Here is a 111959-nt window from a genome sequence, read left to right on the forward strand (position 1 = left end):
GGACAGGTGTGCCGTTGATCCGGTACAGGCGCGTGTCAGTCCCGAAGTTCGGTGTTGGAGTCATCCCATACTGTCCGATTTGTCTGCGCCACGTTTTCGACTGCGTGAGACATCATCGTTCCAAGACCAAAAGGCGATCCCGGCCCAGGTCACGAGATAGAGTACACCAACCAACATAACGATTTCGCCAGGAAGCGGGCCAATATCAGCCCTGCGCGCCACCTCTTCGAAACTGGTTGCGCCAGTGGGGTGAACCGTGAGCTTGCCTGCAAAGGCCAGCGATTGGATGATCAAAATCCACAGGTAATTGCGACGAATACGCCGACCAACGGCTGTCATGGTCGAAACATGGTAGGTCGGCTTCATATAGTCATCCGCCAAGACCTTTTGCCAATTCTCCTCAAGGTGCAGATCGCCGTCATGCAACATGGGGGCGTAGAAGTGCGTCTCAAGCCAACGGGCGCGCGCACGCCACACGTTGAAATAGCGATAACGACGGGATTCGAGCATGAGAAACAGGATGATCAACACCCCAACCAGAACCAAAGGCAGGGGCGAGGCATCAGGGGAGGCAAAGCTAATGGATAGCGCCACCCCAAGCGTGACAACGGCCCAGTTGGTTGTGGTATCAAGACGGGTGCGCCAAATCGTGCTCCGATAAACCTCGCCGCGGTAGAGATGCGCAACGGCACCAATTTCGGCAGGCGTCAGCACATTGCGGTCTTGATCGTCCATATATCTCTCCTCCTCACGAAGGCCTATCGTGCCCTAGGGGGCGCATGGCGTCAAAGGCTGGATTGCCGATGCAAATGTCGCTTTTGAATGTGGGGCGCCGCTAACTTGTGCCGTGCGGCGCTGGGCTTGGGGTAGAAACAAGCCCAAGCGAAATTCAGGACGGACACGAACCCATGGCAGAACCAGCGCGCAGACGGACCCGTGGCGGTGGCGGAGCAGCCCGCCGAGCAGAACGCACCGCAGTGAGCATCGAGACCGCCAAATACATTGAGCGCAATATCCCAAACTTTGAGGTATTGAGTGAAGAGGCGCTGGATATCATTGAGCACAACGCTGAAACGGTGCTTGAAGAGATCGGTGTCAACTTCGTCGATAACCCAGAAGCACTGCAACGTTGGCGGGATGCCGGGGCTGATGTCCAAGGCGAACGCGTTCGCCTGCCGCGTGGATTGGCTCGTAAACTCTGTGCAACCGCCCCAAGCCAGTTTACCCAACATGCGCGTGATCCAAGTAAATCCGTGGTTATCGGCGACAAGAGCCTTGTGCTTGCCCCGGTTTATGGCCCTCCCTTTGTACGGGATGCCGAAGGCGGGCGGCGTTATGCCAAGATGGAAGACTTCAACAAGTTTGTGAAACTTGGCTATATGTCGAAATGGCTCCACCACTCCGGTGGGACCGTCTGTGAGCCCACCGACGTGCCGGTGAACAAGCGCCATTTGGACATGCTGTTTTCGCATATGACACTGTCCGACAAACCCTTCATGGGATCCGTCACTGCGCCTGAGCGGGCACAAGACAGTGTCGAGATGTGCGAAATCCTGTTCGGCAAAGAGTTCGTTCAGGAAAACACCGTGATGACCTCGCTCATCAACATCAATTCACCGATGCAATTTGATGATGTGATGATGGGCGCGCTTGAGGTGTATGCCAGGAACAACCAAGCCTGTATCATTTCGCCCTTTATCGTTGGCGGGGCAATGGCCCCGGTGTCGGTGGCAGGAACTTTGACGCAGGTCTTGGCCGAAGTTCTGGCGGGGATCGCCTATAGCCAGCTGATCCGTCCCGGTGCGCCGGTGATCTTTGGGGCGTTTGTATCGTCCATTGATATGGGATCAGGTGCTCCGACCTTTGGCACGCCCGAAGCCGCACATGTTACCTATGGCGCTGGGCAACTGGCGCGGCGGATGGGATTGCCCTATCGCTCGGCCGGTTCATTCTGTGGATCGAAGCTACCGGACGCACAGGCCGCCTATGAGACCGCGAATTCGCTCAATATGGGGCTGATGTCGGGGGTGAACTTTATGCTGCATTCCTGTGGTTGGCTGGAAGGCGGTTTGGTGGCGTCGTTTGAGAAGTTTGTCATGGACGCGGATCAACTTGGGACACTGCACGGGTTGGCCAAAGGGGTGTCTGTGGATGAAAATGCCCAGGCTATGGATGCTATCCGCGAAGTCGGGCCGGGGGGGCACTATCTTGGTTGCGCCCATACGCAGGCCAATTTCAAGGATGCGTTCTGGAAAACCGACCTACTGGACTATAAGCCCTATGAGACCTGGTCCGAAGAAGGTGGCCGCGATACGGTCGCTTTGGCCAGCGCTCGGGTGAAATACCTGTTGGACAATTACAAACAACCAGCATTGGACCCCGAGATTCTTGCGGCGCTCACAAAGTATGTGGCGGACAAAAAAGCGTCGATGCCCGATAGCTTTACGTGACAGCTTTACGTGACCGCATTTTGTGACCGTATTTTGTGACCGCGTTAGGCGATTGCGGCACCTGACTGCCAGCGCGTCATTCTCTTGAACATCCGGCGGGCGGCCCTGTGTATTGGGCGCGCCCGTCTGGCCCTGTCACCCTCTCGTTTATGAGTATGGGGTGGTCTTGTGTGGTTAGGACGATTGGGTTTCACGCAGAACGCGGGCTTCACCCATCATCGCCACCAGAATTTCGACATGTCGACTCACTGAATATCCCGAATCGTTTCCACGGCGTCGATCATTAAGATCGGCCTCAATTTCCATAAGCTTCATTAAAGCTGCGCCCGGGCGTGGAAGGTTACCATATCCTAAAAGTCGGTGAAGATGTGGGTTCCGGCGGTAATCCTGTGCGCCAATACGTGCGGCACGAATAAGAAGGCGTGGGCGGCGCAAGTCGTTGAGAATGCTTAGAATATCTTTCATGTCTGCTCTCCGAGGTTTCGTGATTCTTGGGAAACACTCTCACAAGTTGAGCTCTGTTGCGTTGCACACGCGCGGTGCGTTCGCTGGGGTTAGAAACGTTTAGAATTTGGGCGCAATGATGGCATTTGTGCGACTTTGTTAACCTAGCAGTAATGTACACACGTCTAGGTTGCGACTTGTCCCCATGGGGATAAATCTGTGGAAAACGGCCAAAAATAACGGGAATACGCAAGATGGGCGACGTGAATATGCACAGTGCAGTGATGGGGCTCCCCAAGTGGGTGCCAGACGCCGCGCGGGTCTATCTTGCGCATACTGAAAAGGGATGCACGATCCGCGAATTGGCGCGTCAGGCCGGATGCCACGCCTCTACGGTTCTGCGTCAGGTCCGTCGGATCGAAACACGGCGTGACGATCCGCTTGTGGATGCCGCCCTGCGCAATTTGGGCCAACCCATTGAGACCAAGTCACTTGATACAAAGATTGCGGCGATACATGTCGGAAAGGACACGGATATGATGACCGCGGCCAAACTTCCCCAAACACCACCAGATGAAACAACTCTGACACGTGAAGCGCGTCGGGTTTTGCGACGTCTCTGTGAAAGCGGCGCGGTCTTGGCTGTTGCTGCGGAAATGGACAAGGCTGTTGTGGTGCGTGACACAGGTGATGGTGGTAGCACCAGAACCGCCGTTGTCGACGCCCCGATCGCCGAGGCCATGGCGCTTCAGGATTGGATTGCCTGCGATTCACCGGGCCGCATTTCACGCTACCGGATTACATCAACGGGGCGCGCTGCGTTGAACCGGATGGTGGCCGAGCAAGAAAACAAAGTGCGTGGGTTTGCCGAGGCACAGGCCGGATTTGACACGGGCCGTGCGGCCGAAGCCGCTTTGGAAGAGGTTGAGCGCGACCCGCGCGTGCGTAAAGGGCGCTATTTGCTGGCCGAAAGCCCTTTGACGGCCTTGGCGCGGCGCAAGGACAAAGAAGGCACAGCCTTTTTGTCAGACGAATTGGTTGCGGCGGGTGAACGGCTCCGCGAGGATTTTGAACTGGCGCAAATGGGGCCTCGGCTTACCCAGAATTGGGACGAGTTTCTCACTTCGGACGAGAGCAGCTCAAACGGCGAAGGCGCAGGCACCGACGCCGCACAGACGCGCTTGCAAGCGGCTCTCCGGGATCTGGGGCCAGGTTTGGGCGATGTGGCCCTGCGCTGCTGTTGCTATCTCGAAGGCCTTGAGACCACAGAAAAGCGTCTGGGCTGGTCGGCCCGGTCTGGCAAGGTTGTTTTGCGTATCGCGCTGCAGCGCCTTCGTCGCCACTATGAAGAGCTGGCTGCGCATGGCGGCGATTTGGTCGGATAACTCAGCAAGCTGCCGAAAAGAAAAGGCCCGCCGAATTGGCGGGCCTCTTTGTTTTGAATACCAAGCGGATTAGGCTGCTGAGGCAGCTTTTTCTTCCAGATGCTTCATCACGTTTTCAGGGCTGGAAACGCCATAGGGATCTTCGCCATGGTTGTCGGAAAGGCCGGGCTCTTCGAACCAGGCTTCGATTTGACCATCGTTAATGATGGCGGCATAGCGCCAGCTGCGCATGCCAAAGCCCAGGTTATCCTTGGCCACCAGCATGCCCATTTTGCGGCTGAATTCACCGGAGCCATCGGGAATCACTTTGACGTTTTCCAGATCTTGGCTCTGAGCCCATTTGTTCATCACAAAGCTGTCGTTCACGGACAGGCAGTAAATGTCGTCGATACCGTGTTTTGCAAAATCCGCCGCGCCTTTTTCAAAGCCGGGCAGTTGGTAAGTCGAGCATGTTGGCGTGAAGGCACCGGGCAGCGAAAACAGGATAACGCGCTTGCCTTTGAAGTAATCGGCGGTGGTCATGTCCTGCCAGCGGAACGGGTTGTCGCCGCCAATGCTTTCGTCGCGAACGCGGGTGTGGAAGGTCACTTCGGGGAGGGTAAAACCAGCTTTCATCGGGCACCTTTGAGAGTTTGGAATGTTTCTAAACGCGAGGTACCCAAGCCACGCGCGAGTCGCAAGAGGATTTGGGGCATTTGCGACATCGCTTTGAAAACGCATGGCGGCAATTCGCAGCACACAAGGCTAAAATCCTATATTTGGCTGAGGCGCAGGGGGAACTCGCTACATTTGGGGATGCGCCGCTGAATTCTCAGCTAAGCTTCACTGGAAAAACCCCCTGCAACTCCGTATTAGTTACGGAACGTAAATCCTTCGCGGGGAAAAATCTGTGCGTGATCTCAAAATTCCATCCGAGCGACATCCTGAAAAGGCGCATCGCCCGGACAATGCTCAGCCCAAGAAACCATCGTGGATTCGGGTCAAGGCTCCGGGCGGCGAAGGCTATAACACCACGCGCCGCATCATGCGTGAACACAAGCTGTCAACGGTTTGCGAAGAGGCGAGCTGTCCAAATGCCGGCGAATGTTGGAGCCAAGGCCACGCCACCATGATGATCATGGGCGAGATTTGTACCCGCGGCTGTACCTTTTGTAACGTTGCAACCGGCAAGCCAGATACGCTTGACGCCTTTGAACCGGGTCGGGTTGCGGATGCGGTCAATAAGCTGGGGCTCAACCATGTTGTGATCACTTCGGTTGACCGCGACGACCTGAAAGATGGCGGTGCAGAGCATTTTGCCCAGACCATTCGTGCGATTCGGCACCGATCCCCCGACACCACCATCGAAATCCTGACGCCTGATTTCCTGAAATGTTCCGACGATGTGTTGAATATCGTCGTCGAGGCGCGCCCGGATGTGTTCAACCACAACCTTGAAACCGTGCCGGGCCTGTATCCGACCGTGCGCCCCGGTGCCCGCTACTTCCACAGTCTTCGTTTGCTTCAGCGCGTCAAGGAACAGGACCCGTCGATTTTCACAAAATCGGGCATTATGGTCGGGCTTGGGGAAGATCGCCAGGGCGTTAACCAGGTCATGGATGACATGCGCGCCGCTGACATCGATTTTCTGACCATCGGTCAATATCTCCAACCGACCCCGAAACACCACGTGGTGGATCGTTTTGTGACCCCGGAAGAATTCAAAGCCTATGAAACAACGGCCTTTGGCAAAGGGTTTCTTATGGTTTCGGCAACACCTCTGACGCGGTCAAGCTATCATGCTGGTGATGATTTCGCCCGTTTGCGCAAGGCGCGGGAAGACAAACTCGGCCAAGCGTAACGCGTCTGGCCCAGTTCAGGCTGATAAGTTGCGGAGAAAGCGGCGGCTTGGCTGCCATTTGTAACGAAAATGTGGGGATAGGGTGTAGCCCTGTCCCCACAGTGTTTTTAGTAGCCGTCCGACTCCGTGCCCGGTGCGGGCAGGGCCTTGATATAGGCGGCAACGGCATTGCGATCTTCGGCGCTCAGATGGGCAAAGTTTTCAACAACTTCGGCCATATGTCCGCCGACACTATCGTAATCAGGCGTAAAACCGGATTCGAGATAGTAAGCCACATCTTCCGCCGACCAAGTGAGCTTGTCTGGTGTCAACGCTGGGATTGTCCCTTTGCCCGATGGGTCGGGGGCTCCGGCCATCCAACGTGAGGTATCCAACCCGCCAAGCACATTGCGCGGTGTATGGCACTCAGCACAATGGGCCTGAGCTTCGGCCAGATACCGGCCACGTTCCAAATCGGCGGGAACATCCATCACGTATTCATCGTTAAAGAACAAAAGCTTCCAGCCCCCCAATGACCGGCGGATGTTAAACGGAAATCCGACATCATGGGGTTTGGATGGGGTGGCATCCGCAGGCAGGCTTTGCAAATAGGCAAACAAATCAGCGACGTCCTGATCGGACATTTTGTTATAGGCATTATAGGGGAAGGCCGGATAATAATGCTGGCCTTTTGGGGATACCCCGCGTGTCACCGCATTGGCCAAATCTTCGAGCGTCCAACCGCCGATTCCATGTTCAGGATCAGGCGAGATATTGGGCGCATAAAATGTCCCAAAATCGGAAGGAAAGGCCATGCCGCCCGCCAAGACCAGCTTGTCTTCGGCACCCGGAACATGGTGGCACGATGCGCAACCCGATGCGGTAAAAGCTTTTTCCCCGGCGGCAATATCACCGGTCAAAGATGCAAAACGCTCTGGCGCGACCCGATCCGGGGCGGTGAGCCAAAGGCCTATCGCAACGCCGACAATGGCCGCTGCGATAAGCAATTTCAAAACGGCGCGCATTTACTTGGGCGCGCGATAGGTGTCGTGGCACCCTTTGCAGGAACCGCCGAGCTTGCCCATGTTTGGCCCGATCTTGTCTTTTCCCATACCGGCAGCGGCTTGCATGGCTTTGGCAGCTTCACCAAAGGCCGCCCAGTTGCCCATCGCGTCTTCAACATTGTCCCACATGGCGGGCAGGGCGCGGGTGCCTTCGATTGACATATTGTCAGTTCCAGCCGGCCACATCGGCGCTTGGTTGATCATCGAAACCGCAACCAACGCGTCGGCAGCAGCCTGAGCGGCTTCGGCGTCATACTCGACCTGACCCTTGGCCATTCCGCCCAGAATACCCAAGTTTAGTGCCATGATGTTGAATTGACCCTGACGTGCTTTGACGGCTTGTGGGACGTCGGCCATGGCTGTTGCGGTGAAAGCAGTCGTGGCGAGCGAGGCCAGAACGGCGACGGTGGCGAAAGACTTTTTCATTGGTATCTCCCTGTTTTCAGTAGGCCCCATCATAATATGCATTGGCAAAGTGACAATCCTATACTGAATCCCCTCACTTGACCTGCGTGCCAATCTGTGGGTGCTTTGGAGCTGACAGTGAATTTGATTATTGGATTGGAGGGGCCATGCGCCTTTTGACTTTGGTATTGGCGGCGTTTCCGTGTTTTGGGTGGGCTGACATGTCAGCTGATTTATCCGCGGCGCGCGATCAGTATTTATCGGGCAATTACAGCGAAATATGGCCCGTTGTTCAAGCTGAAGCAGAGGCCGGAGACCCGGTGGCTCAAAACATGCTTGGCGCGGCTTTGACGACCCGCGACAGTTCCAAGGGATTGCCCTATGATCCCAAGGCGGGTTTGGCGTGGTATGAACGCGCCGCAGCGCAGGGTTTTGAAAAATCTGTCTACAATCTCGCCTTGTTTTGGCAAACCGATCACGAAGGGTTTACCGCCGATTATGAGCTGTCACGGGCATTGGCTGAAAAAGTGACGGACATGGGCTACAGTCACGGCCCTAATTTGATCGCCGATATGTTTTATCAGGGTAAGGGCACTGACAAGGATCTGCACAAGGCGTTTATTCACTACAAACATGCGGCCGATTTGGGGTCTTATGTCGGCCTGCGTGCGGTCGGATACGCGTATTTTCACGGCGAAGGTGTCGAGCGTGACATCACGTTGGTGCGTGAGTATCTGGATCGCGCGGTGGCCGCAGGTGATACGCGATCCATCCCGGATCTGGCCTACTTGTATGAAGGCGACGAAGGCATTCAGGCCGACCCGCTCCGAGCCTATCTTTTGTATCGTTACGGCGTAGAGATGGGGAATGGCAAGGCGGCGCTTTGGCTCGCAAATTTTGCGACGGATGAGCGGTTTGACGGTGTCTGGCGGGATGTGGTCAAGGGCTATGGCTATTGCCTTAAGGCACTGGAATTGGAGTATGATTTGGACAACACCAAGGATGCTTGTGCAGAAATGGCCGCCACTCTTTCACCCTCAGATCAAGATGCGGCACGTCACTTTGCAGAGGGTCTTTGATCCGGGCACCAAGTAGGAACAGCTTGAAACTCGCCTGCTCAAAAGGCCGGGTCAAAAGGTGACGTCAAAAGGCGGGGCGAACCATGGCCTATAGGAACAAATGGTTCCCCCGGTCTTAGGGGCGCAGAAAAGACAAACCGAGAAACCCAAATCCCGCTATGGGCGCACCGCCGTTGGCAGGCTGAATAGCGCATGTCGACATCGGTGAACGCCGGAACGCCCGGTGTATTGAGGCGCGGGGTGTTTATTGACCACCCATGGCAGACTTAGCCGCTCTGATCCTCAAAGCGCACTTTGCCAATAAAAGGTAAGTTGCGGTTTCGCTGTGCGTAATCAATCCCGTATCCGACGACAAATTCATCAGGGATTTCAAAACCGATCCAATCCGCGCGGATGTCCACTTCGCGCCGCGTGGGTTTGTCTAGCAATGCAATGGTACGCAACCGCGCCGGAGCCCGGCTTTCCAGCAGGTGAATCACGTGGTTCAGCGTGTGGCCCGTATCGACAATGTCTTCGACCAATAAAACATCGCGCCCTTCAATCGGACCGCGCAAGTCTTTGAGAATACGGACTTCTCGGCTAGATTCCATTGCGTTTCCGTAGGAGGAGGCTTCTAAGAAATCCACCTCAACCGGCAGGTCCAATTCGCGCACAAGATCGGCGATAAACACAAATGACCCGCGCAAAAGGCCAACCACATAGAGCTTATCCGTTTTTGCAAAATCACGTTGAATTTCGCGGCTAAGCTCTTCGATCCGGGCGGCAATCGCTTTGGCCGAGATCATTTCATCTACGACATATGGACGCTTTGTCATGGCTCGACCCTTGTATTTTCTGCCTTGGCATACGACATGTGCCGCGCACACTACGGCCCCAACCGCCGTACCCCAATCACCCGACCGAGGGCAAGATGCCATCCCATTCCGAGACAAAACGCCTCCCCTATACTGCCGCTCAAATGTATGCGCTGGTGGGCGATGTTGCCAATTACCCAAAGTTCCTGCCATGGACCGCCGCCGCGCGCATTCGTTCTGTGGTTGAACATGACGATCACACAGAAATGCTTGCCGATTTGGTGATCAGTTTTAAGGTGTTTCGCGAACGGTTTGGGTCTCGGGTGCGGTTGTTCGAAGGTGAACAGCGGATTGAAACCGAATATTTGGATGGTCCGTTCAAATTCCTGATCTCGAATTGGCGCTTTGTTGATGTTGAGAAGGGGGGCTGTGATGTGTCCTTTGATGTCGATTTTGAGTTCAAAAACGTGATCTTGCAAAAGGCCGCGGGGTTGTTCTTTTATGAGGCGATGCAACGTGTGGTGCGGGCCTTTGAAACCCGCGCAAAGGAGCTTTATGGCTGAGACTTGGCTGACTGCGGCTTTGGCCGATCCGAGTGACGACGCGCTTGATATCATGCGTTTGTCTCTGGTTGATTGGCTTGCTTGCGGGGTGGCTGGTGTCTCAGAACCGGTTGCAAAACTAACGCGATCCTTGGCTTTGGATGACGGCGGCACGGCCCAAGCCAGCCTGTTTGGCGGTGGCAAAGTCCCGTGTCGGGCGGCGGCTTTGGTCAATGGGGCCACCAGCCACGCGCTCGATTACGATGACACCCATTTTGCCCACATCGGCCATCCCTCTGTGGCCGTTATCCCGGCGGCATTGGCCATGGCTGAGGCGCAAGGCGCAGACTTCGACACCTTTTTGCGCGCCTGTTTGGCAGGATGCGAGGCGTCTATCCGCATGGGGCTGCGTTTGGGGCGCGATCATTATCAAGTTGGATTTCATCAAACGGCCACTGCTGGGGCCTTTGGCGCGACGGTGGCGGCGGGTGTGATTCTCAAGCTTGATCCGTTGCACATGGCGCATGCACTTGGGCTTGTCAGTACCCGTGCCTCGGGGCTGAAATCGCAATTTGGCACCATGGGCAAACCCTATAACGCCGGAATTGCGGCCTCGAACGGTGTCGAAGCCGCGATTTTGGCCGCGCGCGGATTTGTTTCAAATCCAGATGCGATTGCAGGGCAAAACGGGTTTTTACCGACCCATCACGCCAACGGTTCGGATGATCAGCCAAACGGCTGGATGATGGAACAGATCAGCCACAAGTTTCATGCCTGTTGCCATGGGCTTCATGCGACGCTTGAGGCGCTTGAGACGCTCAAACCCATCCCTGTCGACGCTATTCAAGGCATCGCTATCACCACGCATCCGCGTTGGATGACCGTTTGCAATCAACCCGATCCGCAAACAGGGCTGGAGGCAAAATTCAGTTATCGCGCGGTGGTCGCCTTATCTATGCTTGGCCATAGCACCGGCGCTTTGGCGAGCTATCGTGATGATCTGGTGCTGCGTTCGGATGTCGTTGCCATGTTGAACAAGGTGACGGTTCATGCTGACCCTGACATGCCCGAAACCGCGGCTCATGTAGTGGTGCAAGCTGATCAGGAAACCCAAGCGTTTTATGATCTGAACGCGCCGATGAATATCGGCCTGCGATCTGAGAAAATCCGGGCCAAAGCCCAGGTTCTGGTCGGGAGTGATCAGGTTTGGCACAGCGTCACAAGCGGTGATCTGAGCGCTGTTCTTGGCGTGATGGCCGGGGCCGAGGCGCAATCGGCCAGTTGATTTTGCGCCTTTGAGGCGGCTGGTAACTTCGGACGGTTGGGGGCGGTGTGGGTGACGCGCTGAAAGGTTTTCACTTGTCCGATATTTTCCTAGTGCGGGTGCGTCCATAGGACGTTCCCGTTCTTGAATTTGGGACAGGGGGCATCTCTTGGCGGGATCAGCCCGTGTCGCGTGTTGCGCGCCCATGCTGGATGATTGTTTCCAAATCGAGAACATGAGACTGATTGTATCCAAAACGGCGACAAAGCTGTGTTTGACCGGCCCCGCTTGTTTGCGCGCTGCGTGCATGCGGTTATGGCTCCGCGCGCATCCGGTTACACAACCTGCAATGCGTGAAACGCGGCAGGGGCACGCCATGTCTCGCAAATTTCCGCTCTAAACTTTCGTCCAGTTCGGCCCGCCTTGACTGTAGTCCAATGGAAAATCACCCCCAGTCATGGGAGCGTTTTGCATCCACTGGTCTAGGAGACAAACTTATGATGCGCCGTACAAAATTCCTCTCAGCTTTGTTTATTACCACCTGCCTTGTCAGCCCGGCTTTCGCCCAAAGCGCGGCAGATAGCATAGTTCAGCAACTCCAGGAACAAGGCTATACTGATATCGAAGTTCGCAACACGTTACTGGGGCGCACCAAGATCGAAGGGAAAAAGGCCGGAACCGAGCGGGAAATCGTGGTCACCCGAAATGGCCGGGTCATCAAAGATGAAACGGAAGAGCAAGAAGACGACGAGGTCGACAGCGAGTATGATCGTCAATCAGGCCGCTATGACGACGATAAAGAGGATGATGATGATGATGATGATGATGATGATCGCGACGAAGACGATGAGGAAGATGAAGAAGATGAGGAAGATGATGACGACGACGATGATGACGACGACGATGATGATGACGACGACGACGATGATGATGACGATGATGACGACCGTTGAGCACAGCTAACCCGCGTCGCGGTGTCCAACCAATGCCCTATGTTCTCAAGAGGTGACCCTCATGCCTTTGCGCAAACCAAATGTTGCTTTACTTGCCTCCTCTCCCAAGGGTGCAATTGTAGCGGCTTTGGTTGTGCAAGCGGTTGCCTTGTCGCTGTTTTTGATTGAGTTCGTTGGAACCGTCTTTGACTTTCAGATTCTGGATATCAGTTGGGAACTCCATGAGATTATCGAACTGATATCCATTTTGGGATTGGTCATCGGCTCTGCTGTGACCTTGATGGTCTTGCGCAATTCACAACGCCGCGTGGCGCATGTGGAAGAGCAGCTGCAATATGCAACTGAGGCGTTTCACAGTTTGGTGCTACAGAAGTTTTCCGATTGGGGGCTTTCGGACGCAGAACAAGAAACGGCTTTGTTGATGATCAAAGGGTTTTCCATCGCCGAAATTGCGGAAGTGAAAAGCCGCAGCACAGGAACGATAAAGGCCCAGAACTCGTCTATTTATCAAAAATCGGGTTTGGCAGGCCGCGCGCAGTTCATGAGTTATTTCATGGAAGAACTGGCCGCTGGCCTCTGAGGGCCAAACGAAAAGGGGCCCCATCACGAGGCCCCTTTGAGTAGTCCCACCGGTCTTGCCGGTTGGGCTTAGCTGTTGTGATCGTAGGCGCGTTCACCATGCACCATCAGGTCAAGCCCGTTGGTTTCGGTCTCTGCATCAATCCGCAACGGCGTGATCGCCTTGACGATGAAGATCAGAGCGATGGTCACCACGGTTGTAAAGATCCCGACAATCGCCAAGCCGCCAAGCTGAGCCGCCCAGGAGCCTGCGCCAAAGACGGCGATCATAATGGTCCCAAAGATGCCGCCGACGCCGTGAACTGCAAATACATCCAGCGTGTCGTCGATCTGGAGTTTGTTGCGCACCAGAACCACCGCTTCTTGGCACAGCACACCCGCGATGGCCCCAATGGCCAAAGCTTCGATCGGGCCAACAAAACCCGAAGCGGGGGTGATAGATGCCAGACCGGCAATCGTTCCGGTCACGATGCCAACCAACGATGCTTTGCCGAATTTGATCTTTTCCCACAGCGCCCAAGACAAGGAGGCTGTCGCGGCCGAAATATGCGTGACGGTCAATGCCATAGCCGCGCCACCATCTGCTGCAAGCTGTGAGCCGCCGTTAAAGCCAAACCAGCCAACCCAGAGCATCGCCGCGCCAATCATCACATAACCGGGGTTATGTGGGGGCGTGTTTTGGTTTTTACGTGGGCCAAGGAAGATCGCGAGGATGATCGCTGCCAGGCCTGCGGTTTCATGCACAACAATGCCACCCGCAAAGTCTTTGACCCCGGTTTCGCCAAAAATACCGCCATCGGCCATCATGCCGCCGCCCCAGATCCAATGAACCACCGGCGCATAGCACAGCAGCATCCAAAGGCCGGAAAATAGAAGAACAAAGCCAAAGCCGACACGTTCCACATAAGCGCCGACGATCAGCGCGGGGGTGATGATGGCAAATGTCATCTGAAAGGCAAAGAACAACACTTCGGGCAGGGTGCCCGAGAGGCTATCAGCCGTGACGCCGTTCAAGAACGCCTTGTCGAGGCCGCCCCAAAACCCAGTGCCGCCGCCGCCAAAGGCGATGGAATAGCCAACCGCCAGCCAAAGCACGCTCATCAGGCAGGCAATCGCATAGCAATGCATGAAAACGCTGAGCACGTTGCGCGCCCGTACGAGCCCGCCGTAAAACAGCGCCAACCCCGGTAGTGTCATAAACAGCACCAGCGCTGTGGCGACGATGATCCAGGCGGTATCCGCTCCGTTCATTGGTCTTTCCCTTCATTTGTCCCGTTTCAAGGGCTTCAATCGGGATTCGGACGCGGAAAAAAGATGCAAGCGGGTCTGAGGGCGCGCAAATGCAGGGCGGTTTGCGAAAAGATTAAAAAATGTGCGAATAAATCCCAAATCGACCGATAAAGTGGCGGTTTGTGGTTTATTAAGGTGCGTAGCAATTGGGCGGGAAATTTGCGCCACTGCCTAGTTCGAAAGCGCCTCTAGGATCAGAGAGAGCGCGTGTTTGGTCGCGGCGTTTCGGACATGTCCCCGCCCCAAAGCCCCATATTCAACGGTCTGCGTTTGCACGCCAAGCGGTGTCGCCAGCCCGAAACACACCCTGCCTTCGGGTTTAAACTCGGAGCCGCCGGGCCCGGCAATGCCGCTGATGGACACCGCAACGTCTGCCGTTGCCGCGCGTCGCGCCCCCATGGCCATCTCAGCGGCAACCTCTTCGGAGACGGCCCCGTGCTGGTCCAGTGTTGCTTTGGAAACTCCAAGCATGTCAGCCTTGGCAGCATTTGAATACGTCACAAATCCGCGCTCAAATATGGACGAGCTCCCCGGAAGATCCGTAAGCGCAACCGCGACCTTGCCACCTGTACAGCTTTCGGCGCAGGTGATCGTCTTGCCCGTCGCGCGTGCAATATCCAAAATCTGAGCGGCCAGATCGGCGGTCACATTAACACCCCATGATAGAGCGAGGCCAAAGCAATCACGCCAATTGCGGCAAAGACCCCGGCAATCACATCATCCAGCATCACCCCAAGTGCAGTGCCCATCCGGTCCGCTTTGCCCACCAGCCAGGGTTTGGTGATGTCAAACAGGCGAAACAAAACAAATGCGGCGATCCAACCGGGCCAGAGCCGGGTGATGTCGATACCCATCATGCCAGCGCCATAGCTCACCGGAAACAGGGCGATCCATTGGCCGACCAGCTCATCAATCACCACCCAACTTGGATCATGATCTTTGTCTGTCACAGCATTGGCCGTGACACGTTGCGTCGCCCACCAGCCCAATCCAAAGGCGATTGTGGTCAAGGCGACCAGCAACATAAACCCGCCGATCTGATGCACCACATAAGCAAGGGGCAGGGCGGCGAATGACCCCCAAGTCCCCGGTGCGGGTTTCAGGAAGCCGACATAACACAGCGATGCGATAGCCTTCATGATTTCACCAATGTCGCGGTGGCAAGCGCCGCTATCCCTTCTTCGCGGCCGGTAAAGCCGAGTCGTTCCGAGGTGGTTGCCTTGATCGAGACCCGATCCGGCGCCAACCCCATAATCCGGCCCATTTCGGCCATCATGGCGCTGGCATGAGGCCCAACTTTGGGGCGCTCACATATAAGAGTGCAGTCGATATTGCCGATCTCATACCCTTTGGAGCGGGCCAACTCGCAAGCGTGTCGTAGGAAAATCTCGCTTGCTGCGCCCTTCCATTGCGGATCGCTTGGCGGGAAGTGTCGGCCAATGTCCCCCTCGGCCAAGGCACCGTAAATCGCGTCGGTGACAGCATGCATGCCGACATCGGCGTCACTGTGGCCTTTAAGAGCGCGATTATGCGGAACCGACACGCCGCATAGGATCACGTGATTGCCGTCTTCAAAGGCATGCACGTCAAAGCCATTGCCCAATCTGATATCCATGCTGCTCTCCTTTGGGGCCAGAAGCTTTCTAGCCGTCAGTATCTTGGCCGCGCGTTCAAAATCATCGGGGCCGGTGATTTTCAGGTTTCGCTCATCGCCCGGAACGATGGCAACGTCCAGCCCTGCAGCGCGGGCCACTTCAACATCATCCGCAGCTTCGCCTTGAAATGCGCGATGGGCGGCAAGGATGTCGCTATAATGAAAGCCTTGCGGGGTCTGCGCGCGAAATAGCCCGGTGCGGTCCTGGGTTCCTGTGACATGGTTGTTGTGGCCGGTCCACAGCGCATCGGTGATCGCAAGCGCCGGAGCTGCGCCTTGGGTGTTGGCCAGGGTGCTCAGCACCGCCTGATTGACAGAGCGTGGAACACAGGGCCGCGCCACGTCGTGGATCAGGACAACGTCAGGCGCGGCTTTTGCCAAAGCTTCTAGCCCATTGCGAACCGAGCCTGACCGTTGCGGCGCACCATCGACCAGCAAAACATCAAGACCATCCACCACCTGTTCAGCGCGATCGCGGTCATCGGGATGAATGACCATCACCAATGTGTCGACATCGGCAAAAGCCTCAAGCGTCCAGCGTGCTACGGGCTTTCCAGCCACGTCCCGCCACTGTTTGGGCAGCGGCCCCCCGGCGCGTGTGCCGCGCCCTGCGGCGACGATTATTGCGGCTGTTGTCATGTGTGGTCCTCTTTGCCCCGTTGGGTTTAGGCCTTGTCGGCGGATTGCGCAATCTGGCCGAAGGGGCTGCTTAAAAAATAAGCAACTGGTTTTGCTGCGCCTGCTAAATGCGCTTGAAACATTGTACAATAGACGCACAAGAGTTACCTGATGGGTACTGCACAAGGATTAGGCGTTTGGGCTTTTCACTCGGAAAACAACGGATATCGGCACCAGTCATGCTCGCCCCGCTTGCGGGAATCACCGATTTGCCGTTCCGCAATTTGGTGTCCAGCTTTGGAGCCGGGCTTGTCGTTTCTGAGATGATTGCATCCGGAGAATTTTTGACAGCACGCCCCGGCACCCGTGAAAAGGCCGAACTTGGGGCGCAAATCGTCAATACCTCGGTACAGATCGCAGGAAGAGAGCCAGAGCCCATGGCAGAAGCCGCAAGAATGGTCGCCGATATGGGCGCGCGTATCATTGACATCAACATGGGCTGTCCGGCGAAAAAGGTGACAGGCGGTTGGTCGGGATCAGCGCTTATGCAGGTCCCTGATCATGCGTTGAAACTGATTGATGCAGTGGTTGGAGCGGTCGATCTGCCCGTGACGTTAAAGACCCGATTGGGGTGGGATGATGCGTCGGTCAATGCACCTCAACTGGCCTCTCGCGCAGTGGATGCGGGGGTGCAGATGGTTGTGATTCATGGCCGCACCCGGTGCCAGTTCTACAAAGGGCGTGCCAATTGGCAGGCCATCCGGGCCGTGCGAGATGCGATAGATGTTCCGCTGATTGCCAATGGCGACATTGTAGGAGCGGGGTCGGCACAGGCGGCTTTGCGCGGCTCTGGCGCTGACGGGGTTATGGTTGGACGTGGCACGCAAGGCGCGCCCTGGAAATTGGCAGAAATTTCTGCGGCACTTTACGGGACTGAGATGCCCGAAATTCCGCATGGAGTAGAGTTTTACAACATGGTTTCAGAACATTATGAGGCGATGCTTACCTTTTACGGGGCGGTTTTGGGCGCGCGCGTGGCCCGTAAACATCTAGGGTGGTACATGGATCGCGCCGCCACCCCGCGCGCTTTGCGCCAACGTGTTTTGACTGAAAAAGACCCCAAGCAAGTGTTGTCTTTGTTGGCGGATGCTCTTGTGACGGATCAGAAGGTGGCGGCATGACCTTTCAAGCCGATCCCATTTGGTCAAGCCTGCCTGTCCCGGCCCTGTTGATCAACGCTGATGACTGTATTAGCGGGGTTAATCCCGCCGCAGAAGGGTTCATGAACAGCTCGGCTAAGTCCTTGCTCGGTCAGCCAGTTTGGGACCGTGTTCATGTCGATGCCCCTCTAGAGGAAAGCTTTGTTCGCGCGCGTGATCACGGGACAGCCCTGTTTGTGAACGATGTGGATGTCGGGACGGGAAACCGGGCCCCTTTGGTGTGCAACTTGCAAATTGCCCCGATGCAAGGACAGCCGGGTTGGATGATTATGCTCATCTCGCCGCGTGAACTGGCAGGGCGAATGACCCAGAACCATTCGGTTAAATCGGCTGCAAAATCTGCGATTGGCATGGCGGAAATGCTGGCCCATGAAATCAAAAATCCATTGGCAGGGATCACCGGGGCTGCGCAGCTCATAAGCATGAACTTACCACCAGAAGACCTTGAATTAACGGACCTTATTGTCGAAGAGACGCGGCGGATCGTTAAGCTTCTGGAACAGGTTGAGCAATTTGGAAACCTCTCTGTTCCTGAACGCCGTGAGGTGAACATTCATGATGTTCTGGATCGGGCGCGCCGGTCTGCTTTGCTTGGGTTTGGTGGGCATATGTCCATTGTTGAGGATTACGACCCGTCTTTGCCGATGGCGCTTGGCGATCCTGATCAATTGCTGCAGGTGATCTTGAATCTCTTGAGGAACGCCTCAGAAGCCGCTGATTCAAAAGGCGGAAAGATTAAACTTCACACCTATTATGACCATAGTTTCCGCACCCGCAGACCCGATGGATCAGCCCAAGTTTTACCGTTGCAAATTGAAGTGATCGACGATGGCAAAGGCTTGCCGCCGGAAATCGCCAGCGATGTCTTTGATCCCTTTGTGTCCGGCAAGGAAAACGGAACAGGGCTTGGGCTCGCGCTTGTTAGCAAAATCATTTCTGATCATGACGGCTGGATCTCGGTGGACAGCGTCCCCGGCCGGACCGTTTTTCGCATATCTCTGCCTCGCGCGGTCAAAAAGCCGACGGGCAAATCACAGGAGACTAAGTGATGGATGGAACCGTCCTTGTCGCGGATGATGACCGCACAATCCGTACCGTTTTGACACAGGCGCTGACACGCGCCGGGTGCAAGGTGCACGCAACGTCTAGTCTGACCACGCTGATGCGTTGGGTGGGCGAGGGGAAAGGCGACGTTGTGATTTCCGACGTTGTCATGCCCGATGGAAATGGTTTGGAAATGCTGCCCAAGATTGCCGAAGATCGTCCCGGTTTGCCGGTCATTGTCATCTCGGCGCAAAACACGATCATGACCGCCATTCAGGCCGCCGAGGCCGAGGCCTATGATTATTTGCCCAAACCTTTTGATTTACCGGACCTGATGAAGCGGACGTCTAAAGCGTTGGACAGCCGCAACCGTGCGCCGCGCCGCGAAGACCCGGTCGTTCAGGCCGATGCGCCCGAAGAGCTGCCTTTGGTTGGGAAAACGCCGGTGATGCAGGCGCTGTACCGGCTGGTTGCGCGGGTGATGAACACCGATTTGCCTGTGTTGGTTACTGGTGAAAGCGGAACCGGTAAATCTTTGATTGCCAAAGCGTTACACGACTTCTCCGACCGTCGTAGCCTGCCATTTGTCACCGTGACTGGGGCCGATCTGACAGATCTGGATGGCCCGGCGCGGGTGCTGGCGCGGGTTCGGGGCGGTACGCTTTTGATTGATGAAATCGCCGATATTGATGATGAGGTTCAGGGTCGCATTGTGCGCATGATGGATGTGCCGGGCGATCATGTTCCGCGGTTTATTGCCTCGTCTCAATATGACCCGACATCCTTGATTGATGGCGGCAAGGTGCGCAAAGACTTGTTCTATCGCCTCGATGGTGCGGCAATCGAAGTGCCCGGACTGCGCGAACGGGTTGAAGATATCCCTCTGCTGGCGCAGCATTTTTTGACCCGAGGTGAGCGCGAAGGGGCCCCGCACCGGGTTTTGTCGGAGGGGGCGGTTGAGCTGTTTCGCATCTATTCATGGCCGGGCAATGTGCGGCAGTTGGAAAATGCGGTGCGCAGGCTCAGCCTGACCAGTCGAAATGAGGAAATCAGCCGATCTGAAGTTGAGGCAGTTCTTGGAAACCAGCCGGAAACCGGTCCGGTTTTACGTGGTGGCGATGGTGACAAGCTGGGTGAAAGCGTTGCCCGACATCTGCGCCGTTACTTTGATTTGCATGGCGCAATGTTACCGCCACCGGGCTTATATGGGCGAATTCTTCGCGAAGTAGAGGCTCCATTGATTGAAATCGCACTCGAAGCGACAGGCGGAAATCAGGCTAAATGTGCGGATTTGTTGGGAATCAACCGAAATACGCTCAGAAAGAAAATCACGGAATTAGATATTCGCGTGACACGCCGCCGCAAATTGATGTAAAAGAGCCACATAACTGTGGCGCCAATGCTTAGCTGTGTTGGAAAGACCACAAAATATGGCGGTTGTCGGGTTTGGGAAACCTAATTCGGCACATTAGTAAGAGGTTCGGCTGTGGCCACACGGGCACGCTCTTGGACATGGAGTCGGCTTAGTCGATTGCGTCGCACACGTCGTGTGCAAAATGCGTTCACCCTGACTTTGGTGGCGCTTGGGCCGATTTTGGCGTTTTTCACCTTTTTGGTTCTTGGTCCGCTGGACCACGGCGCGGGCGACATAAGCCTGCGTCTTATCATTTTGGCCGACCTGATTTACGTGATGTTTTTGGCGGCCATGGTTCTGGGGCGCGTGGCACGTATGATTGCGGCCAGACGTGCCAAATCAGCGGGCTCCCGCTTGCATCTGCGTTTGACCGCCTCCTTTGCTTTGATGGCGCTTTTGCCGACCGTCACGGTCGCTGTTTTTGCGGTTTTGACCATCAATATCGGCCTTGAGACCTGGTTTTCAAAGCGGGTGCAGAACGTTGTTGGCGCCTCGCTTTCGGCGGCGGAATCTTATGAAGCTGAACAAAGGCAGGGGCTTGTTCAGGATGTCTGGGCCTTGGGTGGTTTTTTAGACGCCAAACAGCGTGGCCGGTTCGTCGCGGATGCCGGCGAGTTGCGCCAAGATCTGAGCCAGGGTCAGAGCCAAATCCAACGGGGTTTGCGAGAGGCCTTTGTTGTGAACGGGGCGGGGGAAATCCAGGTGCGCGGCGAACGCAGCTACCTGTTTGATTACGAACAGCCGCCGCAATGGGCTTTTGAAAATCTGGGCGAAGACGGCGTCAGTGTGATTGCCGATTGGGAAAACAATGAAATGCGCGCTTTGATTGAATTGCGCACGTTTCCCGATGGGTTTCTATATGTCAGCCGCGAAATTGATGGTCAGTTGCTTCAGCTCCTGGACGAAACCCAAGAAACGGCGCAATTCTATCAACAGCAAGAGAGCGAGCGCGGTCGTCGATTGTTTGATTTCGCGCTGCTCTACTTGGGGTTTGCTGTTCTGCTGATCTTGGCGGCGACTTGGGCGGGCCTTTGGTTTGCCGAACGTCTGAGCCGCCCGGTCGGGCGATTGACCGGTGCTGCTCAGCGCGTCGGGGCGGGTGATCTCGATGTGCAGGTGATCGAAGAAGAGGGCGATGACGAAATCTCGATGCTGGGGCGCTACTTCAACCAGATGACACGTCAATTGAAGGGCCAGCGCGAGGAGCTTTTGGAAAACACCCGTCAGATTGAACGCCGCCAGCGGTTATTTGATTCAGTTTTGTCCTCGGTGACTTCGGGGGTTGTCGGGCTTGATGCTGAGGGCAAAGTGACCTTTGTGAACCGCTCGGCTGAGCGGCTCTTGGGCTGGCACGAAACGCATCGCGCTGATCCGATTTCGGTGGCCGTGCCTGAATTTGGCGCTTTGTTTGATCGGATGCGCCGCGAAGGCCGCGAGATGGTGCAAGAAGAGGTCAAGGTGAGCCGTGAAGGCCAGATGGAGCATCTGTTGGTGCGGGTGTCGCGCCGTCGCCGCAAGGACAACAGCCTTGAAGGGTATGTTGTGGCCTTTGACGACGTCACCGATCTCGTCAGTGCCCAGCGAACCGCCGCGTGGGGCGACGTGGCCCGGCGGATTGCCCATGAGATCAAGAACCCCCTGACCCCCATTCAGCTCTCGGCGGAACGTATTCGCCGCAAATTTGGCCGTCATTTGGATGAAACCAGTGCAGAACAGCTTGAAGATATGACGGATGTGATCATTCGGCAGACCGGCGATTTGCGTCGCATCGTGGATGAGTTTTCAAAGTTCGCACGGATGCCAGAACCTGAGCGTAAGCATGAGGATATTGGGGATTTGTTGCGCGCCGCTGTGTTGTTGCAAGAAAATGGCCAGCCGGATGTGCGCTTTGTGTCAAATATCTCGCGGGAGCCGATGCCCGGTGATCTGGATGCGACCATGATCGGGCAGGCGCTGACCAATCTGATCAAAAACGCTGGTGAGGCAATCGAAAGCTTGCAGCGTGACGGCGCACCTGAGGGGCATCATCCTGAAATCCGGGTCACAGCAAATGTGGTGGATGAAGCACGCGTCGATATTCGCATTATGGACAACGGCATTGGCCTGCCTGAAGACCGGGCCCGTCTGTTTGAACCATATGTCACCACCCGCGATGAAGGCACCGGTCTTGGTTTGCCGATCGTGAAAAAGATTATCGAGGAGCATGGCGGAACGCTGGCCCTCGAAACTGCACCGGCCTTTTCGGAGGGTGCCAATGTAGGGGCTATGGCCGTGATCCAATTGCCGTTGACTGACGCGCAAGACGACGCGGACCGTGCCCGGTTGCTTGAGGGAGTTTGAACATGGGTTTGTTGAGGGACATAACATGAGCGATATTCTGATCGTCGATGACGAACGTGATATTCGGGAGCTGATCGGGGATATCCTCGAAGACGAAGGCTATACCACGCGATTGGCCGGCAACAGCCAGGAGGCCATGGCGCAGATTGCGGACAAGCAACCGGCGCTGTTGATCCTCGATATTTGGCTGAAAGACAGCAAGATGGATGGCATCGACATCCTGAAATGCGTCAAACGCGACTATCCTGACGTGCCGGTGGTGATCATTTCGGGCCATGGCAATATTGAAATTGCGGTGGCCGCGATCAAACAGGGGGCTTATGATTTCATTGAAAAGCCCTTTAATATTGATCAGTTGCTTGTGGTTATTCGCCGAGCCATGGAAACCTCTCTGCTGCGGCGGGAGAACAGCAAGCTGAAACAAGGCGACAGCAAACCGGCCGAGATGATTGGCGATAGCGCGTCGTATCGCGCCTTGCTGAGCCAGCTTGATAAGGTGACCAAATCCAATGGCCGCGTCATGCTTAGCGGTCCTGCCGGGGCAGGTAAGGAAGTGGCGGCGCGCTATGTGCATGCCAATTCAAGCCGCGCCAGCGCGCCTTTCGTGACGGTCAATTGCGCCGGGATGGAGCCAGAAGTGGTCGAGGCAATCCTGTTTGGCCGCGAAGGCGGACAGCGCGGCATCGAGCAGGGCTTGCTTGAACAGGCGCATGGCGGGGTGGTCTATTTTGACGAAGTGGCGGACATGCCTCTTGGCACTCAGTCCAAGATTTTGCGCGTGCTGGTGGACCAGCAATTCACCCGTGTTGGTGGCTCTGACAAAGTCAAAGTCGACTTGCGTGTGATCAGCTCGACCAACCGTGATTTGCAAACTGAAATCGCGAGCGGCCAGTTCCGTGAGGAGCTGTATCACCGCTTGAATGTTGTTCCAATTGAGGTGCCGTCTTTGGCGGAACGGCGCGAAGATATTCCCGTATTGGCGCGGTTCTTTGTGGAGCTGTGCAACAAGTCGCAAGGCCTGCCGCTGCGTGAAATTTCCGATGACGCGGTTGCTTTGATGCAGACGATGACATGGCCGGGCAATGTGCGTCAGCTCAAAAACCTGATCGAACGCGTGCTGATTTTGGGTGATGGCACCGGCCCGGTCGAGGCACGCGAACTGCCCCAAGACAGCGGCCCTGCCGAAAGCGACGATGGGCGGGTTGTGCTGTCTGGCACCTTGGCAACGCTGCCATTGCGCGAGGCGCGTGAAGCTTTTGAACGTGAATACCTGCTGACCCAAATCAACCGGTTTGGCGGCAATATTTCACGCACCGCGTCTTTTGTCGGCATGGAGCGTTCGGCCTTGCACCGCAAGCTGAAATCGCTTGGGGTTGTGACCTCGCAAAAATCGGGTGCGCGGGTTGCGCGGCTTGAGGATGAAGTGCAAGAGGCGTCCTGATTTAGGGAGCCTTTGGCGTTTTAGGAGACGTGATGCGGGGTGTGTATTTGGCCGCAGTGGCGGCGTTTGGCATGGCGACCTTTGGCTTGGCGGGGTGTATGGCTCCGCAAGCGCATCAAACCGTGCCACAAACCATGGCGTTTTCTCAGGTTGATGCCGAAGAAATCAAGATCGAAGATTTATCTGCCCTGATTGCCGGGCTTAACCCAAGTATCAGTGCGCAAGAGGCGGCTGAGATTGCGCGGATCGCTGTCGAAGATCCGCTGGACTGGGCGCGAGAGTGGGATGTGGTGGAATCGCCGTATTTTCACAATGTGTCGGTCAATCAGGGACGCAAACCTCGTGGTTTGTGCAAAGATTGGGCGGATGATCTTGAGGCGCGGATGAAGCGCGAGGGCTTTGAAACGGTGGAGTGGCACCGGGCAATTGCCAATCACGATTCGATATTGATTGAACATTCGACCCTGATTGTTTCGGCCAAAGGGGCCGATATGACAGACGGAATTGTTCTCGATCCATGGCGGATCGGGCAGGGGCAACTGTTCTTTTCTACCGTTAAAAAAGACCCGAAATACCGTTGGGTCGAGCGCTCGGAAGTCTTTGCGTTTAAACGCCAAAGGCGCGAGGCGCGTCGCTCGGGAGGCTAGCAGGGCGTTGCTCATGCACATCGCCAGAAAAACGCTTGAGCAAGCCTGAGAAAACAGATCGCTGTTAGATTATGCGCTTCCGCGCGCTTGGTTTGGGTGCGTGGAGAGGCGACGACCCAATCGGGCCAATGCGCGTTAGCAGCAGTTCATGCGAGGAAAATCATCAAAGCCCATCGCGCAGGCTAAGTGATGGGGCCAGTTGGTATACCGGGTGATTGACGGGGGCGCAGACCCGTGTCATGCCAAGGAACAAAATCGTTTGAGGGATGAGCATGAAGGTCATCATTTGTGGTGCAGGTCAGGTGGGTTGGCAGATCGCCAGACATTTGTCAGGAGAGCGCAACGATGTGACCGTTGTGGACAGCAACCCTGAATTGGTCCGGCGCGCCACCGACACCTTGGATGTCCAGGGCATTGCCGGTTTCGCCTCTTACCCCGATGTGCTCGACAAGGCCGGGGCGCGTGACGCGGATATGGTCATCGCCGCCACCCATTCGGATGAAGTCAACATGGTGACCTGTCAGGTGGCCCATTCGGTTTTCGAAGTGCCGCGCAAAATCGCCCGATTGCGGGCGCAAAGCTATCTGACGGCGATTTATTCCGATTTGTATCGCCGCGATCACCTGCCGATTGATGTTGTGATCAGCCCGGAACGCGAAGTTGCCGAGGCGGCGCTGCAGCGCTTGGCGGCCCCTGCGGCCTTTGACACCGAGACATTCTTGGATGGCGGGGCGCAGCTTTTGGGCCTGTCCATTGACGAAGATTGCCCGGTTGTAAACACGCCTTTGCGCCAGCTGAGTGATCTGTTTTCGACCTTGCGCTCTGTGGTGGTTGGGGTGCGCCGGGACGGCACGTTGTTTGCCCCAGAACCGCGGGACCAGCTTTTTGTCGGTGACAGTTGCTATGTCATGGTGCACGCCGAAGACATTTCCCGCACCCTGGAGATTTTCGGAAAAAGCACGCGAAAACAAGAGCGTGTGGTGATTATCGGCGGCGGCAATGTCGGCTTGTCGGTGGCTCAGCATCTCGAAAAAGGGACCAGCCGGGTCCGCGCCAAAATGATTGAGCGCAACCGAAAATGTGCGGAACATGCCGCCGAAGCGTTGGAACGTACCATTGTTTTGCACGGTGATGGCATGGATGCCGCGCTTTTGCGTGAGGCCGGGGTTGATCGAGCCGATGCGGCGCTCTGTGTGACGGATGATGATAAGGTTAACATGTTGGTCGCAGTGCGCGCCAAGGCGGCAGGCTGTCCGATGGTGATTGCCTTGATCAATGATCCGACATTGGTGCCCTTGATGGAGCCGCTCGGGATTGACGCCTATATCAACCCGCGTGCCACAACCGTAAGCTCTATTTTACGCCATATCCGCCATGGTCGGGTGAAATCAGTCTATTCTATTGGCGATGCTGAAGCCGAAGTGATCGAGGCCGAGGTGTTGTCGACCTCACCCATCGCGGGCAGCAAGGTCCGCGACATTGATTTCCCCGAAGGCGTGTTGATCGGAGCCGTACGCAAAGGCGATGACGTGGTTCGCATCACCGGTGGCCTCACCATCGAAGAGGGGGATCACATTGTGCTGTTTGTGCTAAGCAAAGATGTCGCCGAATTGGAGCGCCTTCTGCAAGTTTCGATCGACTTCTTCTGAGCCGAAAGGCCTCTCGCGCTATGAATACGGTCAAAAACCTTCCTTTCTTTCTGTTGATGCTGATTATTGCATCTGTGTCGACGTTCTTGCCCGCCATCTATGCGCTGATGATCGAAGAATTCCACGACGCGCGTTCCTTCTTTTACGCCGGGTTGATTGGTTTGATTTTGACCAGTTTTCTGGGCATTTCCATGGCGACGCGTCCGCATAACAAAAGCGCGCTGCGTCAGTTGGTGGCTTTGCTTGCGGGCTTTGCTCTCTTGCCGGTGATGTTGGCGGTCCCTTTTCACGAAGCGGTGCGTAACACCTCGTTTTCAAGCGCGTATTTCGAAATGGTCTCGGCCATGACGACCACCGGCGCGACCCTGTTCGAACCTGATCGTTTGTCTGGGCCCGAGCATCTTTGGCGCGCCCAGGTTGGTTGGCTGGGGGGGCTGTTGATGTGGGTTGCGGCCTCGGCGATTATGGCTCCGCTGGCTTTGGGCGGTTTTGCGATTTCAACGGGGGGCACGCCCGGTCATTCGGTGGGCGAAGGATCCGCCCGGAGCGGTGAAAGCGATCCCGCGGCACGTCTTTTGCGCGCCACCCAAGAACTTTTTCCGATCTACACAGGGTTGACGGTTGCCCTGTGTATTATGCTTTTGGTTGCCGGAGATCCGCCCTTGATCGCGGTCAGCCACGCCATGTCGGTCATGTCGACTTCAGGCATTTCGCCCATTGGTGGCGTTGCTGCAAGCCCAAGCGGTATGGCCGGTGAAATGATCGTTTTTTGCTTTTTGTTCTTTGCCTTATCGCGGCTGACCTTTTCGCCGGATACCGGTCAAAACACCGGAACCGGCCTGCTCTATGACCCGGAATTTCGCATGGGATTGGTGATCGTTTTGATCGTGCCCACGGTTCTGTTTTTGCGCCACTGGGTGGCCGCCTATGAAGTTGGCGACGAACAAAACATTGCCGCAGGGTTTCGCGCGTTGTGGGGCGGCTTGTTCACTGGCTTGTCATTTCTGACGACCACCGGGTTTGTCAGCTCCGACTGGACGTCGGCGCAGGGGTGGTCTGGCTTGGCGACACCGGGGATTATCTTGATGGCTCTGGCCATTCTGGGGGGCGGAGTCGCCACGACGGCCGGCGGTGTGAAATTGCTGCGGGTTTTCGCGCTTTATGCCAATGGAGCCCGTGAGATTGAGAAATTGATACACCCGTCATCTGTCGGGACTTCCGGCCCGGTGATGCGGCGCATTCGATGGGAAGGGGCCTTTATTTCATGGGTGTTCTTCATGCTCTTTGCGGTGACTTTGGCGGTGTTGACGATGATTTTGGGCCTGTATGGCTTGGATTTTGAGGCCTCGGTGACGCTCACCGTGGCGAGCCTGGCCAATACCGGCCCCTTGATTTCCGTCGCCCCCGCTATGGCCATTGATTTGATCGCTTTAGACCCGTCGGCCAAATTGATATTATGTGGGGCTATGGTGCTGGGGCGGCTGGAATTACTGGCAATTATCGTCATGATCAGCCCCGAGAGTTGGCGCGGATAAGACACGGTTTAGAAATCCTCCATTTTTGCGCTGGAAACTCTGGGATTTGCAAGACATACTCAGCCCGACGAGGGACGGCCCGCATTCGGGGCAATGGCAAGAATAAAGGCAATTCAATGGCTTCGGATAGACAGAACCTGCAGGACGCATTTCTTAACCATGTTCGCAAAACCAAGGTTCCGGTCACGGTTTTCTTGATTAATGGTGTTAAACTGCAAGGTGTGATTACTTGGTTTGACAATTTCTGCGTGCTTTTGCGCCGCGATGGTCAGTCGCAGCTGGTTTATAAGCATGCGATTTCGACTATTATGCCGAGCCAGCCTATCAACCTCTATGATGGTGAAGACGCCTCTTGAAGGAACATGCCGCGCATGTGACCCGCGCTTGGGTCCTGCATCCAGACATCAAGATCGACAGGGACCGTCGCGATGCAACGATGGCCCTTGCTGAGGCCGTTTCATTGGCCCGCGCGCTTCCCGAGCTTGAAGTTGCGGGTGCTGATGTTGTGCCTTTGTCCAAGCCGCAGCCCGGTATGCTCTTTGGCTCTGGTAAGATCGAAGAACTTGGGGCGCTGCTTGAGGCCAATGACGTGGAATTGGTGCTAATTGATGGCCCTGTTACGCCGGTTCAACAGCGCAATCTGGAAAAGGCTTGGAAGGTCAAACTTCTGGATCGCACCGGATTGATCCTCGAAATCTTTTCCGATCGTGCCGCCACCCGCGAAGGTGTGTTGCAGGTCGAAATGGCGGCGCTGACCTATCAGCGTACCCGGTTGGTCCGCGCCTGGACCCACCTTGAGCGTCAGCGGGGCGGTTTGGGGTTTGTGGGTGGTCCCGGTGAAACACAGATCGAGGCGGACCGTCGAGCCATTGATGAACAGTTGGTGCGCCTGCGTCGGCAGCTTGAAAAAGTCGTCAAGACCCGCGAATTGCACCGCAAGGCTCGGGCCAAGGTCCCGTTTCCGATTGTCGCTTTGGTTGGCTATACAAACGCCGGAAAGTCGACGTTATTCAATCGTTTAACGGGTGCAGAGGTGATGGCCAAGGATATGCTCTTTGCCACGCTGGACCCGACCATGCGTTCGGTTCGATTGCCCACCGGTGCGGATGTGATCTTGTCGGATACGGTTGGATTTATCTCAGATTTGCCAACGGAATTGGTGGCGTCCTTTCGCGCGACTCTGGAAGAGGTTTTGGCCGCTGATGTGATTGTGCATGTGCGTGACATTTCCCATCCTGAAACCACCGAACAAGCCCGTGATGTTGGCACGATCCTTGAGAGCCTGGGCGTCAATAAACGCACGCCTCAGGTCGAGCTGTGGAACAAAATGGATCAGCTAGGCGCCGAAGAGGCCGATGCGATCCGGCAGCGCGCGGAGCGAGAAGACCATATCTTTGCGGTCTCGGCCCTGAGCGGCGAGGGTCTTGATGACTTCCTAGAAGAAGTGACCCGTGCCCTTGGTGAGGAAAAGCGCGAAGAAGAAGTGCTGCTTGGCTATGAAAAGGGGCGAGAGCGGGCTTGGCTCTTTGAAAAGGGGCTGATCGAAGATGAGCGCCAAGAAGAAGATGGCTATCACCTGACGTTGCGCTGGTCGGCCAAAGACAAGGCAAAATTCGACAGTCTTTAACCAACAAGGTGTTGGTTCTGTTGGATCATCGACTGAGCCGCCTTCAGGCGCTTGGCGTGGCGTTTCGATGGCACCGCTGGGGTGTTGGCCCATAGCCCCAGCGAAAAACAAGACATCAGAAAGGCTTTGACCTGCGGGTCTGTTAAGGTGTCTCCATAGGCGCGTTTGAGCGTGTCGAAGGCACCTTGTGATCCGTGCACGTGGAGGTCGATTCCGAGTGAAAACACATCGCGCAGAGGTTCATCTTCGCGGTCGTTTTCAAAATCGATGCCCCACACGGTGCCGGTCTCATCAAGGATCAAATTGCCAAACGTCAAATCCCGATGTGTGACGGCTTTGGTGGCCGGGCGTTTGCGCAAATGCATGGCGCTGTTGCTGATGTGTTGGGCGCAGGCGCAAAAATGTGCGGGGTCTGGAATGTTACGTTGTCCGTCGCGGGTTTGGGCAACCAGCTTATCCAGCCATGCCTTGTGACCAGCGGGGCGAAACGGGGCAGGGCGCAGGGACAGGGCGTGAAATACGCGCAGCCAAACACCGGCTTTTTCAGCCAGATCTGTAACTGTTTCCGGTCTGTCTTGGGCTATCGTCTCGAATGTGTTGCCGGGAATATCAGGCATAAGCAGAGCGGTCCTGTCAGGATCAAACCCTAAAACCGGCACCGCCCGAAAGGCCCCCTGCGCCATCGCTTTGGCGACAGTGTTTTGCCGGGATGCTTGCGCTGCGGCTTTGGCGGCATTGCCCGGACCCCAGACCTTGATCACAGCAGGTTGTTCCCCCCCCGTCACCCGAAAAGGCGTTGCGCGTAGGGGTTTGCTCAGGGATTTCAGCGGGAGCAACTCCCCATGTTCTCCCGGCCAGCCTGGCCAAAACCGGGTCACTGCTGCCATGGCAACCGCATAGGCTTCGGTCCCATCGAGATGGGTTGCTTTGGTCATGGCTTGACGAGCCGGGTGATCCCAACCGAGGCGGCGCGCGCCAGACCCACATCCAGTGACATCGGAATATATTCACCACGTCGCCACAGCTGGCCAAGGTCTTCGTAATGGCGGGACAAGAAATGCCCGGACTGACCGGTCGAGATAATAAAGACAGAACTGTCGGGATCCGCAAAATCATAGACGCCGCGATAGGCCCCGCTATGCACATTGGCAAAAGGCATAGGATCAGAGCCGGATGTACGGCCACGTTGCAGCGTATGATCCCCGCCAGATGTGGATTGTTCGATGTTCATAAACAGTTTGACCAAGGGCACGTCGCCCAGAACGGAATGCTTGTGGACCGCGGTATGGGCATCGCCCCAGCGCAGGCTCTCGAGCGCGGAGCCGTGGTGTTCGGTAATCCAAATGAGCGCATCATCCAGCGCCAAGCGGGAGATGTCAGAACAGCTTTCGACTTTGACGGAGCGAATGATGTCGCACCACTTGGACGCCCCGGAATAGTCACGAAAGGCGCGTTCGATAAACAGGGGTTCCACATGACGAAACTTATCCGCCAAGGGGCCTAGATCATCGCGGATCATGCGGTCTTGAAGGGCGCGCAACCAAGCGCTGTAGATCAGCGGTTCGGGGAGATGTTCGTTCATCTCTCCGTTCCAATTGGCCAGCAGGTCGAGCGCGCGTTGGCGTTGACGTTCGGGGGTGCCTTCGGCGGCGGCCTCACCTGTGTACCACAGATCGCGTCCCATCAAGGGCAACAGGGTCCTGGCGGTGACCGAAACGGTGTCGAGCTGGGCTTCGATAAAGCTATCTCGGGTATGGACCTTGCGGCCCTGCATCAACCCCTGCCAGCGTTGCACCCGCTGGCTGTCGCCCCAGTCATAACTGACATGGTTTGGAAACGCGCGTTCAATGGTTTTGTTATTGGTATTGCCCACAATCCCGCCCTCGGGGGCGAGGAACTCAGGGTTCGACGTATAGGGAAGCATCCCCTGCCAGCGGTTTTCAGCGACCCAGCCGGGGCTGGGCAGGCGACCTTTGCTTTGATGGCCCGGATCACGACGCGGCATCGCACCAACCAGTTTCATCGCCACGGTATCTTGATCAATCAACGTCAGGTTTTGCGCCGGGGCCACATAGGCGCGCGACAAGTCCAAGGCGTCTTCGACGGATTTGGCTGACATCAGGCCGATGGCCGCCGTCATGGAGGTGTCTTGCGGCGACAAGGCGGTCCAACTGAGTGTGGTGACATGACCGGGCGGGGTGATTGCGTCGATATCAAAACTGGAGCGTGGCAGAACCGGGCCGTTGTCCGTCCAGCGCAGCGTGACGGTGACCGGGCTGGCGTCTTTGATATTGATGATGGATTTGCGGGTCACAAAGGGTTTGAACCCCTCCGGGCTCCGGTATTCTTCGGGATTGTCTGGGTTGAGTTCCTCAATAAAGAGGTCTTGGTCATCGAGGTAAGACGAGGTCACGCCCCAGGCCAGCCGTTCGGATCGGCCGACAGAAATGGTCGGCAGGCCAGGAATGGTGCCGCCGATGACTCCCCCCTCTGCCAATTGCAAGCGGGCCAGATACCAGATCGACGGTGCCGAGAGGCCAAGATGCGGATCATTGGCCAGCAGGGTGCCGCGCCCGGCGCTGCGTTCGGGCGCAGCGGCCCAGGCATTTGAAGCGCCGGCCAACCCGCGTTCGGGGCTAGCGGGGAGGAAGGACGGTGTGGCTTGGTTTTGGGCAAACCGTTTCAAAGGGCCGGGGGCAAGATCGGCGTATTTGGGCAGCGCCGCGACACCCGTTCCGGGCATGTCTGGTAAGAGGTCTGACAGGCGTTGATTGTCGTCGAGCAAAAGCGAGGTGCGGGCGCGCAGGATCTCTTCGCGCATATGGCCCGAGAGTTGCAGGGCCATCAGTTTGAGAATGGCAATGGAATCGGCGGGCTGCCACGGGGCGATTGGAGCGTTGAAGACAAACAGTTCGGGCGCCCCCCGCCCAAGACTTGATCGGTTGATTTCAGTGATGCGGGCATTGACCCCGGCGGCATAGGCCTCGAGCGCATCAAGTGTGGCTGCGTCTTGGTGCGGAACCGATTTCACGGCCAAAGGATATAGATCAAGCCGCCGCAAAAGCGTGTCGGTTTCAAGCGTGCGCGCCCCAAAGATTTCGGACAAACGGCCCTGAACCGTGCGTCGCAGAACCGTCATTTGCCACAGGCGATCCTCGGCATGGGCATAACCCAGCCCAAAAAATGCATCACGATCAGACAGCGCCATAATATGGGGCACGGCGGCATTGTCGCGCACGATCTCAATCTCGGCGGTGATCCCGGAGACTGGCAAGGTCTTGTCATAGCTTGGCAAAGACCGCCCGGCGAGATAGCGCACCGACAGGCCACCCAAGACAATCATCACAAGGGCAAAAACCGTCAGCCGAAACAGCCATCGAAACACAAGCACCATTTCCCTTGTCCTCGCCTTGAGTTAGTTGGTGGGGGTATTAAAGGTGAGATTTGACCTATCCCGTGTCTGGCGACTTGCCAAGGGGCGGGGGAGCAGAGGGAGACAGAGAATGGCGAAACTGGCATTTTTGGGCCTAGGCGTGATGGGGTATCCGATGGCTGGCTATCTGGCCAAAGCGGGCCACGAGGTAACCGTTTACAACCGGACCTTTGCCAAAGCAGAAGCCTGGGTGGCGGACTATGGCGGAAAGGCTGAGGCCACGCCACGGGCCGCTGCGGCTGGCGCGGATTTTGTGATGGCCTGCGTTGGCAATGATGATGATTTGCGCAGCGTGTGTTTGGGCGATGATGGGGCCTTTGCTGGCATGGATGATGGCAGCGTGTTTGTGGACCACACCACGGTCTCGGCCAAAGTCACCCGTGAATTGCATGCGGTCGGGGCCAAAAGCGGGATCGCTTTTGTCGATGCACCGGTGTCGGGTGGTCAGGCCGGGGCGGAAAATGGTCAGCTTGTGATCATGTGTGGTGGTGAGGCCGAGGTTTATGCGCGCGCCGAAGACATCATGAACAACTACGCCAAGCTGTGCAAACGTCTGGGCGACACCGGAGCCGGGCAGCTGTGCAAAATGGTCAACCAGATTTGCATCGCTGGATTGGTTCAGGGCTTGTCCGAAGGTCTGCATTTCGCTGAAAAAGCCGGGTTGGACGGCCGTGATGTAATCGACGTCATTGGTGGCGGCGCTGCGGGCAGCTGGCAGATGGTCAATCGCTATGAGACCATGATTGATGACCAGTTTGAGCATGGGTTTGCCGTGGACTGGATGCGCAAGGATTTGGGCATCTGTCTGGAAACAGCCGATGAAACCGGGGCGTCCTTGCCTGTGACGGCTTTGGTCGATCAGTTCTACAAGGACGTTCAAAAGATGGGCGGCGGCCGTTGGGATACGTCGAGCCTTGTGAAGCGTCTGCGCAAGATGGGCTGATGTTCAGCTCGGCGATTTTTGAGACGCGAGTGAGGCGCTGTTAAAAGGGCTCGGGTCCCTCCCGAGGCTCTCTCCAATCGGCCCCCAACCTGTCCTTCCCCCGGATCCGGGGGAAGGGAGCTTGATCAGAGCGACCCTGATCCTCTTTTGGTGCGCTGGTATTTCAGTTTGCCGCTTGGCCAGGTGAATTTCCCGAAGAGTTGACACATATTTGAAGCATCACGAGGCCCCGCATTGCACTAAGGCCTTTGTTTTGAGCATACGTCGCCAGTTTGGCGTGATTTTGCCCATTGTCTTTTCCACAGACCTACCTTTATGTTGCCTGATAGGTGCGTGTGTCGATCACACCGCCAAAGAGTTTCGCTGTTTTGGGACATGTGCAGCACGTCGCTGACCCCAGAGCAGGCCGATTGGGCCGCAAGGCCGATGTACTGTGCCCGGACCGCCAAAAGCGACGGGCCTTGAATGGGCGCCACTTACCGCAGTTGGTATGATGAGCGTCGGAGAAGAAACGCGATGAAGCGCGCGACATATATGAGGCATCAGGACGGGGCGACATCGCACCGCCATGCCCGCGCGCCTATGCTCGCCCTTACAAGCCACGCCTACCGCACTTCTGCACCACCTGGGTCGATCACGGGGATTCCCCCGTCTGTTCGGCCTGGGTTGGACAGGGGTTCGGCCGCGTGCAAACGGATAACATGGCTAAGAAAATGCTCATCGATGCCACCCACGCGGAAGAAACCCGCGTTGTGGTGGTTGACGGAAACAAGGTTGAGGAATTCGACTTTGAATCAGAAAACAAGCGCCAGCTAGCTGGCAATATCTATCTGGCGAAGGTGACACGGGTTGAGCCGTCACTGCAGGCCGCTTTTGTGGATTATGGTGGAAACCGTCACGGTTTCTTGGCCTTTTCGGAAATTCATCCCGACTACTATCAAATCCCGGTCGCGGATCGGAAGGCCTTGATGGAAGAAGAAGCCGCTTTGGCTGCTGCGGCGGCCGAAGAGGATGATGAACGCGAAGCACCCAAGCGCTCACGCTCGCGGTCGCGGCGCAAACCCAGAAACTCGGATGCGAAGGCGGCTGAGGCCACACCTGCTGCGGCGGATGTCGCACCTGAGGCTGCTCAAGGTGACAGTCCGGCGGCCAAAGACAGTGCTGCCAAAGAGGGTGCGGCCAAAGGCGGTGCGGCAGGAGAAAGTGCAGCACAGGCAACGCCAGACAGCGATGCGGCCAAAGCGCAAGACGCCCCGCGTGAGATCAGCGGCATGGAAACCATTGATCTGGACGATGGTGACGACACCGAGGCAGGCGAACCGGGCGAAGGCCTGTCGCCGATGGAAACGGTGCACGAAACCCCCGTCGGCGAGCCGATCGATTCCGTTGAAGGTGTAGAGCCCGACGACGTGTCGGTTGCTGAAACAGCACCTGAGAGCGCCCCAGAGGCCGCTCCGGTCGAAGAGGCTGTTGCGCAGAGCACTGAGGCAGCCGATGAGGCTCAAACGCAGGATCCTGAAGAGACAGCGGAGGTCGCGCAAGACGCAGCGCGGCAAGAACCTGTTGAAGAGACCGTTGCGCAAGCAGATATCGCCGCCGAGTCCGAAGGGCAGGAGCCTGCTGCAGACGAGGCTGACGCGAAAAGTGACGAGGATGACAAACCTCAGCGCCCAATAGCTGCGGACTCCGACGATAAACCAATTGTGGTCAGCGCGGACCCGTCCGAGGTGAAGGCAGAGGCAGAAGACACAACTGTTGAAGCCGAGACTGAAGGTGGTTCCGAAGCCCCTGTTGCTGAAAACACAGCCGTCACCGAGGAGGCTGCCGAAGCCTCTGACACCCCGGCTTCAGAAGAGGCTCCGGCTGCTGAAGCTGCTCCGGTCGTCGAAGCAGATGCGCAGCCAGCCACGGTTGACGCTGCTGAGACAGCTGAAGAGGCCGCTCCGGTCGAGGTTGCTGAAACAGCTGCTGCTGGTGACAGCTCTGAGGATGCGAAAGCCGACAGCGTGAACGCAGATGCAGCCGATGAAGCGGCACCTGCAACAGACACTGACACAGAACAGACGGCACAAGAGCCAGCAGAAGAACCCGTAGAAGAACCGGCAGCACAAGAGGCCACGACAGCCCCGGCCACACCTGAAGAGGCCGCTGCCAAAGACGCTGCCAAGGACGACAACGCAGCCGACACAGCTGCCGCAGCCCCCGCTGCGGACAGCGACGAAGACGATGCGCCCAAGGCAAAGGCCAAAGCCTCAGAGCGCGATGCCTCTATCGAATCCGTGGCTGATGACGACACCGAGGAAGAAATTCGCCCGCGCCGCAAACCGCGTCCACGGCGTTATAAAATCCAAGAGGTCATCAAGGTTCGCCAGATCCTCTTGGTTCAGGTTGTCAAAGAAGAGCGCGGCAATAAAGGCGCGGCTCTGACCACCTATCTGTCGCTGGCCGGACGCTATTGTGTTTTGATGCCCAACACTGCCCGTGGTGGTGGCATCAGCCGCAAAATCACCAATGCGGCGGATCGCTCCAAGCTCAAGACCATCGCCAATGAAATTGACGTGCCCAAGGGCGCGGGTCTGATCATTCGGACCGCCGGTGCCAAGCGGACCAAGACCGAAATCAAGCGTGACTACGAATACCTGCAACGCTTGTGGGAACAAATCCGCGAGCTGACGTTGAAATCTTCGGCCCCGGCCAAGATTTACGAAGAGGGCGACCTGATCAAACGCTCGATCCGCGATCTTTATAACCGCGAGATTGATGAGGTGTTTGTGGAAGGTGAGCGCGGCTATCGCATCGCCAAGGACTTCATGAAAATGATCATGCCGTCCCACGCCAAAAACGTGAAAAACTACACCGAAGCGATGCCGCTTTTCGCGCGCTATCAGGTTGAAAGCTATCTGGGCGGGATGTTTAACCCGACGGTTCAGCTCAAATCCGGTGGATACATTGTGATCGGCGTCACCGAAGCCCTTGTGGCCATTGACGTGAACTCGGGCCGTGCCACCAAAGAGGGCAGCATCGAGGACACCGCGACCAAGACCAACCTTGAGGCGGCCGAAGAAGTGGCGCGCCAGCTGCGTCTGCGCGACCTTGCCGGTCTGATCGTCATCGACTTTATCGATATGGACGAGCGTAAGAACAACGCCGCCGTCGAAAAGCGTATCAAAGACAAGTTGAAAACTGACCGAGCGCGTATTCAGGTTGGCCGGATTTCCGGCTTTGGCCTGATGGAAATGTCGCGCCAGCGTCTGCGCCCCGGCATGATCGAGGCAACGACTCAGCCTTGCCCAGCCTGTCACGGCACCGGTCTGATCCGGTCCGACGACAATATGGCGCTGCAAGTCTTGCGTCAGATCGAAGAAGAGGGTGTGCGCCGTCGCTCACGCGAAGTGTTGGTGAAATGCCCTGTGAGCATCGCCAATTACCTGATGAACCAAAAACGCGAGCATATCGCGCAGATCGAAACGCGCTATGGCATGTCCGTGCGTATCGAAGGCGACCCGCATTTGGTTGCGCCTGATTTCTCGATGGAGAAGTTCAAGACGGCCACCCGCGTTGTCCCTGTGGCGTCCGCACCGGTGGTCTCTGTCGATACGTCGCTGATGGATTTGATCGACGAAGAGGCCGAGGCCAAAGCGGATGAGATCGAAGATGCACAGATCGTAGAGCCCGCCGAGAAGCCGGAAGCGTCGGAAACCGGTGAAGATGGTCAGCCCAAAAAGCGCCGTCGTCGTCGTCGCCGCAAACCATCGCGCACCCGTGAAGATGGGGGCGAGGGGCAGGCCGAGACGGATAAGGCGGATGAGACATCCGTTGACGGAGCTGATGCCGCCAAGCCAGAAGGCGATGATGCCCCGGCTGCCAATCCTGAAGCGAGCCCGGAAGCGAGCCCTGAAACCACGGATGCTGACGGGGAAGAAAAGCCCAAGAAACGTCGCTCGCGCCGTTCGCGTTCGCGCCGGAAATCAACGGATGCGGCTGGTGAAAACACCGCTGACACATCGGATGCTTCGGCTGATAAACCGGATGCGGGAGACGCCAAACCGGTTGAGACCCCAGCCCAGGCAGAGGGTGCTGATACGTCCGAGGCCACACCGGTCGCAGACACGTCGCAAACGCCTGCTGAGGCTGAGCCAGCAAAGGCCGAGGCCGCGAAGCCGGTTGAGCCAGTTGCAGAGGCGCAACCTGCGGCTGCTGAACCTGTGTCAGAACCCGTTGACGCCGAGGCCAAGCCGAAACGTCGTCGGACCCGCCGCAAGGCATCTGACGTGATTGCGTCGGTGGTTGGAACGCCTGAGGTTGCCCAAGAGACATCGCCTGCACCTGCGACTGAAGCGGTAACCGCTGAGGCCGTATCCGAGGCCGCGCCTGAGCCAACACTCCCAGATCCAAGCCAAGAGACGGTCGCAGAGACAGTCCAAGAGCCCAAATCTGAACCAGCCGCAGCACCTGTGGCTGAGCCGGTCGCAGAAACGCCTGGACCAGACAGCCCAGACGATGCCAAGCCGAAACGGCGCGGTTGGTGGTCTTTAGGTCGCTAAAATGAAAAACCCCGGCCATCGCGCCGGGGTTTTTGTTTGCCAGTTGTCTATTTGGTTCGGATATAGGAGGTGAGAGACCGCGAAACCTTCCCCTGCTAACGGTGATCCAATGAGCCAAATTGTCTTTTTGCACGGCGCTTCCAGCAGTGGAAAATCCACATTGGCGCGTGACTTACAGGCAGCTATGCCCAACCCGTATTGGCATCTGTCAATTGATCACCTGCGCGATACCGGCATTTTGCCAATGCAGAGATTTCGCACCAAGGAATTGGACTGGTCGTCTCATCGCGCACAAATATTTGCGGCGTTTCATAGCACCATTGCCGCTGTGGCAACTGCGGGCAACCATGTCATTCTAGAACATATTTTGGAAACACCGGGCTGGCTGGATGAGCTAAAGCAGCTGTTTTCCCCCTTTGACACAGTGTTTGTCGGGGTGATGTGTCCCTTGGAGACTTTGGAACAACGAGAGCTGGCCCGAGGCGATCGTCCGATCGGCAGTGCGAAACAAGATTTTCACAATATCCACAACGGTTTGCGATATGATCTTGAAGTCGATGGAACGGATGAGGTGTCAACGAACGTCCGCCTAATTCAGTCCTACGCGCGCAAGTCAGCGCGTGCCTCTAGCTTCGTTACGCTTTCTTAAGCGTCCAGACCATCAAAGGGCCATCTTCACGCGCATCCACCAATTCATGTCCGGCTTCATTACAATAATGCGGCATGTCGATCACTGCGGCAGGGTCATCGGTGCGCACGATCAAAAGATCGCCGGCGCTGAGCGCCATCATCCGTTTGCGGGCTTTGAGAACGGGAAGGGGGCATAGCAGCCCGATTGCATCAAGTTCATGGGTCATGACCCCCAGATAATCGCAAACACACATAAGGTCCACGAGGATGTGACCGCGTGAACAGGTGACGGCGCTGCGGCGATGCCCTATGTGACTCCTATGTTTGGAATCGACCTCATTGACGCATCGCTTTTGCCCGCCATGTTTGTGGCGCTGCTGGCGGGATTCATCTCTTTCCTAAGCCCCTGTGTGCTGCCGATTGTGCCGCCCTATCTGGCGTATATGTCTGGGATGAGCATGGGGGACATGACCGAAGGGCGCAGCCGGTCCCGCCTGATTGTCGCGGCTCTGTTCTTTGTTCTGGGCCTGTCGACGGTGTTCATTTTCCTCGGCTTTACAGCGTCTTGGCTTGGCTCGTTCTTTTTGTACAACCAAGACATTCTGGCCAAGGTTGCTGGCGGTGTCGTCATCATCTTTGGTTTGCATTTTCTAGGTGTGTTTCGGATTGGTTTCCTGGATCGTGAAGCCCGCATGGACACTGGCGAAACCGGTGGCTCGGCTTTTGGGGCTTATGTCTTGGGGCTGGCTTTTGCCTTTGGATGGACGCCTTGTATTGGCCCGATTTTGGGAACGATTTTGTCGTTGGCCGCCTCTGAGGCTTCGGTTGCACGGGGCACGATCCTTTTGGGCGTTTATGCGCTTGGGCTTGGGGTGCCGTTCTTTCTTGCTGCGGTATTCTTGACCCGTGCGATGGGCCTGATGAACCGCATTAAGCGCCATATGGGAATCATAGAGAAATTTATGGGTCTGTTGCTGATTGCCGTGGGTGTGGCGATGGTGACCGGGGCCTTTACGGCGATGGCCTTCTGGTTGTTGGAAACTTTTCCGGTTCTGGCAACCGTTGGGTGACACAACAGCCGAATTACCGCCGCGGCCTTACCCAAGTTCAATCCCATTGCGGTCTTACTCTTGCCGGATTGGCGCGCTAGGATCAGCGCCAAGACAAGGTGTGTGCGTATGGGCGATAATCAACAACAGAAGGTGAGCAAGAGGCGGGTGTTTTACATTCCCGGCTACGACCCAATCCATCCACGCCGCTACCGAGAGTTGTACCGCAAAGAAGCGGCCGCGCAGGCCCAGACATCGGGTTATGAGATTGCGCTCAGCCCAAAATCTGGCGGCGGGGCCTATGGTTGGCATGTGGAGGCACGGATAGAGGCCTGTGATGTTCAGGCCGATGTCGAGGTGTTGGTATGGTCCGATATTGTGCGCGACAGCATGTCAAATTCGGTCCCAGCCACCTATTGGCAAATGCTGCGCACCTCGTGGGAATATATCGCCACTGGCGCGCTATGGCGGCTGATGAAGCTGCGAAAAGGGCCGGTGATCGCCGCGCTTTACCCGATAGGTGCGTTGCTGTTGCAATTGTTGATCGCCGTTTTGATCGGTTTTGGCATGGCCTATGGGGGCGCGACTGCGGTTGACGCTCTTGTGGCGCTGGTTACTGGGTCCAAAGGGGGCGCATGGCTTGGCCCCTTGGTTTATGTTGTGGTTTTGCCTCTGGTTGCCTGGGCTGTATTGCAATGGTTCAAGGCCCGAGATGCCAAGTTCTACATCTATTACCTGATGCATGATTACGCCTATTCGGCGCGCTATCGCGGGGCCAATCCGCCCGAACTGGAGGGGCGTTTGGCCGAGTTTGAGGAGGTGATTGCCCAAGCACTTCAAAGTGACGTCGACGAGGTTCTGATTGTCGGTCACAGCTCGGGCGCGCATCTGGCGGTGTCCATTCTGGCCGATTTGATCCGCAAGGGCAGGGTGCCGGACGATGGCCCCAAGTTGGCGTTTCTAAGCCTTGGGCAGGTTGTACCAATGGTGTCCTTTTTGCGCGATGCGTGGCGGCTTCGGGCCGATTTGCAGTTTCTCAGCGCTCAGGAGCACCTAAGCTGGGTTGATGTCACGGCTCCTGGCGATGGTTGCGCCTTTGCGCTTTGTGATCCGGTTTCCGTGTCTGGCGTCGCGCCCGAAAACAAGCGTTGGCCTTTGGTTTTCTCTGCGCAATTCACCAAGTCGTTAAGCCCTGAGCGCTGGAAGGCGTTGCGATGGCGGTTCTTCCGCCTGCATTTTCAGTATCTCTGCGCCTTTGACCGCCCCTTGGACTATGACTATTTCCAGATCACCGCTGGGCCGCAGCTTTTGGCAGATCGGTATGCCAATCGCCCGCCATCCAGCAGTCGCATTGATTATGCCGTGTCCAAGTTCACCAGTACAGTTCCCGGACCCCATTCTGGCACTCTCTCTGGTGCGGTCTCTGACACAACTCCGAAAACATCGCCATGACATCGCTATGACATCGCCATGACCATGCAAAAACGCCCCCCAAAACCGCAGGCCCGAAGCGCGCGCGTGTCGCTGCGCCAATACGCCAAACTGTTTCGACAAGACATTCTGTCAGCGCAACCGGCCAAGCTTTACCGCGCTTGGATGGCGGAATTCAAAACACCGTTTTTCCAATCTTACATGGTCAACCAGCCCGAATTGGTCAAAACCGTTCTCAAGGAGCGCCCGATGGATTTCCCGAAATCCAGTCGTATCTCGGAAGGGTTGCGGCCTTTGCTGGGCAATTCGGTGTTTTTGACCAATGGCGAGCAGTGGAAGCGACAACGTCGGATCATTGACCCCGCATTCGAAGGCGGCCGCCTGAAAGATACTTTTCCGGCCATGTGGGCGGCCAGTGTTGCAGCGCAATCGCGGCTGGCAGATCAGGCGGGGCAGGTGGTGGAGATCGAGGAACTGGCCAGTCACGCGGCGGCTGATGTGATCTTTCGTACCTTGTTTTCGATCCCAATCGAGGATGATCTCGCCTCGGAGGTGTTTCACGAGTTTCGCGCCTATCAACGCAGCCAGCCGATCCTCAACCTGGCCGCGTTTCTGCCTTTGCCGCGCTGGATGCCACGGTTTTTCCGGCGCGATACCAAAGCGGCGGCGCAGCGTATTCGCGGTTTGATCCGGCAATTGACCGATCAGCGCATGGCCGCGATCAAGGCAGGCACCGCGCCTGATGATCTGGCGACCAAGATCATGACAACCAAAGACCCGGACACCGGCGAAACCTTTTCCAGCGAAGAGATGGTTGATCAGGTGGCGATTTTCTTTCTGGCCGGTCACGAAACCAGCGCCAGCGCGTTGGGCTGGGGGCTTTACCTGTTGGCAATGTATCCCGACTGGCAGGACCGGCTGGCGCAAGAGGCGCGCGATGCCAATCTGACCGGCGACTTTTCTCAGATATCGAAATTGCGCCTGTGCCGCGATGTGTTCCGCGAAACCCTACGACTCTATCCCCCTGTGCCGATGATGGTGCGCGAAGCGTCCTGTCCGGAACATTTTCGCGACAGGGATGTGCCCAAAGGGGCCCAGATTGTTCTGAGCCCTTGGCACTTGCATCGACATGAGCGGATCTGGTCGGACCCAGACGCCTTTAAACCCGAACGCTGGCAAAGCGATGAGGCCAAGACCTGTGGGCGTGACGCCTATATACCGTTTTCCGCTGGGCCACGCGTTTGCACCGGGGCAGGGTTTGCCATGGTGGAAGGCGTGCTTTTGCTGTCACTGCTGGTGCGTGATTTGCGGATCGAAACCGTCGAGGGCAAAGACCCCATCCCAGAGGCGCATTTGACTGTGCGTTCCCGCGACGGAATATGGTTAAAAATTACGCCGAGAACGGCTTAAGTTTATTTTATCGCTAGAAAAAAATGGCATACCAAACAGTTAGCGCTAAACCTCGTCTGACACTCTACCAAGCGCGGCTTTGCTCGTTTAAGGAAGGCTGAAATACGTTTTCCAGTGAGGAAGAGACATGGCATTTGAGAAGCAATCAGAACAGATGACGTCGGGCAAGGGCTTTATTGCAGCGCTTGATCAGTCGGGTGGTTCAACCCCAAAGGCGCTTGGTCTTTATGGTGTCACCGCAGACATGTATGACGGCGACGAAGCCATGTTTGACGAAATCCATGCTATGCGGTCGCGTATTGTTTTGTCGGATGAATTCACCAGCGACAAAGTCATCGGTGCGATCCTGTTCGAACGCACTATGCGCGGTGAGATCAACGGCAAGCCAACGGCACAATTGCTCTGGGAAGATCGTGGTATCGTGCCCTTCCTGAAAATCGACAAGGGTCTCGAAGACAAGTCCAATGGCGTTCAATTGATGAAACCGATCCCAGGATTGGCGGAAACGCTGGCCGATGCCAAGGGTTTTGGCATCTTTGGCACCAAGGAACGCTCTGTCATCCACGAGGCCAATGCCGAGGGTATCAAAGCCGTTGTTGCACAGCAATTTGAGCTGGGCAAAGAGGTCGTTGCAGCCGGTCTCGTGCCGATCATTGAGCCTGAAATCGACATCAACTCGGCCACTAAAACCGAAGCCGAAGAGATGATGAAGGCCGAGATTGCCGCACAATTGGACGCGCTGGATGAGGGGCAGGATGTGATGCTCAAGCTGACCATTCCTAACACCGATGGTCTGTATGACGCACTGGCAGATCACCCGCGCGTTCTGCGTGTTGTGGCATTGTCGGGGGGCTATTCCACGGATGTGGCCTGTGAGCGTTTGGCCAAGCAGCCCAAAATGATCGCCTCGTTTAGCCGCGCCCTGACAGAAGGCCTGTCCAAGCAGCAATCAGATGCAGAGTTCAACGCCGCGTTGGGCAGCAACATTACAAAGATCTGCAACGCCTCTGCCTAAGCGCGCGTTGCCTGTGAAAGCATGAACCCCATTGGCCCTGGGCCTGTGGGGTTTTTTGTGCTCTTAGGGCCGGGCCTCCTGAGAAGCCCGCCAGTCTGCCAGTGATTTCCCGGGTTCATCCACAAACAGCCCCGGCACGATGGACAGACTGTCAATCCGATCAATTCGCAGCGACAAAAACGCCTCTGTGGTTTCGCTATAGGCGATACAGGTCCACACCCGACCCCAGTAATCAATATGCAAAGGGCGGATGATGTGCACGTCCTGCCTGCTCTCGATCCGAAGCTTTTGCCGTGCGCGAATGGCGTTCTTGACGGCGGGCATATGCACAAACCCATGCGCCGCTTCGGCAAAGGCATCCGTGGCAAAGCCGAACGGCGCCGGGGCGGGCCCTGATTCCTCGGGGAGCACCGCATCAATTTTGCCAGACAAACTGCGCGCCGCCGCGCTCACATCGTCGAGCTCGGCCGCCCCCAATGTCGCCAGAGCCAGATGCAAGGCTTCCAACTCCTCTTCTGTGAGGTTCAAGGGCGGTAGGGTGATCGCAGCGCGCACCGTATAGCCATAGCCACGGGTGCCTTCGACAGGCACGCCTGATTCTGCCAGCGTCTCCATATCGCGATAAATCGTGCGCACTGAGACGCTCAAATCTTGCGCCATCGCCTCAGCCGTGTGCAATTTCCCATCGCGCAACCGCTGCATCAATGCATAAAGCCGGTCCGATCGCTTCATTGTTGCTCCATTTCAGCAGCGCTCCTGACAAAATCCTGACAACTGACAGTCTCATGACAAATCGCAAAGGGCAACGCGTCGCTTTGGCGCTTTTCGTGAGGCCACAGAGGCTTTAGATAGCAAAGATGACATTTACCTGGGGGCCGCACGCCCCTTGTGACAAGGAGAAACCCAATGGGTATTGGAAATATCGGCCTTCCGGGCCTCTTGCTGATCGCGGTTGTTGTGCTGGTTCTGTTTGGCCGTGGTAAAATCTCGGGCCTGATGGGCGAAGTTGGCAAAGGCATCACCGCATTCAAAAAGGGCGTTGATGATGGCAAGCAAGAAATCGAAGAGCAAGCCGCAGATGAGGCCGTTGACGTGACCCCAGCGGACGAAAAAGACAAGGTTTAAACCATGTTTGACTTCTCCATGGGAGAGTTGCTGGTCGTGGGTACGGTCGCGCTGATTGTGGTCGGCCCCAAGGACCTGCCCAAGCTGTTTCGCAATGTCGGCCAGTTCGTTGGCAAGGCGCGCGGAATGGCGCGCGAGTTCAGCAAAGCGATGAATGACGCGGCTGACACCACTGGCGTTGGGGATGTGGCCAAGTCGTTTAAGGCGGCTACCAATCCGCTTGGCACGGCAATGGACGGGGTCAAAGATGCGGCCAAATCCATTACGGATATCGACCCAAACAGCCAGACCGGCAAGCTGTCCAAAGAGCGTGAGGAAGCCAAGAAAAAGATCGAGGCCAATGCCGCGCGGGTTGCTGCTGAGCGCAAGGCCCGCGAGGCCGAAGAGGCCACCAAGAAAGCCAAAGAACTTGAGGCCTCACTGAAGCGTGACGATAGCGCTGCGGATGCCGGGGCTGGTTCTGGTGCTGCTGGCGACGGGGGAGACGCATGAGCGCGACCGAAAATGAGATCGAAGACAGCGCCGCGCCGTTGATCGAACATCTGGCTGAATTGCGAACCCGTTTGATCCGGTCTGTGATCGCTTTGGTCATTGGGATTGTGGTTGTGTTCCCCTTTGCGGAGCCGATACTAAAGTTCTTGGTTATTCCTGTGGAACAAGTGCTCCGTGAAATGGGGGACATAGCGCCGGAACTTCAAACAACCTCGCCTACGGAAGCCCTATTTGCCTATTTTAGGATTTCGATGGTGTTTGGCTTCGCGCTGGCCTTTCCTGTTATTGGCTATCAACTTTGGCGTTTTGTGGCCCCCGGCCTTTTTAAAACCGAGAAAAACGCGTTTTTGCCCTTCTTACTAGCTTCGCCGATTATGTTCCTGCTTGGGGCCAGCTTTGCTCAGTTTGTGATTACCCCCATGGCAATGGGTTTTCTTTTGGGCTTTTCGGATGTCGCCACTTTGGCGTCCGGCGCATTGGCGACGGTCGCGGAGTTTATTCCAAGCTTGGCAGATGCAGTGCCTTCTCCTGAGGACGGGATTTCGATCAAGTTCAACGGCAAAGTTAGCGAAACGCTTGATATTACATTGAAACTGATCATGGCCTTTGGTCTGTGTTTCCAGCTTCCCGTGCTATTGACCCTAATGGGCAAGGCCGGTTTGGTCAGCGCAGAAGGGCTTGGCAGCGTTCGTAAATACGCCATGCTGGGCATCTTGGTTTTGGCCGCTTTGGTCACACCACCGGATGTTGTGACCCAGTTGATCTTGTTCTCAGTGGTCTATGGTCTGTACGAAATTTCGATCTTCCTTGTGCGAATGGTCGAAAAGAAACGTGAAGCCGATCTGCGGGCACAGGGCCTTTGGTTCGAGGAGGAAGACGAAGAGGGTGATGATCCCTTGATGGCTGAGTTCGACGAAGACGACGTTGAGGATACCAAGGATACGACCAAGTGATTGATCACCTATCTGATCCGATGGACCGTATTGCAGCGGCGCTGGAGCGTATGTCTCCTGCGCCGCTGGCGGCCCCAGACTTCACTGCCGAAGCTTTTGTCTGGCACACCGGCCCGGAACGTTTGGAACCGGTTTCCAAGGTTTCGCGTGTGGATTTGTCACTGCTGTTGGGCGTTGATCGCTCGCGCGATACCTTGCTGGCCAATACGCTGCAATTTGCCCGTGGTCTGCCAGCGAACAACGCCCTTTTGTGGGGCGCGCGTGGCATGGGGAAGTCCAGCCTTGTCAAGGCAGTACATGCCAGAGTTCAAGCGGAAGGGCTTGATCTGAAGCTGGTGGAATTGCAGCGCGAAGACCTGCCCACGGTGTCGCGTCTCATGGATATTCTGCGCGATGCTCCGTTCCGTTTTGTGCTGTTTTGCGATGATCTGAGTTTTAGTCACGACGACCAGCATTACAAAAGTCTCAAGGCGGTTCTGGACGGTGGTGTTGCCGGTCGGCCTGACAATGTTGTGCTATATGCGACCTCAAACCGGCGTCATCTGATGCCGCGTGATATGATCGAAAACGAGCGTGGCTCGGCGATTAACCCGTCTGAGGCGGTGGAAGAAAAGGTGTCTTTGTCGGATCGTTTCGGGCTGTGGCTTGGGTTCCACCCCTGTAGCCAAGACGAATACCTGGCGATGATCCGGGGATATTGCACCGCTTATGGTGTTGAAGTTTCAGATGAAACACTGCACGCTGAAGCCATTGAATGGCAGGCAACCCGCGGGGCGCGATCTGGTCGGGTGGCTTGGCAGTATTTTACCGATTTGGCTGGCCGCAAGGGCGTTTCTTTGTCCTAGACTTTGCGGTTTGGCCCATATGCAGGAATTTCAACGTGAATCAGGCCACTGAGACTGTGACCCGTTGCGACGTTTTAATCGTTGGTGGCGGGCCGGCGGGCCTTGCCTGTGCGGCGCAATTGCCTAGGCACCTTAGCTGTCTCGTTGTTCATCAAGACCCCGAAATTGGCAAACCTGTGCGCACGTCCGGCGGGTCGTGGTTGCGTGATCTGCAAGAGCTTGGGGTGCCGGAACAGTTCTATCAAGTCATTGATGCGATCGAGATAAGGTCGGATAACCGGCGGTCTCTCCACCAGATGCAGACCGACAAAATGGCGGTTTTGGATATCACCGGGCTCTACCAGTGGTTGGCGGAGTTGGCGCGCGCCGCAGGCGCAGAGGTTCTGACCGGTGCCAAGTTTCTAAGTTGCCTGCAGGACGAAGACGGCTTTCGGTCGGATATTCGGATCAAAGGGCAGGGCGCGCAAACCATTCGCTCCAAATATATCATTGACGCGTCTGGTACGCCGCGCGCGGTTTTGGAATGTCTGGGGCTGGGTAAGCGCGCGGAACGCGTCGGCGTTGGTATTGAATACGAATATGAGATCATTGACGCCCCAAAAAACCGGGCTGTGCTGTTCGTCGGTCAGCCGGTTTTGCAAGGGTACGGTTGGATTTTTCCCGCCCCGAACAACCATTTACGCATCGGTGTTGGTGTGATCCAACCCGATTGTGATCGATCACCTCGCGATATTATTGACCCGCTGATAACGCCTGAGTTTCTGCAAAGCTATGGGCTGACGCTCGGCAAACGCATTCAGGTCAACGCGGGCATTATTCCATCAGAGCCCTACGATCCAAGGCTGGTGTTTGGCCGGGTGATCCGGGTGGGCGACAGTGCAAATGTCGCGACGCCAACCGTGGGGGAAGGCATCCGATTGGCGATCGAGATGGGGCGGGATTTGGGCCAGAGATTGTCTGAATGCGCCCAGATGGGCACGGATCGGCCTCTGCGACGTTACCAATCCCGCTGGAAAAAGCGGTTTTTAGTACAATATCTGTTTGGTTATTGGGCAAACAGGAAAATTGCCCGCTATGGTGCAGCGGATTGGGATCGCTCGATTGCACGTGTCTCGCTTTTGTCCGAGCGTCAGTTGGCGGCGCTGATCCGGTGCGAGCTGAGCCCGAAACGGATGTTTAATGCTGCTATGGCACAATTCCAAAATAGGCTTAGGCGCGTGTTTTTGGGAAAGTGACATGGGGGTTGTGCGCATACGCACGCAAGGGGCGGTTCGAAACCCTTTCGGCGCATGGCGTTCTGATATAAACCCTAGGGGACCAAGCAGGAGTATTCTATGTCTCGGCCAAATGTCCGGCCCATTGTAGGCATCATCAGCAATTCGTATTTGCTCAATGATCAATATCCGGCCCATGCGGGCGGTACGATGAATTCCGAAGCGATTTCAACGGTGTCGGGCTGTATCCCGTTGTTGATACCCGCAGATCCGCGCTTTGTGTCTGTCGACGAACTTCTTGAAACCTGTGATGGTTTCTTGCTGACCGGCGGACGGCCCAACGTGCATCCCGAAGAATATGGCGAAGAATATAGTGATGCCCATGGTGATATGGACCGGGCGCGTGATGCGATCACATTGCCGCTTGTGCGGGCCTGCGTGGATCGCGGTCAGCCGTTTATGGGCATTTGCCGTGGTTTCCAAGAGGTGAATGTCGCTATGGGCGGGTCGCTTTATCCCGAAATCCGCGATCTGCCGGGGCGCGACAATCACCGCATGCCGCCCGATGGCACGCTGGAAGAAAAATTCGCCCTCCGTCATATCGTGAACCTCAATGAAGGTGGATGTTTTCATAAGCTTTTTGGCTCATCCGAGGTGCTGACCAACACATTGCACGGGCAGGGCATCAAACGCCCCGGCGCGCGCGTTATCGTCGAAGGCCACGCCCCAGACGGCACGCCTGAGGCCATCGTGATCAAAGATGCACCAGGGTTTACCATGTCTGTGCAATGGCACCCGGAATGGGATGCCTCAAACGATCCTGTTTCCCGCCCGCTCTTCACAGCTTTTGGCGATGCGGTTAGAACCTATGCTCAGGGGCGGCAGGCTCCGATCCGCAAGACGGCTTAAATCCGAGTTTTAGGGTTTAGGCTGCTAGGGCCATAGGACGCGCGGCCATTGCCGCCATCCATGCTTTGGCTTCGTGTTTTTTAAGGCACAGGCGGGCTGTTGGCCCAAAGCTTTCCGGGGTGTCCCGCAAGGCCGGGAAATTGGCAAACAGATCATCGCGGGCATGTGGGTGCAGCGCCTTAAGCGCCTCAGTGCCAACAAAGAAACTCTCGGTCGCCATGCCTTCGGCAAAGATCACCTCGTGCTGATCCAACATCAGGTGGATATAGGTGACCAGCTCGCCGGGGACCCGCGCAACGTCGCGCCCGTTTTCCAAGTGGCAAGCGGCTGCAAAGACCTCATCCGTGCCAAACATCAGCTCGGTCTGATAGCCCTCAAGCAGCATGCGGTGCTGTGGTGACACCAAAAGTGGGCGATCCCCGCCAAATAGAGACGGGTCAATGCGGATCGGAGCCGTTTTCCCGCGTGCCAACACAGTGCGCGACCCGGTCCAGCGCAGAGGCTGGGGGCCATGATCACGTGTGATGATCATGTCGCCCAATTGCAGGGTCTCAATCGCGCGGTATCCGGTTGTGGTCAGAATGCGGGTGCCGGGCGTAAAGCAAATCACGTCGTCAATATTTGAGAAGCTGACCAGCGATCCGTCGTACATTTGTACGGTGCCGGACAGTTCGCCATCTACATTTGACGTGATGTTGAGCGTGCCTCGATCTGCCACGCCATTGAGGTCAAGCACATCGCCAGTGCCTTCAAGCGTGGTCAAACCTTCGATAACGATGTTGCCGCTGCCCGCTTCACCAAGGTCGACCAGCGTGATCACATCATCGCCGTCACCGGCATTGATCGTGTCGCCCTGGCTGGCGAAAATCGTGTCATTGCCCGCACCACCCAGGACACTGTCGGCCCCGATGCCACCGTCAAGCACGTCGTTGTCCGCGCCGCCATCCAGCGTGTCGTCGCCTGCCTCGCCATAAATACTGTCGTTGCCGGTGCCACCAAGCAGGGAGTCATCGCCCGTGGCAATCTGCACCGCTTCAAAGTTCAGATCCGTCAACCAGATCGCCTGAGTGCCGTCTTGACCGTTGCCATAAATGACTTCGATCTCAGACACCGGGCCTGCGATTTCGACGAGGGCAGAGCCGTCGGCTTGGTTGGGGTTGTTCAGCGCAGCATCAGCGGTGATCGTATTGCCCGCAACCGTGTCACCGCCAGCCAATGTAATGGTTACGGCGACAGGATTGCCATCGGCGTCATAGGCGTTGATTGTGATAACATCGGTATGGTTGCCGGCAAAACTGTCGATGTCATTGATGCGGAATGAAACGTTTTCGACATCGTCTTGAACCGACGCACCGCTGCTGGCGGCAAAGTTGATGGTGGTTGTGGAGGTGTCACCGTCACCATTGCCATAGAGATACAGCGAAGAGCGCCCGCTAAAACCGCCGTCGTTATATTGAAAATCGTCTGTATCGACTTGGAACAAGGGCGCGTTGTCGCCGTTATTGGTGAACCCTAAGGTGACATCAATGTCACCAGTATCCTGGGTGAACCCGCCTGAGACATCGGTGCCGTTGCCACCCTGATCGGTCCAGTTCAGCGTTTGCGAAATATTGGCGGGGTCATAGCTGCCGTAATCGCCATAAATCAGATCGTCGCCACTGCCGCCGTCGATTGTGTCGTTGCCGGTGCCGCCAATCGCAGTGTCATTACCGTCGCCCGCGCGAATATCGTCGCTTCCATCGCCACCGTCGTCAGGGCTTTCGCCATGGATATCGTCATAGTCGGGGTTGATCAAATCATCGCCCGTGGTGCCGGTTACGATACCATCAGGCGGAGATGTCACAACGCTCGAAGACGTGAGCGTATCCACCGGCCCATAGGCGGGGACAAAATAGGTGTTGCCATCGGTGGCCAGATAGTAAGTGCCGGGTTCAAGCGTGTTGGTATAGGTCGTTCCGGCATATGTGCCGGACCATTCCCATTGGCCATTGCCCAAATTGGAACTGGTGGTGAACGTGATTAAGCTGCCGCTGATCGCGTCACCGGGATCTAAAACCCCATCGCCCAATGTAACGAGATAACCGTTTGGCATCGTCTCGCTCCTGCCTCTGTCGCTGCTCGTGGCCCGGTTTTCGGGTCCGTTTCCAATAGCGATACAGTTGAGCTGTGGCGGAGATGGGGAGCAATTGTGGCAAAATTAAGGTAAATTTTAGGCAGCTCGGCGACGCAGGCCCTGTGTTAAGGGTGAAAAACGGCCCGAACCCAATGGGCCGGACCGTTCTTTATCTCTTTAAATCAAAGGACTATCAGCTAAAGAAGCTGAAGTCTTTGTTCAGGGGCAAACTGCGGGCTCGGGTGCCGTTGAGATCAAAGATCGCATTGGCAAGGGCTGGGGCCGCTGGGGGTGTCCCGACTTCTCCGATGCCGCCAATGTGCTCTTGTGTTTCCAAAATGCGAACATTGACTTTGGGCATTTGTTGGATGCGCAGGGGCTCGTAGTCAGGGAAGTTGAGCTGTTCAACTTCGCCGTCGGCCCAGGTGATCTCTTCGCCAATCGCGGCAGACAAGCCATAGGCCATGCCACCAAAAAGCTGCGCTTCGATGATGCCGGGATCAAGCGCGACACCGGGATCGGCGGCGATCCAAGCCTCGGTCATTTTGATATCACCATCAATGTCGGCCACTTCGATCACAATCGCGGTGGGGGTGCCAAAGCTGTAGACCATCGCCACGCCGCGCCCGATGCCATCGGGGGTTTCACCGGTCCAGCCGGACATCTCCTGAACGGCTTTGAGCACGTTATAGGCTGGTTCCCATTCGTCGCGGGTGAGGCCAAGGCGGAAGTCCAACGGGTCTTTTCCAGCTTCCAAGGCCAGCTCATCGACAAAGCTTTCCGAGAAAAAGCCGTTAAAGCTTGCTCCGACCGATCGCCAGAACCCCATGGGAGGTTGTGTGTCGGCCTCATAGCCGCGCACCCGGTAGTTTTCGATGCCATAGGGTTGGTTGAACAGGCTGTCGGTGATAGCGCGATCTGGGCCTCCCGGCGAAAATCCGAGCCAACGGCCCATGGCCTGTTTGGTCACAGACGGGGCCGAGACGCGCGCATCCAAAAGCACCGCTTTGCCGTCTTTGATACCGCCAGTCATGCGTGCAATCGCACCGGGACGATAGAAATCATGCGTCATGTCTTCTTCGCGTGACCATGTGACCTGCACAGGGGTGCCGGGTATCGCTTTGGCAACGCGGGTGGCGAGAACGGAGAAATCCAGCTCACCGCGACGGCCAAAACCGCCGCCCATCAGCGTGGTTTCGACAATGACATCTTCGGCATCCAGACCGGCCTCATCGGCGCAGGCACCTTGGGTGAAACCGGGGGCTTGGTTGCCTGCCCAGATCCGCAATTTGGTGCCATCAATCCAAGCGGTGGCGTTTTGCGGCTCCATGGTGGCGTGGCTTAGGAAGGGCACGCGGTATTCGGCGCTGACTTCGGTCGCACCCTCAGGAAGCGTATCTGCCGTGCCATCGTCACGCAGGGTCGAGTTGGGCTCGAGGTCAAAACCGGCTTCGATCTTGGCAAAGATTTCCTCGGTGCTGCCGTCATAAGGGGCATCTGCCCATTCGATATCAATCGCTTCCAGCGCTTGCATCGCGAGCCAGGTGTTGTTGGCAATGACGGCGACACCATCCCCCATATCAACGATTTTCTCGACGCCGGGCAGCTCTTTGGCATCGCGGGCGTCAAAGCTCTTCATGCCGCCGCGTTTGGGGGACATGCGCACAGAGGCGAATTTCATGCCGGGCAGGCGAGTATCTATGCCGAAAGTGGCGGTGCCTGTCGATTTTCCGGGAATGTCGACACGTGGCACTGATGTCCCGAGGATTTTCCATTCGGATTGCGGGCGTAGTTTCACCTTAGGCGGATCAATTTGAGCCGCAGCCATGGCCAGATCGCCATAGGGCAGAATGGAGCCGTCGGGGGCAATCACGGTGCCCTTTTCGGTTTTCAGCTCCTTGGCATTTACATTCAATTGCTGCGAGGCGGCTTCCTTGAGCATTTCGCGTGCGGCCGCCCCTGCGACGCGCATCCGGTCATATCCGTCGCGCATGGCGGTTGAACCGCCGGTGACTTGCAGATGCAGAACCTTGCCGATTTTGCCCATGGCCCCCGCAATGGCGTGCTGGAAGGAGCTGTCATCATAGCCCTTTGTGTTCAAACCTTCGCCCATCAACGCCGAGTTGTAATAGGCCTGTGCAGGTTCGCCGTGCAGGACGGTGACTTGATCCAAAGTCACATCCAGCTCTTCGGCCAAAAGCGCGGCCCACGTGGTGTGAGTGCCTTGACCCATTTCGGCACGCGGCGCGATCAAGGTGATGCCATCGGCATTGATCAAGACAAACGGATTTAACGCGGCGTCTTGGGGGCCGGGTTTCAGAGGGTTGGGGGCCGGTTTGTTAACGTACCAGGCACCAACGGCAACGCCGCCGACGATGGCCAAAGAGCCAAACAAGAAAGAACGGCGGGCGATTTTTCCAATAGAAGCCATGTCTTAGCCCTCCAATCCGGCTGCATCTTTGATGGCAGCGCGAATGCGCGGATAGGTGCCGCAGCGGCACAAGTTGCCTGCCATTGCCTCATCTATGTCGTCATCGGACGGGTTGGGGGTGGTTTCCAAAAGCGCCGCTGCCTGCATGATTTGACCGGATTGGCAGTAACCGCATTGTGCGACCTGATGATCGACCCAGGCTTGTTGCAGCTTGTGCATCATGGCAGGGGTGCCGAGACCTTCAATCGTAGTGATCTCACCCTCAACGTCCGACAGCGGCATCTGGCACGAGCGCACGGCCTCGCCATTGATATGAACGGTGCAGGCCCCGCATGCTGCCACGCCGCAGCCAAACTTGGTGCCGGTCATGTTCAGCTCATCGCGCAGAACCCAAAGGAGGGGAACATCGTCTGGCAAATTGACCTCGTGGGTCTGCCCATTGACGGTAATCGACTTGGCCATGGAAAACTCCTCTTTCCGTTCGCTTCTGACAAAATCCGCCAAAAGTGTCAGTTTGTCAATTGCCGGTTTGACAAAAACTGTCGTTTTTGTCAGTTTCGGGGGATGAAGACTGAGACAAAAACCGATGATGCACGTGTACGGGCCATTTTGACAGCGGCTCTAAAGACTTTTGCGCAATACGGCTATCGTAAAACCTCGATGGAAGATTTAGCGCGGGCGGCGGGAATGTCACGTCCGGCGCTTTACCAACATTTTCGCAACAAAGAGGATGTGGCGTGCAATTTGGTGCGCGGATATTTTTCCGAAACCGTCGGGAAAGTCAGGGCGGCCCTGTCAGAACCCGGATCGCCAGAGCAGGTTTTGGAACGGGCGTTTCGGGCCAAGTTGGATGGTATGGACGAGCTTTTGAAATCCCCGCATGGGGAAGAGTTGCTGGCGCTTGGGCATGCTGTGTCTGCTGGAGATGTGGCGGAGGGCATGGCCTGTCTGGAACAAGGCTTTGCCGATTGGTTGCAAGCGCAAGAGCAGATCGGGGCGGTGCGTTTCGAAGGCGCGGCTTTGGATGTTGCGCGCGTGATTGTTGCGACGTTGGACGGGATCAAGAAGCCGCCCTTTGATCGGCTGGAAGAGGATCTCGTGCAATTGGCCAAGCTTATTGGCCGGGGGTTGGCCTGTTAACGCAATGGGTTACGGGCTGTTGTTAAGCGGGGCGGCCCAGATGGGCCGCGCGCGATGTCTCGTCATCCGGCGGTGCCGTCTTCCTCGGGTTGGCGTTCAGACGGACCCGATGAAATAGGGCCCAAATGGAGGGTGGAAGGCGGAGTGGGGCACCTAGATTTCACCACCCGCGATGCGGATATCCTGACCATTAACGCTTGCTGAATTGGGGCCGCAGAGCCACAGCGCGGCGTCAGCGACCTCCTGCGTTGTGATCAACCGCCCATGTGGGTTCATGTCAGTCATAAGGGCGCGGGCTTGGTCTTCGGCCAAACCGGTGCGATCCATTATCGAGGTGACGTTGCGGGTGATGATGTCGGTTTCGACATAGGCGGGGCAGAGCGCGTTGAACGTGTAGGGTTTGGTGGCATAATCGGCCGAAAGCGCGCGGATCAGGCCCAGCAATCCGTGCTTGGAAGCGCTATAACAGGGCGCACCTTTGAGGCCACGCACCCCGGCAATGGAGCTGATGGCAATAACCCGGCCCCAATCGGTTTGTGTCATGGATTTGAGGCTCTCGCGGATGGTGAGAAAAGCCCCGTCAAGATTGGTGGCCATCATGCTGCGCCAGAACTCAAGATCGGTCTTGAGGAGCGACTTGCCCTCGGCAATGCCGGCATTGGGCACGCAAACCTGTATCGGGCCACGCGCCGCGACGGCGCTGGCGATGCCATCGGTGACCGAGCTTTCGTCAGTAACGTCCATGACCAGCGGATGAATTCTGTCGCTTACAGCGTTTTCGAGCACCTCGGCGCGCCGTCCGGTGATGGTGACCTGTGCGCCATTGGCGGCCAAGGTTTGCGCAATGGCGAGGCCGATCCCTGTGCCACCGCCGGTGACGATTGCATGTGTGTTGGTTCGCATATGTGTCCTCCCAGGTTTGGTTCAGCCTAGCGGGGGCGCACGCGATGACAAGGCGGCGTGGAGGGAGTGACGCAACGGCGCTTGGCTTTTGAATTCACGCATGCGAATATGTTTTGATTCAGGAGGAAATCCACATGATCCGCACCGCATCGGGACAGTCAAAATCGGGCCATAAATTGTGGGGTAAGACCACTTTGGCCATAGCGTTATCGGCGACCACCGCATTTGCCAGCGAAGACATTGCCGACAAATACCCGCAATCTGAGTTATATGACAAACCGGTAGAGGTGATCCCCGGAGTGTATTCTGCGATTGGGGCCACGGCACCGCCGACCTATGAAAATGCGGGACATAACAACAACTTGTCCTTCATTGTGACCGGTGATGGCGTTGTTGTCATCAATGGCGGTGCATCTGTGCGTTTGGCTGCGGCTTTGCATGATGAGATCAAGGCTGTGACGGATCAACCGGTGAAATTGGTGATCAACGAGAACGGGCAGGGCCATGCCATGCTTGGCAATGCCTATTGGGCCGATCTGGGGGTTGATATTCTTGCGCATGCAGATGCGACTCATGTGGTCAAAGAGAACGGCGATTTTATTCTGCAAGGAATGCAACGCTATAACCGCGACAGGGCTGAGGGCACGCGTGTGGTGCCTGCGAACCTGTCTTTTGACGATAAATACGTCATTGAGATGGGCGGAGTGAGCATTGAGGCCCTGCATCTGGGGCCAGCGCATGACCCTGGTGATGTGCAAGTCTGGATCCCGAGCTGGGATATTGTGATCGCCGGTGACATCGCGTTTCACGAACGCATGCCGCCGATCTTTGCCGAGACCTGCACCAGTTGTTGGATTGAGACCTTTGAGGGGCCATTTTCCAATCTTGGGGCGACCTATGTGATCCCCGGTCATGGACATCCCAGCAATATGGCGATGGTTACAAAGGGCACAGTGGATTACCTGCACGACCTGCGGGCGAAGATCGGTGCGCATATTGACGCAGGAGGCGATCTGGCCGGAGCCTACTATGTGGATCAGGAACGCTGGAAACACATGGATACATTTGAAGAATTGGCGACTAAGAATGCCGGGCGGGTGTATGAGGAGATGGAATGGGAGTGAGGGTTGGCTTTGCTTGACCTTGCGGCCCATTCCGAGGCGGATATTTTGACCCATAAGACACATGTGGTGAACTGGGGATGGCATGAAGTGGATTGATGTACCGCCGGTCTGGCTTGCTGCGGCGCTTGGGCTGGCGTGGTGGCAAAAGACCCATTTTGCAATGGGATTGAGCTTTGGGCCGGGCTGGGCCGATTTATTGGGCGGTCTGCTGGTTGGGGGCGGAGTGATATTTGCTGCCTTGGCCATTTACGAGATGCGCCGCCACCGCACGACCCTGATGCCGCATCAAAGCGCTGATCGTCTGGTGAGCAGCGGCATTTTCAAACGCTCGCGCAATCCGATTTACCTCGGCGATGTCATGATCCTGATGGGGTTCATCTTGTATTGGGACGCTGTCTTGGCGTTGCCGCTGATTCCAATTTTTGTTTGGATCTTGGAGAAACGTTTTATTGAGCCTGAAGAAGCGGCATTACGACGAAAGTTTGTTGCCGAATTTACGCGCTTTTCGCAACAAACACGCAGATGGCTTTAACTTTATTGCATGTTGTGCTTTACAGCCCGCGCTGCCTGTCGCTGCAGTGCCTTTCGTCAAGGCGAAACGCGAATTAACGCCTCATCAGGGGCGTAGGAGTACCTGAGCATAAAGGGGAATACCGTGAAGATAGGGACGCCGTTAGAGGTCGAAGCTGGTGAGAATCGCGTTGCGATGACACCGGATTCGGCGCGTCAATTGCAGAAGCTTGGCTATGATTGTGTGATCGAAGCCGGAGCCGGTCTGAAAGCCGGTTTTTCGGATGCCGATTACACAGCTGCCGGTGTTGAGGTTGTTGAAGGTGCGGATGCGCTTTGGACGACATCTGACATCATCGCTAAGGTTCGCATTCCACAAGACGTCGAATTGGGCCGCCTGACCGCGGACAAGACGTTGATTACATTCTTTAATCCAGGCGGCAACGAAGCCGGTTTGGAACAAGCCAAAGCCTCGGGCGCAAGCGTGATTGCCATGGAAATGGTGCCGCGTATTTCGCGTGCCCAGAAAATGGATGCTCTGTCATCCATGGCTAATATCGCCGGGTATCGTGCGGTCATTGAGGCTGGCAACAACTTTGGCCGCTTCTTTACCGGTCAGATCACCGCCGCGGGCAAAGTGCCGCCGGCCAAGGTTTTGGTTGTTGGTGCCGGTGTGGCCGGTTTGGCCGCAATCGGGACATCGACCTCGCTTGGGGCGATCACTTACGCCTTCGACGTGCGCCCGGAAGTGGCCGAGCAAGTCGAATCAATGGGCGCTGAGTTTGTCTATCTTGACTTCGAAGAAGAGCAGCAGGATGGCGCAGCCACCGGCGGGTACGCCGCCGTGTCGAGCCCCGAGTTCCGCGAAGCACAGCTTGCCAAATTCCGCGAATTGGCCCCTGAGGTTGATATCGTCATCACCACGGCTCTGATCCCCAACCGCCCAGCTCCAAAGCTGTGGACCGAGGATATGATCGCTGCGATGAAGCCCGGTTCGGTCATTGTTGACCTGGCTGCGGAAAAAGGCGGCAACGCCGAAGGCACAGTGATGGACGAAAAGATCGTCACCGAAAATGGTGTGACGATCATTGGCTACACTGACTTCCCAAGCCGGATGGCAGCCCAAGCTTCGACCCTCTATGCGACCAACATTCGCCATATGATGACCGATTTGACCCCTGAAAAGGACGGTCAGATTAACCATGATATGGAAGATGACGTTATTCGTGGCGCGACTGTTGCCCATGGTGGCGAAATCACCTTCCCACCGCCGCCGCCCAAAGTGGCTGCGATTGCGGCCAAGCCCAAGGAAGTTGTTCCTGAGCTGACCCCAGAAGAAAAGCGTGCCCAAGAAGTTGCTGAATTCAAAGCACAAACCAAACAGCAGGTCACCCTGTTGGCAGTTGGCGCTGCGGTGATCCTTGGTGTCGGCCTCGTCGCCCCAGCAAGCTTTATGCAGCACTTTATCGTGTTTGTTTTGTCGGTCTTTATCGGCTTCCAAGTCATCTGGAACGTGTCGCACAGCTTGCACACACCTTTGATGGCTGTGACCAACGCGATTTCCTCGATCATCATTCTTGGCGCTTTGACCCAAATCGGGTCTGGTGGTGGGTTCCTGGTGGTTCTCTTGGCCGCGATCTCGGTCTTCTTTGCCGGAGTGAACATCTTTGGCGGCTTCCTCGTGACACGGCGCATGCTTGCCATGTTCCAGAAATCCTAAGGAGTAGAGGACAATGGATTACGGATTTACAACAGCGGCTTATGTGGTCGCGGCTGTCCTTTTCATCCTGTCTTTGGGCGGATTGTCTGGACAAGAAAGCGCAAAACGCGCCGTATGGTACGGCATGGCGGGCATGGCGCTGGCGGTTGTCGCCACGCTGATCGGCCCCGGTGCCGGTCTGTGGTGGCTGTCGATCATTTTGATCGCAGGCGGCGGTGTCATCGGTTACATGCTGGCAACCAAGGTCGAAATGACCCAAATGCCCGAGCTTGTGGCGGGTATGCACGCGCTGGTTGGTTTGGCTGCGGTGTTTGTTGGCTATAACGCTGAGCTGGTGATGAACAACGTCGCCGGGCTCGACGCAGCTGGCGTTGACGCGCTCAAAGGCTTCTCGGCCAAAGTGGCGCATAAAACACCGGTCGAAATCGGCATCCTTCAGGTCGAGGTTTTCCTTGGCGTGTTCATCGGTGCCGTGACCTTTACCGGTTCCGTCGTGGCCTATGGCAAACTTGCCGGCAAGCTGACGTCTTCGGCAACCAAACTGCCGGGCGGTCATATGCTCAATGCGGGCGCAGCCATCCTGTCGCTGATCTTGCTGGTCATCTACATGAGCTCAGGCGGCGGTTGGACGTTGCTGGTGATGTCGCTTCTGGCCTTCTTTATCGGCTATCACCTGATCATGGGGATCGGCGGCGCGGATATGCCGGTGGTTGTCTCGATGCTGAACTCCTATTCGGGTTGGGCCGCGGCAGCGATTGGCTTTAGCCTCGGCAACGATCTTTTGATCGTGGTTGGTGCTTTGGTTGGCTCCTCGGGCGCGATCCTGTCCTACATCATGTGTAAGGCGATGAACCGTTCGTTCGTCAGCGTTATCCTTGGTGGTTTTGGTGGCTCAACCGGCCCGGCGATGGAAGTCGAAGGCGAACAGATCGCAATCGACGCCGATGGTGTGGCTCAGGCGCTTGAAGATGCTGACAGCGTTGTCATCATTCCCGGTTACGGCATGGCTGTGGCTCAGGCCCAGCAAAACGTGGCCGAGCTGACACGTCGTCTGCGTGCGGCTGGCAAAGAGGTGCGTTTCGCGATCCACCCGGTTGCGGGCCGTCTGCCAGGGCACATGAACGTGCTCTTGGCCGAAGCCAAAGTGCCTTATGACATCGTGCTGGAAATGGACGAGATCAACGAGGACTTCCCAGACACCGACGTTGCGATTGTTATTGGCTCCAATGACATTGTGAACCCGGCCGCGCAGGAAGACCCCAATTCGCCCATCGCTGGCATGCCGGTTCTGGAATGCTGGAAAGCCAAGCAGGTGTTTGTGTCGAAACGTGGTCAGGGTACCGGTTATTCCGGCATCGAAAACCCGCTGTTCTACAAAGAAAACACCCGCATGTATTACGGCGATGCCAAAGCCTCCCTTGATGAGCTTCTCAAGCGCATCGACTAAGCTTTGCATCATAGCACAGCTAGAAAACGCCCCGGATGTGATGTCCGGGGCGTTTTGCGTTGGGCCGTTGTTTGGTGCCAGTTGGGCCAGATACGATGGGGGATCAGTGGGGCATGATCACAGGGACCATGTTCAAAGGGACAGGGTATCAGCTTGCAGGTAAAACGCGGTCGAAACAGCGGATAGCCTGTCTTACTCGTCTTGGTGAACCAAGTTGTAATCAGGCAATTCCTGAAAACTGGTTTCGCGCCGCCCCAGCCATTGCAACGTTTCTTCCTGCGTTTGAAATGCGGCCCCCTTGGCGTTTCCAGGCTCCAGTTCAGACAGAGTGGAAAACATTCGCGCCATTCCATAGATGGCCGGATCAGGCGCAAAGATGCCGATTTTCTTGATCACGCCGCTTTCTTTGCCTTCGATATTGGCGGACATGGCAAGCCGTTTCATATTGTTGAAATTCAGGTCATGCCCGGTAATGCCTGACAGATCGGCAATTTCGGGCATCCCGAGCCTATACTCGGGCATCGACCGCATCCGCTGCATTTCGTTTACGGCAGCGTTTGTTGTTTGATGTCCGGTGAAACTCAAGAAAACCAATTCGCCATTTGCGATTATTCTAGCGCGAACAAGAATGAAATATCCTTTCGTAATGACGGATGGGTCGCGATGACTAATTTGGAACCGTCGCTGACCAGTGATGGCTGACTTGCTTTGCTCGACAAGTCTTAGAATTGGCTAAAAATAATACGGGTTCAAGTTATTTTGCCGAAGTGCTCCGTTTTGAACGGCTCTAAGCGGGGACTAGGCCGAAAACGCCCGGTTGCATCTGTGTCGCTTATTGTTTATAAAAACACTCAGGTAACGGAGGGTGCAATGGTTTCTCGGCTTGCGGCGCATGCGTATTGGTCACGTTTATGGGTTCAACATATGGATGTCAGCTATGATCCGTTGTTGGAAACATTGCGGATTGTGTCGGCGCATTTAGGTCAGGCCGGGGTCACGCGATCCTGCGAACCGGTGGCCGACATGCTTCTTGCGCTGCCGCGTCTGTTGAACCGCGACCCGGCCTTTCACCCGCCCGGCCATGACACGCGCAGCTTTGATGAAAGCTGGATCTTGGCCCTCAGTGGCGCGTTGCGTCTGGCGGATGCGGACAATTATCGCTTTTTATTGCTGTCGCGCATGACGCCGCAAAACGCCTCTGAGTTTCATTTTATGTTCCGTCATGCGCTGACGCTTTTGGACGAAGCCGGATAGCGGGTTAGACCAGCTCCGTTTCGATCCTCGCGCCCTGTTCCAAAGTGCGATGAACAGGGCATTTGTCCGCGATTTCCATCAAGCGGGTGATCTGATCTTGTGTCAGTGGACCCTCAAGGCTGATCCGGCGCACAAATCGATCAACCCGAGTGTCCTTGGCTGTTTCGGCGTCTTGGGCATGAACCTTGTCATGTAAAACATCGACCGAAACCCCGCTCAGCGGCCAGCCCTTGCGGCGCGCATACATCCGAATGGTCATCGAAGTGCAAGCCCCGAGACCTGACGCCACAAACCCATAAGGCGACATGCCACGATTGGTGCCGCCATAAGCCAAAGGTTCATCCGCCACAGCATGGTGGTGCGGACCGTTTTGCACATCTTGCAAGAAACCCGCCGGATCCGCTTCGGACACGCGAACCACCCCTTCGGGCGCTCCAATTGGCGGGGCAGGGCTGCGAAGATCGAGATACCGTCCGGCCCAAGCCGCGATCACATCGGCAGCATATTCCGCATCACATGGATCCGTGACCAAATGGTCTGCATCATCCAGTGTGACAAAGCTCTTGGGGTGTTTGGCGGCGGTGAAAATCTGGGTCGCGTTGGAAATGTCGACAATCTCATCGCGGGGGGCGTGCAAGACCAAGAGGGCGCGTTTCATGCCCGCAATAATCGGCCCCAGAGTTTCCGCCTGAACGTCCTCTACAAATTCCCGCCCAAGTGTGATGGGACGACCGCCAAGCATCACCTGCGCTTTGCCTTTGGAGACGATTTCATCCAGGGCATCGCCAAAGTTATGGGTCACGTGGCCGGGATCAAACGGTGCCCCAATGGTGGTGACGGCACGAACCGAGGCAATTTCGGGCGCGGCGCGCAAGACGGCGGCACCACCCAGCGAATGGCCAATCAGCAAACTGGGGGCCATGCCGCGCGCGTCAAGATAGGCCGCCGCCGCCTTGAGGTCGGTCACATTTGACGTGAAGGTCGTGTTTGCGAACTCGCCGTCGCTATGGCCCAGCCCGGTGAAATCAAAGCGCAAAACCGCAATGCCCATCGCCGAAAGTCTGGCCGCGATGCGCCGTGCTGCGGGAATATCCTTGCCACAAGTGAAACAATGCGCAAACAGCGCAGTGGCGAGGTGAGGGCCGTCAGGCAGGTCAAGCCGCGCCGCAAGCGCGCCCTCGTGCCCTTCGAAAGTGATACGTTCAGTTGGCATAGTATTTCCCGCAACAGGGCACAGACCCCGTTTGTTGTGATTGTGTGTGTCTGGTGTTGCGTTAAAACTGATCGTCGAATGCGTTGCATGCAAGGGATGTGTCAGCGTTATGACACGAAGGTGAGAGGTTTCATGGTTTTGGTGAAAGCTGTTGCAGTGCTGAGCGCGATCCTTGTTTTGCTGGGGTTTGGCGGTCGCATTCATCCCATCGGCGATTCTTGCGCCGTTTTCCGGGTCGAACTGACAATCTTATGTGCCCTAACGGTGATTTGGACAAACTGGCCACGGGCCGTTCGTTGGCCCCTTGTTGGGATGTGTTTGGCGGTCCTGACGGTGCATGTGGTACGTGGGGTGCAAACCGGCGGGAGCGGCGAGGATTTCACCTTGTATCAACAAAACCTCTTGTTTGATCGGACGGATGGTGGGGCGGGGGCCATCGAAACCCTAGGTCGCTTGCAGCCTGATTTCATCACGTTCCAAGAGGTATCTGACATCAATCGCCCTATTCTTGACCTTTTACTCCCCGACTACCCGTCTCAACAGTTTTGTCCATTGGGTGATTTTCTAGGGGAAGCTGTGTTGTCCCGCTTTCCCGCGGTGCCGGACAGTGGGTTTTGTTCCGCGCGCGACGGATTGGCGGGATTGCAGCTAGAAACACCACATGGCCCGGTTTGGTTGGTTTCTGTGCACCTGAATTGGCCTTGGCCCAAAGGTCAGGCCGCCCAGATTGCCCAGCTGATCCCTGACTTGAAACGCTTGCAAGGCCATGTGGTTTTGGCTGGCGATTTCAATTCGGTGGCTTGGTCCCACGCGGTGTCTCAGATCGCAGACGCCTCTGGCACGCAGCGCATTGGTCCTTATCAAGGCAGCTTTCATTTGCCCAAAGTTGCTCTGCCGATAGGGATCGACCATGTGTTGACAAGCCCAGCCTACGCCCAAACAGTGTGGAGCTTGGGCAAGAACGGATCAGACCACAATGGGCTCTGGGCAAAACTGACGAGATCGAAACATGACTAACCCGCATGATATTGGGCCTTTTATGTATGATGACGCGCGCGAAAGGTCTGAAATTGATCGGTTAAGGGCTTTTGTCCAAGCCAATAGTGGTGCCAGTTTTTCACGCGACCCATGTATTGGTGGTCATGTCACCGGCTCGGCCTTTGTTTTGTCACCAGACAGGACCGCAACCTTGTTGACCCATCACGCTAAGTTAGATCGGTGGTTGCAACTTGGCGGTCATTGCGACGGTCTCTTTGACGTTCAATTCGTCGCCCTGAAGGAAGCCTATGAGGAATCGGGTTTGCCGAAACTAACCTTACTGTCCCCCGATGTTTTTGATCTCGATATTCACTGCATTCCGGCCAATGCCAAAGAACCAGAGCATTTGCATTATGACGTGCGCTACTTGTTGCAATCTTCGCAGTGGGAGTTTGAAACCTCGGTTGAATCCAAAGCGCTGCGGTGGGTGCCACTTGGTGATTTGCCCAATTTTAGCCAGTCCGAGTCGGTGCTTAGGCTTGGACGCAAGGCGCTTGAGTTTCTCGCATCCCGTTCCGAAATAACCTCGCGGTCTGGGCAAACCGCCTTTGGATCTTAGTATGATAAATCAGCCTGTAATTGTACAATCTTCGCTGCCGTTTGATATTTCTAAACCTGTTCGGCTGCCGGGCATTGCGCCTTTGGACCCCAGAAAATGGGTGCATGTTGATGAGGCCTATCGCGAACAAATGTCCCTGCGTCGCGCTTTGATCCGAGATCAGCCAAAGGACGTCATTGCCTATACTCCAAATGCGTTGCCTGCGGCCCAGGAACTGTTGCAAACGGTGCTTGATCACCTGCCTGACGGATTTAAGACCACACCGGGTGGCATATTGGCCCCGGACGGGCACGAGTTCCGAGTGGACATTGACAGGCCGCTGGAAACAATAGGAAGTTTGGTACAAGAAGACATGTGTCTCTTGCAAGACATGGACGGGGAACATGTCCTGACAGCCGCAGTTTTGTGCTTTCCTGCCAGTTGGTTGTTGTCCGAAAAAATCGAGCGACCCTTGACGCATATTCATGGGGCCGTCGCCGAATATAACGACGAGATCGCCAAGCGCGTACAGCGGCTTTTCGATGGGGTTAAACCGGAAAAGCCACTATGGCGCTGGAATGCGCTTTGGAATGACACCCCGGATTTATTCCAGCCAAGATCGGTTCACGATCCTCGTCAACCGACAGATGCGGGCACCGAGGCATTTCTACGCTCGGAACGTCAATGCATCCTTAGGTTGCCAAAAACAAAAGCTGTGGTGTTTTCGATCCACAGCTTTGTATTGCGCCATTCAGATGCCCAGAAAGCCTATTGCATGACCTGACGCAGCACCAAGCTAAGACGGTCCGTGTTATAGAGAACCGTAAATAGAATGGTCACAATCATCACTTGCGACACCAGCCGAAAATCCATGCCGCGAAAAATACCGATGATAAACATCGCGATACCGACGGGAAGTGAGACAATCGAAACAATCGCCGCAATGAGCCAGCCGGCCGCGCTCATACGGGAGGATTGGCCCGGTGTCATGTCGTCGTCCTGTGCGGCAGGTGTTTCGGCAGGAGGCTCTGACGCGTCAGTTTGGTGATAGAGATTGGCAAGCGTGTCGCGATCTTGGTCCTCGTCCATCGCTCCCAAAATCAGGGCGTCTGCGACATCTTCGGGCGACTCCCATGCCGTGTCCAACCGCGCAGGCTCAGGCCGCTGAACCTGTTCAACTGCGGGGGCGATCGGCGTCGGTTTGATACGCGAGCGTTTTGGCGAAACATAACTGCGCAACCGAATAAAATCTTCGACATCCAGCAATACGTCGGGCGAGTACCATTCGATGATGTCAGCAGGGGATTCTTTGAGAGCGCTCAAAACCGTATCAGACAAGATTTGTGCGGCGGCCTCATCCTCTGTCGGGGTGCCGGTGCTGGTGACCACTTCCAGAACCATACGCGGCCCATAATCGCTGTCTTCTTGCGGCGTGACACGTAGGCCAAAATAGCCCCCACGCACTGTGTCGGCCTTGTCATTAAGCCGTGACCCGCCGTTTGGGTGTGGATCCAATTTGGCCAACACACGCCGCGCTGCATTCAAATATGGGCGAGGGTCCAGATCCCGTGCATCGGGCAAAATCAACCCTGCATATGGATACTCGGTGGCGTACATAGGCTTCCTCACAGAAATAAACAGTTATCTTGAGGAGCTGTTATTGCGCCCGATTTGGGTGACAATCGGGCGCAATTAAGATTTTAACAGTATTTTAGCGGACCATCTGTGCCGCAATGGTTAACGCTGGGTAAACCATTAAAGTGGACCCTTATCTGTCGATCCGAATGGCTGAGGCTGCGATGGCTTGCTGGTAAACCGTGGCTGCGTTCCATTCGTTCAAAACGCGATAGTTGGTCTGACCTTCCTGATAGCCTTTGCCAGGTTTCCAGCCTTTTTGACGCAGGAAATTGGCGGTTGAGGCCAGAGCGTCTGCTTCGTTATAAAAATCCACCCGGCCGTCGCCGTTGCCATCAACGCCATACCGCATGGCATTGCCGGGCAAGAATTGTGTGTGACCCAACTCACCGTGATAGGCACCTTTTTGGTTCGAGCTGAGCATGCCGCGATCTACCATTTTCAAAGCTGCCAAGGCGTGTGGCTTGAAGAAATCCGAGCGGCGGCAATCATAGGTCACGGTCAAGATCGACGAGACTACAGTCGGCGCTTTCTTTGGCCACATGAATTTACCGTAAGCGGTTTCCATACCGTGGATCGCGATAATGATACCGGCCGGAACCCCGTATCGTTTTTCCAAACTGGCGTAGAAATTGGCATTGCGGGCTTTGCGTTTGCGAGCGGTCGCCGCAAATCCATCAAGCGAGCCAAGGCGGATTTTCACAAACTTTTCAAAGCTGTACTTCACACCTTTTTGGCTGCGATCGGCTTTGATCGTCCCATGGGAATAGCTTGATCCCATCAGCGCATCGATGCCCTTTTTCTTGACACCTGCGGCTTGCGCTTCGCGTGCGAATTCCGATTTCCAGGCATTAAATCCTGAGCTGTCATTGCCACAGCTTGCGGCGAGGGCAGGGCCCGCAGTCAGAAACGATAGACAAAGGGCGGTAACAAGGCGGCGCATGTGGCTCTCCGGCAATAAGTATAAAATCACCGGGACGTTAACCGCTTTCGGGGGGCGGGGCCAAGGGGGAATTCCTGACCCATCTGGCCATGACAAACCAAGATTTTTTTATGAAAGTCATTGCGCCGACCCGAAAGAGATGCGTCTGAAACCGCCGTGCATGCCCCTTTTAATGAAGGTTGCCAAAAACCGGCCGGGCGGCCTTTGCCATGCGTTCGAACATCGACTGACTTTGTGGGCGCGCCAGACTGTTGGCACCTGTCAGCGATCCAGACGCCCGTCGGATAATATCGCGCAAATCTTCTTCGTCGGGCAAATCCTGAACTTTTGGCTCCTGCGGAGTTGGTTCGTTACGGTGTGGCGAGAAACTGTCGGCCAGGCCTTCGACAAAACGAAGCCGCGGAATGCGGACATCTGAGCTTGGCCAGACGATGAATGTCGCGGGTAGGTTCAAGGCCAGTGGAAACACCAAAAAAGCAAGATGGGCGCGTTTCGCGTCTTGGCTGGTTTCGTCATCATCCGGGCGTTCCGAGACGCAAACGGTCAGATTGGTTTCGCGATCACCGTAAATCACTTCAATATAGGCGCTATACCGGTTGCAGGTGATGATCAGGCTGTTTTGAGCGATCTCAACGGCGGCAACCACCTCTTTAACACGCAAGAGGGATGTAGTCAGAATTTCCGACACCTTTGACAGGGACACAAAGCGATCCTCAGTAAAGATCAGCGTGGCAGTTGTGGCCAATGTGCGTTTCATACCCTCTCTCTCCTATGTAGGTGGTTGCCTGAGCGGGTATTGTGCCAAGCAAGCAAGGCAGAGGCGGGGCAGGATCTTGGGAACTGGGGCGGATGTGCGACCCATTTGTCTTGGAATTGCCATAAAGCCAGTTGAATGTGGCGTTTCCGGCATTTTTGACCCTAAAAGCCACAAAAAAGCCCCAAACAACCGGCGGTTTTCATAAAATCCAAGGCAATAATGTGGCGCCAAACGCAGGTCTGAGCCGCCAAAAGAAAAGGCCCCCGAAAATCGGAGGCCTTCCCAAATCTACAATCCAATGACGGATTAGCAGCTGTAGTACATGCCAAACTCAACAGGGTGAGGCGTGTGTTCGTACAGCTCGATTTCTTCCATTTTCAGGGCGATATAGCCGTCGATCTGATCTTTGGTGAACACGTCACCGGCGATCAGGAAGTCGTGGTCTGCTTCGAGGCATTCCATGGCTTCACGCAGGCTGCCACAAACGGTTGGGATACCGGCCAGCTCTTCTGCAGGCAGATCATACAAGTTCTTGTCCATGGCTTCGCCGGGATCGATCTTGTTTTTGATGCCGTCAAGGCCAGCCATCAGCAGGGCTGCAAAGCACAGGTATGGGTTTGCGGCTGGATCAGGGAAACGAGCCTCAACGCGCTTGGCTTTTGGGCTTTCGGTCCATGGAATACGAACACAACCCGAGCGGTTACGAGCCGAATAGGCGCGCAGAACGGGGGCTTCGAAACCTGGGATCAAACGCTTGTAGCTGTTTGTCGATGGGTTGGTGAAGGCGTTCAGCGTCTTGGCGTGCTTGAGGATGCCGCCGATGAAATACAGCGCTTCTTCGGAAAGATCCGCGTATTTGTCGCCAGCAAACAATGGCTTGCCGTCTTTCCAGATCGACATGTTTACGTGCATGCCTGTGCCGTTATCACCGTAGATCGGCTTGGGCATGAAGGTCGCGGACTTGCCATACGCCTGAGCCACGTTGTGGATCACGTATTTGTATTTCTGCAGCTCATCGGCCTGTTTGGTCAGGCTGTCAAAGATCAGACCCAGCTCGTGCTGGCACGACGCCACTTCGTGGTGATGCTTGTCGGTTTTCATGCCGAGGCGCTTCATCGTCGACAGCATTTCAGAGCGGATGTCCTGTGCGTCGTCGGTTGGGTTTACTGGGAAATAGCCGCCTTTGATGCCGGGACGGTGGCCCGTGTTGCCCATTTCGTATTCGGTATCAGTGTTCCACGAGGCGTCGATGGCGTCGACTTCGTAGGACACTTTGTTGATCGAATTCGAGAAACGAACGTCGTCAAAGAGGAAGAATTCCGCTTCTGGACCCATGTAAGCAACGTCGCCAATACCCGAGGACTTGAGGTAAGCTTCGGCTTTTTGAGCGGTGCCGCGTGGGTCACGCTCATAGGCTTCACCAGTGTCGGGCTCAACGATCGAGCAATGAACACAGACGGTTTTTTCAGCGTAGAACGGGTCAATATAGGCGCTGTCACAGTCAGGCATCAGTTTCATGTCTGATGATTCGATAGATTTCCAGCCCGCGATGGAGGAGCCGTCAAACATGAAGCCTTCTTCGAGGAAGTCTTCGTCGACCTGGTCTTCCATAACTGTCACGTGCTGCAATTTGCCGCGCGGATCGGTGAAACGGATATCGACGTAAGCGACGTCCTCGTCTTTGATCAACTTGAGCAGATCTTTGGCGCTCATATCACTATTCCCTTGGTTGCTTTGTTCTTAGGATTTGCCCGAAGTGAGATCGAATTTTCGCCGAAAATTCGCGCACTCCGGGATGTTGGATTTACGATGTCGCGGTTACAGAGCGTCTGAACCGGATTCGCCGGTGCGGATGCGGATCGCCTGTTCCACGGGGGACACAAAGATTTTGCCGTCACCGATTTTGTCAGTTTTGGCGGCTGACGTGATCGCTTCAATCGCACCATCGACTTGATCATCATCAAGCACGATTTCGATTTTCACTTTCGGAAGAAAATCGACCACGTATTCTGCACCGCGATACAGCTCTGTATGGCCTTTTTGACGGCCAAAGCCTTTAACTTCGACTACGCTGAGACCTTGGATACCTGCATCTTGCAGGGCTTCCTTGACCTCATCGAGTTTGAACGGCTTGATGATCGCTTCGATCTTTTTCATGGCCAGAGCTCCTCTCCTGAAATTCCAGATTCTTGCAGTGAGGGAGACCACTTCTCTTTGGCAGGGACAATCGGGTAGGGTGACGCAGGTGGAAAATGACATGCTGAAAAAAACAGCACGCCTGAAATGTGGGCGTTTTGCACAAAAAGTAAGCGAAATTGAATCGCGAAGGATTTATCAATGGCGGAACTCCTGACAGCTGCGCAGATGCGCTCCCTCGAAGGGGCTGCAATCTCCAGCGGGTCGGTATCTGGTCTGCAGCTTATGGAACGGGCGGGGCAGGGGGTGGTTGACGCAATCCTCAGCGAATTCCCGGATCAAAATGCACCCTTATCCTCGTCGGTGAGCCCAAGCCCTTTTCATGCGGTGGTTTTATGCGGGCCCGGCAATAACGGCGGCGATGGATTTGTCATCGCCCGTTTGCTCAAAACCCGGGGGTGGCTGGTCGAAGTGTTCTTTTGGGGCGCGGTCAACAACATCCCTTCCGATGCAAAGACCAATTTTGATGCATGGCGAAAGATAGGAGCCATTTGTGAGATTGATCCCAAGCTGGCCGGACTGGGGGAGCCGCCTGATGTTTTAATCGACGCAATGTTTGGCACGGGGGTCAAAAGACCGATCCCGCTTGACTGTGCCAAAGCCTATCAAGCGGTTTGCGCTCGGCGGACGCACGACGGCGCGCAATCAAGCCGCAGCGCTATTTACAAGGTCGCTGTTGATGCACCCTCGGGATTGGACGTGGACAATGGGCGATTTTTGATGCCTCAACCTCCCGAAGGCGAGGGGGAAACGGCTTTCTCGGATTTCCTTCACAAAGACATCTATCCCCGTTTGTTGCAGCCCGATCTGTGTGTCACCTTTCACCGCGCAAAGGTAGGGCATTACCTTGGTGAATTTGGTGCCAAGGCTCCCGTGGTCGTCGATATTGGCCTGAACACTGCCCTGAACTCTGCCCTGAACATTGGCGCAAAGGATCGCAGCGCGCCCCACTTGGCAGGGCTGGCCGAAGCCCTTGATGTTCTGCATTTGGTAGACCCTCACAAGGCTTTTGGTAGTACGGCCCATTGGCTCAAATCTGCGACACATTTGGCAAGGCCAGGGCATAAATACGATCGTGGCCATGCCCTGGTATTTGCAGGTGGGCCGGGCCGAGGAGGCGCAGGGCGCATGGCTGCGCGGGCGGCATTGCGTGTGGGGGCGGGGTTGGTCACTTTGGCGGTTCCGCCATCTGCGGTTCAAGAAAATGCCGCCCAGTTGAACGCGATTATGTTGTCGCGATTTGACGATGCGGTTTCCGTGCTCAACATCTTAGAAGATGATCGGATAAGTTCGGTGATCTTGGGTCCGGGAATGGGGGTAAATGATCGGTCCCGTTCAGTGGTGAAAGCTGTACTGAATTCTAGTGGTATGCATCGGCGGGTTGTGCTTGATGCGGATGCGCTCAGCTGTTTTGCCGACGATCCGCAGGAGCTCTTTGACCTATGTGGCCAGCATGTTGTTATAACGCCGCATGAAGGTGAGTTTGCGCGGCTGTTTCCAGATTTGTCCGAAAAAGTTCGAAACGCCAAAACAGATGCGCCGGGGCTGTCCAAGATTGATGCAGCCCGCATGGCCGCAAAACGCAGTGGCGCGATCATTCTTCTCAAGGGGGAAGCGACTGTCATCGCGTTCCCAAATGGGAGGGCATCGCTCCATTCTGCTTTGTATCATCGCAGCGCTCCTTGGTTGGGCACTGCCGGGGCAGGGGATGTTTTGGCCGGCATGATCGGAGGGATATTGGCCAACCCAATGTTTGCAATAGGGCTCCACCAAGCGGTTGAGGCGGCGGTTTGGTTGCATGTTGAATGCGCGCGGAGTTTCGGGCCGGGCTTGATTGCTGAAGACTTGCCAGAAGAATTGCCCAAGGTCTTTCGAGCCTTGGGCCTGTAATTGAGCCTGTAAATGTCAGACCATGACCGAAGCTGGCGTTGCTGAGGCCAATTCGAGCCCGTCGGCATATAATATGTGCGGGTTGTCGAAATGCATTTCAAAGAGATCAAGGTCGACCTCGCCAACAGATCGAATGAATTCTCCATCGATCAATCGCGCGGCGGGCACCAAGGCCTGAGAGGCCCCAAACAAGGTGGCGGCACGCCAATCGCGCACCAAAACCTCTTGTCGTGCCGGGATGAGCGCGTCGCGATCAGGCCGCGATACTCCCAAGGTGCCGGGTTTAATGGCAACCGCTTCCACGCGGCGTTTACAGCGGCGTATCGAGGTGAGCGTCGCAACACCACTGTTTCGGCTGATAACCCGATCACCTTCGTTCAAAAATTCAACCGGAAGGGCCCCGTCAAGCGTAAGAACCACCATTCCAGTGGGTAACGCATTGCAAGCGTCTTCTGGCGCAATATGGCGCGCGGGGAATCCTGCCCCCAGAGCACGCCGGACCGTTTTCGGTTCCATTGGCGTATGCCTCGTATGATTGTCTGCCTCTTTGTCGCCACATTATTGCAAGATCAGGTAAATGTCCTGTCTTTTCGGCGGGATGTGCCATTGTTTTTTTGATTAAAACTTAAAGGACACAGCCCAGTGTGACGATCGAAGAACACATACTGGCTTTTGAGACCGAACGTGAGGAGCGGCCGCGACTACCGGGCTAGGACAGTCAATGGCACGGCCCTTCAAAAGGAGAGCCGTTCCTTGAAAGAACACCGGTTGCCCGCATTTCTGCGTTGAAAGCGATGCTCAGTTGCGTGTTCGTTAGGATCTCGGTTTCCGCCCCATGCGTCCCATGAGAGCACAGAGTTAGAACTGGTCGGACAGTCGAGCATAAAGGTATTCTGACAAGGCGGCCTTTTCAGCTTCGGTGATCCGAAACTCCAGGCCGGCCTTAAAGGGTTCGATCCAGCGCAAATTGGCGTCGCATGCCCCATGCCCAGGGACTGAAAATTTCACTGTTTCCATCTCGTCAAATGGACGCGGATCATCTGCAAACTCTACCATAGCTCCGGCGGCGGAAACGTCCCTAATTTTACACGGGTACTCTTTGTTATTGAGGGTGACATGGGCGGTGAACGTTGCCAAATACCGCTCATACCTTCGTGGTGTTAGTTTTTGCAATGATGGGAAGCGGAAAAGTGTTTGGAGCATAGTGTCTTCTCGTTTGCGAGATTGTCTTGGGGTTGGTCTATTTAAGATAGTCTAACGGCACCTTAAGGAGTGTTAAAATGCAAAGCGGAAGTCGTTAAAAATTGTCTAAATTCGGACCAAGCTTCCTCACCGTCCCACCTGATATCGCGCAGCACAACAGGTCTTGAATCATGTGAATTCCAATGTGGTTTTGTCTTGATGGGACGAATGAAGACATTTTTGCGGGGCTCGGGACGCGTTAACCGGTTTAAGGGGCTCGCATCGGAATCCCCGAATCCTTGCGCAGGTGCCCGTCGTTTCGGAGTTTAATCAAATAGAAATGGTCGGCAAATCGCTTTGATTTGTTCCCGAGGGCCTGTTGATGCGCGAAATGAGCTTGCGCGGGCCGACGCCCATGCTTAGAAGAGCGCAGATTTATACATGTGCTGTGGCGCTGCGCGCCCCGGCCAAGCCGAAAAGAGGACGAAGCATGCAGGTCACCGAGACCCTGAACGAAGGCTTGAAGCGCGGTTATTCGATCGTAGTTCCAGCCGCTGAGCTGGACGAAAAAGTCAATGCCAAGCTGGTAGAAGCGCAGCCCGAAGTTGAGATGAAGGGCTTTCGCAAGGGCAAGGTCCCCATGCCACTGCTGAAAAAGCAATTTGGTCAGCGTCTGATGGGCGAAGCGATGCAAGAAGCCATCGACGGTGCGATGAACAAGCACTTCGAAGAAAGCGGTGATCGTCCTGCGCTTCAGCCTCAGATCAAAATGACCAACGAAGACTGGAAAGAGGGCGACGATATTCATGTCGACATGTCCTACGAGGCGCTGCCTGACGTTCCAGAAGTCGACATGTCTGCAATCGCTGTAGAAAAGCTGGTTGTTAAAGCTGACGACGCAAGTGTTGACGAAGCCCTGGCATCCCTGGCCGAAACCGCACAGGAATTCGATACCAAAGACGGCGCAGCCGAAGACAAAGATCAGGTTGTCATTGACTTCTTGGGTAAAGTTGACGGCGAAGCGTTTGATGGCGGTGCCGCTGAAGACTATCCGTTGGCACTGGGCTCCGGATCGTTCATTCCCGGTTTCGAAGAACAGCTTGTTGGTGTAAAAGCCGGTGACGAGAAAAACGTCGAAGTCAAATTCCCAGAGGAATACGGTGCTGAAAACCTAGCTGGCAAAGACGCTGTTTTTGAGGTCAAAGTTAAGGAAGTGAAAGCTCCTAAAGCTGCTGAAATCAATGACGAACTGGCGACCAAATTCGGCGCTGAAGATCTTGACGGACTGAAAACCCAGATTCGTGAGCGCCTTGAAGCTGAGTACACCGGCGCGGCGCGCCAGGTTATGAAGCGCGCCATGTTGGACAAGCTGGACGACCTCGTCACGTTCGATCTACCGCCATCTTTGGTTGAAGCAGAAGCTGGCCAGATTGCACATCAGTTGTGGCACGAAGAAAACCCAGATGTAGAAGGTCACGACCACGAAAAGGTTGAGCCGACCGAAGAGCACAACAAATTGGCGGAACGCCGTGTGCGTTTGGGGCTGCTGTTGGCTGAATTGGGTCAGAAAGCCGAAGTTGAAGTTTCAGAAGCTGAAATGACACAGGCAATCATGAACCAGGCGCGTCAGTATCCAGGTCAAGAACGCGCGTTCTTTGACTATGTTCGCGAAAACCCTCAGATGCAGCAACAACTGCGCGCGCCGATTTTCGAAGACAAGGTTATTGATCACATTGCCGAAAATTCGACTGTGACTGAGAAAGAGGTGTCGAAAGACGATCTTCAAAAGGCAGTTGAAGCTCTCGACGACGAATAAGTCTTTCGGCTTCTAAACAGAAAAGCCGCCCTTATCGGGCGGCTTTTATTTTATTGCATGTTAAGATGCCTGAGCTCTGCGGGCGGCTTTGGGCGCTGTCTCCCAGTCCCCATTTTCAGAGCCGGTTGTGCGGAAACTCGCAACTTGCTCGGTTAGGGTTTCACTGTCTTTTTGCAACGATTTGCTGATGTCAGTGGTTTCCAACACCATTGAGGCATTGCCTTGGGTCACACGGTCAAGATCTGCAACGGCTGTATTGATTTGTGACAGTGTAGAGGATTGCTGATCCAGGCTTCCAGAGATGTCTTTGATATGGGTAGAGATCGTTCCTACCCCTTTAAAAATATTGTTGAGCTCTCCGCTCGCGCGAAGGACCAAATCTGCGCCTTCCGCCACATGTTCACTACTTTGATTGATGAGCTTTTTGATGTCGCGGGCGGAATCTGCTGATTGCTGCGCAAGTTGACGAACTTCGGTGGCAACTACCGCGAAACCTCGCCCGGCCTCTCCGGCGCGCGCCGCCTCAACACCTGCATTCAGTGACAGAAGGTTGGTCTGAAAGGCGAGGTCGTCAATCACGGTAATGATCTGAGAAATTTCACCGGATGATTTTTCTATTCTACCCATGGCATCGGTCACATCGTTGACGACTTGACTGCTACCTTGAGCAGCTGCCTGCGTTTCGGAGGCGATTTGGTCAACATGACGCGCATTGTCTGCAGCTGCATTGGTGTTTGACGTCAACTCTTCAATCGCCGCGGCGGTTTCTTCCAACGATGCGGCCTGGTTTTCAGTACGCGACGACAATTGCTCGGACGAGTTATGCATCAGAGCACTACTATGAGCGATCGTAGAATTCGCGGTTTTGACCTGCGAAACAAGGAATTGCAGCTGATCACAGGCCTCATTGTAAACCCCAACCACCTGATCAAGGTCCGCAACACCGCATTCTTCCATCCGATAGGTCAAATCACCGTTTTTCAACTGATTCAAACCCTTGGCGATACTATTGACACCCTCACGTCGAGCGGTCACATCGCTCGCGACTTTGATGACGCGGATCACTTTGCCATCATTGTCTTGGATAGGAGCATATGTTGCCTGAATCCAAACGGTTGACCCGTTTTTGTGTACTCTCGGAAATTGGTCAGTTTTGGCTGCTCCAGACGTCCCAAGCTCTTCCCAGAAAGCTGTGTATTCAGGGCTCTGGCGGTATTCGGGCTCGACGAACATTGCATGTTTCTGCCCCTTGATTTCATCAAGGTCATATCCGAGGGCATCGAGAAAGTTCTGGTTGGCTTTCAGAACTGTTCCGTCGGGTTCAAAATGGATGACAGCCTGAGTGCTTTCTATCATTTCGAGCAAGGCTTCGTCGTCCCGATGTCTTGTATTTGTTTTCTGCGGTGATTTGCCAAATAAGGTCATTCAGAGATCCCCATCTCTCGGAGTAATTTGAGAGAATGTCTCCAAAAAAGGTGAGGATATCCCTAATGGGTGAGATGAAGGTGTTTTTTATTTTACGAGTCACCCCTGAGGCCGGGCTCAGGGGCTGATTTGGGTTAACCTTAGCCAATAACATTGTGTCCACGGTTTTGTAGACAACGGATAACGACCTGACGCTGTTCCGTTCGCAAATCGTCCCGTGCTGCTGCTGCGCCAGCCAGCGCACCAACCCCAGCTCCAACCAAGGCGCCTTCGGTGGGATCATTGTCGTCATCCAAAGCACCGAAAACGGCTCCGCCAGCAGCTCCGATCAGTGCGCCGTTTTTGATGTCGTCGGGGTGAAATTTGGCAGCCAGATGCTTGCACGCCTGAAGATCGGACGCGAACATAGCGTTCCTTGGCCCGTCAATCGTGTACGATTTGTCCATTGGTGCGGTGCAGGCCGCCAATGACATTGCCCCGATTAATACTACAATTTTAACGTTTTCCATGACATTTCCTAATGCGAAGCGGTCTTTCTTGACCTTGTGCCGCCTTGTATCGCTCCAGCTATTGTTGGAAAATTCGCAGATTTTGCATGGAATCTAGACGAAAATGCATAGGAGTTTTCGGAAGGACCGGTGATTTACCGCGCAGAAAGAATTCTTGTGCTAACTGAAAGGGATCAGCCCCGCCACGCTACGAAAAATTGGTTACTTAGGACGTTTTGAATGCCTCGCAAATACCCGAATTATCCGTATATTGAGCCAATCACCTGCGGCAAATCGGATGATCAGATTTCCGCTATTGTTGACAAACTTCTCCTCCAAAACCCCCAGCTATCAATGCAAGATGGTGGTCCACTTGATTCGCTGTGCCGCGCGTTGGATGTAGATGTCGAATATTCTGATAGGCCCAATGAAATCTTGCTGGATGTTCCTATCGGGCGCAATGCAGTTATCTTCTTGGCCAAAGATTCAAAGACACGTCACGACCGTCTGGCGACGGCGACGGGCTTGGGGCATTGGCTTTTGCATGTGCCGCCAACCCGTAAAGCCCATCCGGATGTCGGAATTCAGGCGTTGTATGACCCAACTGATCCAGAGGCATTTCAGGAAGCGCGTCGTTTTGCATTTGCGCTCTTGATGCCAGAGGCTGCTTTCAAGAGCCTTTGGTATGAAGGCGGCGGGCAACTCACGGCTGAGACCCTGAATGTGCCAACGCAATCGGTGTATGACCGAGCAAAAACGTTAGAGCTTTCCAGCTGAAAAACCGGTTTAAAAGCCAGCCTTCGCAAGCCAAAACCAAGTAGCTGATCACCAATAACAAAAAACCCGCACGAGTTATCCTCGCGCGGGTTCTTTTGTACAAACTCGAAAACTTATTCGTCTTCGGATGTCTCTTCTGCTGCAGCCGGAGCTGGTGCATCATCACCATCTTCGTCAGCAGCCGCACCGATATCGTCAAACAGCTGGGACACTTCGAATTCAGCTTGCGCTTCTTCTTCGGCGGCCAGTTCCTGGATCGATTTACCGGAGGCTTGCAATTCGGCTTCTTCTTCCGAACGGGCAACGTTCATTTTGATCTGAACGGTCACTTCGGGGTGCAGAACCACATCGACAGTGTGCAGGCCAAGGTCTTTGATCGGGTTAATGATCACAACCTGCTTGCGGTCAACAGAGAAGCCAGCTTCGGTGGCAACTTCGGCCGCATCACGTGTTGTGACCGAACCATACAGGTTGCCGCCATCAGACGCAGAGCGAATCACAACGAACTGCTGTCCGTCGAGTTTTTCACCAAGCGCTTCGGCTTCTTTTTTGGTTTCCAGGTTGCGCGCTTCGAGCTGAGCTTTCTGGGCGTCGAACTGAGCGATATTCTCTTTCGAGGCGGTCAGTGCTTTGCCTTGCAGCAGCAGGAAGTTACGTGCGTAACCCGCTTTGACGTCTACGACGTCGCCCATCTGGCCCAATTTGGCCACACGTTCCATAAGGATAACTTTCATTGTCAGTTCTCCTTATTTCACAGCGTAGGGCAGCAGGGCGAGGAAGCGGGCGCGTTTGATGGCTTTTGCCAGTTCACGCTGCTTTTTCGCAGACACTGCGGTGATACGGGAAGGAACGATTTTGCCGCGCTCAGAGATGTAGCGCTGCAGAAGACGTGTGTCTTTGTAATCGATCTTAGGTGCGTTGTCGCCCGAGAAGGGGCAGACTTTGCGACGGCGGAAAAACGGTTTTGCAGCCATGGTTTAGCTCCTCTTCTATGGGTTAGTCGCGTGGGCGGCGTTCGCGGCGATCGCCACGTTCGTCACGCTTTTGCATCTGAACAGAAGGACCTTCGGCGTGCTCATCGACCTTGATGGTCAAGATGCGCATCACGTCATCATGCAGACCCATCAGGCGTTCCATTTCCTTAACCGCAGGTGCGGGGGAATCGGTGCGCAAGAAGGCATAGTGACCCTTGCGGTTTTTATTGATTTTGTAGGCCATGGTCTTCACGCCCCAGTACTCGGACTCGACGACTTTGCCGCCGTTGTCAGCCAAGACTGTGCTGAAGTGTTCTACAAGGCTCTCGGCCTGCGCGTTGGACAAGTCCTGACGCGAAATAAAGACATGCTCATACAGGGGCATGTGCTCTCCGTTTATATCAAGGCGCATTTCAAAGGGCCGGGTTTACATCCTTACGCCCCAACCCACGAGAGACTGCGCGGTTCAAAATGTCTTGCGAAAGGATGGCTCCTTCTACACGGTTTGCCCCAGCATGCAAGGGTGATCCTGGCCCCGGATCCGCGTTTTCCCCAGCCATTATTACAATGTCGTGAAATCCCCGCTTATCTGCCTAACTTGTGTCTTTTTTTAACGAAATTCTGGGACGGTATTTTAGCCAAGGAGCCCCTCATGGATATCGTAATGTCTCAGCTCGCGAAACAAGATCCTCGCTGTCAGGCACCAACTCCGGTTCCGATGCGGTTTATCCAAAAGCTGGTTTTGTCTTTTGTCGGATGTTCCATGGGGATGGCGGGCTTTGGTATATGGCTTGTATCAAGTGTTGCAGGCGATCCGGGAATGCTGTTGATAAAGCTGGGCTTGTCGATATTTATGCTTATTGTTGGCTTGTGTTGCATGCTGATTGCCCGATCTTGATTGTAGCAATAGTCACGCTGCTGTGATTGTTCATATTTCCACAGAAATTGTGGGGGTATGTGCAATTGAGCACAATGACGCCAAGCTGCACTTAAAGCGCATCTTTTCGCGAATCCAAAGGAATCCGTCATGAAATCAGTTCTCTTCGCCGCCGCACTGGCAGCAGCCCCCATTTCCGCCCTTGCCGCCGACAGCTATGTGCTTGATGCAAGCCACAGCCAGATCGTTTTCGAATATAACCACCTTGGGTATTCAACAACTTACGGCATGTTCTCTGGCTTCGAGGGCGAAATTTCATGGGATCGCGATGATGTGTCCAAATCCTCCGTCAACGTTTCTTTCCCTGTGCGTTCGATGCTGACCGGTTGGGAAGCGCGTTTTACACATTTCATGACCGCAGATTTCTTTGATGCTGCCGATGATGAAATGGTGAGCTTTGCGTCCACTGGTATCGAAGTGACGGGCGACACCACGGCCCTGATCACCGGCGATCTGACTTTGAACGGTGTGACCAAGCCTGTCGTTCTGGATGCCAAGCTGAACCAAGAGGGTGATCACCCAATGGCGAACAAGCCTTGGGCCGGTTTCGATGCAACCGCGACTGTTCTGCGGTCAGATTTCAACGTTGGCGCATTTGCACCCTACGTGAGCGACGAAGTGAAGCTGATGATCTCAGTCGAAGCGATGAAAGCTGAGTAAGCACCGCTTCCCTCGTATATAAGAAAGCCCCCGCGATGCTATTCGCGGGGGCTTTTTGCTGTCTGGGTTTTGCGGCGGGGCGCGGGTCTTACCGCTCGGCGGTAAGGGAAACGTTGACGAGAACATCAAATCCCAATTGACCTGGATCCTGATTGCCATCGCCAATGCCAAAGGTGCGTCGATCCAGCTCAAACGATCCGCTCATCTGTGCTTGATCCCCGTCCAGCTGTAAATCGAACGGGAATTCCAGTTCGGATGTCACCCCACGCAGTGTCAAATTGCCCTTGGCGAGGTGTGTTTCCCCGTCGCGCACGATGTCAGCGCTGAATTGAGCCGTGGGAAATGCAGCGGCATCAAAGTAATCGGTGCCCAGCGATTGCGCTGTCACCGACCCCAAACTGACCGAACCAATCGAGATTGTGACCTCGACAGAGCCGGCAACGCCATCCGCTGCGGTTTCATCGTAAGAAATGGCCGCGGTCCAATCGGCGAACTCACCGGCGACAGTGTTGCCGAACTGCGTGATAGACAGGGCAATTTGTCCCTCTTTGGTCTGCCATTCGGTGTCAACGGTTTCTAGCTGTAAGGCAGGGGTTTGCGCGGTGTCGGCGTGTCCAAAGGCACCGAGGTTCGCGCCAATCACCAATCCTGCGCCCCATACGACAATCGCGGCCAAAACCGGGGCAAGATGTTTCGGTTTTGGTGCCGACGTCGCGGGCAACTGTGATTGCGCACCGGATGGCAACATGCGCGCCAGGGTTTCATCCCGATCGATGAATTTATGCTTGAGAGCCCCGGCGATGTGCAAAAACAAAGACACAACAAGGACGCGTTCAAGAACAATATGCGCCCCTGCTGCTATTTCCGCCAGCTCGGGGCTTTTGGGAATAAAGGGGAGACCTTGACCCAACGGCCAAAGGATCGGGGCAAAGCCAGAGGTGGCTGCGTGCTCGACCCAGCCTGATACGGGAACCAATAAGATTGATCCGTATAACAGGACATGCACGGTTTCGGCAGCAAATGTTTCGAGCTTGCGATCTGGGTGCAAAGGGGCCGGTTTGGGCTGTGATAACATCCAAGCCACCCGCACCAATGCGACCACAAAGACGGCAATGCCAAGCGTTTTATGCGCTGAGAAAAGCTGAACCTTCCACGCCAAAGCGTCTGGATTATCCATTGGGGCATCATTGGCGATAATGCCGAGGGGGATCATAATTGCGATGCCAAGCGCGGTCATCCAATGCAGGCCTTTGGCCAGGCTTCCGTAATGTGACTCGGTGTTGTTCAGGGCCATGGGGTACCTCCTAATATGTTGCTTTGGACATACCGGTTGCAGACAATCAAGCAATATCAGCCTGTGCACAGTGTTGGTGCGTTGTCGTTGCACGGCGCGGCGCAGGGTTGTAAGGGCAATAAGAGAAAAAGAGCTTACATTTGGAGACAGGCATGACCCGCGCTTTCATCTTTCCCGGCCAAGGGGCCCAATCGATTGGCATGGGCCGTGATTTGGCCGAGACTTACCCACAAGCCCGCGCTGTGTTTGATGAGGTCGATGACGCGCTTGGCGAAAAACTGTCGGATATGATCTGGGAGGGTGAAATCGCGGACCTGACCCTCACCGCCAATGCGCAGCCTGCCTTGATGGCGACGTCGATTGCCGCCATGCGGGCGCTTGAGGCGGAAGGCGTGTCGATTGATGCGGCGTCCTATGTGGCGGGGCATTCGCTCGGGGAATACTCGGCTTTGACGGCCGCAGGGGCCTTGACGGTTGGCGATGCGGCCAAATTGTTGCGCGCGCGTGGCAATGCGATGCAAGCGGCTGTGCCTGTGGGCGAAGGGGCAATGGCGGCGGTCCTTGGCCTCGATCTTGAGGCTGTTCGTGCTGTTGCCAAGCAAGCAGCCCAAGGCGAAGTCTGTGCGGCGGCCAATGACAACGACCCGGCACAGGTTGTGATTTCGGGCTCCAAGGCGGCTGTGGAACGTGCGGTTGTGATCGCCAAAGAAGCGGGCGCGAAACGTGCGCTGTTGCTGCCAGTCAGCGCGCCGTTTCATTGTTCCTTGATGGAGCCAGCGGCCCAGGCAATGGCACAGGCCCTTGAAGCAACGCATATCGACACACCCAAGGTGCCCGTTGTGGCCAATGTTGTTGCCGAAGCGATTGATGATCCTGCTGTGATCCGGTCGCTCTTGGTGGATCAGATTTGCGGGTCGGTGCGCTGGCGCGAATCCGTTGAGTGGATGGTGGCCCATGAGGTTACGGAATTCTGGGAAGTTGGGGCCGGTAAGGCGCTATCTGGCATGGTAAAGCGCATCCATCGCGGAGCCGTGTTGCGCAATATTGGGACAGCTGCGGATGCCAAGGCGGCGGCCGATAGTTTGAACGGTTGAGGTAAGCGGCAAAACTTTTGAGAAAAGTTTTGCAAAAGTTTTTAACAAAACTTTTGGGCCTCACTAGGGAGGCCGGGAGAGGAAAATAGATGTTTGATCTGACTGGAAAGTCTGCGCTTATCACTGGCGCATCGGGTGGTATTGGCGGAGAGATTGCCAAAGCACTACATGCTGCCGGGGCGAATGTTGGCTTGTCGGGCACACGGGTGGAGCCGCTTGAGGCTTTGGCGGCTGAACTGGGCGAACGCGCTTTTGTGCTGCCGTGTAACTTGTCTGATGCGGCTTCTGTCAACGCGCTGCCCAAGCAGGCGATTGAGGCGATGGGGGCGGTTGATATTTTGGTCAACAATGCCGGCATCACCCGCGACAACCTGTTTATGCGCATGTCCGAAGACGACTGGGCCAGTGTTGTTGAGGTTAATATGACCGCGACCTTCCGCCTTTGCAAAGGTGTCGTGCGGGGCATGATGAAGGCGCGTTGGGGCCGGATTGTGAATATCTCTTCCGTCGTTGGCGCAACTGGCAATCCGGGGCAGGGCAACTACGCGGCTGCCAAGGCTGGCGTGATCGGGATGTCCAAATCTTTGGCCTATGAAGTTGCCTCCCGCGGAATCACTGTGAATGCCGTGGCACCGGGCTTTATTGAAACCGCCATGACAGACAAGCTGAATGACGACCAGAAATCTGGCATCTTGACCCAAGTGCCTGCGGGCCGCATGGGCTCACCAGAAGAGATCGCGGCGGCGGTTTTGTATTTGGCCAGCCCAGAAGCGTCTTACACGACGGGCGCGACCTTGCATGTCAACGGTGGCATGGCCATGTTGTAACCTCTTCGCGCGCATTTGGCCCGTGGTGATGGAAAGCATTTGCCATCAGCGCTGCCTGTGATATAGGCGCGCAGGAATAGGTTTGGGCGGAGTCCATCCGGCCAGACACGCCCGGCAAGCCCGGGGGAACGAACCGCCCGTCAGGGCAAACCAAACCACCCCGAGGGGGCGCATCGCATGCCACCCCTTTAGGGCGTATCGTATGCCACCCCTTTGGGGCGAGGGCGAAACGGGCCGACAGGGCCTGATAGAAGTGAGGAAAGAACATGAGCGACATCTCAGATCGCGTGAAGAAGATTGTTGTTGAGCACCTGAGCGTGGAAGAAGACAAGGTTGTTGAAGCCGCGTCTTTTATTGACGATCTGGGCGCGGACAGCCTCGACACTGTTGAGCTGGTTATGGCCTTTGAAGAAGAGTTCGGCATCGAAATCCCGGACGACGCAGCCGAAACCATCCAGACCTTTGGCGATGCGGTTAAGTTCATCACAGAAGCGTCTTAAGCTTCTCTGAGAATTGATCTAAAGGCGGCGTCCATTTGGGCGCCGTTTTTTATTGGATTGGATGGTTGGCCGCTTGAGCCCCTGTTGTCACAGGGGCACGTCGCCCCACCCACCATCCCGCAGCGTTGTAATGATCACGGCGGGAGTCCACCTGGCCTGTTGAAGCCTGAGCGTGCCCCTCTAAGAGCGACATGTTCCTTGGAGGAAACAAAAACGCCGGACCAAATGGCCCGGCGTTTTGTGTCTGATAAGGCTAGGCCGCGCAACCATGTGATTGCGCAAATGCCAAAGATCAGCCCGAGAACAGCCTGAGATCAGCCCAGAAAGTTTGCTGATTTTCCGTTGGACAGATCAGCAAGCCGGGCTTGAATCGGTGGAATTAGCCGTCGAAATCAACGGTTTCAACAAGCTTGAGCGCATCCGCGCGATGACCGGCCAGGGTCATCAGGTTGACGTCATCCGCATCGAAGCTTCCCCAGCTTTTGACCAGATCGATGGCTTGTGTGCCCGGTGCGATTGGGTATTCAAAGTTGGCTTCGGCGTAGATTTCCTGTGCCTTAGGGGAAGCCAAGAATTCCATCATTTTCAGAGCGTTGTCTTTGTTGGGCGCGGATTTTGTCATCGCCACACCCGACACGTTCACATGCGTGCCCGCACCTTCAAAGGTCGGGAAAACCACGTTCACGCTATCGGCCCAGACTTTCTGTTCTTCGTCTGAGAGCATTTTGCCCATGTAATAGGTGTTGCCCAATGAAATGTCGCATTCCCCGGACCAGATCGCCTTGACCTGTGCGCGGTCATTGCCCTGTGGTTTGCGCGCGAGGTTGGCTTTGACACCTTCGAGCCACGTCTGAGTGTAGTCAGAGCCGTGATGCTCGATCATCGCGGAGACAAGCGCGATTGTGTAGGCATGTGTCCCGGAACGGGTGCAGATACGGCCCTTCCATTTAGGGTCGGCCAGATCTTCGTAGGTGGTGATGTCACCTTCGGCAACGCGATCTTTAGAGGCGTAGACGATGCGGGCGCGGGTGGTGAGGCCCCACCAGTGACCTTCGGGATCGCGATAGGACTCAGGAACGTTTTCGCTCAGTGTTTCGGATTGCACAGGCTGGGTCAGGCCTGCGTTCACAGCCGCCGCCAAACGCGAAATATCTGTGGTCAGGATCATATCAGCAGGAGAGCGTGTGCCCTCGGCCTGCAACCGTTCGATCATGCCCTTTTTCAGATAGGCAACGTTCACTTTGATACCGGTTTCGGCGGTGAACGCATCTGTCAGCGGTGCGATAAGCTCAGGCTGACGATAAGAATAGACGTTGATTTCTTCAGCAAATGCCGGGGCCGCGATGGCAAGGGCAGTCAAGGCAGTGGTGAGGCGCAAGAACATTGTGTTCTCCTAAAACTGGTGTGTTCGTTGGCTGCGTCTTAACCTGACTAAAATGCTCTGGTCAATACCTGATAATGATTATCAGGTACTTTTCTCGGCGATTTTGGCCGCGTCCCAAAGGGCGTCCATTTCCTCTAAGGTGCTGTCTTTTGGTGATTTTCCGTGCGCGTCTAACGCCGCTTCTATGTATTCGAAACGACGGGTGAACTTGGCATTCGCAGCGCGAAGAGCGGCCTCGGGGTCTATTTTCCAGTGACGAGCGAGGTTTGCCATGACAAACATCAAGTCGCCAAACTCTTCGAACTTATCCTCAGGTGTCTCTGCCTGTTCAACTTCGCGGGTCTCTTCGATCAGCTTGTCAAACACCTCATCTGTGCTAGGCCAATCAAACCCGACCCGCGCGGCACGGTTTTGCAATTTAACCGCGCGCATCAACGCCGGGAGCCCCATGGCGACACCGTCCAAAACACCCGTTTGCTTTTTGGCAGCGCGTTCTGATGCTTTGATCTTTTCCCAATCTACCGTCTGTTGATCCGCTGATTTGTCACCGCGTTCATCACCAAACACATGCGGGTGCCGCGCCAGCATTTTATCTGACATCGTGTCTGCGACGTCGTCAAAACCGAAATACCCGGCTTCTTGGGCCATTTGTGCATGAAAAACGGACTGAAAGAGCAGATCGCCCAGTTCACCCTTCAATTCATCCCAGGCTTCGCGCTCAATCGCGTCGGCAACTTCATAAGCTTCTTCGATCGTATACGGCGCAATGGATGCAAAATCTTGTTCCAGATCCCAAGGGCAGCCGCCATCGGGATCCCGCAGTCGGCGCATAATTTCAATGAGGCGCGGCATGCCGCCATTGGGGGTGTTCACGAGCTTATCCGAGGCCGCTTTCGTCAGGTCGGTCATTGCATGTTCCAAGGTTTTTGCTTCAATTTGCGTTACCAAGAGGGATGCGGCATCGAGACAAAGGAGTCCAGCCATGGCGGTCGTGAACCGTATTGCAGGTTTTGCTCAGGAAATGGCCGGATGGCGCCAGCACATCCACCAAAACCCCGAATTGGGGTTGGATTGCCATCAAACCGCAGCGTTTGTTGCGGATCGCTTGCGTGAATTTGGTGTGGACGACATCCACCAAGGCATCGCAACCAGCGGTGTGGTCGCGGTGATTAATGGCAAGGGCACCGGGCCGGTGACAGGGCTGCGGGCGGACATGGATGCGCTGCCGATGGAGGAGGAAACCGGCAAATCTTATGCCAGTAAGGTGCCGGGCCGCATGCATGCCTGTGGGCATGACGGTCACACGGCGATGTTGTTGGGGGCGGCAAAATACTTGGCCGAGACGCGGAACTTCACCGGTCGCGTTGTGCTCCTGTTCCAGCCCGCCGAAGAAATCATCGGCGGGGGACGCATCATGGTGCAGGATGAAAACGTTATGGAGCGGTTTGGCATCCAAGAGGTTTATGCGCTGCACACTGATCCGTTTGGTGAATTTGGCGAGTTTCGCACCAATAGTGGGCCGATCATGGCGGCGGTGGATGATTTTACCATCAAAGTGCGTGGCACAGGCGGGCATGCGGCCTATCCGCAAAAATGCCGAGATCCGTTTCCTTGCGGATTGGCCATCGCGCAGGCCTTGCAAACGATTGTGTCCCGCAATGTCAGTCCGCTTGAGGCGCTGGTGGTGTCGATGACACAGTTTCATGGCGGATCGGCGATGAATGTGATTCCGGGTGAGATCATGATGGCCGGCACGGTGCGCAGTCTGACACCTGAGCTGCGTGCTAGTGCCGAAGAACGTATTCGCGCGATTGTTTCGGGGCAGGGCACGGCGTTTGGGATGGAGGTTGAGCTTGAGTATGACAAAAGCTATCCGCCCTCGATCAATCACGCGGCCCAGGCGATGTTTGCGGCTGATGTCGCGCGCGGGGTTTCGGGGCAGGTGATTGATGATCTGCCCCCTGAAATGGGGGCGGAAGATTTCTCCTATATGTTGGAGGAAAGGCCGGGGGCTTTTCTGTTTTTGGGGCAGGGAATTGGCCCCTCTGTTCACCACCCCGAATTTGACTTTAATGATGAAGCCGCGCCGATTGGGGCCTCGTTTTTTGCGCGGCTGATTGAAACGCGACATCGTGCTTGAGGTTTGACAAAATTTGCGAAATGGTCACGTTCAAAGGAGATATTCCATGCCAATCGTGAATTCCATCGCCGCCATGCAAGAGGATCTGACCGCCTGGCGCCGCCATCTTCATCAAAATCCCGAACTGGGATTAGATTGCTTTAAGACCGCCGCCTTTGTCGTTGATAAGCTGAAAGAGTTTGGCATCACCGAGATACACGAAGGCATTGCGCGTAGCGGTGTTGTGGCGATCATTGAGGGGCGTAATCCTGGGAAAACCATTGGGTTGCGGGCCGATATGGATGCGTTGCCGATGGATGACATGTCTGGCACGGATCACGCATCAAAAATTGCGGGGCGGGCGCATACCTGTGGTCATGATGGTCATACCACGATGCTCTTGGGGGCCGCCAAATATCTGGCCGACACCCGCAACTTTTCGGGTCGGGTTGCGCTGATTTTCCAACCGGATGAAGAGGGTGGCGGTGGCGGCCGGATCATGGTCGAAGAGGGGATGATGGAGCGTTTCGAGATCGAAGAGATCTACGGCATCCACAATTCTCCCGAAGATCCTGAGGGGCATTTACTCACTGCGCCGGGGCCGTTGATGGCGGCTGTCGACAGCTTTCAGATCAACATCAAAGGCAAGGGCGGGCATGGCGCGATGCCCTATTCCACCCGTGATCCGATTATGGCTGCGGTGGCTACGGTGCAATCTCTGCAGTCGATTGTTTCGCGCAATATTGATGCTCTGGATCGTTTGGTGGTCAGTGTTACCCAGATCCATTCCGGCACCAGCCACAATATCATCCCCGACACTGCCTTTATCGAAGGAACGGTTCGGAGTTTTGACAAAGGCGTTCAGGCGTTGGTGATGGAACGTATGGCCGAGATTGTCGACCATCAAGCCAAGGTCTTTGGTATGACTGCTGACCTGACATATGAGCAGGGCTATCCGGCCACGATAAATCATGATGCGCAGGCGGCGTTTGCGGCGGATGTGGCGCGGGAGGTTGTTGGCACCGATAAGGTGGATGGCAACGTCAAACCGATCATGGCGGCGGAGGATTTCTCTTACATGCTTGAGGCACGTCCGGGGGCGTATTTGTTCTTGGGGCAGGGCGGCGGGCCGGTGTGTCACCACCCTGAGTTTGACTTCAACGACAATATTGCACCGGTTGGTGCCAGCTTTTTTGCACGATTGGTCGAGAAAGCCTTGCCCTTGTAAGCAGACTTGCGGCAGAATTTGATCAAATGTGGTGGCCGGCCCTTTGCAATGTCGCCCACCCGCCCACCCCGACACCGCAAAGGGCCTGATCAATGAGCCTTGAAGACGCCAAAACCCAAATCGATCACGCCTTTACCCGGAGCGATTTCAAAGGTCCGTCCTTTGAAAATGTCTTTGCTGGTGCGGCCTCCTTTTTGCGTCGTAGATATGCAAAGGACCTGTCTGGGGTCGATATTGCCGTGACTGGCCTGCCATTTGATCAAGCAGTCACCAATAGGCCGGGCACGCGGCTTGGGCCACGGGCCATTCGGGAGGCCTCGTTGCTGCAACCCTGCGATGCGCCATATGGCTGGGGGTACGACGTCTTGTCGGAATTTGCGATTGCGGATTACGGCGACATGGCCTTTGACTATGCGCGCCCAGACTTGGTTCCTGCGCTGATTGAGCAACATGTCGCGGGGATTTTGGCACAAGGCGCGGCCTGTATTGCGCTTGGGGGCGATCATTCGGTGACCCATGGGTGCATGCGCGCCCACGCAGAAAAGCATGGTGCGTTGAGCGTCATTCAATTTGATGCCCATACGGACACCTGGGCCGATGACGATAGCGCGCGCGTTGATCACGGCACGTTTATGTACAAAGCGGCCAAGGAAGGCGTGGTGATGCCGGAACGCTCTGTTCAGGTGGGTATTCGCACCGACAATCCTGATCCGATTGGGTTTAACATCCTCGATGCGCGCGCGGTTCATAGCCAAGGCCCCGAAGCCATTGCACGTCAGATCAAAGACTTGGTCGGGGACAATCCGTGCTATGTGACCTTTGATATTGATGCTTTGGACCCAGCTTATGCGCCTGGCACAGGCACCCCGGTTTGGGGCGGGCTCACGAGCCATCAGGCGGCGGTGATGTTGCGGGATTTGGCCGGGATCAATTTGGTTGGCGGCGATGTTGTCGAAGTCTCGCCCCCCTTTGATACCACCGGAGCGACAGCGATTGCGGCGGCGCATGTTGCTACAGAATTGTTGTGTCTGTGGGGTTGGACGCGGCGTTAGGTTTTACGTGTTTTAAAACAGTTCTTTAGATTGTGTTGTTAAGGCGTTTTGAAAACGATCCTGAGGTCTGTTTTGCGGTTTTATCCAAAGTTGCTGTTTCAACGGGCGCAGCTAAAAACACCATCAACCATAAAAGAAATCGGTGGATAACCGCGAATGTGAACCAGCCGCTCTTTCAGAATCGCCTCGTTGGGTGCATCCCTATTGGCAAGCATAACAACAAGAGCAGAGGGCCATCGTGCGCATGGTATTTATAGCGATTCTGATCGCCGTATTGGGCGTTTTAGGCTGGATTCGGTTCGCCCCGTCCGAGGTCAGTGATTGGCATGTCGATCCACAAGTGTCTGCCGATCAGGACCTGACCAACGGGGTGCGCCGCCGCGTGACGTCAGATGAAACCGGGTTTGACCGGCTGCACCACCTGATCATCGCGACGCCGCGGACAACCGTTTTGGCAGGCAGCCCACAAGACGGGCATGTCACCTATGTGAGCCGCAGCCTATGGCTTGGCTTTCCCGATTATACCACCGTTCAGGCCAATGGGGATGTGTTGGAAATCTGGGGACGTTTGCGGTTTGGACGCTCGGATATGGGCGTGAACAAGGCCCGTGTCGACGGATGGCTGGCCGCGTTCCGTCAAGAGGGTGCTTGACCCCGCTGGCGCGATGAGCAATTCAACCTGAATGATCCCAAGAGAGCGTTTGCAACAAATCAAAGAGCGGCTGGAATATGTCGAGGTCCGTATGTCAACCGGCGAGGGGGACATCGCGCAATTGGGCCGCGAATATTCAGAGCTCAAACCAGTTGTGGATCAGATCCTCGACTGGGAAGGGCTTGTGGCCGATATCGCCGAAGCTGAGGCGATGATGGATGACCCGGAAATGCGTGAACTGGCGGTGGAAGAGCTTCCCGGCTTGAAAGCGCGTTTGCCAGAGGTCGAACACGCGGTCCAATTGGCGCTGTTGCCCAAAGACGCCGCTGATGCCCGCCCTGCGATGTTTGAAATCCGTCCCGGAACAGGGGGCGATGAAGCGGCTCTGTTTGCGGGTGATTTGGCGCGGATGTATCAGCGCTATGCCGAGGCCCGCGGCTGGGTCTGGGAGGTCATCGAGGAAGCCTTGTCAGAGCTTGGTGGTGTGCGCGAATTGGTTGTGCGGGTCAAAGGTGACGGTGTGTTTGCACGGATGAAATTCGAATCCGGCGTGCACCGGGTACAGCGCGTGCCCGAAACCGAATCTGGCGGGCGCATTCATACCTCGGCCGCGACGGTTGCGGTTCTGCCCGAGGCGGAAGATGTTGATATTCAGATCAATCCCAATGATATCCGCATTGATACGATGCGGTCGTCAGGGGCGGGTGGTCAGCACGTCAACACCACGGATTCGGCTGTACGGATCACCCATATCCCATCAGGCATTGTGGTCACCAGTTCAGAGAAATCACAGCACCGGAACCGAGAGATTGCGATGCAGGTTCTGCGGGCGCGACTGTTTGATATGGAACGCCAAAAGGTGGCTGACGAACGCTCTGCGGACCGGAAATCGCAAGTTGGGTCAGGCGATCGTTCAGAACGTATCAGGACCTATAACTTTCCCCAAGGCCGCATGACCGACCACCGTATCGGCTTGACCCTCTACAAGCTGGATCAGATCATGCAAGGCGATCTGGACGAAATTGTTGATGCGCTCACCGCGGAACATCAGGCCAGCCTATTGGCCGAGATGGAAAACTAACATGCCTGTGGGGAGAAGCCTCGTGACCGAGATTAGCAAATTCCTTGCAAGGAATTTGGTTGCGCACGGGGGCAACGAAGTCCCCCACGGGGCTGGTCATGCGCGGGGCTGAGCTGGTCGCGTTTGGAACGCGCAGTCTGGTGGCGGCTGATGTGCCGGATGCGGGGCGCGATGCCCGCCGTTTGCTGGCGCATGTGCTCAAAGTACCCGCCGGTCGGTTGACATTGTTTTTGCCCGAGGATGTCGCGCCTGAGCTGGAGGTCATATTTAAAGCCTTGATTGAACGACGCTGTGAGCGTGTTCCCGTCAGCCATCTGACCGGTCGGCGTTTGTTCTATGGGCGAGAGTTTTTGGTCACCCCAGAGGTCCTCGACCCGCGCCCTGAAACCGAAACCCTGATAGAAGCGGCTTTGTCGCAGCCAATATCGCGGGTTCTCGATCTGGGCACCGGGTCCGGGTGTATTTTATTCACACTTCTGGCCGAGTGTGCCGGTGCGACCGGTGTCGGGCTTGATCTGAGCGCTGAGGCGCTCAACGTCGCCTATTGGAACCGCAATGCGCTTGGGTTGGGTGATCGGGCTGACCTGATGCAGGGCAGCTGGTTTGCGCCATTGATGGGCGCGGGGCAGGTCTTTGATCTGATTGTGTCAAACCCGCCTTACATTGGGGTGGATGAAATGGCCGACCTGTCGCCCGAGGTCCGGGATCATGAGCCGCGCATGGCCTTGACTGACGAGGGGGATGGGCTCAGCGCCTATCGGTCCATCATCGAGACTGCGGATCCCTTTTTGTCCATGGACGGGCGCCTGATGGTCGAGATCGGGCCAAGCCAAGGTGGTGCTGTCGCGGCTATGATGCAGGCCGCAGGATTTGCGCAGGTTTCGGTGATTCCCGATCTTGATGGGCGAGATCGTGTCGTAATCGGCGTTAAAACCACAAAATAGCGGATTTTCGCAGCAAAAACCGGCTTGGTTTGTCTTTCCCTCTTGTTTTGATGCGACTCCTATGGTTATTCAATTACCGTCGGGATGGCGGAACACAGTTGCTTGTCCGGCCCGACAGTAAGCCAAACATATAGGTGATCGGTTTTAACTTGCTGGTGCGATACGTGCCCATTCGGTCCCTCAACAGTCGAAAATTAGGCTGAGTATCTAAACATTATGCGCTCTTCCAAATCCCGTTCGCGGAACAAGAACAACCGCAATCGCAATAACAACAATAACCTTGGCAATGTGGTCAATCGTGTGTTCGACAGTTCGGGCCCCGAAGGCAAAGTGCGTGGCACGCCGCAGCAGATTATTGATAAATATAACCAGCTCGCGCGCGATGCGACCCTGAGCAATGACCGCGTTGCTGCCGAGAATTTCCAGCAGCATGCGGAACATTACATGCGGATGCTCAGCGAAGCGCAAAAAGAACAAGATGCGCGCCGCGAGCAGCAGGAAAAAGACAACCGTGAGCGTCAGGCCCAGCGTGATCGCGACCGCGCTCAGCGTGAAGCCCAGCACGCAGAACGCCAGAAACAACCCGATCCATCGGTTGCCGAACAACCCGATGTTTTGGCTGTTGTGACGCCTGAAGATAGCAGCAACGGTTTGGTGGAAACGCCCGAGGCCAAGCCTGCTCCTCAGCCGGCAGTTGCGCCCAATGAGCCGGTCGCTGAGCAGCCTGCTCCGGAAGCGGCCAAAGACTCTGGCAAAGAACCCGCCAAGGACGCAGAGCCAGCCCCAGCAGTTGCTGCGGCGGAAGATACTCCAAAGGCCGAAAAGCCGAAAAAGCCACGTGCGCCACGCAAACCACGTGCGCCGCGTAAACCAAAAGCTGAGGCCGATGCCACTGCGGAGGCTCCTGCGCCTGCGAAAGTGCCCGCCAAAAAACCGGCAAAGAAACCAGTCAAAGACGCTGAGGCCAGCCCGGACAAAGGCGAAGCACCAGCCGCTGAATAACCACAGCACAAGACTTCAAAAGGCACCTTCGGGTGCCTTTTTACGTTTCAGGTATGCGCGCGCGCTGTGCCGATGGGATCGTGTGACTTAGCCCTCAAACTGCCGCGCCAATGCACAAAACGCTTCAAGCGGGACTTGTTCCGCACGTTCTGTTGGTTTGATGCCAGCGGCGATCAGACGGTCTTCAATGTCAGGGGCCAGGGACTTGAGCGCAGAGCGTAGCATCTTGCGGCGCTGGTTAAATGCCTTGGCGACAACACGTTCCAAAATGTCGGCTTGCGCAGGAAAGCGCGGCTCAGGCAGGGCGGTCAGGTGGACAACGGCGGAATGCACTTTGGGGGCTGGTGAAAACGCTTCTGGTGGCAAGGTCATCGCGATACGCGGATCGGCGCGCCATTGGGACAGGATCGCAAGGCGACCATAGGCTTTGGAGCCCGGCTTGGCGGTGATGCGTTCTGCGACCTCTTTTTGAAACATCAAGGTCAAGGAAGACCAGAATGGAGGCCATTCTTTTGGGGTGAGCCAACGGATCAGCAATTCGGTCCCAACATTGTAGGGCAGGTTGGCGCAAATCGCGATCGGTGGTGTGAGATGTTCCAACGGGTCGATCTTGAGCGCATCGCCTTCGACAAAGCTGAACCGGTCGGGATAAAGATCGGCAATGTCTTGGAGGGCCGGGGCACATCGGCTGTCTTTCTCAATGGCCAAGACCTTGCGCGCGCCCTCGGCCAATAGACCGCGGGTCAAACCGCCCGGGCCGGGGCCGACTTCGATCACATCGGTCTGAGAGAGATCGCCTGGAATCCGGGCAATGCGCGAGGTGAGGTTGAGGTCGAGCAGGAAGTTTTGCCCAAGCGCTTTGCGGGCTTTGAGATCATGGGCGGCGATCACGTCGCGCAAGGGGGGAAGGCTGTCGATCTGGCTCATTATGGTCTCGTTGGTTGTGGCGGGGCCAATTCCCAAGGAGGGGAATTGCAAATTTCGTTACCGAAATTTGGTGCCGCTCATATCGCTCTGGCGCGCGCGATGTCTTGGGCGCGCAACAAGGCTTGAATGGTTGAAGTTGGGTTCGCAAGCCCTTGACCTGCAATGTCAAATGCCGTGCCGTGATCTGGAGATGTGCGCACAAAAGGCAAGCCAAGCGTGATATTGACACCACGGTCGAAATCCAGCGTCTTGATCGGTATCAGGGCTTGATCATGATACATGCAGACCGCAACATCATACCGGCTCCGAGCGGCGGCATGAAACATCGTGTCCGCCGGAAGCGGGCCTGCAATCTGCAGCCCCTCGTCGCGCAACTGATCCAAGACCGGAGTGATAAGCGAGATTTCCTCTTGGCCCATTCGGCCGCCTTCGCCCGCATGCGGGTTCAGCCCCGCAACCGCAATACGCGGGTGTGATAGGCCAAACTGGCGGACCATCGCGTCATGGGTGATGCGGATGCGACGTGTCAAAAGATCGCCGGTAAGCGCCTCTGGAACATCTGCAATTGCGATGTGAATGGTCACGGGGACCACGCGCAGTTGCTCGGATGCTAACATCATCACAACGTCATCCACACCAGCGAGATGGGCCAGAAATTCGGTGTGACCGGGAAAGGAAAAGCCAGCCCCGTCCGCCAATGCCTGTTTGTGGATTGGCAGGGTGCATAAGGCCGAGGCCAATCCGTTTTGGACGAAATCCACACCACTTTCGATCGAGGCGATAACGCCGGGTGCATGGCGCTTTTGCGGCTCGCCCGGAACGCGTGGGCCGTTAAACGGCATCGGCAAAATTGGCAATCCCGTTGCACAGGCCTCAAGCGCATCGCGCGGATCATCCATCACCACATGGGGCACGCCGCCGGGCAAATGTGCCGGATCACCGATCCAGAAAAAAGGCACATCCGCCCGCAATTCCGACCACGCGGCCTCTGCAAGCTCGGGGCCAATCCCCGCAGGTTCCCCACAACTGACGGCAATCGGCATCACCGTATCGGACGTGGTCATCTTTCGATGATACGGGCGTCGGCACGCAGCTGCGCCAGATACCCATCGGCCTGCGCCGCAACCCGTTGATTGCGCAGCCCAAGTGTAATCTGATCTCTGTCTGCGTCTTCTGCGATTTTGGATGAGCGACCACAGAGCATCAAGAACACCAATGTCTGACCATCTGCACGGGTCAAAGCGGTCGACACTTCGCCGGGGTCAAGCTTGGAGAGCTCATAGGCGACATCGGTCGGGATATCCGCTGGGGGCAACGCATCCCGGTGCAGAACGTCTTCGGGTTGACCCTTGGCAATGCCATACAGATCGTCACAGCGGTCGACTTTGCTTTTCAGAACGCGGGCTTTGGCCAAGGTCGCCTCAGAACGGCCACCGGGCATGTAGTAGGCGGCATATTCCACCGACGCAATTTCAGGGGCCGAATAAGCACCTTCTTCGATGTCACGCAATTGGAACAAGGCGATGGCCCCTTGCAATGGAATTGGGTCTGTGACTTCACCGGGGCGTAAGGCCAACAGCAAGGGCTGCAAGGCTGGCGGCATTTCAGACAAGTCACGCCAAGGAAGGCGGCCGCCATTGCGTTTGGTTGCCGTGGCAGAGAAGCGACGGGCCTGGGCGGAAAAGGCTGAGGTGCTGGTCAAAGCCGAGATGCGCTCAGCACGTTCCTGAACTTGCGCAGCCTGTTGTGGGGGCATTGGCATGATGATTTCCGACACCAAAACCCGAACATTGCTTCCGCCGCCTTTGGACAAGGCGCGATCCACTTCTGCCTCGGATACGTTTGACCGCCCCGCGAACCGTTGCTGGACCAACATGCGCCAGGCCAACCCCGCACGGACAAAATCCCGAAAGGTTTGTTCTTCGACGCCAGCGCCCCCCAGCGCTTTGACGAACTCTTCGCGCGACAGGTTTGCGCGACCGGCAAACTCTTCCATACCGTCGAGAATTTCTTCTCGGGTTGGGCGAATGCCAGCATCGTTAGACGCCTGAAGGCGCAAACGGTCATCAATCAGCTGTTGGCGCGCCAGATCGGTCGGATTGCCGGGGGCACGAAGCAATTTCAGCATGAGCGCACGCTGTTGAAGCTCAAACCCGGTGATAACCTGTTCGTTGACGGTTATCGCCGGTGAGAACAAGCCTTGGGCGGGCAGGGTCGCAGGGGTCAATGACAGCACGGCCACTAGGGCCAACGGCGAAAGAAAGCGGGTCAATGGGCGCATGTGCGTCGATACTCCTTGGCGCTGCCGCCGGTGCTGAAACCTTTCAGCGCGACAGTCAGGTCGAAATCGGTTGATGGTTCTAAGTTGGTTGCAGAGGCATATTTGCGGGTTGCCTTAAGATCCACCTGAACACATTCGTTCCGGTATTGCAGGCCGAGCCCAAGGCGGTCAAGCCGTTGGTCCGCAAGATCATAGCGCGCCTCATAGGAACTGTTCCAATGGGTGGACATGCGCACGGTTGTGTCAAAGGTCCATTCCGATTGTGCGGTGTCGCGGTACTCTTCAGAATCGGCAACCAGCAGCAAATAAGAGGCGGTCAGGTCAAGACGATCATTGCTCCATGTCGCTGACCCTTCGGCCTTGGTCGGCCGCGCTGTATCATCCAGCAAACCGCGTGCGCTCAGAGTCAGGCCTGAGGGATGGGTGTAGCGCCCAGATACCAACCAATCCGACGTCTTGCCCTCAAGACCGGAGGAGCGGGTGAAATCATCATCATGTGTATTGCGCCAAACCCGACCAATGCTTGCGGCGGCGGTCCAGCCGGTGTTGGATTGGTGCAACCACCTCAGGCCCGCGACGACCTGATGACCATGTTCGCGGCGATCCGCAGCGGGGAACCGTGACAACGACAGTAAATTGCCTTCGTCAAATTCGACCCGCGTGCTTTCGTCATTGGGGTTGGCCTGACGCGAGCCACCGACCCAGCCGTATTGAACAATCGGTTCAATCAATGTCCGGCTGCCTGACGTGCCCGAGCGTTGGAACGGCCAGCGTAAATCGACGGCGACGCCGGGCGTGGCAGACGAGACCCTGCTGTCCGATGTGTCGTCCTGTTCGGTCAAATAATAGTCGAGCCACAGATGCGCGGAGGCACCGGCGCGAATCCCGGCAAACAGGCCCCACTGATCGTGCCAGCTCACTTCACCATTGAACCTTGCCACATCGCGCCCATCGACATCGGTGTCTGCATCGTCACTGTCGGTGGCAATGGACGAGTAGCGGTGATGGGCGTGGCCCTGCGCGCTTAGTCGAAACTCTCCGCCGCCCAAAAGGCTTGGAAACAGGCGTTCTTCGTGACCAAAACTAATCGCGATGGCGGGTTGCGTGTCGTTGTCTTCCTGCGCGCGTAAAGATTCATAGTGGGTCAACTCTGCCCAAGTGTATTGCAAGGGCCGGACCCGATCCAACGTGATGGTGCTGCGCAGACGGTCCTGATCCGAAATATTGTAATCATTCAGATAAGAGGCATCCAACACGGCATTGATGTCGAACCTAAGCTTAAAATCCCGTGGGACATCGAAATCGCCATTGGCAAATATATAGCCCCGGAAGGTGTCGGGCTGGAGGGAGTCACTTGATGCCGCCGCGGTCAGCGTCAAGTCCCCATTTGCAAAGGCTTGGCGATAGCGAAACTCAAGAGTTCGGGTAACCGGTGTCAGAAACGGCGTTATCGTCAGGTCTTTGTGATCTCCAATTGGGATGAAATAGGGAATACGAACACCCGTTCCCAAAAGTGTCGAGCTACGCACGCTTGGCACCAGAAACCCACGCGCCCGTTTGAGCGTTGGGTCTGGCAGGCGCATATAGGGCAGGTAGAGGATCGGTACATCCAGCACGCTCAGTTGCGCGTTGTCGAAATAGAGCTGGCGTTCGACTTCGTCATGAACAACGCGGCTGGCACGGATTTGCCAAAGCGGCGAGGCTTGGTCATCGCAGACCTGACACGAGGTGACCGCAACCCGGCTAAGCTGCGTGTATCGCCCCGCAGCGCGGCGCGCTTCCACCGAGGCAAGCTGCAATTGCTGGTCGAGAACCATTCTGGCCCCTTTGAGTAGGCCATTTTTGAACTCTTGATCCAACGTGGCATAGTCCGCGGTCAAAACCGTGCCTTGGGCATCGACGATACGGATCGGACCTTCAATCTCGATTGTATCGGTGCTGCGGTCATAAATTATGCGGGTCGCGGTCAAATGTGAGCCATCATAAAGCGCCTCGACATTGCCGGTGGCGATCAGGCGGTCTTTGCTTTCGACCAACACATTATCGGCGACCAAAAGCGCGGGCTTGGACGGTTCGGACGCTTGCTGGGCCATACTGGGCGTCGGGTTGGCCAACATCAGGCAAAGGGCAAGGGCAGAAAGGCGCATCATCCGTCCTCCATATGCAACACAAGCCCAAGTGCAAGCAGGATTGAGGCCACCGGGGGAACCCAAGCGGCAATCAGTGGCGAAAGCTGGCCGCTTTCCCCGAGGATTTGAGCAAAGTTTCGCACGTAATACAAACCAAACCCCAACATCACCGCCGATAAAACGGACACGCCGGTTTTCCCTAGTCGGGCCGGGCGCATGGTAAAGGCGGCACCGACCAACACCATTGCCACCAAAAACAGCGGTCTTGCCAGCTCCATGTTGAACCAAACAATGTGACGCCGTGCCGAAAATCCGGCGATTTCGAGATCCGAGATAAAGGTCGGCAAATCCCAGATCGCCACAGCCGATGGTTTGCCAAACCGGTCACGGATGCTGTCAGGGGTCAGGGTTGAGGTGAGGTGAAGGGTGTTATGTTCTTTGGCATTTGCTTCTGGGTTTAACCCCGCGGTCAAGGGCCAGGCTTTGGCATCGATCAACAACCATGCACCGTCGGTCAGGTTGGCCTGCCGTGCAGTGATACGCTGAGCGGGTCCGCCATCGGGCGCATAGCTGACGATGGACACGTCATAAAGCTCGGTTGCTTCGGCATTGGCACGTGAGGCGCGAATAACCGCCTGACCCTGCGGTCCGCCCTGACGTAGCCAAAGGCCTTCGGGACCAATGGACACCACAGATTGCCCTCCGTTTTCAAAGCTCTCGGTCATATCAATATAGTGTTTTGAGGTGGCAGCAACGATCGGGTTCATCATCGCCGTCAGAAGCGCTCCGACGAAAAAGGCGACAATCACCGGCGCGGCCAAAACGGCCATACCAGAGCGACCAACAGCGCGCGTGACCACAAGCTCGGAAGAGCGGGACATGCCAATAAACATCGCAACGGTTGCCAGTATCACCACCAAAGGCATGATTTGATACAGCCCGTCAGGGAGTTTTAACCCAACCAATTGCACAACTTGGGCAAAACTGGCCCCTTCGTCCAAAAATCGCAATTCTTCGATCAGGTCGAGAAGGGCCTGAAACAAGGCCAGCACCGTGAGAACAGACAAGAAGAACACAAGGAAGCGTCGGGCGTAATAAATGTGAAGGGTCATGCGGATACCTCAGCACTGCGCCGTCGGACCGGATGATAGGGGCGCGCCGCGCGCCACAAAAGCCCCAAAGCAATCAACAAACCCACAAGGCTTGGCAAATAGACCAATGGCCACAGGCGCGGGTCATTGCGTGCGGGCTCTGTCACACCGCTTTCAACCAGTTTGACCACGACCAACAAGAAGATCGCGCCGATAATTTGTTTGGTCACACCAAACCGGGAAAACCCACCGGCAATCAGGGCCGAGAAGCCGATCAGTGACGCGACAAGCGCCAGCAAGGGTTGTTGAAATCGCGAATGCGCCTCTTCGAGGACTTCGGCAACTGGCTTTTTCGATTCCACAGAAATGGCCTCGGTGTCGAAGAGCAACTCTCGTGTTGGGATGAAATTCAACCGGCGACGTTTCTGGGTTGGCTGAGTGATCAAGCCAGAAATATCATAGGTCAGGTCGTTGAAATTTGTGGTCGACAGGCGCTGATTATCAAACCCAAGGGTTTGCGCCATGCCTGAGAGCATCACAAGTTTCGGTCCGGCATCATCGCGCAACAGATAGGCCCGTTCCGCAGTATAGGTCACTTCGCGCCCCTTTTGGCGACGGTCCGAGAGAAACACGTCTTGAAGTTCACCTTCTCTCGAAATGTCACGAATGTAAAAGGTCACACCTTTGGAGGGATGCAGGAAACTGCCCTCGCGCAGCAAGCGTGCCGTAACAGAGCTCGAGATTTCCTGTTGGCGTTGCCGCAGTTGTTCAACCGACTTTGGCACCAACACATTGGTCAAAATCGCCATCATCACCGCAACAATGATGCCAAAGAACAAAACCGGGCGCACCAGGCGCCAGGGCGAAAACCCCGTCGATTGCATAACGGTCAATTCGCTGTCACCGGACATGCGGTTGGTCAAATACACCGTTGCCGCAAAGGCAGACATCGGCAAGACCAGCGAAATGACGGCAGGTAGGCTTAGGGCGGTGAATTCGAGAAAAATTCCGGCGTTGTGGCCATCTGCGATCAGTTGATCAAACAACACGACGGCCTTGTTGACCCAGTATACTGACACCAGCACTAGGGCAAAAAAACCGAACAACACCATAAGTTGCGACAGCACATATCTGTCGAATCTCTGCAAACGAACTGTCCCCCCGGATGTGCTTACTGGGGGCACAATACGTTACCTTTGGCTCGGGGAAAAGGTGGCTCTGGTCAATCGTGGCGCGCAAGGCTAGGTCTTGGGCAAGGTTTAGCCAAAGGAACACAAGATGACCGAGTTGCGCGCATTCTCATTTGCCCCTGTTGATCTGGATGCCATGGGCGAAACGACGGGCCGAATTGCCGTTTTGATCCCGGCCGAAGGCACGATGAGCCCGGCCGCGCGCCGGATCAACCGTCTGACCAAAGGCGCGATTGCCCGACTGGTGGAAAGCGACGCCTGGGAGAAAAAGAAGTCCGGTGACGTTGTTTCATTGGCCTATCCGGCGGGGCTCAAGGCCGATGCCGTTGATATTGTGAAACTTGATCGCCGCCCCTCAACCGTTGATGCGCGCAAAGCCGGGGCAAAGCTGGCCAAGGCCGCAGGCACGGATGCGCTCACGGTGATGGCCGAGAATGTCAAGCACCCGGCAGAGTTTGCCATGGGGTTGGCCCTGCGCGGTTACAAATTCGATGCGCGTAAAACCGCTGAAACCACCGACATGGCGGCGGCGATTGTGATGTGTAAGGAACCTGAGCTTGCCGAAGAGGCCGCGGTTGCGACCCGCGCCGTTGCGCAAGGGGTGACCTTCACCCGCGATCTGGTGTCAGAACCGGCCAACGTGCTGACCACAACGGAATTTGCCGATCGTTTGGTTGCGCTCAAGGAATTGGGTGTTGAGGTTGAGGTGCTCGAAGAAGACAGGCTGGCCGAGTTGGGCATGGGCGCGCTCTTGGGGGTTGGGCAAGGTTCAGCCATGCCCTCCAAAGTTGTCGTCATGCGTTGGAATGGCGGTACAGGCGCACCCTTGGCCTTGATCGGCAAAGGTGTGGTGTTTGACACCGGTGGCATCAGCCTGAAACCTGCGCCGGGCATGGAAGACATGACCATGGATATGGGCGGCGCTGGGGTCGTTTCGGGCGTGATGAAAACGCTGGCGATGCGCAAGGCCAAGGCCAATGTTGTCGGTCTCGTTGGGCTTGTGGAAAACATGCCATCAAGCACGGCGCAACGCCCCGGTGACATTGTCACCTCGATGAAGGGGGATACGATTGAAGTGCTCAACACCGATGCCGAAGGGCGTTTGGTGCTGGCCGATGTCATGTGGCACGCGCAAATCAGCGAAGAGCCACGGGCGATGATCGATTTGGCCACGCTGACCGGTGCGATCATCATTGCGCTGGGTCACGACAAGGCAGGCGTGTTTTCCAACGATGACAGTTTTGCCAATGATTTCCTCAAGGCCGCCAAAGCCGAAGGTGAGGGCGCGTGGCAGATGCCGCTGGCCCCGGTTTACGACAAATTGTTGGATGGCGGCAAAGCGGATATCAAGAATATCGGCGGTCGGGCTGCTGGGTCGATCACTGCGGCGCAGTTCTTGCAGCGGTTTGTCAAAGAAGGGCTGCCTTGGATCCATTTGGACATTGCGGGCGTTGCCCAAGATACCAAAGAAACGGCACTGGCGGCCAAAGGCGCTACCGGTTGGGGCGTGATGGCCCTAGACCGATTGGTCCGTGACAAGTTCGAGGCCGAATAAACCAATGGGGGCCGCGTTTTTCTACCACCTGACACAACGTTCGCTCGAGGAGACCTTGCCCATGCTGTTGGGCAAGGCGCTTGGGGCAGGGTGGAAGGTGGCGGTGCGCGGCACCGATCCGGGCCGTTTGGAATGGCTTGATCAAAAGCTCTGGATGGGGCGCGAAGAGGATTTCCTGCCCCATGGCATTGCCGGGGGGGCGCATGATGCGTTGCAACCGGTCTTGCTGACTTGTGGACCCGTGGCCGCCAATGAGCCGGCCTGTGTGATGACGGTGGATGGCGCAGACATATCGGCCGAAGAGGTCAATGCGCTGGAACGGGTGTGCATTTTGTTCGACGGCTATGACCAGGAAGCCGTACAAAATGCACGTGTTCAATGGAAAGCACTGACGGGGGCCGGGTGTTCTGCGCAATATTGGTCAGAGGAATCTGGCCGATGGGAAAAGAAGGCGGAGAGCTAGCTTAGCGCTCAAGTATCATCTTGCTTTTGGTGATCTGAATGCTTTCAAACCGGTTGAGATAAGTCATTCCCAACAAAGACATATCCATGTCACCCCCATTGACATAGGCGGGAATGCGGCTGTCTTGGAATTTCCCGAGCGTAACCTGATCAAGCGTGACTGGGGCTGTGTCAACAGGACCATTAGCAGTCATCGCTTGGGTGAAGAACACGAGAGTGTCAGGGTCGAGCCCAATGCGCGCGGCGTCAGACTGCGTCAACACCACCGATGTTGCGCCGGTGTCGACCATAAAGGGCACGGTATTGCCGTTGATTTCCAAATCCACATAGTAATGTCCATCGCTGGCGCGGGGGAGCTCGACCTGACCTGTTTCGGTCATAACCATCTGACGCGGCATGATATTTTGGCGAATGTCGCCCCACAGGCCAATCACAGCCATCGTGCCGACAAAAATGAATACCCACGCGGCCCCGTCGCGCACCAGTTTGCTCAATCCGCCTTTGTTTTGAACAAAGTACCAGCTGATCAAAACCGCTCCCAAGGCGCTTAGATAGATCAGATTGGCGATTTCAAAATCTTGCATCCAAAATCTCCTTACCCCTCAACAATTTGGGGGTGGCACCCGCTGGTTGCAAGGTTAGATCGCCGCAATTCCGAAATCGCGCAACCCATCCAGAACCAACTGAACTGACAAAGCCGCCAGCAACATTCCCAGCAAGCGGGTCGTGACGATAATGCCGGTGCGCCCCAAGACCTTTTCAACCCGTCCAGCCTGTAGGAAAAATGCCAAGCCAATGGCCAAAACCAAGAGCATGATTCCAAGGACACCTAAGAATTCGACCATGCCATCCGATTGATCTGCCAAGAGAATAACAGTCGCAATCGAGCCAGGACCGGCAAGCATTGGGATCGCCATGGGGAAAACGGACGGGTCGGGAAACTCTTCTTCTTCGGCCCGGTCTTCGCGACGTTTTGTGCGACGTTCAAACAGCATATCCAGCGCTGTGAGAAACAGCAAAATACCGCCCGAAATCCGAAAGGCAGGCATTGAAATACCGATAAACCCAAGCACAGATTCGCCAAAAAACGTGAACAAAGTCAGGATCGCCCCGGCGACAATACAGGAGCGAAATGCCACGGCGCGTCGATGCGCGGCGCTGGTGTCTTGGGTCAGGGCAATAAACACGGTGGTCAACCCAACCGGGTCCATCACTACAAAGAGCGTGGCAAAAGCAGTGATGAGAAAAGTGGTGTCCATATAACCTGACTATGAGGTCAGGCGGGGCGAGGCAAGGAATTAACCTGCCTCAGCCTTCTCGAGCTTTTCAACCGCAGTTTCCCACATTTCTTCAGCCTTGGAAATTCCATCACGGACTTCGGCATATTTGCGATTCCAAACGGCCAAGTCACCAGCACGGGAGCTTTCGTAAAGCTCAGGATCGGCCAGTTTCTTTGACAGTTTTTCGGCCATTTCCTCAAGCTTTCCAAGGCGTTCTTCGCATTTTCGAACGTTGGACTTGAGGGCGAGCAATTCATCCCGCGAGGCGCGTTTGGGCTTTGGCGCCGCGGGTTTTGCGGATTTGACCGGCTTTTCGGGCGTCAAAAGCATTTGGCGATAGGCTTCGAGATCGTCCTCATAGGGTTTGACCGTGCCATCGCCAACAAGCCAAAGCCGATCGGCAACCATCGAGAGCAAATGCATGTCGTGGCTGACCAGAATAACCGCACCTGAATAAGCGGTAAGCGCCTCAACCAAGGCTTCTCGGCTTTCGATATCAAGGTGGTTGGTCGGTTCGTCGAGGATAAGCAGATGCGGCGCATCAAGCGTGGCCAAAAGCAAAGACAGACGCGCTTTTTGCCCACCTGAGAGACGGCCAACTTCGGTGTCGGCTTGGTCTGCCATCAGGCCAAAACCTGCGAGCAGGGCGCGAAGTTTTGGCGGAAGGGTTTCAGGGCGTTCACGCTGAAGGTGTTGAATCGGCGTTTCGTCGAGATGCAGTTCATCGACCTGATGCTGAGCAAAATAGCCGATGCGCAGCTTGGAGGATTTGTTCATCCGACCGGCTTGGAGGGGCAATCTGTCCGAAAGGAGCTTCGAAAGAGTCGATTTGCCCTGTCCGTTGCGGCCAAGAAGCGCGATCCGATCATCCTGATCAATGCGCAGATCGAGCTTTTTCAGAATAGTGACATCGCCGTAACCGGTCGCACCGTTCTCAATGTTGATAATTGGTGGCGACAGCTCATCCGGTTGAGGAAAGTTGAACACGCGTTTCGCCGCGTCTTCGGGCGCGGTGATCATATCCATTTTTTCGATCATTTTCAGACGGGATTGCGCCTGTTTCGCTTTGGAGGCCTTAGCGCGGAACCGATCAACAAAACCTTGAAGATGGGCCCGACGGGTTTCTTGTTTTTTGGCGCTCGCACTGGCTTGCGCGCGTTTTTCAGCCCGTAGTTTGACAAACCCATCATAGGGTGTGCCGTAATAGGTCAGCTGTTTGTCCTCAAGATGCAGGATCGAACCGACGGCCCGGTTGAGTAGGCCTCGGTCGTGGCTGATGACGATGACGGTATGTGGATATTTGGCGAGATAGCTCTCAAGCCAAAGCGCACCTTCGAGGTCAAGATAGTTGGTTGGTTCGTCAAGAAGCAACAGATCAGGCTGGGCAAACAAGACCCCGGCAAGGGCGACGCGCATCCGCCAACCGCCTGAAAAGTCTGCACAAGCGCGTTTTTGGGCCTCGGCGTCGAAACCCAGACCTTTGAGGATCGAGGAGGCGCGGCTTTCGGCGCTCCAGGCATCAATATCGGCAAGGCGGGTTTGCACTTCGGCGATGCGGGTCGGATCGGTGGCGGTCTCGGCTTCGGCCATCAGCTCGGCGCGTTCGGTGTCGGCTTCGAGCACGGTGTCGATCAAGGATGTGCCAGAGGAGGGCACTTCTTGGGCGATGCCGCCAATACGGGCGCGCGGCGGCATGGTGATCGCGCCATTGTCGAGGGTGAGTTCCTCTTTGATCAGGCGAAACAGCGTGGTTTTGCCCGCGCCATTGGGTCCGACAAGGCCAACTTTGTGACCCGCAGGAATGGTGGCACTGGCCCCTTCAAACAAGGGGCGACCTTCGACGGAATAACCGATATCTTGGATGCGTAACATGGGCGGGCTTTAACAGGCAATTTAAGGCCTGACCACCACCCAAAGGGGGATCAGGCAGGTTTATTGCGATTGCCGCTTAAAGTTACATCATAAAGCGAAGAATCTCTTTGACATCAGTGTTAAAATTCAGACTGATCGGGAACAGGCCCTCATCTCTTTGTTGGTACAAAATGTACACGAACAGATAATCTGCACCGGTCCAATAGGCCAAAAGCTCTTGATGCCAATTGTCTGATACGATGTCTGACTTGATCACCTCAACATTGATGAAATCAACAGGGCGAACGCTTCTGATTTTGGCTTGCAGATCGTCCGACTGAGCTTGGTTGTAGTTATGGCGGCCTCCAAAGAGTTTCATAAACTGTGATACTTGGCGGCTTTTGATCAAAGGATCCAGCGTGTCCCGAAACTCTTGGTAGTCAGAGAACACTGGATAACCGGATACTTCTTTGGTGTCCTGAGCCGTGGCCGGCGCAACCGTTGACATGAGGAACAGTGTCACGAGGCTTGTTATTGCAAAAAAATGGGTCATCGAAATCTCTCAATTATGCGGTGTCATCTGTTTAGTTGGTCAAAGGAAGGCCACCTTGTCAAACCTTCTGAATTCAAAACCTGGGCCTTGGTTTGGGCGCACCAACCAGCAGCGAACAGAACGGGCAAAGCTTGATGTCGGAAACGGCTTCCCAAACGAACAGTCCCGTGCTAGGGCGCGCGCAATAGAAACTCCGGGCCGCATGCCCGGCCCCTTTTCACGGAGCAAGCCCATGACACTTGAGCGCACATTCTCGATCATCAAACCTGATGCAACACGTCGCAACCTGACTGGCGCGATCAACGCCAAGTTCGAAGAAGCTGGCCTGCGCATCGTTGCGCAAAAGCGTATTCACCTGACCAAAGCGCAAGCTGGCGTTTTCTATGCTGTTCACTCTGAGCGTCCTTTCTATGACGAACTTTGCGAATTCATGGCCTCCGCGCCAATCGTAGCCCAAGTTCTGGAAGGTGAAGGCGCCATCGCGAAAAACCGCGAAGTAATGGGCGCAACCAACCCAGCAGACGCAGCCCCCGGCACCATCCGCGCCGAATTTGCTGAATCAGTTGGCGAAAACTCGGTTCACGGCTCGGACGCGCCTGAAACCGCAGCGGTTGAAATCGCTTACTTCTTCTCGGGTCTTGAATTGGTTGGCTAAACCCTGTTCGATCTGATGGAATGCGAAAGGGCTCCCGTTTTTGGGAGCCCTTTTTTGTGGAGTTTTAGCCTTTGAAGCCGCGTGGGACGACGCCGATGGCCAGCAGCTCCTTTTCGATGCGCGAGAGCGGGTCGGCCTTGGTGCCGGATTTCAGGCTATCGAATTGTTCGCGCAGGGCGTCTTTTTCTTTGCCTTTGCAGTCATTCCACGGGCGGCCCTGAAGGGCCATGTGGAGCACGTAATAGCCAATGAAATGCGGGCGGGTGCCGGATTTCAACAGTTTTCGATAGGCTTCGTGCGCCCCCAACGCGCGCAGGGTTTCCGCATCGGGGATACCGGCCCTTTGGCATTGTTCATCGACGGAAGGGCCGAGATTGCGGATCGAGGTGATCGGAGTGCCGCTCATTTTGTCAGGAGCGCATCGATTTTGTCGCCCGGCATCGCGTTGGTGAGCTTGTCGAAACGGTCATCACCGAACATCTGGGTCGCAGCATCAAAAATGGCGCGATGGGTGACGCGGGCGAGAGCGGATCCAAGAGAGATGCGCGCAACGCCTGATTTGGCAAAGGCGGCTTTGTCGTGCGACGCGAAGTCCCCAGCGGCCAAGGCATTGACCGGCAGGGCGGTGGCTGCGCAGATGGTTTTCAAATCATCGAACTCCGGCGGGAGAGGGATATAGACACAGTCGGCACCAGCGGCCTCATAGGCTTGGATGCGGCGGATGGCTTCGGCCAGAGTGTAATGCCCGTTCATGACGCCATCAGCACGGGCAACGACAACGAAGTCGCGCGGCAAACTGCGGGCAGCTGCGCAGGCGGCGCGGATGCGATCTGTGGCCAGTGCTGCGTCATATGGGGTGTCGTCGGGGAGCGCGGTGTCTTCGATGGAGATGCCAGCCAGGCCCGCTTCGCACGCCAGTTTGACGGTCTCGGCGCAAATTTCGGGTGTGTCACCAAACCCGTTTTCAAAATCACCGGAAACCGGAACTGTGACCGCCGAGACGAGGCTTTGGGCATGGGCCAGCGCTTCGTCGCGACTGACTTGGCCCATGTCGGGACGGCCCAGCGTGAAGGCATGGGCTGCTGAAGAGGTCGCGATTGCCGGAGCGCCCAACGCGGCCAGCATTTTGGCCGATCCGATATCCCATGCATTGGCCAGGATGAAGGGCTCACCGGGAATGTGCAGGGCACGAAAGGCGGGCCCGGGGTCATGAGGCATGAGTGCGATCCTGTGCGAGTTTTTGGGCAAACTGACAGAGTGTCCTGACAGATACTGACAGTTTGGCGTCATCGACAGTGAGGGCGACACGGATGTGGCCCGCGGCGGACGTTCCAAAGCTTTCGCCGGGCATGACGGCGATTTTGTGTTCTGTGAGAAGAGCTTGGGCGAAATCAAACCCAGACAAGCCGGTGGCGCGGATATCAAGCATTGTGTACATGGCCCCATTGGCGGGGATCGCGGTGACAGTGTTTTGCTCGGCCAGTACATCAAGGATGAGCGCGCGACGGCGGCGGAAGGGCGCGGCGACTTTTTCTTCGAGCGCGTCGCCTTGTTGGAGGGCAAAGAGCGAGGCATCTTGGATATAGCCCGGAACGCCGTAGGTGGTTGACGTGGCAAGATCAATCAGGCACTGGATGGCGTCTTTGGGGCCGACGATCCAACCAATACGTGAGCCGGTCATCGCATGACTTTTGGAGAGTGAGCCGACGACCAGCGTCCGGTCGCTCATGCCGGGCAAAGCGCGGGGGCTGATATGTTCACCTTGCCAGATCTGGGTATCGTAGACCTCGTCTGAGATCAGCCAAAGGTCATTTTCGACACAAGCTTGGGCGATGGCTTCCAGATTTTCGCGCGGATAGACGGAGCCAGTGGGGTTGTTGGGCGAGTTGATCAGCAAGCTACGGGCGTTGTGCGTTTGGGCGGCTTTGGTGATCTCTTTGGCGCTTGGCAGAAACGCGTCGCTGGCGCGGGTTTGGATCGATACCGGTGTGGCGGAGGTTGCGCGGATCGTGCCGGGGTAGGTGGCGTAGTAAGGATCGACAAAAAGCGCGGTGTCACCGGGAGCGCAAACCGCCATATGGGCCGAAAATAGCGCGGATTGGCCACCGGGGGTGATCATCACGTTTTCGGGTCCTGTCGGAACGCCGGTCCGGGTTTGGATACGGTCAGCCACGGCTTGGCGCAGGGCCTGGACGCCGGGAACGAGGGCGTAACCCGTATGGCCGCCGCGCGCCGAATGATGCATGGCGTCAAGGATACTGTCATCGGTGCGCACATCATGTTCGCCGATCGTAAGCTCGGTCACGTCTTCGCCTGCCGCAATCATAGTCCGGGCGCGGTAGAAGACTTCCCAACCATCAGAGCCGCCGGAGGTGATTGAGGTGATGCGCGACGACAGTTTTGCCATGTAAGTATCCTTGTGAGACGAGATGTGACGGGCCCATAATTTCAGAGGGATGCCGGACGAAATGTCAGATCATTTGCCAGAGCATTTACGGGTCTGGCAAGCCCTCCCGTGCTGCCGCTAAGGTTTTGTTAATTTTTATGAACAGGATCAAAGGCTTGCGCCCGCACCCCCAATTGACCGAGCGTACGGGGCAAAGTACAGTCTCAAACATGCTGGACGAGGTATGACGCGGCACAAAAGTTGGAAACCAACACGCCGCTTTCGCATGCCACTGCACCCTGGAGGGGGCAACCTTACAGGCAAAAAAGGTGTCGAGCATGGAAAGAGCAGCAAGTGACCCGGTGTTGATCCGGGCAAAAGAAGACGTACAGCGACTTGAAGAACAACGCGAAGAAATTGCGCAGGAGCTGGACGACCTCACCACGGAAATTCGTGAGCTGAGGGCACGTATCAGGAATGGAGATCCCGAGAGGAAAGGTGAGTCCGGCAAGTTGCTGGGTGATGTGAAGTATTGGCTCAAGGCAGCCCGAGAAACGGAGTGTGAAATTGATGCGATCCGACGAAAAGAAAGCGAGATTACCGGCGATTACGGCCTCGACCTTGCCGCTGCCCGACATGAGATCGGGTGCCGTTTGGCTCGCCTCCGCCCCTGTGACAGTGCAAGAGGCGTTTCTGAGTGATTTATCGGTCGGGGGGCGTATGGCGCTCCCCTATCTTTTTGAGTTTTGGGCGCATGAACACCAATTGCCACCTGAAGGAGATTGGCGGGCCTGGGTCATTCTGGGCGGGCGCGGAGCAGGCAAAACGCGTGCGGGATCAGAATGGGTGCGATCGATGGTGGAGGGGGCAAGGCCATTGTCGCCGGGGCGTTGCAAGCGCCTGGCGCTGGTTGGCGAAACCTTTGATCAGGTTCGAGAAGTGATGATCTTTGGCGATAGCGGGATATTGGCCTGCACGCCGCCGGATCGAAAACCAAAATGGGTGGCGTCGCGCCGTTGTTTGGTCTGGCCAAACGGGGCGGAGGCAATGGCCTTTTCGGCCAATGATGCCGAAGGTCTACGCGGGCCGCAATTTGATGGGGCTTGGGTTGACGAGTTGGCCAAGTGGAAAAAAGCGCGTGAAACCTGGGATATGCTGCAGTTTTGTTTGCGTTTGGGCGATCACCCGCAGGTTTGTGTCACGACGACACCACGCAATGTTGAGGTCTTGAAGGAGCTGTTGGAGCTGCCTTCGACGGTGGTGACACGCGCTGCAACCGAAGCCAATGCTGCCAATCTGGCCAAGACCTTTTTGGAAGAGGTGCGCGCGCGTTATGCTGGATCAAAGCTTGGCTTGCAGGAATTGGATGGGGTGCTGTTGGACGAAATCGAGGGGGCGTTGTGGAGCCGCGATATGTTTGATGGCGCGCGGGCAGGAAAATTGCCCGAGTTTACACGGATTGTGGTTGCGGTTGATCCCCCTGCCGGAGAAGGAAAAACCAGCGACGAATGCGGAATCGTGGTGGCCGGTGTTGTGCAGGAAGGGCCACCGCAAGATTGGCGCGCTTATCTGCTTGAGGACGCAACGGTTCAAGGGCTGTCGCCCTTGGGCTGGGCTAAAGCGGCGGTTGAGGCCGCACATCGTTGGGATGCGGACAGGGTGGTTGCCGAGGTGAATCAGGGCGGGGCCATGGTGTCAGAGTTGCTGCGCCAGGTGGATCCGATGATTGCGGTGAAGCCGGTGCATGCTACGCGGGGCAAATCGGCGCGTGCTGAACCGATTGCGGCGCTGTATGAGCAGGGCCGGGTGAGACATTGCCGAGGCTTGGACGATTTGGAAACCCAGATGTGTTTGATGACCCATGCCGGGTTTGAAGGCAGTGGCAGCCCTGATCGGGTCGATGCCGCTGTTTGGGCCCTGACGGAATTGATGATGCAGCCTGCTGATTGGCAGACCCCACAAGTCCGGGTTTTGCGCTAAGGTGTTTGTCGGAGGCATCGCGGTTTCGCGGTGCCTCTTTTTTGGTTCTTCTATCGAGTAATTCAGCGTTTTAGGCGCTTT

Annotated in this window: 109 protein-coding genes (1 of these 109 running past the window's edge); 60 read left to right on the top strand and 49 right to left on the bottom strand. The window is 56.0% G+C overall.

Features of this window, described 5'->3' with window-relative positions:
* Positions 1-60 precede the first annotated feature (60 nt).
* Complete coding sequence (locus ACRBB0_RS06640; RefSeq protein ID WP_431373623.1) at positions 61-735, bottom strand: DUF2270 domain-containing protein; 675 nt, start codon at positions 733-735, stop codon at positions 61-63.
* A gap of 173 nt (positions 736-908) precedes the next feature.
* On the opposite strand from ACRBB0_RS06640, the gene ACRBB0_RS06645 reads away from it, so the two are divergent.
* A complete protein-coding gene (locus tag ACRBB0_RS06645; protein WP_431373624.1) occupies positions 909-2450 on the top strand; it encodes a trimethylamine methyltransferase family protein in 1542 nt (513 codons plus the stop codon).
* Positions 2451-2624: 174 nt separating this feature from the next.
* Here ACRBB0_RS06645 and ACRBB0_RS06650 read toward each other — a convergent pair whose 3' ends face one another.
* Positions 2625-2915 (bottom strand): DUF6477 family protein, encoded by a 291-nt coding sequence (locus ACRBB0_RS06650; RefSeq protein ID WP_431373625.1) that lies wholly within the window; start codon positions 2913-2915, stop codon positions 2625-2627.
* A 233-nt stretch (positions 2916-3148) separates the two neighbouring features.
* On the opposite strand from ACRBB0_RS06650, the gene ACRBB0_RS06655 reads away from it, so the two are divergent.
* Positions 3149-4279 carry a DUF6456 domain-containing protein gene (locus ACRBB0_RS06655; RefSeq protein ID WP_431373626.1) on the top strand — a complete coding sequence of 377 codons (1131 nt, stop codon included), beginning with the start codon at positions 3149-3151 and terminating at the stop codon, positions 4277-4279.
* 69 nt (positions 4280-4348) lie between these two features.
* Here ACRBB0_RS06655 and ACRBB0_RS06660 read toward each other — a convergent pair whose 3' ends face one another.
* A complete protein-coding gene (locus ACRBB0_RS06660) occupies positions 4349-4894 on the bottom strand; it encodes a peroxiredoxin (RefSeq protein WP_431373627.1) in 546 nt (181 codons plus the stop codon).
* Positions 4895-5168: 274 nt separating this feature from the next.
* Between ACRBB0_RS06660 and lipA the strand changes: the two genes are divergently transcribed.
* On the top strand, positions 5169-6119 hold the full coding sequence (gene lipA, locus ACRBB0_RS06665) for a lipoyl synthase (RefSeq protein ID WP_431373628.1): 951 nt from the start codon (positions 5169-5171) through the stop codon (positions 6117-6119).
* 107 nt (positions 6120-6226) lie between these two features.
* Here the strand turns inward: lipA and ACRBB0_RS06670 are convergent, their stop codons facing one another.
* Together ACRBB0_RS06670 and ACRBB0_RS06675 are read right to left on the bottom strand one after the other, a co-directional pair.
* Positions 6227-7123, bottom strand: a complete 897-nt coding sequence (locus ACRBB0_RS06670) for a c-type cytochrome (protein WP_431373629.1) — start codon at positions 7121-7123, stop codon at positions 6227-6229.
* Positions 7124-7588, bottom strand: a complete 465-nt coding sequence (locus tag ACRBB0_RS06675) for a c-type cytochrome (RefSeq protein WP_431373630.1) — start codon at positions 7586-7588, stop codon at positions 7124-7126.
* Between the two features lie 146 nt (positions 7589-7734).
* Here ACRBB0_RS06675 and ACRBB0_RS06680 point away from each other — a divergent pair, with 146 nt between their 5' ends.
* Positions 7735-8646 carry a tetratricopeptide repeat protein gene (locus ACRBB0_RS06680; protein WP_431373631.1) on the top strand — a complete coding sequence of 304 codons (912 nt, stop codon included), beginning with the start codon at positions 7735-7737 and terminating at the stop codon, positions 8644-8646.
* A 266-nt stretch (positions 8647-8912) separates the two neighbouring features.
* Here the strand turns inward: ACRBB0_RS06680 and hpt are convergent, their stop codons facing one another.
* Positions 8913-9461: a hypoxanthine phosphoribosyltransferase gene (gene hpt, locus ACRBB0_RS06685; protein WP_431373632.1), complete on the bottom strand. Its 549-nt coding sequence runs from the start codon at positions 9459-9461 to the stop codon at positions 8913-8915.
* Between the two features lie 95 nt (positions 9462-9556).
* Here hpt and ACRBB0_RS06690 point away from each other — a divergent pair, with 95 nt between their 5' ends.
* The 4 genes from ACRBB0_RS06690 (at position 9557) to ACRBB0_RS06705 (ending at position 12779) form a co-directional block, all read left to right on the top strand.
* Positions 9557-10003, top strand: coding sequence for a type II toxin-antitoxin system RatA family toxin (locus ACRBB0_RS06690; RefSeq protein WP_431373633.1), 447 nt, complete (start codon positions 9557-9559; stop codon positions 10001-10003).
* Positions 9996-11267 carry an MmgE/PrpD family protein gene (locus tag ACRBB0_RS06695; protein WP_431373634.1) on the top strand — a complete coding sequence of 424 codons (1272 nt, stop codon included), beginning with the start codon at positions 9996-9998 and terminating at the stop codon, positions 11265-11267. Before ACRBB0_RS06690 ends, ACRBB0_RS06695 begins: the two co-directional genes overlap by 8 nt.
* A gap of 476 nt (positions 11268-11743) precedes the next feature.
* Entirely contained in the window at positions 11744-12199 is a 456-nt protein-coding gene (locus ACRBB0_RS06700) for a hypothetical protein (protein WP_431373635.1), read from the top strand.
* Between the two features lie 61 nt (positions 12200-12260).
* Complete coding sequence (locus ACRBB0_RS06705; protein WP_431373636.1) at positions 12261-12779, top strand: helix-turn-helix transcriptional regulator; 519 nt, start codon at positions 12261-12263, stop codon at positions 12777-12779.
* Positions 12780-12847: 68 nt separating this feature from the next.
* Here the strand turns inward: ACRBB0_RS06705 and ACRBB0_RS06710 are convergent, their stop codons facing one another.
* From ACRBB0_RS06710 to ACRBB0_RS06725, 4 genes are all read right to left on the bottom strand, one after another.
* Positions 12848-14029 carry an ammonium transporter gene (locus tag ACRBB0_RS06710; protein WP_431373637.1) on the bottom strand — a complete coding sequence of 394 codons (1182 nt, stop codon included), beginning with the start codon at positions 14027-14029 and terminating at the stop codon, positions 12848-12850.
* A 210-nt stretch (positions 14030-14239) separates the two neighbouring features.
* Positions 14240-14716 carry a CinA family protein gene (locus ACRBB0_RS06715; protein ID WP_431373638.1) on the bottom strand — a complete coding sequence of 159 codons (477 nt, stop codon included), beginning with the start codon at positions 14714-14716 and terminating at the stop codon, positions 14240-14242.
* Complete coding sequence (locus ACRBB0_RS06720; protein ID WP_431373639.1) at positions 14713-15207, bottom strand: phosphatidylglycerophosphatase A family protein; 495 nt, start codon at positions 15205-15207, stop codon at positions 14713-14715. The genes ACRBB0_RS06715 and ACRBB0_RS06720 overlap by 4 nt, the downstream gene beginning before the upstream one ends.
* A complete protein-coding gene (locus ACRBB0_RS06725) occupies positions 15204-16361 on the bottom strand; it encodes a bifunctional 2-C-methyl-D-erythritol 4-phosphate cytidylyltransferase/2-C-methyl-D-erythritol 2,4-cyclodiphosphate synthase (protein WP_431373640.1) in 1158 nt (385 codons plus the stop codon). The genes ACRBB0_RS06720 and ACRBB0_RS06725 overlap by 4 nt, the downstream gene beginning before the upstream one ends.
* 218 nt (positions 16362-16579) lie before the next feature.
* Here ACRBB0_RS06725 and dusB point away from each other — a divergent pair, with 218 nt between their 5' ends.
* From dusB to hflX, 10 genes are all read left to right on the top strand, one after another.
* Positions 16580-17521, top strand: coding sequence for a tRNA dihydrouridine synthase DusB (gene dusB / locus ACRBB0_RS06730; protein ID WP_431373641.1), 942 nt, complete (start codon positions 16580-16582; stop codon positions 17519-17521).
* The gene (locus ACRBB0_RS06735; RefSeq protein ID WP_431373642.1) at positions 17518-18609 is read left to right on the top strand and encodes a two-component system sensor histidine kinase NtrB; all 1092 of its coding nucleotides are present in this window, start codon (positions 17518-17520) and stop codon (positions 18607-18609) included. Before dusB ends, ACRBB0_RS06735 begins: the two co-directional genes overlap by 4 nt.
* Positions 18609-19979, top strand: a complete 1371-nt coding sequence (locus ACRBB0_RS06740) for a response regulator (RefSeq protein ID WP_431373643.1) — start codon at positions 18609-18611, stop codon at positions 19977-19979. Before ACRBB0_RS06735 ends, ACRBB0_RS06740 begins: the two co-directional genes overlap by 1 nt.
* Positions 19980-20090: 111 nt before the next feature.
* Positions 20091-22358 (top strand): ATP-binding protein, encoded by a 2268-nt coding sequence (locus ACRBB0_RS06745; RefSeq protein ID WP_431373644.1) that lies wholly within the window; start codon positions 20091-20093, stop codon positions 22356-22358.
* Positions 22359-22383: 25 nt separating this feature from the next.
* Positions 22384-23799: a sigma-54-dependent transcriptional regulator gene (locus tag ACRBB0_RS06750; RefSeq protein WP_431373645.1), complete on the top strand. Its 1416-nt coding sequence runs from the start codon at positions 22384-22386 to the stop codon at positions 23797-23799.
* Between the two features lie 32 nt (positions 23800-23831).
* Entirely contained in the window at positions 23832-24446 is a 615-nt protein-coding gene (locus tag ACRBB0_RS06755; RefSeq protein WP_431373646.1) for a hypothetical protein, read from the top strand.
* 272 nt (positions 24447-24718) lie between these two features.
* Positions 24719-26095, top strand: coding sequence for a Trk system potassium transporter TrkA (trkA, locus tag ACRBB0_RS06760; RefSeq protein WP_431373647.1), 1377 nt, complete (start codon positions 24719-24721; stop codon positions 26093-26095).
* Positions 26096-26115: 20 nt separating this feature from the next.
* Entirely contained in the window at positions 26116-27630 is a 1515-nt protein-coding gene (locus tag ACRBB0_RS06765; protein WP_431373648.1) for a TrkH family potassium uptake protein, read from the top strand.
* 116 nt (positions 27631-27746) lie between these two features.
* Entirely contained in the window at positions 27747-27986 is a 240-nt protein-coding gene (gene hfq / locus ACRBB0_RS06770; RefSeq protein WP_097802888.1) for an RNA chaperone Hfq, read from the top strand.
* Positions 27987-28003: 17 nt separating this feature from the next.
* Positions 28004-29257, top strand: coding sequence for a GTPase HflX (hflX, locus tag ACRBB0_RS06775; RefSeq protein WP_431373926.1), 1254 nt, complete (start codon positions 28004-28006; stop codon positions 29255-29257).
* On the opposite strand, the gene ACRBB0_RS06780 is transcribed toward hflX, so the two are convergent.
* Positions 29254-30192, bottom strand: coding sequence for an aminoglycoside phosphotransferase family protein (locus ACRBB0_RS06780; RefSeq protein WP_431373649.1), 939 nt, complete (start codon positions 30190-30192; stop codon positions 29254-29256). The genes hflX and ACRBB0_RS06780 overlap by 4 nt on opposite strands.
* On the bottom strand, positions 30189-32651 hold the full coding sequence (locus tag ACRBB0_RS06785) for a penicillin acylase family protein (protein ID WP_431373650.1): 2463 nt from the start codon (positions 32649-32651) through the stop codon (positions 30189-30191). The genes ACRBB0_RS06780 and ACRBB0_RS06785 overlap by 4 nt, the downstream gene beginning before the upstream one ends.
* Before the next feature lie 109 nt (positions 32652-32760).
* Between ACRBB0_RS06785 and ACRBB0_RS06790 the strand changes: the two genes are divergently transcribed.
* The 3 genes from ACRBB0_RS06790 to ACRBB0_RS06800 all read left to right on the top strand — a co-directional run bounded on the left by ACRBB0_RS06790 (position 32761) and on the right by ACRBB0_RS06800 (position 38826).
* On the top strand, positions 32761-33633 hold the full coding sequence (locus ACRBB0_RS06790; RefSeq protein ID WP_431373651.1) for an NAD(P)-dependent oxidoreductase: 873 nt from the start codon (positions 32761-32763) through the stop codon (positions 33631-33633).
* Between the two features lie 701 nt (positions 33634-34334).
* Positions 34335-38177 carry an Rne/Rng family ribonuclease gene (locus ACRBB0_RS06795; RefSeq protein ID WP_431373927.1) on the top strand — a complete coding sequence of 1281 codons (3843 nt, stop codon included), beginning with the start codon at positions 34335-34337 and terminating at the stop codon, positions 38175-38177.
* A 109-nt stretch (positions 38178-38286) separates the two neighbouring features.
* Complete coding sequence (locus tag ACRBB0_RS06800; RefSeq protein ID WP_431373652.1) at positions 38287-38826, top strand: chloramphenicol phosphotransferase CPT family protein; 540 nt, start codon at positions 38287-38289, stop codon at positions 38824-38826.
* On the opposite strand, the gene ACRBB0_RS06805 is transcribed toward ACRBB0_RS06800, so the two are convergent.
* Positions 38813-39034, bottom strand: a complete 222-nt coding sequence (locus ACRBB0_RS06805; RefSeq protein ID WP_431373653.1) for a sulfurtransferase TusA family protein — start codon at positions 39032-39034, stop codon at positions 38813-38815. The two genes, ACRBB0_RS06800 and ACRBB0_RS06805, sit on opposite strands and share 14 nt — an antisense overlap.
* Before the next feature lie 93 nt (positions 39035-39127).
* On the opposite strand from ACRBB0_RS06805, the gene ACRBB0_RS06810 reads away from it, so the two are divergent.
* The 4 genes from ACRBB0_RS06810 (at position 39128) to ACRBB0_RS06825 (ending at position 43712) form a co-directional block, all read left to right on the top strand.
* Positions 39128-39877, top strand: coding sequence for a cytochrome c biogenesis CcdA family protein (locus ACRBB0_RS06810; protein WP_431373654.1), 750 nt, complete (start codon positions 39128-39130; stop codon positions 39875-39877).
* A 108-nt stretch (positions 39878-39985) separates the two neighbouring features.
* The gene (locus ACRBB0_RS06815; RefSeq protein ID WP_431373655.1) at positions 39986-41308 is read left to right on the top strand and encodes a hypothetical protein; all 1323 of its coding nucleotides are present in this window, start codon (positions 39986-39988) and stop codon (positions 41306-41308) included.
* 18 nt (positions 41309-41326) lie between these two features.
* Positions 41327-42697: a cytochrome P450 gene (locus ACRBB0_RS06820; protein WP_431373656.1), complete on the top strand. Its 1371-nt coding sequence runs from the start codon at positions 41327-41329 to the stop codon at positions 42695-42697.
* 127 nt (positions 42698-42824) lie between these two features.
* A complete protein-coding gene (locus ACRBB0_RS06825) occupies positions 42825-43712 on the top strand; it encodes a fructose bisphosphate aldolase (RefSeq protein WP_431373657.1) in 888 nt (295 codons plus the stop codon).
* A gap of 63 nt (positions 43713-43775) precedes the next feature.
* Here ACRBB0_RS06825 and ACRBB0_RS06830 read toward each other — a convergent pair whose 3' ends face one another.
* The gene (locus ACRBB0_RS06830) at positions 43776-44444 is read right to left on the bottom strand and encodes a helix-turn-helix transcriptional regulator (protein WP_431373658.1); all 669 of its coding nucleotides are present in this window, start codon (positions 44442-44444) and stop codon (positions 43776-43778) included.
* Between the two features lie 174 nt (positions 44445-44618).
* On the opposite strand from ACRBB0_RS06830, the gene ACRBB0_RS06835 reads away from it, so the two are divergent.
* The 6 genes from ACRBB0_RS06835 (at position 44619) to ACRBB0_RS06860 (ending at position 49250) form a co-directional block, all read left to right on the top strand.
* Positions 44619-44837, top strand: coding sequence for a twin-arginine translocase TatA/TatE family subunit (locus tag ACRBB0_RS06835; RefSeq protein WP_431373659.1), 219 nt, complete (start codon positions 44619-44621; stop codon positions 44835-44837).
* 3 nt (positions 44838-44840) lie between these two features.
* Positions 44841-45329, top strand: coding sequence for a Sec-independent protein translocase protein TatB (locus tag ACRBB0_RS06840; protein ID WP_431373660.1), 489 nt, complete (start codon positions 44841-44843; stop codon positions 45327-45329).
* On the top strand, positions 45326-46282 hold the full coding sequence (tatC, locus tag ACRBB0_RS06845; RefSeq protein WP_431373661.1) for a twin-arginine translocase subunit TatC: 957 nt from the start codon (positions 45326-45328) through the stop codon (positions 46280-46282). Before ACRBB0_RS06840 ends, tatC begins: the two co-directional genes overlap by 4 nt.
* Positions 46283-46302: 20 nt before the next feature.
* Complete coding sequence (locus ACRBB0_RS06850; protein ID WP_431373928.1) at positions 46303-47127, top strand: ATP-binding protein; 825 nt, start codon at positions 46303-46305, stop codon at positions 47125-47127.
* Positions 47128-47162: 35 nt separating this feature from the next.
* Positions 47163-48362 carry an NAD(P)/FAD-dependent oxidoreductase gene (locus ACRBB0_RS06855; RefSeq protein ID WP_431373662.1) on the top strand — a complete coding sequence of 400 codons (1200 nt, stop codon included), beginning with the start codon at positions 47163-47165 and terminating at the stop codon, positions 48360-48362.
* Between the two features lie 99 nt (positions 48363-48461).
* The gene (locus tag ACRBB0_RS06860) at positions 48462-49250 is read left to right on the top strand and encodes a gamma-glutamyl-gamma-aminobutyrate hydrolase family protein (RefSeq protein ID WP_431373663.1); all 789 of its coding nucleotides are present in this window, start codon (positions 48462-48464) and stop codon (positions 49248-49250) included.
* Positions 49251-49266: 16 nt separating this feature from the next.
* On the opposite strand, the gene ACRBB0_RS06865 is transcribed toward ACRBB0_RS06860, so the two are convergent.
* From ACRBB0_RS06865 to ACRBB0_RS06875, 3 genes are all read right to left on the bottom strand, one after another.
* The gene (locus ACRBB0_RS06865; RefSeq protein WP_431373664.1) at positions 49267-51342 is read right to left on the bottom strand and encodes a Hint domain-containing protein; all 2076 of its coding nucleotides are present in this window, start codon (positions 51340-51342) and stop codon (positions 49267-49269) included.
* Positions 51343-51556: 214 nt separating this feature from the next.
* Positions 51557-53794 (bottom strand): molybdopterin cofactor-binding domain-containing protein, encoded by a 2238-nt coding sequence (locus ACRBB0_RS06870; protein WP_431373665.1) that lies wholly within the window; start codon positions 53792-53794, stop codon positions 51557-51559.
* Between the two features lie 3 nt (positions 53795-53797).
* Positions 53798-54256, bottom strand: coding sequence for a (2Fe-2S)-binding protein (locus ACRBB0_RS06875; protein ID WP_431373666.1), 459 nt, complete (start codon positions 54254-54256; stop codon positions 53798-53800).
* A 102-nt stretch (positions 54257-54358) separates the two neighbouring features.
* Between ACRBB0_RS06875 and ACRBB0_RS06880 the strand changes: the two genes are divergently transcribed.
* Entirely contained in the window at positions 54359-54934 is a 576-nt protein-coding gene (locus tag ACRBB0_RS06880) for a TetR/AcrR family transcriptional regulator (protein ID WP_431373667.1), read from the top strand.
* Positions 54935-55087: 153 nt separating this feature from the next.
* On the opposite strand, the gene ACRBB0_RS06885 is transcribed toward ACRBB0_RS06880, so the two are convergent.
* Entirely contained in the window at positions 55088-55837 is a 750-nt protein-coding gene (locus ACRBB0_RS06885; protein ID WP_431373668.1) for an SDR family NAD(P)-dependent oxidoreductase, read from the bottom strand.
* Between the two features lie 134 nt (positions 55838-55971).
* Between ACRBB0_RS06885 and ACRBB0_RS06890 the strand changes: the two genes are divergently transcribed.
* The 4 genes from ACRBB0_RS06890 to ACRBB0_RS06905 all read left to right on the top strand — a co-directional run bounded on the left by ACRBB0_RS06890 (position 55972) and on the right by ACRBB0_RS06905 (position 60638).
* Positions 55972-56961 (top strand): MBL fold metallo-hydrolase, encoded by a 990-nt coding sequence (locus ACRBB0_RS06890; RefSeq protein ID WP_431373669.1) that lies wholly within the window; start codon positions 55972-55974, stop codon positions 56959-56961.
* Positions 56962-57043: 82 nt separating this feature from the next.
* Entirely contained in the window at positions 57044-57493 is a 450-nt protein-coding gene (locus tag ACRBB0_RS06895) for a methyltransferase family protein (RefSeq protein ID WP_431373670.1), read from the top strand.
* Positions 57494-57616: 123 nt separating this feature from the next.
* Positions 57617-59191, top strand: coding sequence for a Re/Si-specific NAD(P)(+) transhydrogenase subunit alpha (locus ACRBB0_RS06900; RefSeq protein ID WP_431373671.1), 1575 nt, complete (start codon positions 57617-57619; stop codon positions 59189-59191).
* A 13-nt stretch (positions 59192-59204) separates the two neighbouring features.
* Complete coding sequence (locus ACRBB0_RS06905) at positions 59205-60638, top strand: NAD(P)(+) transhydrogenase (Re/Si-specific) subunit beta (protein WP_431373672.1); 1434 nt, start codon at positions 59205-59207, stop codon at positions 60636-60638.
* 192 nt (positions 60639-60830) lie between these two features.
* Here the strand turns inward: ACRBB0_RS06905 and ACRBB0_RS06910 are convergent, their stop codons facing one another.
* Positions 60831-61160, bottom strand: a complete 330-nt coding sequence (locus ACRBB0_RS06910; protein ID WP_431373673.1) for a hypothetical protein — start codon at positions 61158-61160, stop codon at positions 60831-60833.
* A gap of 348 nt (positions 61161-61508) precedes the next feature.
* On the opposite strand from ACRBB0_RS06910, the gene ACRBB0_RS06915 reads away from it, so the two are divergent.
* Complete coding sequence (locus ACRBB0_RS06915) at positions 61509-61892, top strand: hypothetical protein (protein WP_431373674.1); 384 nt, start codon at positions 61509-61511, stop codon at positions 61890-61892.
* Positions 61893-61896: 4 nt separating this feature from the next.
* Here ACRBB0_RS06915 and ACRBB0_RS06920 read toward each other — a convergent pair whose 3' ends face one another.
* Positions 61897-63105, bottom strand: coding sequence for a bifunctional alpha/beta hydrolase/OsmC family protein (locus ACRBB0_RS06920; protein ID WP_431373675.1), 1209 nt, complete (start codon positions 63103-63105; stop codon positions 61897-61899).
* A gap of 132 nt (positions 63106-63237) precedes the next feature.
* Between ACRBB0_RS06920 and ACRBB0_RS06925 the strand changes: the two genes are divergently transcribed.
* From ACRBB0_RS06925 to ACRBB0_RS06935, 3 genes are read left to right on the top strand one after another with little or no spacing between them, the layout of a single operon-like run.
* Positions 63238-64122, top strand: coding sequence for an endonuclease/exonuclease/phosphatase family protein (locus tag ACRBB0_RS06925; protein WP_431373676.1), 885 nt, complete (start codon positions 63238-63240; stop codon positions 64120-64122).
* Complete coding sequence (locus ACRBB0_RS06930) at positions 64115-64702, top strand: NUDIX hydrolase (RefSeq protein ID WP_431373677.1); 588 nt, start codon at positions 64115-64117, stop codon at positions 64700-64702. The genes ACRBB0_RS06925 and ACRBB0_RS06930 overlap by 8 nt, the downstream gene beginning before the upstream one ends.
* Position 64703: 1 nt before the next feature.
* A complete protein-coding gene (locus tag ACRBB0_RS06935) occupies positions 64704-65465 on the top strand; it encodes a heme-dependent oxidative N-demethylase family protein (protein ID WP_431373678.1) in 762 nt (253 codons plus the stop codon).
* On the opposite strand, the gene ACRBB0_RS06940 is transcribed toward ACRBB0_RS06935, so the two are convergent.
* From ACRBB0_RS06940 to ACRBB0_RS06960, 5 genes are all read right to left on the bottom strand, one after another.
* Positions 65450-66298 (bottom strand): hypothetical protein, encoded by an 849-nt coding sequence (locus ACRBB0_RS06940; protein WP_431373679.1) that lies wholly within the window; start codon positions 66296-66298, stop codon positions 65450-65452. The two genes, ACRBB0_RS06935 and ACRBB0_RS06940, sit on opposite strands and share 16 nt — an antisense overlap.
* Before the next feature lie 151 nt (positions 66299-66449).
* The gene (locus ACRBB0_RS06945) at positions 66450-67259 is read right to left on the bottom strand and encodes a lytic murein transglycosylase (protein ID WP_431373680.1); all 810 of its coding nucleotides are present in this window, start codon (positions 67257-67259) and stop codon (positions 66450-66452) included.
* A 169-nt stretch (positions 67260-67428) separates the two neighbouring features.
* Positions 67429-68016 carry a hypothetical protein gene (locus tag ACRBB0_RS06950; protein WP_431373681.1) on the bottom strand — a complete coding sequence of 196 codons (588 nt, stop codon included), beginning with the start codon at positions 68014-68016 and terminating at the stop codon, positions 67429-67431.
* A 306-nt stretch (positions 68017-68322) separates the two neighbouring features.
* Positions 68323-69729: a type I glutamate--ammonia ligase gene (gene glnA / locus ACRBB0_RS06955; protein ID WP_431373682.1), complete on the bottom strand. Its 1407-nt coding sequence runs from the start codon at positions 69727-69729 to the stop codon at positions 68323-68325.
* A gap of 105 nt (positions 69730-69834) precedes the next feature.
* Positions 69835-70173, bottom strand: coding sequence for a P-II family nitrogen regulator (locus tag ACRBB0_RS06960; protein WP_431373683.1), 339 nt, complete (start codon positions 70171-70173; stop codon positions 69835-69837).
* Positions 70174-70353: 180 nt separating this feature from the next.
* Between ACRBB0_RS06960 and ACRBB0_RS06965 the strand changes: the two genes are divergently transcribed.
* Positions 70354-72102, top strand: a complete 1749-nt coding sequence (locus tag ACRBB0_RS06965; protein WP_431373684.1) for an NAD(P)H-hydrate dehydratase — start codon at positions 70354-70356, stop codon at positions 72100-72102.
* Between the two features lie 15 nt (positions 72103-72117).
* Here ACRBB0_RS06965 and ACRBB0_RS06970 read toward each other — a convergent pair whose 3' ends face one another.
* Complete coding sequence (locus ACRBB0_RS06970; protein ID WP_431373685.1) at positions 72118-72618, bottom strand: Hint domain-containing protein; 501 nt, start codon at positions 72616-72618, stop codon at positions 72118-72120.
* Positions 72619-72960: 342 nt separating this feature from the next.
* A complete protein-coding gene (locus ACRBB0_RS06975; protein WP_431373686.1) occupies positions 72961-73305 on the bottom strand; it encodes a PilZ domain-containing protein in 345 nt (114 codons plus the stop codon).
* Between the two features lie 469 nt (positions 73306-73774).
* Between ACRBB0_RS06975 and tig the strand changes: the two genes are divergently transcribed.
* A complete protein-coding gene (gene tig, locus ACRBB0_RS06980; RefSeq protein WP_431373687.1) occupies positions 73775-75100 on the top strand; it encodes a trigger factor in 1326 nt (441 codons plus the stop codon).
* A 60-nt stretch (positions 75101-75160) separates the two neighbouring features.
* Here the strand turns inward: tig and ACRBB0_RS06985 are convergent, their stop codons facing one another.
* Entirely contained in the window at positions 75161-76525 is a 1365-nt protein-coding gene (locus tag ACRBB0_RS06985) for a methyl-accepting chemotaxis protein (RefSeq protein ID WP_431373688.1), read from the bottom strand.
* A 140-nt stretch (positions 76526-76665) separates the two neighbouring features.
* Positions 76666-77034: a YMGG-like glycine zipper-containing protein gene (locus ACRBB0_RS06990; protein WP_431373689.1), complete on the bottom strand. Its 369-nt coding sequence runs from the start codon at positions 77032-77034 to the stop codon at positions 76666-76668.
* 219 nt (positions 77035-77253) lie between these two features.
* Here ACRBB0_RS06990 and ACRBB0_RS06995 point away from each other — a divergent pair, with 219 nt between their 5' ends.
* Positions 77254-77790, top strand: coding sequence for an ImmA/IrrE family metallo-endopeptidase (locus ACRBB0_RS06995; RefSeq protein WP_431373690.1), 537 nt, complete (start codon positions 77254-77256; stop codon positions 77788-77790).
* 113 nt (positions 77791-77903) lie between these two features.
* On the opposite strand, the gene rplI is transcribed toward ACRBB0_RS06995, so the two are convergent.
* From rplI to rpsF, 3 genes are read right to left on the bottom strand one after another with little or no spacing between them, the layout of a single operon-like run.
* On the bottom strand, positions 77904-78524 hold the full coding sequence (gene rplI, locus ACRBB0_RS07000) for a 50S ribosomal protein L9 (RefSeq protein WP_431373691.1): 621 nt from the start codon (positions 78522-78524) through the stop codon (positions 77904-77906).
* 12 nt (positions 78525-78536) lie between these two features.
* Positions 78537-78764 (bottom strand): 30S ribosomal protein S18, encoded by a 228-nt coding sequence (rpsR, locus tag ACRBB0_RS07005; RefSeq protein ID WP_097802815.1) that lies wholly within the window; start codon positions 78762-78764, stop codon positions 78537-78539.
* Between the two features lie 22 nt (positions 78765-78786).
* Positions 78787-79149 carry a 30S ribosomal protein S6 gene (gene rpsF / locus ACRBB0_RS07010; protein WP_431373692.1) on the bottom strand — a complete coding sequence of 121 codons (363 nt, stop codon included), beginning with the start codon at positions 79147-79149 and terminating at the stop codon, positions 78787-78789.
* Between the two features lie 267 nt (positions 79150-79416).
* On the opposite strand from rpsF, the gene ACRBB0_RS07015 reads away from it, so the two are divergent.
* Positions 79417-79662: a hypothetical protein gene (locus ACRBB0_RS07015; RefSeq protein ID WP_431373693.1), complete on the top strand. Its 246-nt coding sequence runs from the start codon at positions 79417-79419 to the stop codon at positions 79660-79662.
* A 129-nt stretch (positions 79663-79791) separates the two neighbouring features.
* A complete protein-coding gene (locus ACRBB0_RS07020) occupies positions 79792-80361 on the top strand; it encodes a YceI family protein (protein WP_431373694.1) in 570 nt (189 codons plus the stop codon).
* A gap of 88 nt (positions 80362-80449) precedes the next feature.
* Here the strand turns inward: ACRBB0_RS07020 and ACRBB0_RS07025 are convergent, their stop codons facing one another.
* On the bottom strand, positions 80450-81655 hold the full coding sequence (locus ACRBB0_RS07025) for a cytochrome b/b6 domain-containing protein (RefSeq protein ID WP_431373695.1): 1206 nt from the start codon (positions 81653-81655) through the stop codon (positions 80450-80452).
* Between the two features lie 152 nt (positions 81656-81807).
* Here ACRBB0_RS07025 and fabD point away from each other — a divergent pair, with 152 nt between their 5' ends.
* From fabD to ACRBB0_RS07040, 3 genes are all read left to right on the top strand, one after another.
* The gene (gene fabD, locus ACRBB0_RS07030) at positions 81808-82749 is read left to right on the top strand and encodes an ACP S-malonyltransferase (protein ID WP_431373696.1); all 942 of its coding nucleotides are present in this window, start codon (positions 81808-81810) and stop codon (positions 82747-82749) included.
* An 89-nt stretch (positions 82750-82838) separates the two neighbouring features.
* Positions 82839-83576: a 3-oxoacyl-ACP reductase FabG gene (gene fabG, locus ACRBB0_RS07035; RefSeq protein ID WP_431373697.1), complete on the top strand. Its 738-nt coding sequence runs from the start codon at positions 82839-82841 to the stop codon at positions 83574-83576.
* Positions 83577-83842: 266 nt separating this feature from the next.
* The gene (locus ACRBB0_RS07040; protein ID WP_431373698.1) at positions 83843-84076 is read left to right on the top strand and encodes an acyl carrier protein; all 234 of its coding nucleotides are present in this window, start codon (positions 83843-83845) and stop codon (positions 84074-84076) included.
* A gap of 379 nt (positions 84077-84455) precedes the next feature.
* Here ACRBB0_RS07040 and ACRBB0_RS07045 read toward each other — a convergent pair whose 3' ends face one another.
* Positions 84456-85460, bottom strand: a complete 1005-nt coding sequence (locus tag ACRBB0_RS07045; RefSeq protein WP_431373699.1) for a Fe(3+) ABC transporter substrate-binding protein — start codon at positions 85458-85460, stop codon at positions 84456-84458.
* Between the two features lie 81 nt (positions 85461-85541).
* The gene (mazG, locus tag ACRBB0_RS07050) at positions 85542-86369 is read right to left on the bottom strand and encodes a nucleoside triphosphate pyrophosphohydrolase (RefSeq protein WP_431373700.1); all 828 of its coding nucleotides are present in this window, start codon (positions 86367-86369) and stop codon (positions 85542-85544) included.
* A 73-nt stretch (positions 86370-86442) separates the two neighbouring features.
* Here mazG and ACRBB0_RS07055 point away from each other — a divergent pair, with 73 nt between their 5' ends.
* From ACRBB0_RS07055 to ACRBB0_RS07085, 7 genes are all read left to right on the top strand, one after another.
* Positions 86443-87600 (top strand): M20 aminoacylase family protein, encoded by a 1158-nt coding sequence (locus ACRBB0_RS07055; protein WP_431373701.1) that lies wholly within the window; start codon positions 86443-86445, stop codon positions 87598-87600.
* Positions 87601-87646: 46 nt separating this feature from the next.
* Positions 87647-88807: a M20 aminoacylase family protein gene (locus ACRBB0_RS07060; RefSeq protein WP_431373702.1), complete on the top strand. Its 1161-nt coding sequence runs from the start codon at positions 87647-87649 to the stop codon at positions 88805-88807.
* Positions 88808-88899: 92 nt separating this feature from the next.
* On the top strand, positions 88900-89859 hold the full coding sequence (gene speB, locus ACRBB0_RS07065; protein WP_431373703.1) for an agmatinase: 960 nt from the start codon (positions 88900-88902) through the stop codon (positions 89857-89859).
* Between the two features lie 244 nt (positions 89860-90103).
* Positions 90104-90511 carry a DUF1499 domain-containing protein gene (locus ACRBB0_RS07070; RefSeq protein WP_431373704.1) on the top strand — a complete coding sequence of 136 codons (408 nt, stop codon included), beginning with the start codon at positions 90104-90106 and terminating at the stop codon, positions 90509-90511.
* Positions 90512-90542: 31 nt separating this feature from the next.
* Positions 90543-91592, top strand: coding sequence for a peptide chain release factor 1 (prfA, locus tag ACRBB0_RS07075; protein WP_431373705.1), 1050 nt, complete (start codon positions 90543-90545; stop codon positions 91590-91592).
* A 98-nt stretch (positions 91593-91690) separates the two neighbouring features.
* Positions 91691-92536 carry a peptide chain release factor N(5)-glutamine methyltransferase gene (gene prmC / locus ACRBB0_RS07080; RefSeq protein ID WP_431373706.1) on the top strand — a complete coding sequence of 282 codons (846 nt, stop codon included), beginning with the start codon at positions 91691-91693 and terminating at the stop codon, positions 92534-92536.
* 216 nt (positions 92537-92752) lie between these two features.
* Positions 92753-93538, top strand: coding sequence for a DUF4167 domain-containing protein (locus ACRBB0_RS07085; RefSeq protein WP_431373707.1), 786 nt, complete (start codon positions 92753-92755; stop codon positions 93536-93538).
* Positions 93539-93625: 87 nt separating this feature from the next.
* On the opposite strand, the gene rsmA is transcribed toward ACRBB0_RS07085, so the two are convergent.
* The 6 genes from rsmA to lptF form a co-directional block, all read right to left on the bottom strand.
* Positions 93626-94465, bottom strand: a complete 840-nt coding sequence (gene rsmA / locus ACRBB0_RS07090) for a 16S rRNA (adenine(1518)-N(6)/adenine(1519)-N(6))-dimethyltransferase RsmA (protein WP_431373708.1) — start codon at positions 94463-94465, stop codon at positions 93626-93628.
* A 77-nt stretch (positions 94466-94542) separates the two neighbouring features.
* A complete protein-coding gene (gene pdxA, locus ACRBB0_RS07095) occupies positions 94543-95529 on the bottom strand; it encodes a 4-hydroxythreonine-4-phosphate dehydrogenase PdxA (protein ID WP_431373709.1) in 987 nt (328 codons plus the stop codon).
* On the bottom strand, positions 95526-96746 hold the full coding sequence (locus ACRBB0_RS07100) for a peptidylprolyl isomerase (RefSeq protein ID WP_431373710.1): 1221 nt from the start codon (positions 96744-96746) through the stop codon (positions 95526-95528). Before ACRBB0_RS07100 ends, pdxA begins: the two co-directional genes overlap by 4 nt.
* Positions 96734-98896, bottom strand: a complete 2163-nt coding sequence (locus ACRBB0_RS07105; protein ID WP_431373711.1) for an LPS-assembly protein LptD — start codon at positions 98894-98896, stop codon at positions 96734-96736. The genes ACRBB0_RS07100 and ACRBB0_RS07105 overlap by 13 nt, the downstream gene beginning before the upstream one ends.
* Entirely contained in the window at positions 98893-99987 is a 1095-nt protein-coding gene (gene lptG / locus ACRBB0_RS07110; protein WP_431373712.1) for an LPS export ABC transporter permease LptG, read from the bottom strand. Before lptG ends, ACRBB0_RS07105 begins: the two co-directional genes overlap by 4 nt.
* Positions 99984-101114, bottom strand: a complete 1131-nt coding sequence (gene lptF, locus ACRBB0_RS07115; RefSeq protein ID WP_431373713.1) for an LPS export ABC transporter permease LptF — start codon at positions 101112-101114, stop codon at positions 99984-99986. The genes lptG and lptF overlap by 4 nt, the downstream gene beginning before the upstream one ends.
* Positions 101115-101244: 130 nt before the next feature.
* On the opposite strand from lptF, the gene ACRBB0_RS07120 reads away from it, so the two are divergent.
* Positions 101245-102711: a leucyl aminopeptidase gene (locus ACRBB0_RS07120; protein WP_431373714.1), complete on the top strand. Its 1467-nt coding sequence runs from the start codon at positions 101245-101247 to the stop codon at positions 102709-102711.
* A gap of 4 nt (positions 102712-102715) precedes the next feature.
* Complete coding sequence (locus tag ACRBB0_RS07125; RefSeq protein WP_431373715.1) at positions 102716-103174, top strand: DNA polymerase III subunit chi; 459 nt, start codon at positions 102716-102718, stop codon at positions 103172-103174.
* A 1-nt stretch (position 103175) separates the two neighbouring features.
* On the opposite strand, the gene ACRBB0_RS07130 is transcribed toward ACRBB0_RS07125, so the two are convergent.
* From ACRBB0_RS07130 to ACRBB0_RS07145, 4 genes are all read right to left on the bottom strand, one after another.
* Positions 103176-103757, bottom strand: a complete 582-nt coding sequence (locus ACRBB0_RS07130; protein ID WP_431373716.1) for a retropepsin-like aspartic protease family protein — start codon at positions 103755-103757, stop codon at positions 103176-103178.
* Between the two features lie 54 nt (positions 103758-103811).
* Positions 103812-104432, bottom strand: coding sequence for a MarC family protein (locus ACRBB0_RS07135; RefSeq protein ID WP_431373717.1), 621 nt, complete (start codon positions 104430-104432; stop codon positions 103812-103814).
* A gap of 39 nt (positions 104433-104471) precedes the next feature.
* Positions 104472-106325 (bottom strand): ABC-F family ATP-binding cassette domain-containing protein, encoded by a 1854-nt coding sequence (locus ACRBB0_RS07140; RefSeq protein ID WP_431373718.1) that lies wholly within the window; start codon positions 106323-106325, stop codon positions 104472-104474.
* 82 nt (positions 106326-106407) lie between these two features.
* Complete coding sequence (locus tag ACRBB0_RS07145) at positions 106408-106857, bottom strand: hypothetical protein (protein ID WP_431373719.1); 450 nt, start codon at positions 106855-106857, stop codon at positions 106408-106410.
* Positions 106858-107089: 232 nt separating this feature from the next.
* Here ACRBB0_RS07145 and ndk point away from each other — a divergent pair, with 232 nt between their 5' ends.
* Positions 107090-107512, top strand: a complete 423-nt coding sequence (gene ndk / locus ACRBB0_RS07150) for a nucleoside-diphosphate kinase (RefSeq protein WP_431373720.1) — start codon at positions 107090-107092, stop codon at positions 107510-107512.
* Between the two features lie 64 nt (positions 107513-107576).
* On the opposite strand, the gene ACRBB0_RS07155 is transcribed toward ndk, so the two are convergent.
* Genes ACRBB0_RS07155 through ACRBB0_RS07165 form a run of 3 tightly spaced genes read right to left on the bottom strand, consistent with a single transcriptional unit; the run spans position 107577 to position 109919 of the window.
* Positions 107577-107918, bottom strand: coding sequence for a TfoX/Sxy family protein (locus tag ACRBB0_RS07155; protein WP_431373721.1), 342 nt, complete (start codon positions 107916-107918; stop codon positions 107577-107579).
* Positions 107915-108730, bottom strand: coding sequence for an isocitrate lyase/PEP mutase family protein (locus ACRBB0_RS07160; RefSeq protein WP_431373722.1), 816 nt, complete (start codon positions 108728-108730; stop codon positions 107915-107917). Before ACRBB0_RS07160 ends, ACRBB0_RS07155 begins: the two co-directional genes overlap by 4 nt.
* Entirely contained in the window at positions 108720-109919 is a 1200-nt protein-coding gene (locus ACRBB0_RS07165; protein WP_431373723.1) for a pyridoxal phosphate-dependent aminotransferase, read from the bottom strand. Before ACRBB0_RS07165 ends, ACRBB0_RS07160 begins: the two co-directional genes overlap by 11 nt.
* 317 nt (positions 109920-110236) lie before the next feature.
* Between ACRBB0_RS07165 and ACRBB0_RS07170 the strand changes: the two genes are divergently transcribed.
* Both ACRBB0_RS07170 and ACRBB0_RS07175 read left to right on the top strand, forming a co-directional pair.
* Complete coding sequence (locus ACRBB0_RS07170; RefSeq protein ID WP_431373724.1) at positions 110237-110599, top strand: hypothetical protein; 363 nt, start codon at positions 110237-110239, stop codon at positions 110597-110599.
* A gap of 19 nt (positions 110600-110618) precedes the next feature.
* Positions 110619-111878 carry a DNA-packaging protein gene (locus ACRBB0_RS07175; protein WP_431373725.1) on the top strand — a complete coding sequence of 420 codons (1260 nt, stop codon included), beginning with the start codon at positions 110619-110621 and terminating at the stop codon, positions 111876-111878.
* Between the two features lie 62 nt (positions 111879-111940).
* Here ACRBB0_RS07175 and ACRBB0_RS07180 read toward each other — a convergent pair whose 3' ends face one another.
* Positions 111941-111959: the 3' portion of a hypothetical protein gene (locus ACRBB0_RS07180; protein WP_431373726.1), read on the bottom strand. Its footprint extends 377 nt past the window's final position; the window shows 19 of its 396 coding nt (coding positions 378-396); the start codon falls outside the window, past its right edge; it ends in the stop codon at positions 111941-111943.

Source organism: Pelagimonas sp. (assembly GCF_050633425.1).
Taxonomy (GTDB): domain Bacteria; phylum Pseudomonadota; class Alphaproteobacteria; order Rhodobacterales; family Rhodobacteraceae; genus Pelagimonas.

Coding starts and splice junctions, on each gene's coding strand:
- ACRBB0_RS06640 (WP_431373623.1), bottom strand. CDS start 735: ATGGACGATCAAGACCGCAATGTGCTGACGCCTGCCGAAATTGGTGCC.
- ACRBB0_RS06645 (WP_431373624.1), top strand. CDS start 909: ATGGCAGAACCAGCGCGCAGACGGACCCGTGGCGGTGGCGGAGCAGCC.
- ACRBB0_RS06650 (WP_431373625.1), bottom strand. CDS start 2,915: ATGAAAGATATTCTAAGCATTCTCAACGACTTGCGCCGCCCACGCCTT.
- ACRBB0_RS06655 (WP_431373626.1), top strand. CDS start 3,149: ATGGGCGACGTGAATATGCACAGTGCAGTGATGGGGCTCCCCAAGTGG.
- ACRBB0_RS06660 (WP_431373627.1), bottom strand. CDS start 4,894: ATGAAAGCTGGTTTTACCCTCCCCGAAGTGACCTTCCACACCCGCGTT.
- ACRBB0_RS06670 (WP_431373629.1), bottom strand. CDS start 7,123: ATGCGCGCCGTTTTGAAATTGCTTATCGCAGCGGCCATTGTCGGCGTT.
- ACRBB0_RS06675 (WP_431373630.1), bottom strand. CDS start 7,588: ATGAAAAAGTCTTTCGCCACCGTCGCCGTTCTGGCCTCGCTCGCCACG.
- ACRBB0_RS06680 (WP_431373631.1), top strand. CDS start 7,735: ATGCGCCTTTTGACTTTGGTATTGGCGGCGTTTCCGTGTTTTGGGTGG.
- hpt (WP_431373632.1), bottom strand. CDS start 9,461: ATGACAAAGCGTCCATATGTCGTAGATGAAATGATCTCGGCCAAAGCG.
- ACRBB0_RS06690 (WP_431373633.1), top strand. CDS start 9,557: ATGCCATCCCATTCCGAGACAAAACGCCTCCCCTATACTGCCGCTCAA.
- ACRBB0_RS06695 (WP_431373634.1), top strand. CDS start 9,996: ATGGCTGAGACTTGGCTGACTGCGGCTTTGGCCGATCCGAGTGACGAC.
- ACRBB0_RS06700 (WP_431373635.1), top strand. CDS start 11,744: ATGATGCGCCGTACAAAATTCCTCTCAGCTTTGTTTATTACCACCTGC.
- ACRBB0_RS06705 (WP_431373636.1), top strand. CDS start 12,261: ATGCCTTTGCGCAAACCAAATGTTGCTTTACTTGCCTCCTCTCCCAAG.
- ACRBB0_RS06710 (WP_431373637.1), bottom strand. CDS start 14,029: ATGAACGGAGCGGATACCGCCTGGATCATCGTCGCCACAGCGCTGGTG.
- ACRBB0_RS06720 (WP_431373639.1), bottom strand. CDS start 15,207: ATGAAGGCTATCGCATCGCTGTGTTATGTCGGCTTCCTGAAACCCGCA.
- ACRBB0_RS06725 (WP_431373640.1), bottom strand. CDS start 16,361: ATGACAACAGCCGCAATAATCGTCGCCGCAGGGCGCGGCACACGCGCC.
- dusB (WP_431373641.1), top strand. CDS start 16,580: ATGCTCGCCCCGCTTGCGGGAATCACCGATTTGCCGTTCCGCAATTTG.
- ACRBB0_RS06735 (WP_431373642.1), top strand. CDS start 17,518: ATGACCTTTCAAGCCGATCCCATTTGGTCAAGCCTGCCTGTCCCGGCC.
- ACRBB0_RS06740 (WP_431373643.1), top strand. CDS start 18,609: ATGGATGGAACCGTCCTTGTCGCGGATGATGACCGCACAATCCGTACC.
- ACRBB0_RS06750 (WP_431373645.1), top strand. CDS start 22,384: ATGAGCGATATTCTGATCGTCGATGACGAACGTGATATTCGGGAGCTG.
- ACRBB0_RS06755 (WP_431373646.1), top strand. CDS start 23,832: ATGCGGGGTGTGTATTTGGCCGCAGTGGCGGCGTTTGGCATGGCGACC.
- trkA (WP_431373647.1), top strand. CDS start 24,719: ATGAAGGTCATCATTTGTGGTGCAGGTCAGGTGGGTTGGCAGATCGCC.
- ACRBB0_RS06765 (WP_431373648.1), top strand. CDS start 26,116: ATGAATACGGTCAAAAACCTTCCTTTCTTTCTGTTGATGCTGATTATT.
- hfq (WP_097802888.1), top strand. CDS start 27,747: ATGGCTTCGGATAGACAGAACCTGCAGGACGCATTTCTTAACCATGTT.
- ACRBB0_RS06780 (WP_431373649.1), bottom strand. CDS start 30,192: ATGACCAAAGCAACCCATCTCGATGGGACCGAAGCCTATGCGGTTGCC.
- ACRBB0_RS06785 (WP_431373650.1), bottom strand. CDS start 32,651: ATGGTGCTTGTGTTTCGATGGCTGTTTCGGCTGACGGTTTTTGCCCTT.
- ACRBB0_RS06790 (WP_431373651.1), top strand. CDS start 32,761: ATGGCGAAACTGGCATTTTTGGGCCTAGGCGTGATGGGGTATCCGATG.
- ACRBB0_RS06795 (WP_431373927.1), top strand. CDS start 34,335: ATGGCTAAGAAAATGCTCATCGATGCCACCCACGCGGAAGAAACCCGC.
- ACRBB0_RS06800 (WP_431373652.1), top strand. CDS start 38,287: ATGAGCCAAATTGTCTTTTTGCACGGCGCTTCCAGCAGTGGAAAATCC.
- ACRBB0_RS06805 (WP_431373653.1), bottom strand. CDS start 39,034: ATGACCCATGAACTTGATGCAATCGGGCTGCTATGCCCCCTTCCCGTT.
- ACRBB0_RS06810 (WP_431373654.1), top strand. CDS start 39,128: ATGTTTGGAATCGACCTCATTGACGCATCGCTTTTGCCCGCCATGTTT.
- ACRBB0_RS06815 (WP_431373655.1), top strand. CDS start 39,986: ATGGGCGATAATCAACAACAGAAGGTGAGCAAGAGGCGGGTGTTTTAC.
- ACRBB0_RS06820 (WP_431373656.1), top strand. CDS start 41,327: ATGACCATGCAAAAACGCCCCCCAAAACCGCAGGCCCGAAGCGCGCGC.
- ACRBB0_RS06825 (WP_431373657.1), top strand. CDS start 42,825: ATGGCATTTGAGAAGCAATCAGAACAGATGACGTCGGGCAAGGGCTTT.
- ACRBB0_RS06830 (WP_431373658.1), bottom strand. CDS start 44,444: ATGAAGCGATCGGACCGGCTTTATGCATTGATGCAGCGGTTGCGCGAT.
- ACRBB0_RS06835 (WP_431373659.1), top strand. CDS start 44,619: ATGGGTATTGGAAATATCGGCCTTCCGGGCCTCTTGCTGATCGCGGTT.
- ACRBB0_RS06840 (WP_431373660.1), top strand. CDS start 44,841: ATGTTTGACTTCTCCATGGGAGAGTTGCTGGTCGTGGGTACGGTCGCG.
- tatC (WP_431373661.1), top strand. CDS start 45,326: ATGAGCGCGACCGAAAATGAGATCGAAGACAGCGCCGCGCCGTTGATC.
- ACRBB0_RS06850 (WP_431373928.1), top strand. CDS start 46,303: ATGGACCGTATTGCAGCGGCGCTGGAGCGTATGTCTCCTGCGCCGCTG.
- ACRBB0_RS06860 (WP_431373663.1), top strand. CDS start 48,462: ATGTCTCGGCCAAATGTCCGGCCCATTGTAGGCATCATCAGCAATTCG.
- ACRBB0_RS06865 (WP_431373664.1), bottom strand. CDS start 51,342: ATGCCAAACGGTTATCTCGTTACATTGGGCGATGGGGTTTTAGATCCC.
- ACRBB0_RS06870 (WP_431373665.1), bottom strand. CDS start 53,794: ATGGCTTCTATTGGAAAAATCGCCCGCCGTTCTTTCTTGTTTGGCTCT.
- ACRBB0_RS06875 (WP_431373666.1), bottom strand. CDS start 54,256: ATGGCCAAGTCGATTACCGTCAATGGGCAGACCCACGAGGTCAATTTG.
- ACRBB0_RS06880 (WP_431373667.1), top strand. CDS start 54,359: ATGAAGACTGAGACAAAAACCGATGATGCACGTGTACGGGCCATTTTG.
- ACRBB0_RS06885 (WP_431373668.1), bottom strand. CDS start 55,837: ATGCGAACCAACACACATGCAATCGTCACCGGCGGTGGCACAGGGATC.
- ACRBB0_RS06890 (WP_431373669.1), top strand. CDS start 55,972: ATGATCCGCACCGCATCGGGACAGTCAAAATCGGGCCATAAATTGTGG.
- ACRBB0_RS06895 (WP_431373670.1), top strand. CDS start 57,044: ATGAAGTGGATTGATGTACCGCCGGTCTGGCTTGCTGCGGCGCTTGGG.
- ACRBB0_RS06905 (WP_431373672.1), top strand. CDS start 59,205: ATGGATTACGGATTTACAACAGCGGCTTATGTGGTCGCGGCTGTCCTT.
- ACRBB0_RS06910 (WP_431373673.1), bottom strand. CDS start 61,160: ATGCCCGAGTATAGGCTCGGGATGCCCGAAATTGCCGATCTGTCAGGC.
- ACRBB0_RS06915 (WP_431373674.1), top strand. CDS start 61,509: ATGGTTTCTCGGCTTGCGGCGCATGCGTATTGGTCACGTTTATGGGTT.
- ACRBB0_RS06920 (WP_431373675.1), bottom strand. CDS start 63,105: ATGCCAACTGAACGTATCACTTTCGAAGGGCACGAGGGCGCGCTTGCG.
- ACRBB0_RS06925 (WP_431373676.1), top strand. CDS start 63,238: ATGGTTTTGGTGAAAGCTGTTGCAGTGCTGAGCGCGATCCTTGTTTTG.
- ACRBB0_RS06930 (WP_431373677.1), top strand. CDS start 64,115: ATGACTAACCCGCATGATATTGGGCCTTTTATGTATGATGACGCGCGC.
- ACRBB0_RS06935 (WP_431373678.1), top strand. CDS start 64,704: ATGATAAATCAGCCTGTAATTGTACAATCTTCGCTGCCGTTTGATATT.
- ACRBB0_RS06940 (WP_431373679.1), bottom strand. CDS start 66,298: ATGTACGCCACCGAGTATCCATATGCAGGGTTGATTTTGCCCGATGCA.
- ACRBB0_RS06945 (WP_431373680.1), bottom strand. CDS start 67,259: ATGCGCCGCCTTGTTACCGCCCTTTGTCTATCGTTTCTGACTGCGGGC.
- ACRBB0_RS06950 (WP_431373681.1), bottom strand. CDS start 68,016: ATGAAACGCACATTGGCCACAACTGCCACGCTGATCTTTACTGAGGAT.
- glnA (WP_431373682.1), bottom strand. CDS start 69,729: ATGAGCGCCAAAGATCTGCTCAAGTTGATCAAAGACGAGGACGTCGCT.
- ACRBB0_RS06960 (WP_431373683.1), bottom strand. CDS start 70,173: ATGAAAAAGATCGAAGCGATCATCAAGCCGTTCAAACTCGATGAGGTC.
- ACRBB0_RS06965 (WP_431373684.1), top strand. CDS start 70,354: ATGGCGGAACTCCTGACAGCTGCGCAGATGCGCTCCCTCGAAGGGGCT.
- ACRBB0_RS06970 (WP_431373685.1), bottom strand. CDS start 72,618: ATGGAACCGAAAACGGTCCGGCGTGCTCTGGGGGCAGGATTCCCCGCG.
- ACRBB0_RS06975 (WP_431373686.1), bottom strand. CDS start 73,305: ATGCTCCAAACACTTTTCCGCTTCCCATCATTGCAAAAACTAACACCA.
- tig (WP_431373687.1), top strand. CDS start 73,775: ATGCAGGTCACCGAGACCCTGAACGAAGGCTTGAAGCGCGGTTATTCG.
- ACRBB0_RS06985 (WP_431373688.1), bottom strand. CDS start 76,525: ATGACCTTATTTGGCAAATCACCGCAGAAAACAAATACAAGACATCGG.
- ACRBB0_RS06990 (WP_431373689.1), bottom strand. CDS start 77,034: ATGGAAAACGTTAAAATTGTAGTATTAATCGGGGCAATGTCATTGGCG.
- ACRBB0_RS06995 (WP_431373690.1), top strand. CDS start 77,254: ATGCCTCGCAAATACCCGAATTATCCGTATATTGAGCCAATCACCTGC.
- rplI (WP_431373691.1), bottom strand. CDS start 78,524: ATGAAAGTTATCCTTATGGAACGTGTGGCCAAATTGGGCCAGATGGGC.
- rpsR (WP_097802815.1), bottom strand. CDS start 78,764: ATGGCTGCAAAACCGTTTTTCCGCCGTCGCAAAGTCTGCCCCTTCTCG.
- rpsF (WP_431373692.1), bottom strand. CDS start 79,149: ATGCCCCTGTATGAGCATGTCTTTATTTCGCGTCAGGACTTGTCCAAC.
- ACRBB0_RS07015 (WP_431373693.1), top strand. CDS start 79,417: ATGGATATCGTAATGTCTCAGCTCGCGAAACAAGATCCTCGCTGTCAG.
- ACRBB0_RS07020 (WP_431373694.1), top strand. CDS start 79,792: ATGAAATCAGTTCTCTTCGCCGCCGCACTGGCAGCAGCCCCCATTTCC.
- ACRBB0_RS07025 (WP_431373695.1), bottom strand. CDS start 81,655: ATGGCCCTGAACAACACCGAGTCACATTACGGAAGCCTGGCCAAAGGC.
- fabD (WP_431373696.1), top strand. CDS start 81,808: ATGACCCGCGCTTTCATCTTTCCCGGCCAAGGGGCCCAATCGATTGGC.
- fabG (WP_431373697.1), top strand. CDS start 82,839: ATGTTTGATCTGACTGGAAAGTCTGCGCTTATCACTGGCGCATCGGGT.
- ACRBB0_RS07040 (WP_431373698.1), top strand. CDS start 83,843: ATGAGCGACATCTCAGATCGCGTGAAGAAGATTGTTGTTGAGCACCTG.
- ACRBB0_RS07045 (WP_431373699.1), bottom strand. CDS start 85,460: ATGTTCTTGCGCCTCACCACTGCCTTGACTGCCCTTGCCATCGCGGCC.
- mazG (WP_431373700.1), bottom strand. CDS start 86,369: ATGACCGACCTGACGAAAGCGGCCTCGGATAAGCTCGTGAACACCCCC.
- ACRBB0_RS07055 (WP_431373701.1), top strand. CDS start 86,443: ATGGCGGTCGTGAACCGTATTGCAGGTTTTGCTCAGGAAATGGCCGGA.
- ACRBB0_RS07060 (WP_431373702.1), top strand. CDS start 87,647: ATGCCAATCGTGAATTCCATCGCCGCCATGCAAGAGGATCTGACCGCC.
- speB (WP_431373703.1), top strand. CDS start 88,900: ATGAGCCTTGAAGACGCCAAAACCCAAATCGATCACGCCTTTACCCGG.
- ACRBB0_RS07070 (WP_431373704.1), top strand. CDS start 90,104: ATGGTATTTATAGCGATTCTGATCGCCGTATTGGGCGTTTTAGGCTGG.
- prfA (WP_431373705.1), top strand. CDS start 90,543: ATGATCCCAAGAGAGCGTTTGCAACAAATCAAAGAGCGGCTGGAATAT.
- prmC (WP_431373706.1), top strand. CDS start 91,691: ATGCGCGGGGCTGAGCTGGTCGCGTTTGGAACGCGCAGTCTGGTGGCG.
- ACRBB0_RS07085 (WP_431373707.1), top strand. CDS start 92,753: ATGCGCTCTTCCAAATCCCGTTCGCGGAACAAGAACAACCGCAATCGC.
- rsmA (WP_431373708.1), bottom strand. CDS start 94,465: ATGAGCCAGATCGACAGCCTTCCCCCCTTGCGCGACGTGATCGCCGCC.
- pdxA (WP_431373709.1), bottom strand. CDS start 95,529: ATGACCACGTCCGATACGGTGATGCCGATTGCCGTCAGTTGTGGGGAA.
- ACRBB0_RS07100 (WP_431373710.1), bottom strand. CDS start 96,746: ATGCGCCCATTGACCCGCTTTCTTTCGCCGTTGGCCCTAGTGGCCGTG.
- ACRBB0_RS07105 (WP_431373711.1), bottom strand. CDS start 98,896: ATGATGCGCCTTTCTGCCCTTGCCCTTTGCCTGATGTTGGCCAACCCG.
- lptG (WP_431373712.1), bottom strand. CDS start 99,987: ATGACCCTTCACATTTATTACGCCCGACGCTTCCTTGTGTTCTTCTTG.
- ACRBB0_RS07120 (WP_431373714.1), top strand. CDS start 101,245: ATGACCGAGTTGCGCGCATTCTCATTTGCCCCTGTTGATCTGGATGCC.
- ACRBB0_RS07125 (WP_431373715.1), top strand. CDS start 102,716: ATGGGGGCCGCGTTTTTCTACCACCTGACACAACGTTCGCTCGAGGAG.
- ACRBB0_RS07130 (WP_431373716.1), bottom strand. CDS start 103,757: ATGCAAGATTTTGAAATCGCCAATCTGATCTATCTAAGCGCCTTGGGA.
- ACRBB0_RS07135 (WP_431373717.1), bottom strand. CDS start 104,432: ATGGACACCACTTTTCTCATCACTGCTTTTGCCACGCTCTTTGTAGTG.
- ACRBB0_RS07140 (WP_431373718.1), bottom strand. CDS start 106,325: ATGTTACGCATCCAAGATATCGGTTATTCCGTCGAAGGTCGCCCCTTG.
- ACRBB0_RS07145 (WP_431373719.1), bottom strand. CDS start 106,857: ATGACCCATTTTTTTGCAATAACAAGCCTCGTGACACTGTTCCTCATG.
- ndk (WP_431373720.1), top strand. CDS start 107,090: ATGACACTTGAGCGCACATTCTCGATCATCAAACCTGATGCAACACGT.
- ACRBB0_RS07155 (WP_431373721.1), bottom strand. CDS start 107,918: ATGAGCGGCACTCCGATCACCTCGATCCGCAATCTCGGCCCTTCCGTC.
- ACRBB0_RS07160 (WP_431373722.1), bottom strand. CDS start 108,730: ATGCCTCATGACCCCGGGCCCGCCTTTCGTGCCCTGCACATTCCCGGT.
- ACRBB0_RS07165 (WP_431373723.1), bottom strand. CDS start 109,919: ATGGCAAAACTGTCGTCGCGCATCACCTCAATCACCTCCGGCGGCTCT.
- ACRBB0_RS07170 (WP_431373724.1), top strand. CDS start 110,237: ATGGAAAGAGCAGCAAGTGACCCGGTGTTGATCCGGGCAAAAGAAGAC.
- ACRBB0_RS07175 (WP_431373725.1), top strand. CDS start 110,619: ATGGCGCTCCCCTATCTTTTTGAGTTTTGGGCGCATGAACACCAATTG.